Source organism: Halomonas sp. BLK-85, assembly GCF_044792155.1.
Classification (GTDB): domain Bacteria; phylum Pseudomonadota; class Gammaproteobacteria; order Pseudomonadales; family Halomonadaceae; genus Vreelandella.
Window position 1 is genome coordinate 2593805 of sequence record NZ_CP087731.1, and the last position, 115343, is coordinate 2709147.

At 57.1% G+C, this 115343-nt stretch carries 84 protein-coding genes and 7 tRNA genes (2 of these 91 running past the window's edge); 32 read left to right on the forward strand and 59 right to left on the reverse strand.

Annotated elements, in window-relative coordinates; translation table 11 throughout:
- The 3 genes from glcE to LL947_RS11810 form a co-directional block, all read left to right on the forward strand.
- Positions 1–891: the 3' portion of a glycolate oxidase subunit GlcE gene (gene glcE, locus LL947_RS11800; RefSeq protein ID WP_499833306.1), read on the forward strand. The gene continues 210 nt to the left of window position 1, outside the view; only the last 891 of its 1101 coding nucleotides appear in the window; its start codon lies beyond the left edge, outside the window; it ends in the stop codon at positions 889–891.
- A 14-nt stretch (positions 892–905) separates the two neighbouring features.
- Positions 906–2138 carry a glycolate oxidase subunit GlcF gene (gene glcF / locus LL947_RS11805; RefSeq protein ID WP_499833307.1) on the forward strand — a complete coding sequence of 411 codons (1233 nt, stop codon included), beginning with the start codon at positions 906–908 and terminating at the stop codon, positions 2136–2138.
- A gap of 89 nt (positions 2139–2227) precedes the next feature.
- On the forward strand, positions 2228–2626 hold the full coding sequence (locus tag LL947_RS11810) for a heme-binding protein (protein ID WP_290822023.1): 399 nt from the start codon (positions 2228–2230) through the stop codon (positions 2624–2626).
- Positions 2627–2714: 88 nt separating this feature from the next.
- Here the strand turns inward: LL947_RS11810 and LL947_RS11815 are convergent.
- From LL947_RS11815 to LL947_RS11840, 6 genes are all read right to left on the reverse strand, one after another.
- Positions 2715–2791 (reverse strand) — tRNA-Asp (locus LL947_RS11815).
- 57 nt (positions 2792–2848) lie between these two features.
- Positions 2849–2924, reverse strand: a tRNA-Val gene (locus LL947_RS11820).
- A 49-nt stretch (positions 2925–2973) separates the two neighbouring features.
- A tRNA-Asp gene (locus LL947_RS11825) sits at positions 2974–3050 on the reverse strand.
- A gap of 48 nt (positions 3051–3098) precedes the next feature.
- Positions 3099–3175 (reverse strand) — tRNA-Asp (locus LL947_RS11830).
- A gap of 72 nt (positions 3176–3247) precedes the next feature.
- Positions 3248–3323: transfer RNA gene (locus LL947_RS11835), tRNA-Val, on the reverse strand.
- Positions 3324–3438: 115 nt separating this feature from the next.
- Entirely contained in the window at positions 3439–4176 is a 738-nt protein-coding gene (locus LL947_RS11840) for an alpha/beta family hydrolase (protein ID WP_499833309.1), read from the reverse strand.
- A gap of 165 nt (positions 4177–4341) precedes the next feature.
- On the opposite strand from LL947_RS11840, the gene ccoN reads away from it, so the two are divergent.
- From ccoN to fnr, 11 genes are all read left to right on the forward strand, one after another.
- On the forward strand, positions 4342–5769 hold the full coding sequence (gene ccoN / locus LL947_RS11845) for a cytochrome-c oxidase, cbb3-type subunit I (RefSeq protein ID WP_404414148.1): 1428 nt from the start codon (positions 4342–4344) through the stop codon (positions 5767–5769).
- A gap of 18 nt (positions 5770–5787) precedes the next feature.
- Positions 5788–6396, forward strand: a complete 609-nt coding sequence (gene ccoO, locus LL947_RS11850) for a cytochrome-c oxidase, cbb3-type subunit II (RefSeq protein ID WP_404414150.1) — start codon at positions 5788–5790, stop codon at positions 6394–6396.
- 3 nt (positions 6397–6399) lie between these two features.
- Positions 6400–6618 (forward strand): cbb3-type cytochrome oxidase subunit 3, encoded by a 219-nt coding sequence (locus LL947_RS11855; protein ID WP_171702320.1) that lies wholly within the window; start codon positions 6400–6402, stop codon positions 6616–6618.
- A complete protein-coding gene (gene ccoP / locus LL947_RS11860; RefSeq protein ID WP_499833310.1) occupies positions 6615–7544 on the forward strand; it encodes a cytochrome-c oxidase, cbb3-type subunit III in 930 nt (309 codons plus the stop codon). Before LL947_RS11855 ends, ccoP begins: the two co-directional genes overlap by 4 nt.
- Before the next feature lie 236 nt (positions 7545–7780).
- A complete protein-coding gene (ccoG, locus tag LL947_RS11865; RefSeq protein ID WP_499833312.1) occupies positions 7781–9220 on the forward strand; it encodes a cytochrome c oxidase accessory protein CcoG in 1440 nt (479 codons plus the stop codon).
- A gap of 4 nt (positions 9221–9224) precedes the next feature.
- Positions 9225–9749, forward strand: a complete 525-nt coding sequence (locus LL947_RS11870) for a FixH family protein (RefSeq protein WP_499833313.1) — start codon at positions 9225–9227, stop codon at positions 9747–9749.
- Complete coding sequence (locus LL947_RS11875) at positions 9749–12202, forward strand: heavy metal translocating P-type ATPase (protein ID WP_499833314.1); 2454 nt, start codon at positions 9749–9751, stop codon at positions 12200–12202. The genes LL947_RS11870 and LL947_RS11875 overlap by 1 nt, the downstream gene beginning before the upstream one ends.
- Positions 12199–12435, forward strand: a complete 237-nt coding sequence (gene ccoS / locus LL947_RS11880; protein ID WP_404414159.1) for a cbb3-type cytochrome oxidase assembly protein CcoS — start codon at positions 12199–12201, stop codon at positions 12433–12435. The genes LL947_RS11875 and ccoS overlap by 4 nt, the downstream gene beginning before the upstream one ends.
- Complete coding sequence (locus LL947_RS11885; RefSeq protein ID WP_404414161.1) at positions 12432–13127, forward strand: sulfite exporter TauE/SafE family protein; 696 nt, start codon at positions 12432–12434, stop codon at positions 13125–13127. The genes ccoS and LL947_RS11885 overlap by 4 nt, the downstream gene beginning before the upstream one ends.
- Positions 13128–13294: 167 nt before the next feature.
- Complete coding sequence (hemN, locus tag LL947_RS11890) at positions 13295–14725, forward strand: oxygen-independent coproporphyrinogen III oxidase (RefSeq protein ID WP_499833315.1); 1431 nt, start codon at positions 13295–13297, stop codon at positions 14723–14725.
- Positions 14726–14785: 60 nt separating this feature from the next.
- On the forward strand, positions 14786–15532 hold the full coding sequence (gene fnr, locus LL947_RS11895) for a fumarate/nitrate reduction transcriptional regulator Fnr (RefSeq protein ID WP_404414164.1): 747 nt from the start codon (positions 14786–14788) through the stop codon (positions 15530–15532).
- A 3-nt stretch (positions 15533–15535) separates the two neighbouring features.
- Here the strand turns inward: fnr and ttcA are convergent, their stop codons facing one another.
- Positions 15536–16465 carry a tRNA 2-thiocytidine(32) synthetase TtcA gene (ttcA, locus tag LL947_RS11900; protein ID WP_499833316.1) on the reverse strand — a complete coding sequence of 310 codons (930 nt, stop codon included), beginning with the start codon at positions 16463–16465 and terminating at the stop codon, positions 15536–15538.
- 111 nt (positions 16466–16576) lie between these two features.
- Positions 16577–18394: a DUF294 nucleotidyltransferase-like domain-containing protein gene (locus tag LL947_RS11905; protein WP_499834422.1), complete on the reverse strand. Its 1818-nt coding sequence runs from the start codon at positions 18392–18394 to the stop codon at positions 16577–16579.
- Positions 18395–19096: 702 nt separating this feature from the next.
- Here LL947_RS11905 and LL947_RS11910 point away from each other — a divergent pair.
- The 4 genes from LL947_RS11910 to LL947_RS11925 all read left to right on the forward strand — a co-directional run bounded on the left by LL947_RS11910 (position 19097) and on the right by LL947_RS11925 (position 25913).
- Positions 19097–19357 (forward strand): DUF4212 domain-containing protein, encoded by a 261-nt coding sequence (locus tag LL947_RS11910; RefSeq protein WP_499833318.1) that lies wholly within the window; start codon positions 19097–19099, stop codon positions 19355–19357.
- A gap of 6 nt (positions 19358–19363) precedes the next feature.
- Positions 19364–21160 carry a sodium:solute symporter family protein gene (locus LL947_RS11915; protein ID WP_499833319.1) on the forward strand — a complete coding sequence of 599 codons (1797 nt, stop codon included), beginning with the start codon at positions 19364–19366 and terminating at the stop codon, positions 21158–21160.
- Between the two features lie 180 nt (positions 21161–21340).
- Entirely contained in the window at positions 21341–21856 is a 516-nt protein-coding gene (locus LL947_RS11920; RefSeq protein WP_499833320.1) for a hypothetical protein, read from the forward strand.
- A 115-nt stretch (positions 21857–21971) separates the two neighbouring features.
- A complete protein-coding gene (locus tag LL947_RS11925) occupies positions 21972–25913 on the forward strand; it encodes a hybrid sensor histidine kinase/response regulator (protein WP_499833321.1) in 3942 nt (1313 codons plus the stop codon).
- A 165-nt stretch (positions 25914–26078) separates the two neighbouring features.
- Here the strand turns inward: LL947_RS11925 and LL947_RS11930 are convergent, their stop codons facing one another.
- The 3 genes from LL947_RS11930 to LL947_RS11940 all read right to left on the reverse strand — a co-directional run bounded on the left by LL947_RS11930 (position 26079) and on the right by LL947_RS11940 (position 29886).
- Complete coding sequence (locus LL947_RS11930) at positions 26079–26741, reverse strand: response regulator (protein WP_290824033.1); 663 nt, start codon at positions 26739–26741, stop codon at positions 26079–26081.
- 327 nt (positions 26742–27068) lie between these two features.
- Positions 27069–29021: an acetate--CoA ligase gene (acs, locus tag LL947_RS11935; protein WP_499833322.1), complete on the reverse strand. Its 1953-nt coding sequence runs from the start codon at positions 29019–29021 to the stop codon at positions 27069–27071.
- A 277-nt stretch (positions 29022–29298) separates the two neighbouring features.
- Positions 29299–29886 (reverse strand): SprT family zinc-dependent metalloprotease, encoded by a 588-nt coding sequence (locus tag LL947_RS11940; protein WP_290824029.1) that lies wholly within the window; start codon positions 29884–29886, stop codon positions 29299–29301.
- A gap of 52 nt (positions 29887–29938) precedes the next feature.
- Between LL947_RS11940 and LL947_RS11945 the strand changes: the two genes are divergently transcribed.
- Positions 29939–30616 carry a YecA/YgfB family protein gene (locus LL947_RS11945; RefSeq protein WP_499833323.1) on the forward strand — a complete coding sequence of 226 codons (678 nt, stop codon included), beginning with the start codon at positions 29939–29941 and terminating at the stop codon, positions 30614–30616.
- Positions 30617–30781: 165 nt separating this feature from the next.
- Here the strand turns inward: LL947_RS11945 and LL947_RS11950 are convergent.
- From LL947_RS11950 to ampD, 18 genes are all read right to left on the reverse strand, one after another.
- Positions 30782–31959, reverse strand: a protein-coding gene (locus tag LL947_RS11950) for an IS3 family transposase (RefSeq protein ID WP_499833324.1) whose coding sequence is annotated in 2 segments (ribosomal slippage) — positions 30782–31668 and positions 31668–31959 — 1179 coding nt in all. Because the reading frame shifts where the segments join, the coding sequence is not laid out codon by codon here.
- Positions 31960–32182: 223 nt separating this feature from the next.
- Positions 32183–32887, reverse strand: a complete 705-nt coding sequence (locus tag LL947_RS11955; protein WP_499834423.1) for a class I SAM-dependent methyltransferase — start codon at positions 32885–32887, stop codon at positions 32183–32185.
- Entirely contained in the window at positions 32884–33582 is a 699-nt protein-coding gene (gene tsaB / locus LL947_RS11960) for a tRNA (adenosine(37)-N6)-threonylcarbamoyltransferase complex dimerization subunit type 1 TsaB (RefSeq protein ID WP_290823930.1), read from the reverse strand. The genes LL947_RS11955 and tsaB overlap by 4 nt, the downstream gene beginning before the upstream one ends.
- Positions 33583–33748: 166 nt before the next feature.
- Entirely contained in the window at positions 33749–34402 is a 654-nt protein-coding gene (adk, locus tag LL947_RS11965) for an adenylate kinase (RefSeq protein ID WP_290823928.1), read from the reverse strand.
- Positions 34403–34637: 235 nt separating this feature from the next.
- Positions 34638–35252 carry a response regulator gene (locus tag LL947_RS11970; protein ID WP_290823926.1) on the reverse strand — a complete coding sequence of 205 codons (615 nt, stop codon included), beginning with the start codon at positions 35250–35252 and terminating at the stop codon, positions 34638–34640.
- A gap of 18 nt (positions 35253–35270) precedes the next feature.
- A complete protein-coding gene (locus LL947_RS11975; protein ID WP_499833325.1) occupies positions 35271–37085 on the reverse strand; it encodes a hybrid sensor histidine kinase/response regulator in 1815 nt (604 codons plus the stop codon).
- A 164-nt stretch (positions 37086–37249) separates the two neighbouring features.
- Entirely contained in the window at positions 37250–38437 is a 1188-nt protein-coding gene (locus tag LL947_RS11980; RefSeq protein ID WP_499833326.1) for an FIST signal transduction protein, read from the reverse strand.
- Between the two features lie 112 nt (positions 38438–38549).
- Positions 38550–38684 (reverse strand): hypothetical protein, encoded by a 135-nt coding sequence (locus tag LL947_RS11985; protein WP_499833327.1) that lies wholly within the window; start codon positions 38682–38684, stop codon positions 38550–38552.
- Positions 38675–40762 (reverse strand): hypothetical protein, encoded by a 2088-nt coding sequence (locus LL947_RS11990; protein ID WP_499833328.1) that lies wholly within the window; start codon positions 40760–40762, stop codon positions 38675–38677. The genes LL947_RS11985 and LL947_RS11990 overlap by 10 nt, the downstream gene beginning before the upstream one ends.
- The gene (locus LL947_RS11995) at positions 40759–43653 is read right to left on the reverse strand and encodes a COG1470 family protein (RefSeq protein ID WP_499833329.1); all 2895 of its coding nucleotides are present in this window, start codon (positions 43651–43653) and stop codon (positions 40759–40761) included. Before LL947_RS11995 ends, LL947_RS11990 begins: the two co-directional genes overlap by 4 nt.
- Before the next feature lie 4 nt (positions 43654–43657).
- Complete coding sequence (locus LL947_RS12000; protein WP_499833330.1) at positions 43658–44215, reverse strand: OmpA family protein; 558 nt, start codon at positions 44213–44215, stop codon at positions 43658–43660.
- Complete coding sequence (locus LL947_RS12005) at positions 44212–49122, reverse strand: DUF11 domain-containing protein (RefSeq protein WP_499833331.1); 4911 nt, start codon at positions 49120–49122, stop codon at positions 44212–44214. The genes LL947_RS12000 and LL947_RS12005 overlap by 4 nt, the downstream gene beginning before the upstream one ends.
- Entirely contained in the window at positions 49100–50443 is a 1344-nt protein-coding gene (locus tag LL947_RS12010; protein ID WP_499833332.1) for a COG1361 family protein, read from the reverse strand. Before LL947_RS12010 ends, LL947_RS12005 begins: the two co-directional genes overlap by 23 nt.
- 119 nt (positions 50444–50562) lie before the next feature.
- Entirely contained in the window at positions 50563–53487 is a 2925-nt protein-coding gene (locus LL947_RS12015) for a hypothetical protein (RefSeq protein WP_499833334.1), read from the reverse strand.
- 170 nt (positions 53488–53657) lie between these two features.
- Positions 53658–54143: a hypothetical protein gene (locus tag LL947_RS12020; RefSeq protein ID WP_499833335.1), complete on the reverse strand. Its 486-nt coding sequence runs from the start codon at positions 54141–54143 to the stop codon at positions 53658–53660.
- Between the two features lie 594 nt (positions 54144–54737).
- The gene (gene aceF / locus LL947_RS12025; protein WP_499833336.1) at positions 54738–56762 is read right to left on the reverse strand and encodes a dihydrolipoyllysine-residue acetyltransferase; all 2025 of its coding nucleotides are present in this window, start codon (positions 56760–56762) and stop codon (positions 54738–54740) included.
- 57 nt (positions 56763–56819) lie between these two features.
- The gene (gene aceE, locus LL947_RS12030) at positions 56820–59492 is read right to left on the reverse strand and encodes a pyruvate dehydrogenase (acetyl-transferring), homodimeric type (protein ID WP_499833337.1); all 2673 of its coding nucleotides are present in this window, start codon (positions 59490–59492) and stop codon (positions 56820–56822) included.
- Between the two features lie 384 nt (positions 59493–59876).
- On the reverse strand, positions 59877–60461 hold the full coding sequence (ampD, locus tag LL947_RS12035; RefSeq protein WP_290823693.1) for a 1,6-anhydro-N-acetylmuramyl-L-alanine amidase AmpD: 585 nt from the start codon (positions 60459–60461) through the stop codon (positions 59877–59879).
- A gap of 101 nt (positions 60462–60562) precedes the next feature.
- Between ampD and nadC the strand changes: the two genes are divergently transcribed.
- Complete coding sequence (gene nadC, locus LL947_RS12040; protein WP_499833338.1) at positions 60563–61420, forward strand: carboxylating nicotinate-nucleotide diphosphorylase; 858 nt, start codon at positions 60563–60565, stop codon at positions 61418–61420.
- 181 nt (positions 61421–61601) lie between these two features.
- On the opposite strand, the gene LL947_RS12045 is transcribed toward nadC, so the two are convergent.
- Positions 61602–62129: a GNAT family N-acetyltransferase gene (locus LL947_RS12045; RefSeq protein WP_290823695.1), complete on the reverse strand. Its 528-nt coding sequence runs from the start codon at positions 62127–62129 to the stop codon at positions 61602–61604.
- Between the two features lie 145 nt (positions 62130–62274).
- Here LL947_RS12045 and tsaA point away from each other — a divergent pair, with 145 nt between their 5' ends.
- Positions 62275–63003 carry a tRNA (N6-threonylcarbamoyladenosine(37)-N6)-methyltransferase TrmO gene (tsaA, locus tag LL947_RS12050; RefSeq protein WP_499833339.1) on the forward strand — a complete coding sequence of 243 codons (729 nt, stop codon included), beginning with the start codon at positions 62275–62277 and terminating at the stop codon, positions 63001–63003.
- On the opposite strand, the gene LL947_RS12055 is transcribed toward tsaA, so the two are convergent.
- The 7 genes from LL947_RS12055 to LL947_RS12085 all read right to left on the reverse strand — a co-directional run bounded on the left by LL947_RS12055 (position 63000) and on the right by LL947_RS12085 (position 82910).
- Positions 63000–65183, reverse strand: coding sequence for a CHASE2 domain-containing protein (locus tag LL947_RS12055; RefSeq protein WP_499833340.1), 2184 nt, complete (start codon positions 65181–65183; stop codon positions 63000–63002). The genes tsaA and LL947_RS12055 overlap by 4 nt on opposite strands.
- A gap of 109 nt (positions 65184–65292) precedes the next feature.
- Entirely contained in the window at positions 65293–66492 is a 1200-nt protein-coding gene (locus tag LL947_RS12060) for a FecR family protein (protein ID WP_499833341.1), read from the reverse strand.
- Positions 66493–66808: 316 nt separating this feature from the next.
- Complete coding sequence (locus LL947_RS12065; protein ID WP_290823703.1) at positions 66809–67756, reverse strand: SH3 domain-containing protein; 948 nt, start codon at positions 67754–67756, stop codon at positions 66809–66811.
- A 105-nt stretch (positions 67757–67861) separates the two neighbouring features.
- A complete protein-coding gene (locus LL947_RS12070; protein ID WP_290823705.1) occupies positions 67862–68227 on the reverse strand; it encodes a DUF6447 family protein in 366 nt (121 codons plus the stop codon).
- A 16-nt stretch (positions 68228–68243) separates the two neighbouring features.
- Positions 68244–68627 carry a hypothetical protein gene (locus LL947_RS12075; protein WP_404414217.1) on the reverse strand — a complete coding sequence of 128 codons (384 nt, stop codon included), beginning with the start codon at positions 68625–68627 and terminating at the stop codon, positions 68244–68246.
- Positions 68628–68881: 254 nt separating this feature from the next.
- Entirely contained in the window at positions 68882–69703 is an 822-nt protein-coding gene (locus LL947_RS12080) for an OmpA family protein (protein ID WP_499833342.1), read from the reverse strand.
- A 19-nt stretch (positions 69704–69722) separates the two neighbouring features.
- Positions 69723–82910 carry a YadA-like family protein gene (locus LL947_RS12085; RefSeq protein ID WP_499833343.1) on the reverse strand — a complete coding sequence of 4396 codons (13188 nt, stop codon included), beginning with the start codon at positions 82908–82910 and terminating at the stop codon, positions 69723–69725.
- Positions 82911–84107: 1197 nt separating this feature from the next.
- Here LL947_RS12085 and LL947_RS12090 point away from each other — a divergent pair.
- Together LL947_RS12090 and LL947_RS12095 are read left to right on the forward strand one after the other, a co-directional pair.
- Positions 84108–84860, forward strand: a complete 753-nt coding sequence (locus LL947_RS12090; protein WP_499833345.1) for a response regulator transcription factor — start codon at positions 84108–84110, stop codon at positions 84858–84860.
- A gap of 6 nt (positions 84861–84866) precedes the next feature.
- Positions 84867–85013: a hypothetical protein gene (locus LL947_RS12095; protein ID WP_499833346.1), complete on the forward strand. Its 147-nt coding sequence runs from the start codon at positions 84867–84869 to the stop codon at positions 85011–85013.
- On the opposite strand, the gene purC is transcribed toward LL947_RS12095, so the two are convergent.
- The 3 genes from purC to dapA form a co-directional block, all read right to left on the reverse strand.
- Positions 85010–85726: a phosphoribosylaminoimidazolesuccinocarboxamide synthase gene (gene purC / locus LL947_RS12100; RefSeq protein ID WP_404414223.1), complete on the reverse strand. Its 717-nt coding sequence runs from the start codon at positions 85724–85726 to the stop codon at positions 85010–85012. The two genes, LL947_RS12095 and purC, sit on opposite strands and share 4 nt — an antisense overlap.
- A gap of 121 nt (positions 85727–85847) precedes the next feature.
- Positions 85848–86840, reverse strand: coding sequence for a lipoprotein, NlpB (locus LL947_RS12105; RefSeq protein WP_499833347.1), 993 nt, complete (start codon positions 86838–86840; stop codon positions 85848–85850).
- Positions 86841–86899: 59 nt separating this feature from the next.
- Positions 86900–87802, reverse strand: a complete 903-nt coding sequence (gene dapA / locus LL947_RS12110; RefSeq protein WP_499833348.1) for a 4-hydroxy-tetrahydrodipicolinate synthase — start codon at positions 87800–87802, stop codon at positions 86900–86902.
- A 419-nt stretch (positions 87803–88221) separates the two neighbouring features.
- Here dapA and LL947_RS12115 point away from each other — a divergent pair, with 419 nt between their 5' ends.
- Entirely contained in the window at positions 88222–88698 is a 477-nt protein-coding gene (locus tag LL947_RS12115) for a peroxiredoxin (RefSeq protein ID WP_290821698.1), read from the forward strand.
- A 63-nt stretch (positions 88699–88761) separates the two neighbouring features.
- Here the strand turns inward: LL947_RS12115 and LL947_RS12120 are convergent, their stop codons facing one another.
- A complete protein-coding gene (locus LL947_RS12120; RefSeq protein ID WP_290821701.1) occupies positions 88762–89865 on the reverse strand; it encodes an AI-2E family transporter in 1104 nt (367 codons plus the stop codon).
- Positions 89862–90140 (reverse strand): sulfurtransferase TusA family protein, encoded by a 279-nt coding sequence (locus tag LL947_RS12125; protein ID WP_499833349.1) that lies wholly within the window; start codon positions 90138–90140, stop codon positions 89862–89864. Before LL947_RS12125 ends, LL947_RS12120 begins: the two co-directional genes overlap by 4 nt.
- 176 nt (positions 90141–90316) lie before the next feature.
- On the opposite strand from LL947_RS12125, the gene LL947_RS12130 reads away from it, so the two are divergent.
- Positions 90317–91789 (forward strand): M48 family metalloprotease, encoded by a 1473-nt coding sequence (locus tag LL947_RS12130; protein WP_499833350.1) that lies wholly within the window; start codon positions 90317–90319, stop codon positions 91787–91789.
- A 97-nt stretch (positions 91790–91886) separates the two neighbouring features.
- On the opposite strand, the gene nadA is transcribed toward LL947_RS12130, so the two are convergent.
- The 3 genes from nadA to LL947_RS12145 form a co-directional block, all read right to left on the reverse strand.
- Positions 91887–92915: a quinolinate synthase NadA gene (nadA, locus tag LL947_RS12135; protein WP_404414230.1), complete on the reverse strand. Its 1029-nt coding sequence runs from the start codon at positions 92913–92915 to the stop codon at positions 91887–91889.
- A gap of 261 nt (positions 92916–93176) precedes the next feature.
- The gene (locus LL947_RS12140; RefSeq protein ID WP_499833351.1) at positions 93177–94301 is read right to left on the reverse strand and encodes a GGDEF domain-containing protein; all 1125 of its coding nucleotides are present in this window, start codon (positions 94299–94301) and stop codon (positions 93177–93179) included.
- Positions 94298–94813 carry a molybdopterin-dependent oxidoreductase gene (locus LL947_RS12145; RefSeq protein WP_404414234.1) on the reverse strand — a complete coding sequence of 172 codons (516 nt, stop codon included), beginning with the start codon at positions 94811–94813 and terminating at the stop codon, positions 94298–94300. The genes LL947_RS12140 and LL947_RS12145 overlap by 4 nt, the downstream gene beginning before the upstream one ends.
- 292 nt (positions 94814–95105) lie before the next feature.
- Here LL947_RS12145 and mltF (LL947_RS12150) point away from each other — a divergent pair, with 292 nt between their 5' ends.
- From mltF (LL947_RS12150) to LL947_RS12160, 3 genes are all read left to right on the forward strand, one after another.
- A complete protein-coding gene (gene mltF, locus LL947_RS12150; protein WP_499833352.1) occupies positions 95106–96488 on the forward strand; it encodes a membrane-bound lytic murein transglycosylase MltF in 1383 nt (460 codons plus the stop codon).
- 153 nt (positions 96489–96641) lie between these two features.
- Positions 96642–96917 carry a BrnT family toxin gene (locus tag LL947_RS12155; protein WP_499833353.1) on the forward strand — a complete coding sequence of 92 codons (276 nt, stop codon included), beginning with the start codon at positions 96642–96644 and terminating at the stop codon, positions 96915–96917.
- On the forward strand, positions 96895–97164 hold the full coding sequence (locus tag LL947_RS12160; protein WP_499833354.1) for a BrnA antitoxin family protein: 270 nt from the start codon (positions 96895–96897) through the stop codon (positions 97162–97164). Before LL947_RS12155 ends, LL947_RS12160 begins: the two co-directional genes overlap by 23 nt.
- A 140-nt stretch (positions 97165–97304) precedes the next feature.
- On the opposite strand, the gene LL947_RS12165 is transcribed toward LL947_RS12160, so the two are convergent.
- From LL947_RS12165 to purL, 11 genes are all read right to left on the reverse strand, one after another.
- A tRNA-Lys gene (locus LL947_RS12165) sits at positions 97305–97380 on the reverse strand.
- A 14-nt stretch (positions 97381–97394) separates the two neighbouring features.
- Positions 97395–97470: transfer RNA gene (locus LL947_RS12170), tRNA-Lys, on the reverse strand.
- Positions 97471–97550: 80 nt separating this feature from the next.
- Entirely contained in the window at positions 97551–98420 is an 870-nt protein-coding gene (gene rluB, locus LL947_RS12175; protein WP_499833355.1) for a 23S rRNA pseudouridine(2605) synthase RluB, read from the reverse strand.
- Positions 98398–99156 carry an SMC-Scp complex subunit ScpB gene (scpB, locus tag LL947_RS12180; RefSeq protein ID WP_290821717.1) on the reverse strand — a complete coding sequence of 253 codons (759 nt, stop codon included), beginning with the start codon at positions 99154–99156 and terminating at the stop codon, positions 98398–98400. The genes rluB and scpB overlap by 23 nt, the downstream gene beginning before the upstream one ends.
- Positions 99153–100001, reverse strand: a complete 849-nt coding sequence (locus tag LL947_RS12185) for a segregation and condensation protein A (protein ID WP_499833357.1) — start codon at positions 99999–100001, stop codon at positions 99153–99155. The genes scpB and LL947_RS12185 overlap by 4 nt, the downstream gene beginning before the upstream one ends.
- Before the next feature lie 59 nt (positions 100002–100060).
- Entirely contained in the window at positions 100061–100309 is a 249-nt protein-coding gene (locus LL947_RS12190) for a DUF2442 domain-containing protein (protein WP_499833359.1), read from the reverse strand.
- Entirely contained in the window at positions 100293–100418 is a 126-nt protein-coding gene (locus LL947_RS12195) for a hypothetical protein (RefSeq protein WP_404414240.1), read from the reverse strand. The genes LL947_RS12190 and LL947_RS12195 overlap by 17 nt, the downstream gene beginning before the upstream one ends.
- Before the next feature lie 26 nt (positions 100419–100444).
- Positions 100445–102223, reverse strand: coding sequence for a DNA repair helicase RadD (radD, locus tag LL947_RS12200; RefSeq protein ID WP_499833361.1), 1779 nt, complete (start codon positions 102221–102223; stop codon positions 100445–100447).
- A gap of 1 nt (position 102224) precedes the next feature.
- Positions 102225–102626 carry a type II toxin-antitoxin system VapC family toxin gene (locus LL947_RS12205; RefSeq protein ID WP_499833363.1) on the reverse strand — a complete coding sequence of 134 codons (402 nt, stop codon included), beginning with the start codon at positions 102624–102626 and terminating at the stop codon, positions 102225–102227.
- 8 nt (positions 102627–102634) lie between these two features.
- On the reverse strand, positions 102635–102865 hold the full coding sequence (gene vapB, locus LL947_RS12210) for a type II toxin-antitoxin system VapB family antitoxin (protein WP_404414246.1): 231 nt from the start codon (positions 102863–102865) through the stop codon (positions 102635–102637).
- Positions 102866–102997: 132 nt separating this feature from the next.
- Positions 102998–106945, reverse strand: a complete 3948-nt coding sequence (gene purL / locus LL947_RS12215; RefSeq protein ID WP_499833364.1) for a phosphoribosylformylglycinamidine synthase — start codon at positions 106943–106945, stop codon at positions 102998–103000.
- A gap of 164 nt (positions 106946–107109) precedes the next feature.
- On the opposite strand from purL, the gene mltF (LL947_RS12220) reads away from it, so the two are divergent.
- The gene (gene mltF, locus LL947_RS12220) at positions 107110–108621 is read left to right on the forward strand and encodes a membrane-bound lytic murein transglycosylase MltF (RefSeq protein ID WP_499833365.1); all 1512 of its coding nucleotides are present in this window, start codon (positions 107110–107112) and stop codon (positions 108619–108621) included.
- Here mltF (LL947_RS12220) and tadA read toward each other — a convergent pair.
- Positions 108605–109057, reverse strand: coding sequence for a tRNA adenosine(34) deaminase TadA (tadA, locus tag LL947_RS12225; RefSeq protein WP_404414251.1), 453 nt, complete (start codon positions 109055–109057; stop codon positions 108605–108607). The two genes, mltF (LL947_RS12220) and tadA, sit on opposite strands and share 17 nt — an antisense overlap.
- A 141-nt stretch (positions 109058–109198) precedes the next feature.
- On the opposite strand from tadA, the gene LL947_RS12230 reads away from it, so the two are divergent.
- A complete protein-coding gene (locus LL947_RS12230) occupies positions 109199–110059 on the forward strand; it encodes an acyl-CoA thioesterase (protein WP_499833366.1) in 861 nt (286 codons plus the stop codon).
- A 33-nt stretch (positions 110060–110092) separates the two neighbouring features.
- Here the strand turns inward: LL947_RS12230 and LL947_RS12235 are convergent, their stop codons facing one another.
- Together LL947_RS12235 and rpmE are read right to left on the reverse strand one after the other, a co-directional pair.
- Positions 110093–111364 carry a malic enzyme-like NAD(P)-binding protein gene (locus LL947_RS12235; RefSeq protein WP_499833367.1) on the reverse strand — a complete coding sequence of 424 codons (1272 nt, stop codon included), beginning with the start codon at positions 111362–111364 and terminating at the stop codon, positions 110093–110095.
- A 224-nt stretch (positions 111365–111588) separates the two neighbouring features.
- The gene (gene rpmE / locus LL947_RS12240) at positions 111589–111804 is read right to left on the reverse strand and encodes a 50S ribosomal protein L31 (RefSeq protein ID WP_290821730.1); all 216 of its coding nucleotides are present in this window, start codon (positions 111802–111804) and stop codon (positions 111589–111591) included.
- 145 nt (positions 111805–111949) lie between these two features.
- Here rpmE and LL947_RS12245 point away from each other — a divergent pair, with 145 nt between their 5' ends.
- Positions 111950–114184: a primosomal protein N' gene (locus LL947_RS12245; protein ID WP_499833368.1), complete on the forward strand. Its 2235-nt coding sequence runs from the start codon at positions 111950–111952 to the stop codon at positions 114182–114184.
- 108 nt (positions 114185–114292) lie between these two features.
- Positions 114293–115343, forward strand: partial view of an arginine--tRNA ligase gene (gene argS, locus LL947_RS12250; RefSeq protein WP_404414258.1) — the 5' portion only. It continues 635 nt past the right edge of the window; 1051 of the gene's 1686 nt are visible here — the first part of the coding sequence; the start codon lies at positions 114293–114295; the stop codon falls past the right edge of the window.

Consider the following 115343-nt stretch of genomic DNA (forward strand, 5'->3'; position numbering starts at 1 on the left):
GTACGCGCCGGCACACGCATCAGCGACCTTGAGGAAAGGCTTGCCGAAAATCATCAGATGCTGGCGTTTGAGCCACCGCGCTTTGGGCCTGCCAGCACCATTGGGGGCGCGGTAGCCACCGGCCTATCCGGGCCGCGCCGACCCTGGGCAGGCGCGGTCCGCGATTTCGTTCTCGGCACGCGGGTCATCAATCAGGAAGGCAAGCTGCTGCGCTTTGGTGGCGAAGTCATGAAAAACGTGGCCGGCTATGATATGTCACGCCTGATGGTGGGCGCCCAGGGCACCCTGGGGGTACTGACCGATATCTCCTTCAAGGTGCTGCCCCAACCGGCCGCCAGCCATAGCCTTAAACTGTCCCTGCCATTGGACGACGCACTCAATAAACTGGCGGAGCTCGGCCGCAAACCGCTGCCGATTACCGCTGCCGCCTGGCACGCCGGTGAGCTGTTTCTTCGCCTCGAGGGCGGCAAAAGCTCCGTCAACGCGACGCGTGAACGCCTGGGTGGCGAAGAAATCAGTGCGGATCTGTGGCGAGAGTTACGCGATCTGGAACATGCCTTTTTCACCCAGAATAACGACAAGGCACTGTGGCGACTGTCGTTACCCCCCAACACCCCGGCCCTGCCGCTGGATATTGCCGAGCGCGATATTTTCTATGACTGGGCGGGTAGCCAGCGTTTTATCAAGACCTCGCTCGACGCCGACACCCTCCGCAAGGCCTGTCAGCAGGCAGGTGGCCACGCCACCTGCTATACGCCGGCGGCCTTAGGGGGAGCACAAGCGCCCTTTACCCCACTCAACCCGGTTGTCGAAAAGTATCACCGTCAGCTGAAAGCACAGCTGGACGGCCACGGCATTTTCAATCCCGGGCGTCTTTATGCGGCGTTTTAACCAGGAGAGCTGACATGCAGACGCATTTTACCGACGCAGACCGCCAGAAGCCGCATATTCAGGAAGCTGATCGCATCTTACGCAGCTGCGTTCACTGTGGCTTCTGCAATGCAACCTGCCCGACCTACCAGATACTGGGTGACGAACGGGATGGCCCGCGCGGGCGCATCTACCTGATCAAGGAGCTGCTTGAAAGCCAGGACGATGATGACCAGGTCACCGAAGAAACCCGACTTCACCTTGACCGCTGCCTGACCTGCCGCAATTGCGAAACCACCTGCCCCTCTGGCGTCGAGTATCACAAACTGCTGGATATCGGCCGCGCTGAAATTGAACGTCGCGTGCCGCGTCCTGCCGCTGAACGCGCCCAACGCTATGCACTGCGCAAGATGCTGGTGGAACCCAGGCGCTTTTCTGCTCTGCTCAAGCTGGGCCTGACCTTCAAGCCCCTGGTGCCTGGCAAACTGCGTGACAAGATGCCTCCCGCACCCGTAGATGCCGGGGCACGCCCCTCAGCAATGACCCATTCACGCCGCATGCTGATGCTCGAAGGTTGTGTGCAGCCCGGCTTATCACCCAATACCAATGCAGCCACTGCCCGGGTACTCGACCGTCTCGGCATCAGTATTACCCCGGCAACGGAAGCCGGTTGCTGCGGCGCTATCGACTTTCACCTGAATGCTCAGGACGATGGACGGGAACGCATTCGCGCCAATATTGATGCCTGGTGGCCTCAGGTGGAACAGGGCGCCGAAGCCATTGTGCAAACCGCAAGCGGCTGCGGCGCCTTCGTTAAAGAATATGGTGAAATGCTCAAGGATGATCCGGAATACGCGGAAAAGGCCGAGCACATTAGCCAGTTGGCAAAAGATCTGGTGGAAGTGCTGCGTGAAGAGCCGCTGGATCAACTCAGCGTCAAGGCAGACCAACGCCTGGCCTTCCATTGCCCTTGCACCCTGCAACACGCACAGAAGCTCAACGGTGCCGTAGAAGGCGTATTGACCCGGCTCGGTTTTGAACTGACGCCGGTCCAGGATGCGCACCTTTGCTGCGGCTCGGCAGGCACTTATTCCATTACCCAGCCTGAACTGGCGACCGAATTGCGCAACAACAAACTTGACGCTCTGGAAGCAGGCAACCCGGAAATGATCGTTACCGCCAACATCGGTTGCCAGACGCACCTGGCAAGTGCCAATCGGACACCGGTTCGCCACTGGATTGAAGTACTTGATGCCGCGCTTGGCTAAGTGCGGCCAGCCACCTGTTTATCCCAGATTGTTTGATCACCACCTTGGTGATCATTCATGCATTTATCACCCACTCAAGAGAAACCACCATGCAAAGCAAAGCTGTCTTAACCCAGGCCGACGTGTCCAAGGTATTGGATGCTGCCCAACAGGAAGCCGAACGTGAAAGCTGGGCAATCACCGTGGCGGTCACTGATGATGGCGGCCACCTGCTGGCCTTGCGCCGCCTTGACGGCGCTGCGCCCTTCACTGCCGATGTAGCCGCCAACAAGGCACGCAGTGCCGCCATGGGGCGTAAGGAAACACAGGTGTTTGAAGAGATGATCAATGGTGGCCGCACGGCTTTTTTGTCTGCACCCATGCAGGCCTTGCTGTCAGGCGGGGTGCCGATCATCGTTGATGGCCAGGTCGTCGGCGCTGTGGGCATTTCTGGCGTCAAACCCGACCAGGATGTACAGGTCGCCAAGGCTGCTATCAGCGTGCTTTGATCGACATACCATGATCGACAAACGCAAAAAACCCGGGTCGATGACCCGGGTTTTCAAAAATCTTTCCAGCTTGGCTGGTATCACTCAATGGCGGACCGGACGAGACTCGAACTCGCGACCTCCGGCGTGACAGGCCGGCATTCTAACCAACTGAACTACCGGTCCACATATAAGTGCAATCTTACCTATCCAAAATCCATCAATCGCCACTAGGCAGAAAAATGGTGGGTGGTACTGGGTTCGAACCAGTGACCCCCAGCTTGTAAGGCTGGTGCTCTCCCAACTGAGCTAACCACCCGGGCTTGGCTATACTAGCCTTGTCTTGCATATAAAGCATCAGTTTATCGTGGCGGACCGGACGAGACTCGAACTCGCGACCTCCGGCGTGACAGGCCGGCATTCTAACCAACTGAACTACCGGTCCACATAACGATAACAATGCGCTTCAGTGAGGAAAATCATGTGATGATAATGGCGGACCGGACGAGACTCGAACTCGCGACCTCCGGCGTGACAGGCCGGCATTCTAACCAACTGAACTACCGGTCCACATACTATCTATCGCATAACTGACATCAAAAAGCGGTTTCCACGTGGCCATCTGACGCCTTTGTAAGGGCATGGTGGGTGGTACTGGGTTCGAACCAGTGACCCCCAGCTTGTAAGGCTGGTGCTCTCCCAACTGAGCTAACCACCCGCTGGTCACGTGGCGCTGCATTCTACCGAAGCACAGGGGGAAGTCAATAACGAATCGGCAACTTTTTCACTCGGGCCTGAAAAGAGCCGCATTGATGGCGCCCTTCTCTTTTAGTTCACCGCCCGTTACTCCTGGGATGTGCCAGCATGAAATCTGCCGCCTTACGCGTCGCCTGCTGGATGAGCTCCTCCTGGCGCAAACCACTGGCACGCAAAGGCTTGAAGTCATGATCACCCGTGGCAAGCCATTCAATATGCACATTCGCCGGCAACGTATAGGTTGCGACCTCGTCTCGGCGCCCGAAAGGGTCACGTTCACCCTGAACAATGAGACTTGGAGCAGAGACCTGGTGCCAGTGCGCCAACCTGAGTCTGTCGGGAGAGCGCGGTGGATGAAACGGGTACCCCGCCACGATCACGCCAGGCACCTGGCGCTGAGCCGCCACCAGACTGGCAACCCGCCCTCCCATCGACTTGCCACCCACCCAGACCGGAACATCCACCGCCGCTATCAACGACGCATACCAATCTGACATTTCTGTGACAAGCTGGCTGATTTTTGTGGGTGGCCGACGGCGGCCTTCCCTGTTCATGCGTTGCATATAGCGAAAGTCGAATGTCATCAACTGGATACCCGCCCGCGCCGCCAATGTGGCAAATTGCCGCATAAAATCAGATGCCTGACCAGCACCGGCACCATGGGCAAACAGCAGACACCCCTTCTCTGGTAGCCCCTGCAGGGTGACGGGCGTATGATTATTCACGTAAAATTGTCCACAGGTGCCCGTCTGCAGGTAGGACACAAAGACATCAAAATTAATTTCAACATAACCCTGTTGGGCATAAAATAGCATGTGATTCACTCTCATATCGCCAGCTTAAACAATTGGCTTGTTCAGCTTAAGCGCCTGCTGCGTTAAAATCTGCAATGGATCTTGACCTGCGTCATCAAGCGGGCGGTCGCGTCCAGGCAGAATAGCACTGGGTTACCCCCTAACCGCGTTCGATGGGAACATGAAATGAGCACAGCACTAGAACACCCGACCTACAACTACAAGGTAGTTCGGCAGTTCGCGATCATGACTGTTGTGTGGGGCATTATAGGTATGACGCTTGGCGTCATTCTCGCCGCACAACTGGTATGGCCGGAACTGAACCTTGGCTTACCTTGGACCAGCTTTGGGCGCCTGCGTCCTCTGCATACCAATGCCGTCATTTTCGCCTTCGGCGGCTCGGCACTTTTTGCCACCTCGTACTACGTGGTGCAGCGAACCTGTCAGACGAGACTGTTTTCTGACAAGCTTGCCGCCTTTACGTTCTGGGGTTGGCAGGCAGTCATTGTGTCTGCTGTTGTGTCACTTCCGTTGGGCTATACCACAACCAAGGAATATGCCGAGCTGGAGTGGCCGATCAACATCCTGATCGCCATTGTATGGGTCACTTACGCTCTGGTCTTCCTGATGACCATCAAGCAGCGTAAGACCTCGCATATCTATGTGGCGAACTGGTTCTTTGCCGCCTTCATCCTGACGGTAGCGGTGCTGCATATTGTCAATAATGCGGCTATCCCCGTGACGCCCATGTTCTCGACCTCCATCTATGCGGGCACCATTGATGCCATGGTGCAGTGGTGGTATGGGCATAACGCCGTGGGCTTCTTCCTGACCGCTGGCTTTCTGGGCATGATGTACTACTTCGTTCCCAAGCAGGCTGAACGTCCGGTGTATTCCTACCGTCTGTCGATCGTGCACTTCTGGGCACTGATCATGGTCTATATGTGGGCCGGCCCGCACCACCTGCACTACACAGCGCTGCCTAACTGGGCGCAGTCACTGGGCATGGTGATGTCGATCATTCTGCTGGCTCCCTCCTGGGGCGGCATGATCAACGGCATGATGACCCTCTCGGGTGCCTGGCATAAGCTGCGCACTGACCCGACCCTGCGCTTTCTGGTGGTTGCCCTGTCCTTCTACGGCATGTCGACCTTTGAAGGCCCGATGATGGCGATCAAGACTGTCAACGCCCTGTCGCACTACACTGACTGGACTATCGGTCACGTGCACTCCGGCGCGCTTGGCTGGGTCGCCATGATCACCATCGGTTCCATGTATCACCTCATCCCGCGCCTGTTCGGCCGTACCGAGATGCAGTCCGTCAAGCTGATTGCCGTGCATTTCTGGTTGGCGACCATCGGCACTGTGCTGTATATCGCCTCCATGTGGGTGAACGGTATTCTGCAGGGCCTGATGTGGCGTGCCATCAATCCTGACGGCACCTTGATGTATACCTTCGTCGAGGCCGTTGAGGCCAGTGCGCCGGGCTACTTCGTGCGCCTGATTGGCGGTCTGTTCTGGGTCACCGGCATGCTGATCATGGCCTTCAATGTCTACCAGACGGTTAAACGCAGCGACGCTGTCAGCCAGCAGCCGTTGCCACAAGCCGCTTAACCGGGGAAGTCGAGACCAATGAAACACGATATTGTTGAAAAGAACGTTGGCCTACTTGCCGTACTGATTCTGGTTGCAATCAGTTTTGGCGGCCTGGCCGAGGTTGTGCCGCTGTTCTTTCAGAAACAGACCACTGAACCGGTTGAGGGGCTCGAACCCCTCAGCGCTCTGGAACTGGAAGGGCGGGATATCTACCGCCGTGAAGGCTGTGTCGGCTGTCACTCGCAGATGGTTCGCCCCTTCCGCGCTGAAACCGAGCGCTACGGCCACTACAGCGTGGCGGGCGAGTCTGTCTATGATCACAACTTCCTGTGGGGCTCCAAACGTACCGGGCCGGACCTGGCACGCGTAGGCGGCCGTTACAGCGATGACTGGCATCGTGCGCACATGTACAACCCGCGCGACGTTGTGCCGGAGTCCATTATGCCGGCTTACCCATGGTTGTTTGAAAATCGCCTGGATGGCGAGGATACGCCGGCCAAGATGCGCGCACTCAAAAGCCTGGGCGTTCCCTATACCGATGAGCAGATCGCCAACGCGACGGCCGAGGTCAACGGCACCCAGGAAATCACCGCACTGATCGCCTACTTACAACAACTGGGAACCGTGCTAGAGGGCACTCGCTAAGCTATGGATACGGGAACTTTTCGCGGCCTCATCACGCTGATATTGATCATCGCTTTTCTGGGCATCACCTGGTGGGCCTATTCCAAGCGACGCAAACCAGACTTCGAAGAAGCGGCTAACCTGCCCTTCGCCGATGACGATGAGCAACCGTCCCGTGACAAGCCTGCGGCATCCGGGGATGAAGCAGATTCCCGCCACGACAGGGGAGATAAAAATACATGAATAATCTATGGGGCGATTCCTTGCCTGGCTTCTGGAGCGCCTGGATCATCGTCATTACATTGGGTACGATTGCACTTAGTGCCTGGCTGCTATTTGCTAACCGGCGCACCGACAAACAGCCGGACGCCGACGGCAATGTCGAGACCACCGGCCATGCGGCTGATGGCATCGAAGAGTACGATAACGCACTGCCCAAGTGGTGGTTTCAGCTGTTTGTCGGTACTGTCATCTTTTCACTGGGCTATCTGGTGCTCTACCCGGGCCTGGGTAATTTTGCCGGTGTTCTGGGCTGGTCGCAGGAAGGTCAGTGGGAAGAGGAAGTTGCTCGCGCAGAGGAGCGCTTCACGCCCATCTTTGCCCAGTATCAGGAAGTGCCTATTCCCGAACTGGCGCAGGATGACGATGCCATGCAGGTTGCCGAGCGTATCTACCAGAATAACTGTGCCGTTTGCCATGGCTCTAACGCCAAAGGTGGCTACGGCTTCCCCAACCTGACCGATGACGACTGGCTGTATGGCGGCGAGCCCGATAACATCTTGGCAACACTGAACAACGGGCGAAATGGTCTGATGCCTGCCTGGCAGCAGCTGGGGGAAGACAACATCGAGAACCTGACCCAGTACGTTCTGTCGCTGTCTGACCTTGAGCATGACGCTGAACGGGCCGAACAGGGTGAAAGCACCTTCATGTCAGTGTGTGCTGCCTGCCACACCCCTCAGGGTACGGGTAACACCGGTCTGGGTGCGCCCAATCTGACCAACGATATATGGCTGTACCTGGCGCAGGGCCAGACGGTTGCTGATTCCATTCGCCAGACGCTGCGCAATGGACGTAACGGCCACATGCCGTCACAGACAGCCTACATTGGTGAAGAACGCGTTCACCTGGTAGCCGCTTATGTCTACAGCCTCAGGGATAGCAATTGATTGCTATATCTGAACTTTAAGCTGTTGATATTGAAGGGTGCGGCTTGAAGCCGCACCCTTTTTTGACCGCGCCTGGATTAGACTGTCAGGTGAATAGCGAGTAGTGAGTCGTGAATAGTGAGTCGTGAATAGTGAGTAGTGAGTCAGATCGCGTCTGACGGTGGCTAAACCCCAGACACGTTCCGCCATTTTTAGGCGGCTGCCAGTCTCCCGCCTCTTCGAGCAGTAAAGTTGCCATGGAAAAGATACCCAGCAAAGACGTAACCCCTCGGCAAGCCGATCATCAGGCTGCCCAAGGTGAAGCCGTTACCCAGGAGATGTACGCGCAACGAAAACATATCTATGTGCGTGAAATAAAAGGCTTCTTCCAGAAACTCAGACGCAGCGCCAACTGGGGGCTGATGCTGGCGTTCTTCCTGTTACCCTGGATCAATATCGGCGACAGACCGGCCATCTGGTTCGATTTGCCCAGCCGGGAATTTCATATCTTTTTTGGTACCTTTTACCCGCAGGAATTTGTCCTGCTTTCATGGTTATTGATTATCTGCGCCTTTGGGCTATTTTTTATTACCGTGTTCGCCGGGCGCGTCTGGTGTGGCTATACCTGCCCCCAGAGCGTCTGGACATTTCTGTTCATCTGGCTGGAACATCGCATCGAAGGGCCGCGTAACAAGCGTATCAAGCTGGACAATCAGCCGCTGACGGGAGAAAAGCTGCGCCGCAAGACCTTCAAGCATGTCATCTGGCTTCTGATTGCCTTTGCGACGGGCGCCACCTTTGTGGGTTACTTCACCCCTATCCGTGACCTGATGCCTGATCTGGCAACATTACAGGCCCACGGCTGGTCGTATTTCTGGGTAGGTTTCTTTACGGTCTTTACCTATCTCAATGCTGGCTGGCTGCGCGAGCAGGTGTGCATCTACATGTGCCCTTATGCACGCTTTCAGTCCGTGATGTTTGACCGTGATACACTGATTGTTTCCTATGATGAGAATCGGGGCGAACCACGCGGACGGCGTAAGCGTAGCCTCAGTCATGAAGAGGCCAGAGCAGAAGGTCACGGCGACTGCATCGACTGCGACCTGTGCGTACAGGTTTGCCCGACGGGTATCGATATCCGCGATGGTTTACAGTATGAGTGCATTTCCTGCGCTGCCTGCATTGACGCCTGCGACAGCGTCATGGACAAAATGGGCTATCCACGTGGTCTGATTCGCTACACCACAGAGAATGCCCTGGAAGGCAAGCCTACCCACATTCTGCGCCCGCGCCTGATCGGCTACCTGGCGGCCCTGCTGGTGATGGTAAGTGCCTTTGCCTGGGCAGTGAATGATCGCATGCCGCTCAATTTCGAAGCTGAGCGCGAGCGCAACGATCTTTATCAGGTGACCCGCGACGGCCAGATTAGTAATGTCTACAACCTGATGGTGCGCAACCTTGACCAGCGCGACCATACCTACCAGCTAAGCGCTTCCGGCCTGGATGGGCTAACGCTTGACCAGCACAACATCAGTGTTCCTGCAGGCGAGTCACGCTCAGAGGTGGTGACTGTCACCGTCGATGGTGACGCCATTCAACAGCCCAGCCATGACATCGTGCTAACGATCGAATCCGAGCGGGATGACAGCATCCGATTGGACCGGGACACACGCTTTATTGGCGAACTCAGGAGATAGTGCAATGTCATCCACTCCGGTGACACCGTGGTACAAGCAGTTCTGGCCGTGGTTTCTTCTCGGCCTGCTGTTCTCGTCAATCATTGTCAGCACCACCTTTGCCGTCGTGTCGATCAAAAGCTTCGACGGCATGGTGGTTCAGGAGGATTACTACGAGCACGGCAAGGCCATCAACGTGGTCATTGCCAAACAGGAGCGTGCCCGCGAGCTCAATCTGGTGGCGGATATGCGCCTCGATCCGCTGACCAGCGATATCGTGGTGGATCTCAGCGGTGATGTCCGGCCGGACGAGCTTTACCTGAGCCTGGTCTTCCCCACTCAAAATGACCGCGACCAGACCTTTGTGCTTGAACATGTCCGCAATGGCCGCTACATCACACAAGGCCCGGACAATCTGCGCCATCGCTGGTATTTGCAGATTCAACCCGAACGTCAACAGGATGACGCCGAATGGCGGCTGATTGGCGAAGCCACCTTCCCGACTGAAGACAGTATTGAGCTGCGTCCTGGCGGTCGCTCGGAGAGCTGATGGCCGACACCTGTTACCACTGTGGCAACCCGGTGCCCGACGGGGCACCCTGGTGTATCGAGATTGACGACACTTCCCACCCTCTCTGCTGCCCTGGCTGTGAAGCCGTCGCCCATGCCATCATCGAGGGTGGCCTGGAAAGCTACTACCGCTACCGCACCGAACTCCCCGAACGGCCGGACGATCGTCAGACGGCCAATGCGGATACCTGGCAGGTATTCGATGACCCTGGCCTGCAGGCCAAGTTCGTTCATCCTGACGGCGATGAAGGCCAGGTACGCGCCACGCTGGCGGTTGACGGGATCACCTGTGCCGCCTGTGCCTGGCTGATTGAACACCGCCTCAACGCCTTGGAAGGGGTTACCAGCAGCGCTGTCAACCTGACTCACCACCGCGTACGCATCAGCTGGAACCCGGACATCATCCAGCTTTCCCGGCTGCTGGCTGAACTGGCAGCGATTGGCTATACCGCCCAGCCCTACGAGCCGGACCAGGCCCAGTTACGTCTGCAGAAAGAAGAGCGCATGAACGTGCGCCGCCTGATCATTGCGGCCGTTGGCATGATGCAGGTGATGATGTTTTCCATTCCGATCTATGTTGCCGGTGCCGACGGCATGTCGGAAGATTTTTACGTGCTGTTTCATTGGCTGTCCTTTGCCCTGGCCACTCCGGTGGTATTTTTCTCCGCTCAGCCTTTTTTCAAGAATGCCCTGCGTGATCTGCGCACCGGCGTACTGGGCATGGATGTGCCGGTATCCTTGGCGATTGGCTGCGCCTATGCGGCCAGCGCCTACGCGGTCATCTTCGATGTTGGCGAGGTATATTTTGACTCGGTTGCCATGTTTACCTTCTTTTTGCTGTTCAGCCGCTACATCGAGGCCCGCGCCCGGCGCCGTAACGGCCAGAGCGGCAATGCGCTAAGCAGCGTATTACCCGTATCCGCTACACGCCTGGAAGCGGACGGCAGCGAGCGCATTCTACCCGCCAGCGAACTGCGCGAAGGTGACCGGGTACTGATCAAACCCGGCCATGGCGTGCCGGCCGACGGTATTATTGAAGAAGGCGACTCCAGCCTGGATGAATCCATGCTGACCGGTGAATACCTGCCGGTAACCCGCCAGACAGGCGAACGCATTGTCGGCGGCAGCCAGAACATGGAAAACCCCTTGATCATGCGCGTCACTCACGCCGGCAACGATGCCCGTGTGGCCAGTATTGTCGACCTGACCGACCGCGCCTTTGCCAGCCGTCCACGCCTGGCCCAGATGGCCGCCCGTATGGCACATCTGTTTGTTCTTCGCCTGCTGGTGGTCACCGTCTGCGTCACCGCCGTCTGGTGGTGGATCGACCCCACACGGGTACTCTGGGTGATGCTGTCCGTGCTGGTGGTTACCTGCCCATGCGCCCTGGCCCTGGCCACGCCCACCGCCCTGACCGCCGGGCACGGCCAACTGCGTCAACGTGGCGTGCTGATTACCCGTGCGGATGCCCTCGAGTCGCTCTCCAGTGCCACCCGGGTGATTTTTGACAAGACCGGCACCCTGACCCGCGGCGAGATGCAGCTGACCGAGACGCGCCTGTGCAGCAGCGATCTGGATGCTGAGCGCGCCAGAGCGATTGCCGCTGCTCTGGAGTCACGCTCCGAACACCCGATTGCGCGCGCGTTTCGCCCTTACCGGAATGCGACCCTGCAGGCGACTGGTCTGCGCAGCCTCACCGGCCAGGGGCTTGAAGGCGCCATTGAGGGCGCGCTATGGCGGCTGGGCAAGCCCGCCTTTGCCTGCCAGGAGGCCACGCCAATCGCTCCCGGCCCGGGCCAATGGCTGTTGCTCAGCGAAAACGCTATGCCCAGAGCCTGGTTCCGCCTGTATGACGGCGTGCGCGATGATGCCGGGGAGACCATTGCCGCCCTGAAAGCCAACGGTATTGCCGTCGAGCTACTATCCGGCGACACGACCGCAACGGTCAAGGAGCTTGCCGAACAGCTTGGCATCGCGTCCTGGCAGGCCGGCGCCAGCCCGGAAGGCAAGCTTGCTCACCTTCAGGCCTTGCAGGAAAAAGGCGAATGCGTCGTCATGGTGGGCGACGGCATCAATGATGTTCCGGTGCTGGCCGGCGCGGATGTGGCCATTGCCATGAACGGCGCGACCGACCTGGCTCGCACTCGCGCGGATGCGGTGCTGCTTAATCCGCGCCTGTTGCGCATTGCCGATGCCGTTGACATCTCGCGGGCGACCCGGCGTATCATGCGCCAGAACATGATCTGGTCAGTGTGTTACAACTTTACGGCCCTGCCGCTGGCCGCCCTTGGATGGGTGCCGCCCTGGCTGGCAGCGCTGGGCATGTCATTCAGCTCGCTGATAGTGGTGGGCAATGCGCTGCGCCTGAGCCGCTGGAAAAGCCGCCGGCCAACGCCTGCTGTAACCCCTACTCCCAAACCGGTATCCGCATGACCATTCTCTATCTGCTTATCCCACTGTCGCTTATTCTTCTCGGGCTGGCCGTCTGGGCATTTTTCTGGGCGGTCAAGCATGAACAGTTTGACGACCTTGAGGGCCCGGCCCACCGCATCCTGTTTGATGAGGATGAGAACGACCTGTCTCAGGAAGAACGCCAGCGCCGCCAGCAGGCACGCGAGAAAAAAAGCGCCAGCCGCAAGCCACCCAACGACAGTGAACAACCATGAACCCGACAGGCTTTGACCTGCCCCCCATGCTGGCAGCCTTCATTTTTGGCTTGATGGGAGGCGCTCACTGCATTGGCATGTGTGGCGGTATCATGAGCGCCCTGACCTTTGCCGTTCCTCCCAGCATGCGCCAGCCGGCTCGCCTGGGCGGGCTTTTATTAAGCTACAACCTGGGCCGCATTCTGAGCTACATGATCGCCGGTGCCAGCGTGGCAGCGCTGGGCACCCTGCTTTCGCTGTCTCCCAGTGCCGGCATGGCGCTACAGGCCTTTGCCGCTGTCATGCTGATCCTGATGGCGCTATATATCGCCAACTGGTGGAAGGGCCTGCTCAAGGTGGAGGCCGTCGGGCGGCGCGTATGGAAACATATTGAACCTTTTGGACGGCGCTTGATGCCGGTGGTCAAACTCCCCCAGGCCTTTGCTCTGGGCGCCGTATGGGGCTGGCTACCCTGCGGCCTGGTCTATTCCATGCTGGCCTGGAGCCTGGCGATTGCCGACCCGCTGGAAGGAGCCTTGCTGATGGGCGCCTTTGGCCTGGGCACCCTGCCCGCCCTGCTGGCGACCGGGATTGCCGCACGACAGCTGAGCGGGCTGATTCGTCATCCCACTACGCGCAGTATCGCCGCCCTTAGCATCATCGCGTTTGCGCTGTGGCAGCTTTATGACCTGGCGGTATCCCATAGCTACTGAACGCCCGGGTCATACAACCGACAGGGGCCTCCACCTTGCCTTGGCTGACCCGCCCTTACCGGCTTTCCAACGACACGCGTGCTTCCTTGACGCAGCTCAATTCTTACCGGACTCACCAGGAGTAGGATGGGGTTTAATCCCTGTTTTCCTGGTAATGGAGTTTCGTCATGGCCGTTCACGCTCTCGCTGCTACCTCAACCGCTGACAGAGCGGCAACGCCCACTAACCCGGGCTGGGATGAAGCGCTCTTGCGCCGCTACGATAAAAGCGGACCGCGCTATACTTCCTACCCCACGGCGCTGTCGTTTCACGATCAGTTTGGCGCCGATGATTTCACCGCCGCGCTGGAACGCAGCAACGCCACTCGAAAGCCGCTGTCGCTTTATGTACACGTGCCTTTTTGCCGCAAGATCTGCTTCTATTGCGCCTGCAACAAGATTGCTACCAAGAACACCGCGCTGGCCGAGCCTTACCTGTCACGCCTGGACCGGGAGATGGTGCTAACCTCGCAGCACCTGGATACCACCCGCAACGTTGAACAGCTGCACTGGGGCGGCGGTACGCCCACATTTCTGACCCTGAGCCAGATGAGCGACGTCATTGATCGTCTGGATGCGCGCTTTGGCCTGTCATCCTCGCCAAGCCGCGACTACGCCATCGAGATCGACCCCCGCGAGGCGGATGTATTCACCCTGCGCCACCTGCAATCACTCGGCTTCAACCGCATCAGCCTGGGCGTGCAGGACCTTGATCCTGTGGTACAGAAAGCCATCAACCGCGTCCAGCCTCGCGTGCTGACGGAAACCCTGATGGAGGAAGCCCACCGCCTTGGCTTTCGCTCGCTGAACCTTGATCTCATCTACGGCCTGCCACATCAGAGCCAGGCGGGGTTTGCCGATACCCTGCGCCAGGTGATAGATCTTAACCCGGCACGCCTATCGGTATTCAATTATGCCCACATGCCTCAACGCTTTGCACCGCAGCGGCGCATCAATGAAAGTGACCTGCCAAGCGCCGAAGAGAAGCTGGATATCCTGCATACCACCATTGATATGCTGACCAGCGCAGGCTATGTGCATATCGGTATGGATCACTTTGCCCGCCCCGATGACAGCCTGGCCGTGGCGCAACGTGAAGGCAGCCTGCAGCGCAACTTCCAGGGTTATTCAAGCCATGCCCAGTGTGACCTGGTAGGTCTGGGCGTATCAGCCATTTCGCGGGTCAATGATGTCTACGCCCAGAACCCGACGGACCTGGCAAGCTATGAGCAAGCGCTGGACAGTGGCCAGCTGGCCACGGTCAAGGGTTTACGCCTGAACACCGATGACCTGATTCGCCGGGACGTGATCGAACGCCTGATGTGCGATATGCAGATCGACCTGGCCGAGGTGAGCAAACGCTGGAACATTGATGCGCCGCGTTACTTTGCTACTACCCTGGCGCGTCTACAGGGCCCGCTGCACGATGGCCTGATGGAACAGGAAGGCGACCTGCTTCGCGCCACACCCATCGGTCGGTTGCTGATCCGTCACCTGGCCATGGCCTTTGACGCACATCTACCCGACGATACCACTCAGCGATATTCGCGGATTGTTTAGGCTTGTCGGCATGGGCTCTTGCTTTCATAATGAAAGCGCTATCTTTCCAAGGAGGAGCCCATGCCGGAACCCATGACCCGTCGGCGAGCCCGGCTCAATGAGGCGCGCTGCCAGACATGCAGTCTCAGCTCGCTATGCCTGCCCCTGGCCCTTGAGCTGGATGACATGAGCCAGTTTGATGCCATCATCCGTCGGCGTGCGCCGTTGAAAAAAGGCGAGCCCCTGTTTCGTCAGGGAGACCGCTTCACCAGCGTGTTTGCCGTGCGTTCCGGCAGCCTTAAACAGCTGACCACCGAAGGTGGCGGCACCGACCAGCTGACCAATTTCTATCTGCCCAGCGAACTGGCCGGGCTGGACGGGATTGATGAACAGCACTATCCGGGCAGCGTGGTCGCGCTGGAAACCACCACGGTCTGCGAGATCCCTTTTGACCGCCTGGAGTTGCTCGCGGCCGAATTGCCGGAATTGCGAGGTCAGCTGTACCGCAGCATGAGCAAGGAGCTGCGCGATGACCGGCGCATGATGCGACTGCTCTCGCGCAAGACCGCCGATCAGCGCCTGGCGACGTTCCTGATCACGCTGTCCGAGCGCTTCCGGCGCCGTGGCTATTCCCCCTACAGCTTCCGGCTTTCCATGTCTCGGGCAGATATCGGCAATTACCTGGGGCTTGCGGTGGAAACCGTCAGTCGCATACTCAGCCGTTTCCAGAACCAGGGGGTCGTCGCCGTTTCCGGCCGGGAAGTGAACATTCTCGATATGCCGCTGCTGCTGACCCTGGCCGAAGAAGACATCGAAGACGCCGGATAACCCTCAGGAACCGACCTCAAACGCCTGGATACGGTCGGCCATCAGGTCGGCCTGCTTGGCTTCAAGACCGGCAAAATCAAACAGTTGACGATCCGCCAGTTGGGACGGGGCAACATTGGTTACCGCCCTGAACATGCTTTCCAGCCGCCCGGGGTGCTTTTTATTCCACTCTGCCAGCATTTCCTTGACCACCTGGCGCTGCAGGTTGGGCTGCGAGCCACACAGATTGCAGGGAATGATCGGAAAGGCCATCTGACTGGCAAACTCGGCAATGTCCGCTTCCTTGCAGTAAGCAAGAGGGCGAATAACGATATTCTTGCCATCATCTGATAACAGCTTGGGTGGCATGGCTTTCAGGCTGCCACCAAAGAACATGTTAAGAAACAGGGTTTCCAGAATGTCTTCCCGATGATGCCCCAACGCCACCTTGTTGGCGCCAATCTGTTCGGCAAAGCCATACAGGGAACCGCGCCTCAGCCTCGAGCAAAGCGAACAGGTGGTCTTGCCTTCCGGGGTTTTCTCCTTGACCACCGAGTAGGTATCACGCTCCAGGATATGATAGTCCACCCCGAGTTTTTCCAGATATTCGGGCAGGACATGTTCAGGAAAACCCGGCTGCTTCTGATCCAGATTGACCGCGACCAGAGAAAAACTCACCGGCGCGTTACGCTGAAGGTTGCGCAGGATCTCCAGCATCGTGTAGCTGTCCTTACCGCCGGAAAGGCACACCATTACCTTGTCACCTTCCTCGATCATGCGGTAATCAATAATGGCATGACCGACACAGCGACGCAGACGCTTTTGCAGCTTGTCGAATTGGCGTTTCTGTCGCGCCTGCTCAGCGCTATGACGCGACGCTGTTTCGCTCGGAACAGGGTCGACTCGGTCAGCAGCGGCATTGACCGCTTGCGGTGAAGACATCATGGTTGGCATAGACAGGGCCCGGACAGTCGTGCTGCAGCATAAAATATTCAACGGCTATTTCAGGCCGCGTATTCTAGCAGCTATTCTGCTCATTGCCGACGGCCTGGAATGCCCCTTTCATCATGAATATTCAAGGTGATAACGGTGGGACAGGCGCTGCTTGAGATCCTTGACGATATGCAGGGCTTCACGCATCAGGTCACGTTCCAGCGAAGAAAGCTCCTGCACCACGACCCGGTCAGAGCGCTTGGTAACATTCGCTTCGCCCTCTTCCAGCTGCTGCTTCAGACGTAACTCGGTAAACAGGGCCAAGGCTTCCCCCAGGTCGTCGGCAAAGCGACGTTTCAGGCGGCCATCCTCGACCAGGGCATCCAGCCGGTCGAGCGTCGATGTGGCCAGTATCCCGCGTTCCAACGCCATGGTGCGTACCCCATGCACAATGGGAAAGATACCGCCTTTCTTGATATCGATTCCGTGTTGACGTTTCTTCAATGAACCAAACAGGGTCAACGGAGTAGAAAAGCGCAGCGTGGTGCGCGCGAAGTAGGAAAGCAGTAACTCATCCTTGGCCCCGGCTTCAAACAGGGTGCTGCGCACACGCTCCAGCAGCGCTGGATTACCGGCGACCGCATGGGCATCAAGCATGATGGCCAGCTTCATCAGACTGTCTCCGTCGCGCGCCTCAACCCAACGAGCAATCCGCTGCTGCCACTGGCTGACCGTACCCACCCACTCCGGGTTGGATACCATGATATTTCCCGGGCAGGGGGGGTATCCCAGCTTGATCAGGGTATCGGTCAGACGCTGCATGTCATCTTCCAGCCCCGGCCATTGAAGATGGTCCTCCAGAATCAGGCCATTATCCTGATCGGTTTTCAGGATCTGTTCACCGCGCCCTTCGCTGCCCATCACCATCAGGCAGCTATCAGCATTGAATTGAGGGTCAACGGTAAACTGCCATGCCTTGCTGATGATCCGCCCGTTCAATGCCGCCAACAGGTCCATGGCAAAACGCAACTTGACCCCTTGCGCCATCAATGCCTTGACCAGTTCAGGCGTGCGCTGGCTGGCCGCTGCCAGAGTCTCCAGGTCACTGGCCTGCTCGACCTGCAGGCTGACCACATAGCTGCGGCTGGAAAAGTAGCTGAGCACATCGGTCAACTCAACCACGCCCTTGACGGTCTCACGCTCAACCACCACCACCCGGGATACCTTGTGGCGCGTCATCAGCACCAGGGCTTCAAACAGGTATTGTTGCGGCGTGACCGTTACCAGAGAGAAATGGGCGATATCCACCACAGGGTTACTTTGCGCCCGCCCATCCATGACCAGAGCATTCAGCAGATCTGTCTTGGTGACCATGCCGGGTGCGCCCTCATGCATGACCAGAACGCTATCAGCATGCCGCTCGTTCAGCTGCCTGACCGCGTCAGTTATATCGGCATTGGCATCCATCATCACTGGCTCGCGCATGCATTCCTTGGCCTGGGCCAGCATGAAGCCTGCCATGGTCACTCCGCCTTCAGCGCGCTTTTCGGTCATCAGGCGCGCTTTGTGCGCCAGGGTCTGACGGAAAAAATCACTGAAATCAGGATAATCAGCACATAGCTGCTGAAAGAGTGCCTTGGGCAGCAGATAGCACAGGCACTCCTGTTCTGCGATAAAGCGGTAACGGCTTTTTCCATTCAGGATACTGATCGCACCAAACAGGTCGCCCGCCGTGTAGTGACCGATTCTGGACGTCGATGAAGGCAAGGTAGGATCAACTTCAGCCACTTCCCCCCTGTGAATCAGAAAAACATGCTCTCCCGTTTGTCCTGTTTCAAGAATGATCTCGTCACGATCGTAATACACCATATCCAGACTACGGCGCACCTCTTCGCGGCCCGTCTCGTCGAGCATGTTAAAGGGGGGTTGCGTCAGATCCACTTCGACCATGATGGTCACCTCATTGGTTGGCGTATTCAACGTCGTAACACTGCCAGGCAGTATGCATAGCGCGCTGATCGTCGCGGGTGTTAGCTGGTAAACCAGCATCAGCTGGCGCATCTCACTGCTGCAAAAAAACGACCGCTGACGCCACTATAAAGTATTGACTCAGTACTGCAGTATATCCAGACGATACGCGCAAACTGCCAGAAAGTGTCACTCGGCAGGCCCACCAGAGAATTCCCGAACAGCTACCCATAGTCCGACTGGAGACACCGGATCGCCCGAACAGCTTACAAAATAGCAACTCTCAGGCCTTCTAGACTATTGTCCCATAGCCTGCAGGATGCCTTTAAGATCTCTATAAAATTATCTATAAGCCAATAAAAACAATGACTTGAAAATAAAGCTTTATCGTATCATGAGCTTTGATACCAAAGTCTGGGATTTATTTTCATGCGATATTGCCCACTATGATGGCGAGTCATTCAGGGTCAACGCACGTTACACGTTATCTTCACATGGTATTGCGACCTGATTTTCCCGCTCACGACGACACTTCAAGAAAGATAAGGAAGGGTCAGCGTTTTCCGGAAAAACAGACATGTGGGATAACCACTTGAGTGACGCCCCAACGTGCGATTGCCCTGATGGGCCAAACGCTATGGGTTAACTTTCCAAACCTATAAATCACAAGTGGAGAGCAACACAATGGCAGATGATAAATCCAATGCTGCTGAATACTGGAAAGCGAACGTCCGTACCATTGTCGGATGTCTCGCTGTCTGGGCATTCGTTTCATATGGCTGCGCTATCCTGTTTCGTCCGCTTCTGGCGGGCATTCCGGTAGGGGGCACGGATCTTGGCTTCTGGTTCGCCCAGCAAGGTTCCATCCTTACTTTCATCGGGATCATCTTCTTTTATGCCTGGAAGATGAACAAGCTCGATGAAAAATTTGGCCTGGGGGAGTAAGCCAATATGAGTCAGTTTTTAATCAACCTTCTGTTTGTTGGGGCCTCCTTTGCGCTCTATATCGGTATTGCGATATGGGCGCGCGCAGGTTCGACAAAGGATTTCTATGTTGCCGGTGGCGGTGTTCACCCGATCACCAACGGTATGGCAACTGCGGCTGACTGGATGTCAGCGGCATCGTTTATTTCCATGGCCGGTCTGCTGGCCTCCGGCGGTTACGCCAACTCAACCTTCCTGATGGGTTGGACAGGCGGCTACGTCATCTTGGCCATGCTGCTGGCCCCTTACCTGCGAAAGTTCGGCAAGTTTACGGTACCCGACTTCATCGGCGACCGTTTCTACAGCCGTACCGCGCGTCTGGTAGCGGTTATCTGTCTGATTGTCGCATCCGTTACCTATGTTATCGGTCAGATGACCGGTGCCGGGGTTGCTTTCTCGCGTTTCCTTGAAGTCTCCAACACCTGGGGCATCTGGATAGCAGCACTGATCGTCTTCCTGTACGCCGTCTTCGGTGGCATGAAAGGCATAACCTACACCCAGGTGGCCCAGTACGTGGTACTGATCATTGCCTATACCATTCCAGCGGTGTTCATTTCGCTGCAGCTGACTGACACGGTCATTCCGGGCATTGGCATGTTCAGCACCCACACCGAGTCCGGCATTCCGATGCTGGAAAAGCTCAACCAGGTTATCAATGAGCTGGGCTTCCAGGACTACACGGCTGACGTGGATAACAAGCTCAACATGGTGCTGTTTACCCTGTCGCTGATGGTCGGTACTGCAGGTCTGCCCCACGTTATCATCCGCTTCTTCACCGTCCCGAAAGTGGCTGATGCACGCTGGTCCGCTGGCTGGGCACTGGTCTTCATCGCCCTGCTTTACCTGACAGCGCCTGCGGTTGGTTCCATGGCGCGCCTGAATCTGGCGACCACCGTCTATCCGGAAATGGCCGGCCAGGTAGAAGACTACGAATCCGCGGCTGAAAACGCCCTGGTTTATGAAGAGCGCCCAGGGTGGGTCCGCACCTGGGAAGAAACCGGCCTGATCACGTTCGAAGACAAGAACAACGACGGTCGCGTCCAGATCTACAACGAAAGCAATGAAGACTTTGCTGAAACGGCCGAAGAACGTGGCTGGAACGGCAACGAACTGTCGGTCAACAACGACATCCTGGTACTGGCTAACCCTGAAATTGCCAACCTGCCCCCCTGGGTGATCGGCCTGATTGCTGCAGGCGGTATTGCTGCTGCCCTCTCAACCGCAGCCGGGCTCTTGCTGGCGATTTCCTCTGCGATCAGCCATGACCTGATCAAGACCATGATCAACCCGAAGATTACCGAAAAAGGCGAGATGCTGGCAGCGCGTATTTCCATGGCCGGTGCCATCCTGCTCGCTACCTATCTGGGCCTGAACCCACCCGGGTTTGCGGCACAGACAGTGGCCCTGGCCTTCGGTATTGCCGGTGCATCACTCTTCCCGGCACTGATGATGGGTATCTTCTCCAAGCGCATCAACAACGTCGGTGCGGTTGCCGGCATGCTGACAGGCCTGATTGCCACCCTGCTGTACATCTTCACCTACCTGGGCTGGTTCTTCATTCCTGGCACCAACATGCTGCCCAACACACCGGATAACTGGATCCTCGGCATCTCGCCGCTGTCCTTCGGTGCGATCGGCGCCATGTGCAACTTCGCAGTGGCCTTTGTGGTGGCCAATGCGACCGCAGAACCGCCGCAGGAAATCCAGGACCTGGTGGAAAGCGTACGCTATCCGAAAGGTGCTGGCGGTGCAGTGGATCACTGATTCATAGAGTGATCCAGGCATCATCAACCCGAGCAGGATATCTGTAAGTCGTTCGGGTTGATCACACATCGGGCTTCCCTCTGGGAAGCCCGATTGCGTTTAAATACCCTCAACGCAGCGAAGATTTGGCATAATGGTAGATTGCCCAACCCAGTTTTTCACTCCAAGGATTACCCTATTATGATTTGGCATCTGATCGCCGCCATATTTGCTGGCCTCGCGGCTGCAGGTATCGGTCTTTTCCTGCGCACCCTCAGCGGCAAGCGCCTGCCCACATGGATCATTCCCGTATTTGGCGGCCTGGGCATGTTGGGCTACCAGGTATCAACGGAATACGGCTGGTTTGAGCTCAAGCAACAACAGTTGCCGCCTTCAGCCGAAGTCGTCTCAAGCCAGACCAGCAGTGCGATATGGCGCCCCTGGACCTTTGCCTTTCCCATGGTCACCGAGTTTACCGTTGTCGATCATAATAGCGTTCGCATCAGCGACGGCGACACGCCGGTCGCTGACTTCATCCTCTATCACTTTGAACGCCACTACACGGAAACCGTGATCCCTCAGCGCTATGTGCTTAACTGCGATTCCCGGGAGCTGGTACCCATCGAGGATGACAGCGGCGAACCGGACACTCAGGCTACCCGCACCCTGCGTCAGGATTCAGGCATCTACACTGCCATTTGCCCGACAGGCAGCTGACGCCCTGTATTTCACTGACGCTGCGGCCAATTTCTCCTAGAATGGGTCTCAATCTGTCAGCCATCATCTGACACTAGCGGCCTGACGCCTGTTTTCGTATTTGCGGGGAAAAGAGATGTTTCACGGCGGACTTCTGGTGGCCGTATCGCTTTTATATATCGCGGTACTGTTTGGTATTGCCTGGTACGGTGATCGGCGTGCCCGCACTCATGGCGCCAGCCATAAACGCCCGATTATTTACAGTCTGGCCCTGGCAATCTACTGCACCTCGTGGACCTTTTATGGCGCCGTTGGCCAGGCAGCCACCAACGGCTGGTCGTTTGCCAGTATCTTTATCGGCCCGATTCTGACCTTCCTGCTGTTCTGGCCAGTGCTCGCCAAGATGATCCGCGTTGCCAAGCATCAGAATGTCACCTCGATTGCCGACTTTATTGCTTCACGCTACGGCAAGGCCCAATCGCTGGCCGCCTTTGCCAGCCTGGTGGCCCTGTTTGGAACCCTGCCCTATATCGCGCTGCAGCTTAAAGCCGTGGCCTCCTCCTTCAGCATTCTGACCGATGCCAGCGATGCAGCCCAGGCCCCCCTGTTTACCGACACGGCCTTCTATGTGGCCATTGTCATGGCGGTCTTTGCGATTATTTTCGGCACCCGTCATACCGACGCCACGGAACATCATGAAGGCCTTATTCATGCGGTTGCCTTTGAATCCCTGGTCAAGCTGCTTGCCTTCGTGGTGCTTGGCAGTGTCGTTACCTGGGGCATGTTTGACGGTCTGGGCGAGCTGATGAATTTTGCCGAAAGCCAGCTTGAACTTCAGCGCCAGCTGGCCAGTCAGGATTTTGGTCAGGGTTTCTGGGCCCAGACCCTGTTGGCCATGCTGGCGGTGCTGTGCCTGCCGCGCCAGTTTCATGTTGCCGTGGTGGAAAATACCCACAGCGACGATGCCCGCAAGGCGCGCTGGCTTTTCCCTCTGTACCTGGTCGCGATTGCCTTCTTTGTAGTGCCGCTGGCCGCGGCCGGCCTGTGGATGTTCGGCGACACTGGCATGGAGCCGGATAGCTATGTGCTGGCCCTGTCAATGGCCTCTGGCCAGGACTGGCTGACGCTGCTGACGTTTATCGGCGGTTTTTCAGCCTCCACCGGCATGGTGATTGTGGCGGCTGTGGCGGTCTCGATCATGATTTCCAATGAGATCGTGATTCCCGCCCTCTTCCGGCTGCGCTGGTTTGATACCCAGGCCCGAGACTATGGCCGCCTGGTGCTACGTGCACGGCGCCTGACCATTATTGCAGTCCTCGGCATGGGCTACGGTTTTTATCAGCTGATTGCTGAATTTACCTCACTGGCTTCTATCGGCATGCTGTCGTTTGCCGCAGCGGCCCAGTTTGCACCGGCCCTGATTGGTGGCCTGTACTGGAAGCGTGGCAATCGTTTCGGAGTGATTGTCGGCATGAATGCCGGTTTCATTATCTGGACCTACAGCCTTCTGATGCCGGCCATGATCAATGCCGGCGTATTGCCTGACACCTGGCTGCTGGGCGGCCCACTCAACCAGCAGTGGCTGACACCCACGGCCCTGTTCGGCCTGCAACTTGGCGACCCCTTTACCCACGGCGTCATGCTGTCCCTCGGGCTGAACCTGTTCTGCTTCATCTTTGTCTCACAGGTGACGTCCCAACGCGTGGTTGAACGCATCCAGGCTTCGCTGTTTGTCGATAGCGTGGAAACCCGCCAGACCTCTGTCAACCGCCCCTGGACAGGGGCCACCACAGTGGGTGATCTCAGGGTTTTGTGTGAACGTTTTCTCGGCGCTCGCCAGGTGTCCCGCGCCTTTGACGATTATGCCCGGCGCACCGGCAAGCCGCTTGAAGACAGCACCCGCGCCTCGATTGATATTATCCAGTTCACGGAACGCTTTCTGGCCTCGGTACTGGGAGCCTCTTCGGCCCGCATCGTCGTCAATTCAGCCCTCCAGGGGCGCGGCATCGGTATCTCGGATGTCATTTCCATTGTGGATGAAGCCTCCCAGGTACTCGAATTCAACCGCGCTCTGTTGCAGGCGACCATCGAAAACATCAACCAGGGCATCAGCGTGGTGGATCAGAACCTGCGCCTGGTGGTGTGGAACCAGCGCTATCTGGAGCTTTTCCGCTTCCCTGATCACCTGATAAGGGTGGGCGCCCCTATCGACCGCATCTTCCGTTACAACGCCCACAACGGCGAATATGGCCCCGGCGACCCGGAAGAACACGTACAACTGCTGCTGGATAACATCCGCGAAGGGCAACCGCATCGCTATGTGCGCTATCGCCAGGATGGCAGCGTTCTGGAAGTACAGGGCAACCCCATGCCGGGCGGTGGCTTTGTGTATACCTACCAGGATATCACCCAGCAAAAGCGTATCGAAGAAGCCCTGATACGCTCGGAAAACAATATCCGTATCTACACCGATAATGTGCCGGCCCTGATTGCCTACTTTGACAAGGAATGCCGTTATCTGTTTACCAACCGCGCCTACGAACAGGCCTTCGGGATTGACCGCAACGCCGTGATCGGAAAGCGCAATGACGAAGTACTCAGTCGCGAACAAGCCGAAGAGCGAGCGCCCTGGGTGGCACGCGCCCTGAACGGCGAGCGGGTCAGCTTTGAAGTGTCGCTGATGTTCAACGACAGCATGCACTACATGCTGGTCACCTACACACCGCACTTCGGCGATAGCCAATCAATACTTGGCTTCTTTGCCCTTTATCAGGACATCACCGAACGGCGCCAGGCAGAAATCGCCCTCAAGGAAACCAACGAGACCCTGGAAGAACGCGTGCGGGAACGCACCCAGGCGCTTTCCGAAGCCAACGCCGCCCTGCGTCAGGAAAACCAGGTGCGCGCCGAAGCGGAACTGGCCCTGCGCCAGGCCAAACAGCTGGCAGAGGATGCCAATGCGTCCAAGACCCGCTTTCTGGCCGCCGCCAGTCATGATCTGCTCCAACCGCTCAATGCTGCGCGTCTGTTTACCTCAGCACTGATCCAGGGGCAGCATGACAACAATACCCAGCGCACCATCCATCACATCGACAACTCCCTGCAGGCCGCCGAAGAGTTGCTCAGCACCCTGCTGGATATCTCCAAACTGGATGCCGGTGCCCTGACCCCAAGACGTAGCCACTTCGCACTGGCGGATATCTTCCAGCCGCTGCGCGCCGAATTCGATGTCATGGCGGAAGATCGCGGCCTGGATCTGGATGTCGTATCCACCCGCCAATGGGTCGACTCCGACCCCCAGATGCTGCGCCGAATAGTGCAGAATTTCCTGTCTAATGCGCTGCGCTATACCCAGGAAGGCCGGGTGCTATTGGGCTGCCGCCGTCATGGTGACCGACTGAGCATCGAAGTATGGGACAGCGGTCCGGGCATTCCCGAATCCAAGCTATCCGAGATATTCCAGGAGTTCCGCCGACTTGATCAGGCCTCTCGGCATAAGGAAAGCGAAAAGGGCCTGGGGTTGGGGCTGTCAATTGCCGATCGCATGTGCCGGGTGTTGGACCACCCCATCAAGGTACGCTCCCGGGTTGGCCTGGGCACCGTCTTTGCGATCAGCGTGCCGGTAGTAGCCGCGCGGGAACAGAGCAGTATCGAAGAGCCCGGCCGACGCCGTGCCAGCAACAAACTCTCGGGCACCCGCATTGTCTGCATCGACAATGAATCCCTGATTCTCGAAGGCATGAGCGCCATGTTGAGCGGCTGGGGGTGTGAAGTTTTTACCGCCACCAGTATCGGCGGTGCCAAGTCCATTCTGCGTAATATGGACGGCGACCCGGATGCGATCCTGGCCGATTACCATCTGGACAATGAAGTGACCGGCATGATGGCGCTTGAGGCCCTGAGCGAACGGCTGGAAGGCGCCGTGCCCGGCATTGTGATTACCGCCGACCGCACTGAAGCCGTTGCTGAAGAAGTCAAGCGTGCCGGCTACCAGCTACTGCTCAAACCGGTACGCCCCGCCGCCCTGCGCGCCCTGCTTACCCGCACGTTACAAGCCAGCCGAGCGGGGGAAGCGTGAATCGTGAATCGTGAATCGTGAATCGTGAATCGTGAATCGTGAATCGTGAAAAGTGTGGTGTCATTCCTGGGACCATACCAACTACTCACTACTCACTACTCACTACTCACTTCTCACTACTCACTACTCACTACTCACTACTCACTACTCACTACTCACCATTATTCAAGAAGACACTTTCGGCGGTTCAACTTCCAGTTTCTGGGCGGCAATCACCGCCTGGGTGCGGGAGTGCACGCCAAGCTTACGCAAAATGGCCGTGACGTGAGCCTTGATAGTGGCCTCTGACACACTCAATTCATAAGCAATCTGCTTGTTGAGCAGGCCTTCGGTCAGCATGTTCAGCACACGGAACTGCTGAGGAGTCAAAGACGCGATGGCTTCAGCAAACTTGGTTTCATCCTCGCTGCTTTCATCCAGTACGCCTGCCAGCGCTTCCGGCAGCCAGACCTCACCGTCAAGAATCTCCCCAACCGCTTCGGCAATCAGCTGCAATGACGACGACTTGGGAATAAAACCGGAGGCACCATAATCTATCGCGCGGCGCACGACGTAGGGCTCATCGCTGCCTGACACCACCGCTACGGGAATATCCGGCATCTGGCCACGCAGCTGAATCAGCCCGGAAAAACCGTGGGCACCAGGCATATGCAGGTCGAGCAGAATCAGGTCTGCATCCGGATGGCGGTTGACCACGTCGGCAGTGGCTTCCATGGTGTCGGCTTCAACGATCTCCGCCTGTGGCGCCAGTTGACGCAGCGCCTGGGTCAGCGCAGCGCGAAACAAGGGGTGATCGTCTGCAACAATGAATTTTTGAGCTATAGCCATGGATATTCCTCCGGTTCTTAAGCAGCCAGCGTATTGCCGCGACGTTAGGCTTATTCTGTGTTGGCATGGTACCCCATGGCGTTCTTCATTCCCAAGCACCACAGGCACAAATTGTTATATTAGCAATGAGAAAGCGATGCATATTTATTTAATATAATGCTAATAAGCGGCCCTGCAAAATATCCCCTACAGAATGGCTGAAAAAACAGACCCACACAAACAAACGTGCCGGCTAAATAAGCCGGCACGCTGACTATCAGTCTTGAGGCAGGCGAGCCAGAAATAGTGCTCGCCCTTCGCTGAGTAAACTCGCTAAGCGACAGAGCGCTATGACTTGACAGCGCGATGCTCGATCAGCTCATCCACAACGCTCGGGTCCGCCAGCGTGCTGGTATCACCCAGGCCATCACATTCATTGGCAGCGATCTTGCGCAAAATGCGACGCATGATCTTGCCTGAACGGGTTTTCGGCAAGCCAGGGGCCCACTGGATAACGTCGGGAGAAGCAATCGGGCCGATATCCTTGCGCACCCATTTGGTGAGCTCCTTTTTCAGCTCATCAGTAGGCTCAGCATCATCGTTCAGGGTAACGTAGATGTAGATACCCTGGCCCTTGATATCATGAGGGAAGCCAACCACAGCGGCTTCTGCTACCGCCTCATGCGCCACCAGGGAAGATTCGATCTCGGCGGTACCCATACGGTGGCCCGATACGTTCAGAACGTCATCGACACGCCCGGTGATCCAGTAATAGCCGTCTTCATCGCGGCGGCAGCCGTCACCGGTAAAATACATGCCATCGTAGGTAGAGAAGTAGGTCTGCACAAAGCGGTCATGGTCGCCCCAGATAGAGCGCGCCTGACCTGGCCAGGCATCCAGAATCACCAGGTTACCCTCGGTGGCACCTTCCAGCAGATTGCCTTCGTTATCCACCAGGGCGGGCTGAACGCCAAAGAATGGGCGTGTGGCTGAGCCGGGCTTCAACGGGGTAGCGCCCGGCAATGGGGCAATCATGATGCCGCCGGTTTCCGTCTGCCACCAGGTATCCACGATCGGACACTTTTCATTACCGATTACCCGGTAGAACCACTCCCAGGCTTCCGGGTTGATCGGCTCACCGACTGACCCCAGAAGACGCAGGCTATCACGCTTACTGGAATCCATGACGTCGTCGCCATGGGCCATCAGCGCGCGCACGGCAGTTGGGGCGGTGTAAAGAATATTGACTGAATGCTTGTCAACGATCTCGCCCATACGGCCATGACTCGGGTAGCTGGGCACCCCTTCAAACATCAGGGTAGTCGCACCGTTGGCCAGCGGCCCGTAGACAATATAGCTGTGACCGGTGACCCAGCCCACGTCTGCCGTACACCAGTAGACTTCACCTTCCTGATAATCAAACACATACTGGTGGGTCATGGCGGCGTAGGTCAGGTAGCCACCGGTTGTATGCTTGAGGCCCTTGGGCGCCCCGGTAGAGCCCGAGGTATAAAGAATGAACAGCGGGTCTTCAGCCCCGACGGCTTCCGCGTCACACTCGGTTGACTGCTTGTCGACCATGTCGTCAAACCACAGATCGCGAGTGTCGTTCCAGTCCACGTCACCGCCGGTACGCTTCACCACCAGAACGTTCTTGCACACATCCGTATCGTCGCGGGTCAAGGCAGCATCAACGTTCTCCTTGAGCGGCACATGCTTGCCGCCTCGTACAGATTCGTCAGCGGTAATCACCAGCTTGGAATCCGCCCCGATAACGCGCTGGGCAACCGCATCCGGCGAAAAGCCACCGAAAACAACCGAGTGAACCGCGCCAATGCGGGCACAGGCCAGCATGGCCATGGCGGCTTCCGGAATCATCGGCATATACAGGGTGACGGTGTCACCCTTCTGAATACCCAGTTCCTTCAGCGCATTGGCGACCTGATTGGTGCGCTCATAAAGTTCACGGTAGCTGATGTGTTTGGCATCGGCCGGGTCATCCCCCTCCCAGATAATCGCGGTCTGATCGCCCCGGGTGGCCAGGTGGCGATCCAGACAGTTGGCGGCCACGTTAAGCTGGCCATCCTCGAACCAGCGAATATCGACGTTATCGCGGGCATAGGACGTATGCTTGATCTGGGTGGGTGCCTTGATCCAATCCAGGCGTTTCGCCTGCTCGGCCCAGAAGCCTTCCGGGTCATCCACTGACTGCTGATACATGGCCTGATACGTCTTTTCATCGGCCCACGCATTGGCGGCGATTGATTCGATCACCGGATAGACGTTCTGCTGTTCGCTCATGAAATTGCCTCTGTCCGTGAAAAATGCACTTTCTATTGAACCAAGCCCCTTGATCTAGCCTTGAACAAAGCGTGTTGCCAAATGCATTAAATCAAGCTTTTGATAGAAACGGCTTAAAATAGCCCAACGTCAGAAAGTGGCTTTGGGAATGTTACCGGCTGGTTATTATGATGCTGTTCCGGCGTTAAAATAGTGTTACTAGCATAAACCCCACGGCGCCAGCTTCCCTTTAGACATTGGTATTAACATTTTTTCTTTTTATAACAATGATTTATGTCTAGCTTTTTGGCAATTCCTGGCCACAATAGACCAAGGTCTGAGCGCATGACCGGCAGCGGTAGCGGCGCCCGCGGCGCACCTGCGCATGACGCCGGGCGGTAAACCAATGGTGACTCCCCTCCTGTCCCCGACAGCCACATTGATAGAGGTAGGGCCGGGGCTGCGCTTTACCGATATCAAAGCGGTGGGTCACCCGGGGTGGCAACCCGAACAGGCTCACCATTACCTGTTGCCATTCACGGCCGTGGGGTTTGAGACGCGGGCCATCCTGTAGATGAAACACCAGCCAATGGGCCATTTCATGCGGAATCACTTCCTCAAAGAAAGCCTGACGGTTGTCAACCAGCAAGACAGGGTTGAAGCGCAAGCCCCCACGCCCAAGATGCGCCTGCCCGGCGCTGGCGCCTTTAAGATCAAACCATACCTGTGGGCAGGGCAAGGCCGGGTAGACTTCCCGGCAGCGCTGCAAGGCCTGCATCACTCGCTCCCTTGCCGCCTGATACAGTTCGCTATCATTCATCTCGTCCAGCTGGTTTTCTGGCCAGGCTGGCAGAGGCAACGCCTTGTTTAATGGTAAACTGGCCATCATAGATCCTGTTATGTTTTCCAGCCATGCCCATTTGCTAGTGAGGCTTTGTATGTCCAACCGTCCTGATGCTTCCGAGACAGCGTCTCAACCCTCCCTTCCACCGCAACCCCTGCTGGAAGATGAGGCGCTTGATCGCCTGGATGAGTTTCTCGATTCCGACAAGGTCGACGAAGATGCCCTCGATCTGATTTCTGCCCATGGTTTTATGTTGGCACTGGCCGTGGCGCCCAGCGAGTTGCCAGCCCAACAGTGGCTGACAGAGCTCTTTCAGGGGGAACCGCACTATCATGATGATGCCGAGCGCGATGATATTATCAAGCTCCTTACCGATCTTCGCCATAACGCCATGGCCGTACTCGAACAGGGCGGCCTGCCTGAACTGCCTTTTGAGCTGACACTGGGCGGTCTGGCAGCGGAAGAAACCCCGATTGGCGACTGGTGTGCGGGCTTCATGGAAGGTGTCTTCTGCGACGAAGCCGCCTGGTTCGCTGAAGACGAAGAAGCCGCAGCCACCCTGCTGCTGCCCTTCATGCTGCTGTCCGGGCTGTTTGAAGAGGAACCGGATATGGCGGAACTGGCCAAGGATACCCAGCGCCAGGAAGCCCTCGTCGCCCAGCTCCCTGAACTGGTGCTGGACCTTTACCTCCACTACAGAGTGCCGCCAGAACCCCCCAAACCCTCGCCTCGCGGCAAACAGGCCCGGGGCAAGCGCCAGCCCCGTTCCTGAGGGTCGTGAGTGGTGAGTAGTGAGTGGTGAGTGGTGAGTGGTGAGTGGTGAGTGGTGAGTAGTGAGTGGTGAGTAGTGAGTGGTGAGTGGTGAGTGGTGAGTGGTGAGTGGTGAGTGGTGAGTGGTGAGTGGTTGATATGACCCCATTTTTGTAGACACTTGAGTTTAGCTGTTTGCTGCATAGGCGTTAGGAGTGAGACCTCCTAGCGTCATGTGTCTTCTCATTTTTGGATAGAATTCATCAATATAGTACTGAATCTCACCAGCAATATCGCTTCGTTCCAGAATGCCTAGCCGCTTTGTCCATTCCTTCTTGAGCGAGGCAAAAAAGCTTTCTGCACAGGCATTATCCCAACAATTTCCACGGCGAGACATGCTGATCGTGACCTCACGGTCGTTAAGCCACGTCATTACCTCTTCGCTGTGATATTGAGTGCCTTGATCGGAATGAAAAAGCAATTCCTTGCCAACTGGTTGAGAACGCTTCCAGGCTGACTCCAAGGCTTTTAAAACAAGGCTTGAACTGTTCACTGCCCCCTGTGCATAGCCAACGATTTGGCGATTGCCAAGGTCCATGACAGCCGCCAGATAGAGCCAGCCTTCCTTGCAGCGAATCTGAGTGATATCCGAGACCCAGACTCTGTTGGGTTTACCTACGGCAAACTCCCGGTTCAATAGGTTAGGCAAAACAGGTAATTTTGACACACTGCGTCGATATCCAGGCTTCAATGCGGTACAGGAACGGTAGCCTGCGTCTTGAAGCAGACGCTGAACCTGGTTCTTTCCGCAGCGAAACCCTTCGTCCTGAGCTTCCAACCATAGCTTGCGATAACCGGGCACGTTCTTCATTTTCTTAGCACGCTCTAGCAAAAAAGACGTGATGCTTTGATGGCGCTTTTGCATTCTTCCAGGGCACCGTTGGTGGCCCTTCCAACGATAATACCCTGATCGAGAGACACCGAGTACTCCACAAGTTATTGAGAGCGGCCACCGCAAGTGACGGTGGGCCTCAATAAAAGCAAATTTTACTTGCCGTGCTTGGTGAAGTACTCGTCCGCCTTTTTTAAGATTTCAGCCTCCAGCTGGGAGCGTTTTAGCTGCTTTTTCAGCTTCTTAATTTCACTTTCGAGCTCCTGAACGCTTTTCTCAGGGCCGACATTGGCAATTTTTTTATCAGACGGTGTGTTATCCATAGTCAACTCCTTGCGCCAACGACTTAATGTATTCGGATGTATACATAGTTTGGCAGCAAGCATCGTCTGTGTCTGTGGTGAAGTCAGAGACGTTTGCACCGCGTCACGCTTGAACTCGTCAGAATACCTGGGGCTACGCTTGTATTTCATAACACCTTCTCTCTAGAAAAAAGGTGTCTACTTTTTCAGGGGCACTCCAGGTTGAGTGGTGAATCGTAGGGTGGATTCCCGGCGTCATCCGCCGGGCAAACAGGGATCTATAAACGCTGAGCCTACCGGCGGATGATCGGCGCAATCCACCTGTCATCGAAGCAGGCAACACCGTCGACATAAAGCAGGCCAGATCCACATTGATAAACTCGTGAATCATGAATCAGCGCTTCAATGAGCGGTGAACATACAGATCATAACGGCTGGTCTTGCCTTCAATCACATGCTGCGGCGCTGGTCCTGCGATCGGTGGGGCCTTACGTGGCCGCTTGACCACTACCCTGTGGGTGGCGGTTGCCAAAGCGGCTTCCAGCAAGCGAGGGGCATCTGCGTCATCACCTGCCAGGGCGCGAAAAAGGCGCATCTCCTTCTTGACCAGGGCTGACTTTTCGCGATGCGGAAACATAGGATCAAGGTGCACCACCTGAGGCGCAAAGCCGGCTTCAGCCACCAGGGTGGCCAGCGACTGGGTGGCATCTCCCGTACAAAGCCGCATTCGGGCGGCAATCGCAGCGGTTTCCTGATCACACTGAGCCCGTTTCAGGCCGTCATCCAGCAGGGCGGCAATAGCGGGGACACGTTCAATCAACAGCACCTCGGCACCCAGGCTGGCCAACACAAAGGCATCACGCCCCAGGCCTGCGGTAGCATCCACCACGCTGGGGGTAATACCGCTGGCCAGCCCACAGGCCTTGGCAATAAGCTGCCCGCGGCCCCCGCCAAACTGACGACGGTGAGCAACCTTGCCCGCTGTAAAGTCTACCTTCAACGGCTTGCCAAAACGTTTTTCATCCCCCACCAACACCAGGCCTTCAGAGCCCTGCTCAAGCGCCAGCCCGGCGGGAAGTGCCATGCTGGCCAGCGTCATGCCGGCTTTTTCCACGCGACATCGTTTCGCAGGTAGACCGGTTGCACCTGCCAGGCAGGCTGTCCGTGCCCTGCGGCAACCTCGTCTGCGGCCAGCCAGGCCATCTCTTCGGCGCGCGGTTCCAGGTCATCCAGGTGTTGCAGCATGGCGGCCTGCACCTCGGCCGGAAATGCCTCCCAGCGTGTAAAGCCTGACCCCACGCCGACCCACTCAACCTGATCATTGGGCAACTGCAAGCGTTCAGGGGCCAGGACGGCTTCGTCACTCAGCGGCGTCAGCTGATCCTGCACACATTGCCAGCTGGCACAATAGATTTCGCCCATGCGCGCATCCAGCGCAGTGACCAGATGCTGAAGATGAAAACGCCGATGCGCCTGAAGCGCCAGCGCTGCCAGCGTCGACACCCCCACCAGGGGGCGATCAAGCCCGTAGGCCAAACCTTGCGCCGTGCCGGCAGCAATGCGCAGCCCCGTAAAAGCGCCAGGACCGCGCCCGAAGGCAATCGCATCCAGCTGGGTGGGCGCCAGGTCCGCCTCTGCCAACACCTCGTTGATCATCGGCATCAGGCGCCGGGTATGCGCACGCGGGGTCATTTCAAAGCGGGCCAGACAGGTCGTCTGCTCAGCATCACGGCGCAACAGGGCAGCGGAACAGGCGCTGGAGGATGCGTCCAGTGCCAGTAAGGTTAACGACATAGCAGGGTCACTCTTGTCGGGGTCAATCAGGGATCAATGGCGTCAAACATGGACGCTATCAGCAATAACGACCTTATTATAGCCGTCGTACCCCAAAACGACGATGGCTCGCACAAGGCGAGCCATCAAAAAAAACACAAACATGGCGACGTTATCATGACGTCTGTCAGGAGAGCGCTTCCTTTACCTGACGAGTAATGTCATCGACGCTACCCACGCCTTCCACTCGGTGATAGGCCGGCGCAGCCTCAGGGTCTTCCTTGGCCCACTGCTGATAGTAATCCACCAGAGGCGCCGTCTGCTCATGATAGACCGCCAGGCGGTTACGCACCGTGCTTTCCTGGTCATCCTCACGCTGGATCAGGGCTTCACCGGTCACATCATCCTTGCCCGGTTCCTTGGGGGGATTGTAGTCCACATGGTAGACACGACCAGACGCCGGGTGAACGCGACGGCCTGCCAGGCGATTAACGATCTCTTCATCCGGCACGGCAATTTCCAGCACGTGATCAAGCTTGACGCCCGCCTCTTTCATGGCATCCGCCTGGGGGATAGTGCGGGGGAAACCATCAAACAGGAAGCCGTTCTCACAGTCCGGCTGGCTAATGCGCTCCTTGACCAGGTCAATGATGATGTCGTCTGATACCAGACCGCCGGTATTCATGATTTCCTTGACCTTGAGACCCAGTTCGCTGCCATTCTTGATGGCCGCGCGCAGCATATCACCGGTAGAGATCTGCGGAATATTGTATTGCTCACAGATAAACTGGGCCTGAGTTCCCTTGCCTGCGCCCGGGGCGCCTAACAGGATCAAACGCATGTAACTACTCCTTTATAATAGGTAATCAAAATCTGGATCGTACGCCAAGGCATACCAGGGCGGCATTGCAACAAGCCAACGATTGTTGCAAGACAATACCGATGCCGCCTCCCGGGCACAACTCCCCAAAAGCCTTATCCCCGAAAGCCTTACCTATTCACCCGGCGCAGACCTTTCAGCTGGCACTCAGAACCCTGTCAGCATCGCATTGCCAACCTTCAAGATAGCCCATCACTCAGAACAGGCCAGCCTCCTTGGCCAGCAAGGCTGCCTGGGTACGATTCTGCACACCAATCTTGCGATAAAGGGTTTTCATATGCAGTTTGACGGTAGGCTCTTCAATTGATAGCGCGCGGGCAATTTCCTTGTTGGACAAACCGTCGCAGAGTTTTTCCAACACCTGGAGTTCACGGCGGGTCAGCTGCTGTACCAGTGGATGCTCCGGCGGCGCTTCCTCTTCGGCGGTCATGAAGTCATGAGGCACATACTGTTCCCCCATGGCCATAAAACGCACCGCATTAACCAGAGAGCGTGCCGGCAACGTCTTGGGCACAAAGCCAGCTGCGCCGATTTCCAACGCCTCAAAAGCCACATCCCTGGGTGCAGTGCCAGACATGATCGCCACTCTGGCACCCTTTGCAGCGTCGATCACTCGCTTGAGACCTTCCAGGCCATTCATCCCGCGCATGGTATAATCCAGCATGATGAAATCAAACGTATCATCCTCGGCAATCACCCTGAGGGCATGCTCCAGGTCACGGGTGGACGTCATGTCCATACCTTCGCGAGTGAACCATAGTTCAAGGGTATCCCTGAGAAGGTCATGATCATCAGCGATCAGAATTCGCATTGCTGCAGCCTCTTATTTTCAACGGCTAACAAGACGTTCAACGGTGCCTATCAGCCGTTCCTTGTTGACCGGTTTTTCAATACATGCGTCAAACATTTTCCCCGACAGTGGCCGGATAGATGCTAGCGCGGTAATCAGCAACACAGGCAACCCGGGCGCTTGCTGACGCACCTGACAGGCCAGTTCGTCGCCACTCATCTCCGGCATGTCATAATCAGTGATCACCAGGTCCCAGACACCCGGATCATCCCTGAGGGCCTCGACCACATCAGCGGGGGCATTGGTAGGCGCCACTTCCGCGCCCGCTTCTTCAAGCATTTCAGTGATCACCGTCAGCACCGCCTGCTGATCATCCACCACCAGCACGGAACGCCCTGCCAGATTGCCGGATAGCGCAGCGGGGGATGGCCGCTGAGCCTTTTCCTCGGCTGCTTTCTCCGGCCAAAGAATAAGAAAATGGCAACCTTCGCCCAGCGTGCTGACGACTTTCAGGGCCGCCTGATTAGCCGTCACGATTGACGCCACAATGGCCAGCCCCAGACCGCTTCCCTGATCGCCCTTGGTCGTCACATAACGCTTGAAAACCAGCTCCAGCTTGTCTTTGGCAATGCCCGGCCCCTGATCCTTCACCCCCAGGGCCATATAGCGTCGTTCAGGGTCCGGCTGGCCTATCAGGCATTCACCAGCCAGATCATCCACCGTTGCCACGCCCAGCGACAGGGTGATCACTCCTTGCATGCGTTCCTGCATGGCATCCCGGGCATTGATGCCCAGATTGAGCAGCAATTGCATGATATCCGTAGGGTCAGCCAGCACTTCCAGCGTTTCCTTGCAGAGCCTTACCTCAAGCGTCAGAGGTGGACGCAGGTTAGCCTGTAACAGGTCCGCCGCCTGGCGAACGGGAAGGTTCAGATCAATCAGGCTACGCTCTGGCTGCCTGGCACCCAGCGCGAGCAGCCGACGCACCAGGCCACAGGCCTGATCAACGCCAGCCTGAATTCTGCTCGCGCCGATGGCCGCCATACTGTCAGCAGGCACATCGCTACCGATCAGGGAGGCATTACCACCGATGGCCGCCAGCAGATTATTAAAATCATGCGCAAGCCCCGCCGCCACCTGGCCGATCATTTCCCGTCGCTGAGCGACCTGAAGCTCGCGTTGCAGGCGCTCACGCTCTTCAACTTCATGCAATCCCATGAGGATAGGCTGCGCCAGTGCCGCAATACGCTCGACCACTCTCAGGTCGCTTGCAGAGAAATGCCCGCTCTCTTTGACACCCAGCAGGAGGGCACACCGATTGGACACGCCTGCCAGCGGCAGAGGCACCATCAGGAGTGAACGCAAGCACCGCAATTCTTCCGGCAATACTGGAGAGGTTCCCAGGGGTTGCAATGATGCCATCCGCCGGGCTTGACATACGGCGTCTGATACAAGGGGTACGTGCAGCCCCAGGTACTTTTCGTCAGCAGATGCCTGAACGTGGAACCCAGTGTCTGCGGCGACTAAAAGGCAGGCAGGGCAAGCCTGATAGATGGACCCGAGGTTGACCAGAAGCGCATGCAGCGCAGCAGAGGATGAGCGGGCATTACTGAGGACTGTCAGGGCATCAAACAGTATGGTGCGCTCTCTGAGGACTGCCGCCTCACGTTGGCGCAACGAATCAGTTTCGGCGAGTGCGAGTCTTAAAAGCTCTGATTCCTCAACCAGGCGCTGATTGACCCGCTGGAGCTCACGACTCTGCTGAAGCGGGTTGCCTTTTGCGGTTTCCACGCCATCCTGATGCGCGTCAGGCGTCTCTAAAAAAGCACCTTGGGTCGGCAGATGAGAAGACATGAAACATCCAGGCAAGATTGAATAGCCTGATGATAACGTAAAAAAAGCAAAATAAATCCTAACGAAACGTTCGTTAACACTACAGCCAATATGAATATTTAACAATGGTTTACAAGAATGACAACCTGCTGCTGATGACGCTATTGCGTGAATGAATCAAGGCCTCAATGCCCAAAAACAGTGCAGGAGATCATCAGATTTCCGTGACGTGAAGGCCCCTTGGGAAGCTGCCCCTGCTCCCCAAAGGTAAAAATGCCCAACCAGGGTACGCCCTCCAGGCTTTCATCAATGCCTGCCTTCACCTCATGCATGCGGTCCTGGATAGCCAGCATACATCCTCCACAAAACACCACCAGAGCGCCGGCGGGTTCGGCCTCAAGGTTACCGCGCGCAAAGCTGGTAACTCGTGATGCTCTGGAAACCAGACTTTGCGCGGATCCATGCATTTGCCAGAGCTGATCTCCTTCATCAAGATCAGCAAACATCTCAAGGCTACCGTCCGGATGAGCAATGGCCGGATGCGCGAGGAGGTGAAACGGCACGCCCGCCACTTCATGGGTTACCCGCCCGAGCGGCCAAAAAGTTGCCTCGGCCAGCACCGACAGGGGGGTATCGCCCGCCATGGGCACCCGTCCTTCTGTCCATTGATGATACACGGCTGCAGCAGGCTGGCCATCAATCTCGATCAGACGACGGCCCTCTACACGTGTCACAGTCCCCTGCTCTACCAGCGGCGCATAACCGCTGTTGTAGGAAGAAGACATCCCGCCTGAAGGGAACATCACCGATACCACGACGCCGTTATGGCAGGTTCCGCCCGGGCCAAAAAGCGACCACTGGCCGCTGATATCATTATCCGCTGCGGTTCCGCCATAAACGGGCAAGTCATCGCCGAACATTGACCGTAAGCCCTTCAGAACGGCTTCTTCATTGCCTGCCGTCACTGTCAGCCAGACCATATCGGGCACTTCCCCTGCACGCCCCGCCATCTCGAGCGCGTTGAGGGCCGCCTGCTGGGCAGCCACATCAGGGCTGACGTCAAAAGACTGCGCCGAGGTACCATAACTGCCATAGGGGTCAAAGATAGCCAGGGCACCCAGACCTTCACCATCGAGGGGCGGCATGCAATGATTTGACATGACGCCCAGACAGGAAGATCCACCATGCAAGGCAGTTGCCGGAAAGGCAGTTGTCATCATGGCCTGCAGATCAGACGCACGATGACCTACGCCGTAGTGAACAGACATAAAATCCGGTTTACCGCAGCCAGCCCTGTCGATTTCTGCTAACAACCCCTGGAAAGAATCCTTGCTGGATGCTCCAGGACCAGGCTGAATGCTGATGATTTTCATTTATACGACCCCAAATAGATTAAAACTATCAAATATAAAAAAAGACAGCGATCGCAATTAAGGATTACCCACCTATCCCAATGGATATACGTTGCGTTACACAATGATAATCTTAAAGGCCGATAGATACCGTACGTAACGGCTGGGCTATCTTGGGCAGGTAATCGGGGTCGGTAATCGGGGTCGGAATGAAGCCAAACGCCAGCCTTACCGTTTGGCCTTCCCCACGGGTGACGTTCAGTGACACGCGCCTTCAATCCTGACATCATAGCTGATCGTGCCCTGCGCCCCAGGGGCGAGCTGGCCGTCGAACTGCCAGGCCACGCTGCCCTGATAGCCGACAGCGTTGGTACCAGCCGGGGTGGCCAGGGTGCAGCTGGTCAGGTTGCCGGGCAAAGCCACGCTGGCGGGGCACTCAGCCTGAGCTGCCAGGGAGGTAAAAGCCGGGGTAGCGTCGTTGACCTCAAGATCGGCCATTGGCGTGGTACCGGTGTTGGTATAGCGGATCTCGTAGCGCAAGACGTCGCAGGGCTCGCCTTGGTTGCGGGTTTGGAAGTCGCTATCGCCATCATCTGTAGTGTCTGGTTCGCCATCTACGCCAATATTACGCACGCGCTTTTCAAGGCCTAGCTGGCCGGTTTGCACCCGGGTGATATCGGTGACCGCGACGCTATCGGTCACGGTGCTGTTGTCATCAAGCGTCAGCGTCTGGGTCGCGGTTAGCGCTACGCTGTGCTGGGCGCCAGTGGGGGCATCGGCCGGGGCAAAGACGCGAACCAGCAGGCACCGCTGTTCTTCGGCCTCTACATTAACGGTTAGCGGCGCGCTGAAATCCGCTTCACCGCTGCAGCTCGGGTCTCGGAGGACCTGCTGGCTCCAGGCCGGGCTATCCGGTGTGCTGGTCGGGTTGGCCAGGCTGAACGCCACCTCGCCGGCAGTGGTGGCGGTAAACTGGTGGCGGTAATCAATGACATTGCCGGGGGTCACGCTGCCCTGATTATCCGGCACCAGCCGGGGAGAACCGACCTTGCCGAAGTTGATACCGTCCCAGGTGGTGCCTGGGGCCGGCACTGTAAAGGTCATCTCGGCATCGTCGAGAGCGCTCAGGGTAATATCACTGTCTGCGGTGCCGTCAGATTCACTGATGGCGCGAAAACCATCCGGCGTCTCGGCCACTAAACAGGCACCCTTCCCTTCATCGTTGACGCTTAACGATAGGGACCACTCGCCGGCGCCGTTGGTCGTGGTCTCGGCCAGTACATCGGCATCAGGCCGGCACTGACCATCAGTGTTATCGAGTGCTTTAACCGCAACCCCGCCCAGCCCGGCTTCATCACCGTTGACCTCACCATCGTGGGCAGTGCCGCCAGTGGTGCTGTTCAGGCCATTATCATTGAATACCCGGCCGCCAATCCGGGTGGTTAGATCCACGCTGGGTGGAGACGGTGCCTCACAGCCCAGCGTGGTTGGGTCTTCAGCGCTTAAATCTTCAGGCCCAATTATTTGCCAACTGCCCCCTGTTTGACGGTACTCGATTACGTACCCTCGGGAACTAACCCAAGGGTCACGATGGCCCATAACAAAGGCATTGCCGCACTCACCCACCGTGACTTCTGCGGTATAGCCCTGAATCTTGGAGTCACCCGCGCGAACCCAGGGTTCATTGACACCAAATTGATAGGACGCATCCCCGATAGGAAAATCGTCTGACGCTGGATCCCCGAGCAATCTGTTGGTACCGAAATCGTCATCCGCTGGTGTAATGCCGGGATTGACAGGATCGACCCAGTTGCTTCTATCATGATCATCGGATACCACCCACCAGACTTGATCAACCGCGTCACCCACGGGACTCAAACGCACTTCAACCATCTCGCCCGCTGGAATGTTCGGATCAAAGCGGATCCAGGCATCATTGCGCTGAACTTCACGCCTTCGCGTAGTATCGTCAATAAGTCTGAACTGAGTAAGGTTCCGTGTGCCTGTTCTACCCCAACTATCCGTGGGCAATCCATCGCTATCAATAATGCCAAAATCACCCCGGCTACTGATGGGCAATTCTCGATGGCCATTCCCCTCCCCATTTTCATTAGTTCTGATTAAAGACCGGTCAGTGATCGACCCATAGCGATAATTGACCCTATCGTCAAATTGAACATCATGAACCGACGCCTGGCCATAGGCAGGCACAGAGGTACTCAACATGGCTGCCAGCAAGCCAAACACAGGCAATAATGCCCAGCAGCGTAAGCCATATACACCCTGACCCTGAATGCCGGCTGATCGCCGGCCTGCAACCAAAGACGCCTGATCAAGATCGTTCATTTCCGCACCTTTAACCCAAATATCAAAGTGGCCTTTTCACCGGCAGCAAGGGAGCCCACATTGACATCAATGGGGCCAGTGCCGCCGTCCACGGGGGCATCAATTTCATCAGTACAGCTGCCGGTCGGGGCCATGCAGTTTGCCGTGGCGACGTTGTAGACCGTAAACGACTGAGTGCGGTCGCTGATGGTGACCTTGTTCATGGTCGCGGCTCCCTGATTGGTGGCCACCAGTTCGTAGGCCACACAGTCGCCCGGGGCCACCTCAAAACCGGTAAACACAAACTCAAACTCGCTGCCTGAATCCGGCTGGCCGTCGCAGTCAGTGTCCGGGGCCTGGCGCTTGGTGATGATGATATCGGTGTTGTTGGCGGTGGTGGTGTCGGTGGCGGTGTCGCTGACACCCTCTGCGGCAACTACTTCCAGGGTCTTGATATTCACCGTACCCAGGGGGACCTCGCTGGGCGCGAAGAGGCGTGCAAATACTGTCACTTCTTCGCCGGGGAGTAATTCTCCCTCTGTGCCACTGTTGGTGGCCAGGGTATCGCCGTCATTCAGGCGGGTGTCATCGGCGCTCCACTCGCCGTTGCCGTCGGTGTCTTCAAACAGCACCACTGACCAGCCATCGTCAAGCGGGGTTGCCGACAGCTCCAGCTGGGTGAGCGGCACATTGCCGGTATTGGCCACCTGGTGGGTATACACCACGGCACTGCCGGGTTCTACCTGGCCGAACTGATCCGGCGTCAGGCTGATGGCAGGGCCTGAACTGACCACTACCTGATCGTGCTTGATGTCTTCAGCGCCGCTGGTCTGGCTGAGGGCACGAAAGTAAACGCTGACTTCGGTGCCACCGGTGGCGTCATCCGGCACGCTCACCTCGGCGCACACCTGCTGGCTGCCACCCCTGGGGATCAGTGCCGTTGAGGAAATAGCCTGCCCCAGGGAAGAACAGTCGCCGTTGCCGCCGTCATTGAAGAATTCCACCTGCCAGCCATCGGGTAACTGGTTGGCCTCAAAGGGGCTAAGTGTGTCGCTATAGGCCAGGGCGTAGCTGTCCTGGCGGGCGCCGGTGTTGTTGATAAAGAGGTTAAAGGTGGTGGTATTGCCTGGTGCTACGTTATTCGTGTTTATCGGTCCACTTGCAGGATCAGCGCCTTCACCCGGGGCGCCGCCATTTCCGTCAGCTTCTGCATCATTGGTGATATCCACCGAATTTTCGGAGATTGCTGTCAGGCGGTCAGTTACCGCATTGCTGACGCTGGCATCGGTATTGGAGGTGGCCACCTTGGTGACATCAAAGGGCCCGCCCAGTGCATCCGGTGGCACAGTGGCCTTGAGCACCACCTTGATACCACAGGCGTTGTTGGCCGTATCAGTGACAAAGCGCGCCGGGCAGTTGCCACTGCTGTCGGGCACCGGGATCGGGCCGGTGTCCAGGGTGCCGCTGCTGGTGGTATCGGTCAGTGGGGTGGCGCCATCGCTGCGTAGCAGCTGGAAGACGGTGCCGTCCGGGAACGATGACTCGGTGGTAAAGCTGACACTGTTATTGCCGGGTTGTACCTCGATATCAAAGCTGTCGACACCGTCACCGGTGTTCCAGATGATGTTATCGAATTGCGCCGAGCCGCCCTGGCCTATCGATGCCACTTCCACCACGTTGTCAGCGTCGGAGGCGTCGTCTGAGCCAAGCGAGCTGTCAGCCTGTGTATTGTTGGCCACCACGCCGGGGTTCTGGGCTATATCGGTGATGGTGAACAGCGCCGTGTTGGTATCAAACTCGCCAAACGAATCGCCGTCTTGGTTCTCGTAGGCGTAGCTGGCGGTGTTGGCAATCACACTGGTGGCCGGGATGTCAGCATCGATGCTGACCTCAAAGCTCAGAGACGCTTCAGCGCCCGGCGCCACGCTGGCAAGGGTGGCGCGGACAAGGTCCGTACAGTCCGTTGACCCTGAATCGTAGGCGCAGAAATCAATGGCCTCGCCTGCCAGGGTCTGAGTTCCGTCATCATCATCGGTCAGCGGTGTGGTGGGCTCCAGGCTCCAGCGGGCGGAGTCAGCCACGTAGGTCATGCCGCCAGCATCACCGGTGGTGAAATTGCCCTCGAGATCACGGTACTCGGTGGGCAGCTCATCCTCGATGACCAGGTTGGTCGCCGTCTGATTGGAGATATTGCGATACCGCAGAGTGACGGTGTAATTACCACTGGGGGAAGCGCCCTGGTTCTCACTCAACGACTTGACCACATCAAACACCGGGCCATCCGGGAATAAGACGCTGTCGGTGTTGGATACAACCTGGCCAGGGTCTTCGCTACTTTCTGCGCTAATATCCAGTGCAGTCAATGTTTGACCAACCGTGCCTGTCGGCGTTGCTTCGATAACGAAATCCAGCTGCTCACCGGCCGCCACGACACGCGTTGAGCTTGTCCAGCAGAAGTTACCACTGCCATCGTCAGTGGTGTCAGTGCTATCAAACAGCGGGTCACCGCTATCCGGTTGGCCGTCATTATTGGCATCCGGGTACAGCGCCCAGCTGCTGACGTCAGCATTTACATTCACCACACACAGCTGATAGGTGTCATCCACGTTACCGGTGTTGCTCAGGGTATGCGGGAAATTGACCGGCTCACCGCTGACAGCGGGCTTTGTCTGATCCGTATCCAGGGTGAACGCCGGTACGGCCTGCACCACGGTTTCCACCAGGTTGGAGGTAACCGACTGCGCCTCGGCGGTTTCGGTACAGGCATCATCCAGACAGCTCTTGAACGAGGCCGACGCCTGGTTGCTGATAATCGTACCTGCCTGCGGCGCAGCCGCCTGGCCAGCGGTTGCAGCCCCCAGCACCACCAGTGCCAGGCCAACGCTAATAAAAAATTTGTGCGTGGCTTTCATTGGGTCACTCCACCGGTATGGGCGGGGTAAACGTATCGCCGCCGCTGGCATCAGGGTCCAGGCTCAACACCAGCGGGCGGCCCTGGGCATCAAGCAGCAGCATCTCGACACGGCGATTGATGACGCGATCATCCACCGCCATGCTGTCGAGTATCGGCGCCTGCTTGCCTGCCGGGGTGGAGCGCATCCGCGACGGCGCCAGGCCCTGCTCGGTGAGATACGCCACCACGGCCTGACGGCGACGTTCGGAGAGTTCGCGATTATAGGCCTGAGAACCGCGCTGGTCGGTAAAGGCGCGGACACTCAACTGCAGTTCGGGGTGCTCTTTCAGCAGCGCCAGGTTATGGTCGAGCCGCTGGCGCTGGGCAGCGTTCAGTGCTGCCTCATCAAAACCGAAATACACCGCCGGTTCCCACTGCCGGGTGTTGTCTTCCGTAATGGTCACGACGTGCGGTTCTGTGGTGCAAAAGGCATCATATTCCGCATACAGGGATTCAGTAGAGGCACACCCTGTCAGGCTAAACAACGCCACTATTACGGCCGCCAATGGTGTCTTGCTCATTTCGACTCTCCCAGATAACTGCGCTGTTCGGCGGCTGTTGCGCCAAGCCAGTCAAGATCATTTTCGTCAAACTTGAATTCAAAGCCGATATACAGGCCTTCAGCGTTATAGCCTTGCGGGTCAAGGTCTTCATCCGTGAAACCGCTGACGTTGTAGCCAATGCCCAGGCGCAGGTTGCGGCGCACCAGGGCGTTGAGACCCAGACCATAGCTGTAGCGCAGCTCGTCGCCGCCTTCTGTGGCCAGCACGCCGCCGTGCAGGTCAAGATCAAAGCGGCGGTTGATATCCCAGATAATACGGCCATCGGCGATGTAGGCCTCGGTGGATTCACTGAAGGCATCCAGCTCGGTGGTCTGCCATTTGCCGCCCAGACGTCCGGACAGAATCAGGTCATCATGGGCCTGGTAGTTGTGGTGGTTGGACAGCAGGTGAACGGTGCTGTCGTTGCCGCTTTCTCCGCCCCACTTCTCCTTCCACTTGTACATGAAAAGGGTATGGTGACGGTTATCCATCAAGGGACGGCGGGCGAAGCCCAGGGTGACGATATTGTCGCCATCGCGCTCCTTGTCATCAAAATCCTGCAGGCGCAGATCATTACGCACCACGCCGGACCAGTCCTGGTTGAGACGCCAGATATTCGCCGCGCTCAGGCCGTAATAAGTGCGGTCATTGCCAAAGCGGGTTTCAATCCGCGCCAGGGTGCGGCGGTTTTCATCGCGCAGGTCTTCCACTGCCACCGACACCGCGGTGCTGTTCTGGTCATCATCACCATCCACCGCATTGATCCATTCAAAGGAGGGGCTGACGGTCACACCCTCTGTCACTTCAAGGTCTGAGCGGACCCCGCTGGCCACGGCAGTATCCCGGCCGTCCTGAGCGCCTTCCAGGCGGTACTCGGAAAACACATCGGTTGTCTGGGTCACGCTGGAACGGGTACCCACCGACAGGCGCTCAGACTGGGTATCGCTGCTCAACTGGTTGATCCCGGTCAGGCTGTTCTTGAAGTCATAGCGGGCATAGACGCTGGTGTTATCGGTTATCCCCAGCTCGGCATCCGCGGCTATGCGCTTGCGGTCACTGCCTTCCAGCGCCTGTTCATACTCGGCGCCGAGCGACAGGGGCCGTTCGCCAAGGCGCAGGTTACGCTCAGCGCCCAGAATGGCGGTGGTAAAACGATCCGTCTCGTCGTCTTCCTGCTGCTCGATGCGCCTTGCACCGGCCATCAGCCGCGTCTTGCCCAGATCCAGCTCGCCCATCAGGCCGACACTGGTTTCCTTGTCGGAAGATTCAAGATCATCGGAATGGATGGCTTCAATGTTGGCCGCCAGGTTGGAGGTAATCGGCTGGCGATGCGCCACGCGCGCTTCCTCACGGCCTTCACTGATGCCGCCGGCACTGTTGGAAAAGCCTTCCTCGGCCTTGGCCCAGCGCACATCGGTGCTGCCGCCGTTTTCCCACTGGCGCTGAACCCCGACGCTCATGGCATCGCCTTCGCTGTCGTCCTCGCGATTGGACATGCTGGCCACAGAGCCGTACACCGTATTGCGGTCATCCAGCTTGTAACGCGCCGTCAGGCTGCTCAGGTCAAAGCCGGTTTCCTCATGATCGTCATCGGTGTAGCTGACGCTGACATCAATTTCGTCGGTAAACTGATGGGTCAATCGCGCGCCCAGAATGGTGCTGGTTTCGTCACTGCTGTCTTCCAGCTCATAGTTGGCGCGGATCACCACCGGGTTGTTGTCATCGTCAAAGGACGGAATGACATCAAAGAAGCGGATATCCCCGGTGAAGTAGTTGATCGAGTAATCCACATTGCGCCGCAGCGTGCGGGTAGAGAGCGTCAGCCCGGGATTGTTGCGGTCGCGCACCACCAGCTCCAGGGTTTCGGAGTCACGCCGCGGGCGGTTGCTCAGGGTAAACAGCATGGCGGTGCCGTTGCCGTCGATTTCCTCGGACACCTGGTCATAGTCTGACTCGGCACCAAACAGTTGCAGGCGGGTGCTGTCATTTTCCAGCACGGCATTGATACCGGTCAGGTTACGCTGCACCCGGCCAAGGTCATCATAATTACCGCCGGAATCGGTCAGGTAGTCGCCCCACATCAGGCTGTTGCGGTCCTTTTCCAGCTTGGCGTAAAGCTTGCTGGCGCTGCGTGCATCATAGCCGCGCACCGAGGCATCGCCGGCAATCGGGTAGTAATCGGCCGGGTTGAGGTCGCGACGGATTTCATCTTCCTCATCGAGCTGGTTTTCGCTGTCGTAGGCCAGGGTAAGGTGCATATCGCCACGAATTCCGCCTTTGATGAAAGCGGCCGCGCGCTTCTCAGTGCCTTCCACCGGGGCGTCACTGGCCAGTGAGGTAGGTCGTTCGCCATTGCTGCTCGTATGGCCGAAGGTTTCACGCCCCTGAATCAGGCCGGTGGCAATCAGCGGCCGCATGGGCGCAATCTGCTCGACCTCGGTGCTTGACGACATGTCATCGAGACTGGCCTTGATATCAATGGGGCCGGTCTTTTCGGTGCTGCGCAGGTTGACCAGGGCCTCGCCGTTGCGCACGCGTACCTGGAAGCCGGGGTTATCGGGCTGAAGGTCTTCTTCCCGCCAGATACCGCGGGTGTTCTCAAGCGTGACAAAGTGGGTGCCGCGGGCCAGATTGCCATTGGCATCCTTGACGATCACCTGCACCGGCACGCTGGAGCGGCCACCGTCGGCAGGCAGAGTGCTGGCAGCGGTTTTCAGCGCCAGCGAGAAGGCACCCGCCGGGCGGATGATCTCGGTTGCCGCCAGTTCACGCTCGTTACCGAAGGCATCCTTGGCTTTCACTTCAACCTGGTTAGTGCCTTCTTCCAGGGGCACGCCGTACCAGCTGATGACAGCCGCGCGCTCACGACGGTTGAGAATCTGTTCCCCCAGGTACTGATCGCCCAGGTCTTCACCGTTAACAAACAGGCTGGGGGTCAGGCCTCCGGGTACCACGACCTGCAAGCGGCCATCGTTGCTGATGTTATCCCGGGGCCAGAGGAACTCACCTGCTTCCGCCTGATGGCGGGTAATCTCAGGGGCTACCTCCTCGGTCGCGGGCATCTGTTCATCAACAGTGTCCAGCTGAGGCACCCGCTCGGCATTACTAGCGGCGCGCTGCCGATAGCGCTGCTCGTAGTCGTCGAGGTTATCCAGCATGCCGCCCACGGTGTAGACGCCGCTGCCCAGGTCACCGCTGCCATCGGCATCGTTCTGGCGGCGGCTGCGCTGATTCCGGCTCAAGGGGTCAAAGCGGGCAGCATCCTCCAGCATCCATTCACCGTCAATCTGGTCCATGCGCTGCTGGAGCGCGTCACGCAGATCACCGGCTTCTTCAGGCGAGGGGCAGGCCGCCGCGAAATCCGCGCGGTGCATCTCACCGCCGCGCAGGTCGACAAAGCGGCTTTCGCCATCCGCCGCATGGCGGTTATCAATCGGTTTGAGGGTAACGCCTTCTGGCAGGGTCAGGGTGTCGACCTTGATGGTGTGCAGTTCCGGCCGACGGTCAAACAGGCTGTACTGGCCGTTCTCGTCGGTAATCACCCAGGAACCGTCCTGCAGGTAAAGCTTGACACCGGCGATAGGCCATTCCCCTTCGCTCTGCTGGTTGCTGCAGTCGCTATCGACGTAGACCTTGCCAAAGATGATGGCGCGGTCAGACAGAACGCCCTCATTGCGCACCTCTACCTCGGCTTCATCCTGGTTGGAGGTATAGGTAAAGCCGGAACGGGTGTTGGCCTGGGCAAGGGCGCGGTTGATGCCGTCACTGTCCACGGCACCGGCCGAAAGCCGCATGGCATAGTTGAGCGTCACGCTAGCGCCGGATTCGAGCACAAAGGGCTGCAGGCTATCGGCGTCATCCCGGGCCAGGCGGAAGGTCATCTGGCTGCCCAGGTCTCGCTGCGGCTCAGGGATTTCAATGCGTTGGCCGTCTACTTCCAGCCAGGCGCTGTCCGCAATATAGCGGAACCCATAGGCCGGCGTATCATCAATCAGCACATTGAACAGCGCGTCATCCGAGTTGTTGGTGATATCCACGCTGTAGGAAATGACATCGCCTACCGCCCCGATATCCTCATCCGCGCTCTTTTCCACCACCAGGTTACCGGCAAGCTGGGCGTCAGTGGGGTCGAGGGGGATATCCAGGAAAGCACTCGCACCGCTGAGCAGGAAGGCGCCTGCCAAACCGCCGGCATTGCCAAACCCGCTGAGGCCATAAGAGCCTTCTTTGACGTTAGAGAAAAACTGCCGGGCTGCCTCGGTGCTTGTCTCGGAGGGGAAGTTATAGCCTTCCGGGGGGTCGACATCCAGGTAATAGCAGTATTCCGGCGCTGCCTTGGGGAACTGGTATCGGCCGACACGGCTGATACGCCCACGGGTATCGGTGACATCGGCGCGCAGGCGTTCATCGGTGATCGGGTTGACGGCGCGGCGGAAGTCACTCTCGCTCAGGTCGCTACAGCTACTGGCGGCACTCTCCGCCAGAGGCTGGCGTGACTGGAAAAGAGTGACCTTGGCACCGCTGACCCGCTCGCCGGTGCTGGCATCAAAGACGTTACCAAAGGGGTTGACGGCTGCCCGGTCGGTAACGGTTGTGGTGTTGAGAACACTGCCATCAGCGGCAATGCTGGGCACGTCATAGGACACATCAAGGCGATCATTGGCTTGCGTGTTCAACACACAGGCGTTGCGGATGGCATCATCGCTGGTGGTACTGGCTGAATAGCGGGCCAGGGTGCCCCTATCGGCATTTGCCGGGCAGACACGGCCATCGCCCTTCAGGGTATCACTCAGCACCAGCGGGAAGACGCTACGGAAAACCCCCGAGTTGGGCGCGGTCTCCTGGACCACCACCCGAACATCATCACCGGTGAGCTGTGAACGCACGGTGGGCGTAAACAGACGCTCGCCGTCCGGCGTCTGCTGGAAATATTCGGGGTCGGTGGGCCGACAGGTTCAGCTGGGAAGCGGTCAGGCGCAGATACACGCCGTCTTCCAGCACCTTATCGCTGTCTTCAGCGGGCAGTGAGTAAAGGGCGGTATCGATAAAGTCGTTATCGTCGCCGTGATCGGGCGTGGCGCCGTCGCGCAGCACCTGATTGGACGGCCGCTGAAAGCTGATGCCCGGCCTCACACTGCCGTTCACCTGGTTACATACCTGGTTACTTTCGACGTTGGGCCGGGTATCGCCCTGGTAGTCAATGGTGGCGCGGTTGAACAGCACGGTGCCATCAGCGATACCTTCGTTAACGGTGACGTCAAAGGCAAAATCGCCGGACTGGTTGGGGCGCATCTGATCGGCCGGCAGAATCAGACCGATGCGTTGCGCCGAGCGACCGTTCCAGTTCTCATACGTGACCCATTCGTCTCTGGCCGCGCCGGCCTCGCGCACCACCATCACCCCCTGGCGGGGGGAATAGGAAGGCTCATTACCGGGCACCAGGCTGGTGTTGGGGGGAATGACGTCTTCGATCACCACCCCCCCTACCGCATTGCCGTCGACCAGCAGAGTGCGCGCTGGCGGGTTGGCATTGCCGTTATTGGTGAAAGCAATCTGATAACCGAACACCTGGCCTTCATCCAGCGGCGCCGAGCACACCTGGCTGGCGGTCTTGTTGAGCACAATCGAGGCGCCGTCCTGAATTGTTACGGTGTCGGTAACGCTATCGGCAACATCACCACTGGTCTCGGAGATCGCTTCCAGGTTCAGCCTGAAGACATCGTCCAGGTTTGCTGAAGCGGGCACGCTGACGGTTATCACCAGATCCAGGCTTTCCCCGGGGAGTAACCGGGGCAGGCTGTCTACCGCGGGCTCGCCCGGGTCGGCCAGGCCGTTGCCGTTGACATCGATATGCACCGATAATCCGTTGAGGTCGCCGTCATCGTCGCCCAGGTTGTCCAGCACCAGGCGGTATTGATCCGGCAGGTTCCCGGTATTGCTCAGGGTGTGCTCGAAATTGATGCGTTCACCGGGGGCACCAGGGCGCTGCTTGTCCGTATCCAGCGCCAGATTGACCTGCTCGGCCACTACCACGCTGGAGACGTTGGATAGCACCCGTACCGTCTCGCCTTCCAGCGGATCAAAGTAGGTCATCTCGGCCTGGTTGCGCAGCACCGTTCCCGGGGTCGTCTGGGCCAGTGTCAACGCGCTGCTGGCCATCAGTATCAAGGCCATCAAGGCTGTCACCAGGAAAGGCGGTAATATCATACGTGATTACCCTGAGTGCTAATGGTCGGCAGGCTAAGCCTGGGGCTTTCCAGGCCGCCGCACGCGGCGGCCTGGAAAGCCCTCCCCTGAGGGGAGGGCCTTGGTTGACGGGTGAAGAGTTAATCGACCTTGACGCAGAACTGGGCACTGGCGCTTGCACCAGAGGCCAGGTCACCGATTTCCCAGGTCAGATCATCACCGTTCTGAATAGCTGTAACGGTTGAGTCATCTGCCTCTACCAGCGTGGTGAATTCAGTGACCGAGTCGTTGATGGTCACGTTCTTCGCTTCCGTGGTGCCTTCGTTGCGGGCTTCAAGGTTCCAGACCACACATTGCCCTGGCTCTACCTGATCTTCAGGCTCGGCTGCAAAGTTCGTGCTGGTAGTGTCGTAGGGCATTTCCGAACCACAATCACAGGCCGTATTCACGTAGGCGCTCTTTTCCAGACGCACCTGGCCAGTGATCACTTCGGTGGTATCGGTGGCAATATCACTGATGCTGCCATCCGCTGTGGTGGCTGTGAGGGTATAAGTATCCTTATCGCCCTGGCTGGCGTTGGCCGGCGCGAAGACAGTGGTCTTGACATCCAGACGCTCACCTGGCTCCAGGGTCACAACGGTATCAGCGCCGCTGTTATCGATAGTGACCTCAACAGGTGTGCCATCCGGCGCGCGCACAAAAACGTCGCCATCAGGAATATTGGCAATGTTTTGCCAGGAATCAGGCGTTCCGTCTCCAGTGGTGTCCACAAACACCTGGGTGTTATTGCTAAAGCCGTCCGCATCATTCTCGGTGGTCAGCGTGACGTCTTCGGTGGTGTTACCGCGGTTGGCAATCTCGTGGCTATATTCCACGCTGCCGCCGGGCTCGACCTGGTTTTCACCGCTCGGGGTGACGGCAATATTGCGCTCGCTGTCCACATCGACGGCGTCCAGCTTTTGGTCGGACTGGTTGGTAGCGTTGGACTCGATCGTAAAACGAACCGGGTAGTCGCCATCGCCATCAGAAGGGCTTATTGAGGTATCGGCTCCACCATCCGTAGCGTCAATACCTTCTACTGTTCCTTCAAAGTCAGCCAGAGCCTGATCGGTGACCGAGGAGATCTGGACTTCTGCTTGATAGTGATAAACCGCACCGGCTGGCAGCAAGGGCGTGGCTGTAACAGTTGCACCCGCATTGCTGCCATTATCAACATTACCGTCTGCATCGGTATCAACCCCGAGCTCCTTAAAGGTAACGTTCCAGCCTTCGGGGAGGTCCGCTTCCAGCACGAAAGAATCCGAGCTGCCACCGTTATTGGCTGCAAACAGATCGAAGGTGACGGTATCGCCCACACCGGCTGACTCTGTGGTGATTGGCGCCGTATCGTCATACGCGTCAGCATCGTCAGAGCCAGTTAACTCTGAAGAAAAGCTGTTGGCCAGATCGATGCTGGGAGCGGTGATGTTGCCCAATACTTCCAGCTTTTGATCTGAAGCAGGCGAATCGCTGGGGTCATTGGCCGAGGTAACCGTCGTGGTCGCAACAAAGTCGCCTGTCCCTGAGGCATCCGAAGGCAGTTTGGCGCGAACGGTAATCTCCAGTGATTCACCCGTTGCAAGGCTGCCCGTATCGACATTGCCGTCGCCGTTGGTATCGGTCAGCGGCGAGGTGTCGTTACCGTTGTAGAAGGTAAAGGTGGTGCCTGTAGGAAATGCCACAGCAGGCGATGGTACCGCTTCAGAACCGGTGTAGCCTGCACCCGCGTCGTTTTCAATGCTCAGCTCAAAGGTGTCATCACCGTTACCGTTGTTGGTAATCACGTTGGTAAAGGAAACGGTAGAACCTGCCGCGGCTTCGTTGACTCTGGCCTGGTCGTTATCTCCATCAGCGTCTGTGCCAGTATCATCGCCGGTATTGTCGCCGGTATCAGACGCATCAGGCCCAAAGGTCTGTTCGACTTCGTCGCTGGTTTCATTGGAGGATTCCGGGTCATCCGGAACACCGTCTCCGTCACCATCTTCACCCGCTACGAAGCGGTTATTGGCTTCCGTACCGGCTTCCAGGCCCTCTTCAAATTCGACGGTGAATTTGATCGAGACTTCAAGGCCCGGGCCCATCTCGGTGTCAGTGAAGAAAAAGCCTTCTTGATCCGTTTCACCATTAATGTTGTTACCGTTCATATCGATGCCGGTAGGTTCATCAATGGTGTTTATAGGCACAATATCTGCAGAATTAGTAAAGGTGGACGAGTCGTAAAGGTCGGTACCTGACAGCAGGCCATTTAACTCTACAGAACCGCTTACAAATTCCGCATTAGCTGGAATTGTGTCAAGAATCACCACATCTTCAGCGGCGCTGCCGGTGTTTTTCACCGTCAGGGTGTAGGTGATGGTGCCGTCGTCGTTCACTTCAGACTGCTTGGTTGGCACAATGACCGGGCCGTCGGTGACGGTCACGGTGTCCTGGTTGGTGCCATCTAAGCCGTCGCCGTTATCGCCTTCATCGACGACATCGCCACCTCCATCAGATACTACCGTCAGCGTTGATTCGATGGTGTCACCAGCGGGGGCATTCGACGGCACCGGCTTGGCAACCACCAGATCGGCACGCTCGCCGCCGCTCAGCGTCAGCTCGGTAACTTCCGGCTCGCCGGCATCGGGAAGGCCGTTGCCGTTAAGGTCTTCGTAGACGGTGTATGGCTGGCCGTTTTCATCGTTGACACCCTCAAGACTCTCAATTGTAAAGGTATCTTCAGTGTTACCGGTGTTGGTCAGCACGTGCGGGAAGTAGACGGTGGTGCCCGGCGCGCCGGTTTTCTCGTTGTCGTCTTCCAGCGTGGCACCATAGACTTTGGCCACCGTCACGGTAGATTCGTTGGACTGCGCCGAATACGTGTTACCGTTCTCGTCTTCGTAGGTGACGGTCGCGATATTGTTGATCTCGGTGCCGGCGGGGGTGAGCGCCCTGGCCTGCTGCGCCCAGGCCTGGCCAGAGGCAACGGTCCCCAAAGCAAGCCCGGCGACCACCATCGCCAATGGCGTTTTCCTGAAATGTAGATTCATGATGTTTTCCTGAATGTGTTATCTGGGGTTAGTGCAGTGTTGCGATTGGTGAAGCTACCCAGGCCTGGGTACTCAAGAATCATCGCGCTCCTGTTTACTGAGGACGTTGAGGATAAAGCCGCCGGGAACACCCGCCCGGCTTACCCCATAAACATTAACCAGCGGATACCTCATTCCACCTCGACGCGGTAGACGTAGGTTTGCGTCTGCTCGGGGGCAATGCTTTCCACCGGTTCCCAGCGCAGCTGGGTGTAATCTTCCGGCGGCACCACCTCTTCCTGCTGATTACCGTTTTCGTCTGTTACAACACGGGTGTAGGGTTCGCTCTGAAAATCGTCACCAGCGCCAGCACTGACAGTGAACTCGGCCGCCACGCTGGCGTTATCCGTGTCACCCACGTAGCGCGTGTTATCCGGGATCGGCCCGTTCACCACCAGCCCGGAAAGCGTGCGGTCAGAGACGTTGGTGAACAGCAGGCGGTATTCGATGGTGTCCCCCGGGCCGGCTTCCTCGGCCGGCATCAGCCGCTCCTCGCCGCCCTCTTCCACCACCAGGTAGCTTTCCAGGCTGCTTTCAAGTGGCGTTTCCTGCGCCCAGGCAGCGGTGGCAAGCAGCAGGGAACTCAACAGGGCGCTGCCTAAAAATTTGCACTTCATGCACATCACCTCGGTATTCAATGTTCTCGATTGTCGTGTCAGCGTTTTAATAAACGAGCCAAAACACACGCAATACTCAGTGGCACTGTGATTGTTTAATGCCTCACAAAAAATGCCGGCCTAACGCTATAAAGAGCCAAGTATCAGGCCCAATCAAATAGCTAAAAAATCAACTAACGTAAATTTTTTGATTTTTATTTTATTTAACAATTGAGCTGTTTCGGGATAACATAAAAGACTCTCTGAGCATCAATATTTCCGCGCTCGTATGTATTGCCTAGAGCATTTGCATGATGGTTTTTACTGATAAAAATTACCAAGGTAAGATAGGATAAATCAGAACTAAAAAGGACAAAGGATGGCGTTCGGGTATTAGCCAACTACCCGAAGGGACAGGTCGTATAACGGTGAGTGTATTTATTGAGAAACGATAAATGAAAATTTTAATTTACATTTATATAGGCCTGCGGCACTGAGTCTTCTGAATCAATACCGGGTTCAGCCGCTGCTGTTACTGCCGGGTGTATATCTGGCGCAGAAAAAAGCCCCACCGGAGTGGGGCTTTGCTGTGCCAGGCTGGAACGGTCGTTAATATTACAGCAGCATACGGCGGATATCGGTCAGTGCATCCGCCAGGAAGGCGGTGAAACGCGCGGCATCGGCACCGTTGATGGCGCGGTGGTCATAGGACAGCGACAGCGGCATCATCAGGCGCGGCTGGAAGGCGGCACCGTCCCATACCGGCTTCATCTGGGATTTGGAAACGCCCAGAATGGCCACTTCCGGCGCGTTCACAATCGGCGTGAAGGCAGTCCCCCCAATCGAGCCGAGGCTGGAGATGGTAAAGCAGCCGCCGGTCATTTCATCGCGTTTGAGCTTCTTGGTCTGGGCTTTCTTGCCAAGCTCAGCCATTTCCTTGGCAATCTCGATCAGCGATTTCTGATCGGCGTTGCGCACCACCGGCACCATCAGGCCTTCTGGGGTATCCACCGCCACCCCGATATGCACATACTTCTTCCAGACCAGCGTCTCGCCGTCACCCTTCAGGCTGACATTGAACTGGGGAAACTTCCTCAGTGCAAAGGCACAGGCCTTGACCATAAAGGGCAGCGGCGTGAGCTTGGCGCCCTGAGCTTCCGCTTCGGCCTTCATGGCCTTGCGGAAGGCTTCCAGTTCGGTGATATCTGCTTCATCAAACTGGGTGACGTGAGGCACGTTCAGCCAGCTGCGATGCAGGTTGGTCGCGCCCATCTTGAGCAGGCGGCCCATTGGCTTTTCTTCCACTTCACCAAACTGGCTGAAGTCGACTTCCGGAATCGGTGGGATGCCGGCCCCACCCGCAGCAGCGGCCGGTGCCGCGCCAGGCTTGGCACTGGGCGGATTGGCCAGCGCCTGCTTGACGTAGTTCTGCACGTCTTCTTTGAGCACGCGCTCTTTAGGGCCGGTGGGCTTGACCAGGCCAAGATCCACGCCCAGCTCGCGGGCCAGCATACGCACCGCCGGACCGGCATGCACCAGTTTGGCATCACGCGGCTTCTGCGCGGCCACCTGGGCTTCCGGGCTGGGCGCTGCCCCAGCGCTGGCTGCCGGGGCAGGTGCCGGCGCGGGCTGTGAGGCAGCGGCAGGTTCAGCGGCTGCCTGTGGAGCTGGCGCTGCGCCGGGTGCGCCGGCCACTTCGATATAGCCGATCACATCGCCTTCGGAAACCGTATCGCCTTCCTTGACGGTCAGTTCCAGCAGCTTGCCCTTGTAGGGGCTGGGCACATCCATGGAGGCCTTGTCGGACTCCAGGGTGATCAGGGCGTCTTCCTCGTCAACCTCATCACCGGCAGCCACGCCTATCTCGATAATCGGCACATCCGACGAACCGGATAAATCCGGTACGCGGATTTCCTTACGCTCCGGTGCGCCACCGCCTGAAGCCTCAGGTGCGGCCTGCTGTGGCGCGGCGGGCGCCGGTTCGGCAGCGGGCTGAGGTGCATCACTGGAAGCAGGCACGCTGTCAGCGCCGCCACTGCCGCCAGCAATTTCCATCTGGCCGATCACATCGCCTTCAGAGACGGTATCGCCTTCCTTGACGGTCAATGCAATCAGCTTGCCGCCATGCGGGCTGGGCACATCCATGGAGGCCTTGTCGGATTCCAGGGTAATCAGGGTGTCTTCGGCGTTGACGTCATCGCCGGCGCTAACCGCCACCTCGATGATTTCAACATTGTCCGAGCCGCCCAGATCGGGCACCTTGATATCGACGGTCTGCTTGCCGCCCGCGGCAGGGGCCGCTGTCTTGGGGGCGTCACTGGCGGGCGCGGCGGCCGGCTCAGACGCGGACTGAGCCGGTGCGGCACTCTCTCCACCAGCGCTCCCGCTGCTGTCGCCACCGCCTTCGGCTTCAACTTCAACGATGGCGTCACCTTCGGAAACAGTGTCGCCTTCCTTGACCAGCACCTTGATGACCTTACCGCCCTGGGGGGCGGGCACGTCCATGCTGGCTTTGTCGGATTCCAGGGTGATCAGGGTGTCTTCCGCTTCGATAACGTCGCCTTCTGACACCGCAATCTCGATGATTTCAACATCGGTATCACCGCCGATGTCGGGGACTTTGATGATTTCGCTACTCAAGGTCGCGCTCCTTTAAAATCGGATCAAGTCGGCGGGCGATGCCCGCCGGACTGCGGATCAGCTGGTCAGCGGGTTGGGTTTATTAGGATCAATGCCGTATTTCTTCAAAGCCTCACCGACCTGGGTGCGTTTGATGTCACCGCGGTCAGCCAGCGCCTTGAGTGCCGCTACTACAACGAAATAACGGTCCACCTCAAAGAAGTAACGCAGCTTTTCACGGGTATCCGAGCGGCCAAAACCGTCCGTGCCCAGAACGCTGTACTCGGTCGGCACCCAGGCGCGAACCTGGTCGGCGTAGAGCTTCATGTAATCGGTAGCAGCCACCGCCGGACCATCACGGCCTTCCAGGCACTGGGTGATATGCGGCTTGGGCGCCTCGTCATCCGGGTTGAGGAAAGCGGTGCGCTCCAGCAGCAGGGCCTCGCGACGCAGCTCGTTAAAGCTGGGTACACTCCAGATATCCGCGCCGATGCCCCAGTCCTTTTCGAGCAGTTCGGCACCGGCTTCCACTTCGCGCAGAATGGTGCCGGAGCCGAGCAGCTGCACGCGGCCCTTGTCACCCTGGGTTTCACGCAGCAGGTACATGCCCTTGATGATGTCATCCGTGGGCACGTCGTCCAGCGCAGGATGCTCGTAGTTCTCGTTCATCACCGTCAGGTAGTAGAAGCAGTTTTCCTTATCGACAAACATCCGCTTCAGGCCGTCCTGCATGATCACCGCGACTTCATGAGCATAGGTCGGGTCATAGCTTCTGCAGTTGGGGATGGTGGAGGCCTGGATCAGGCTGTGGCCATCCTGATGCTGCAGGCCCTCGCCGTTGAGGGTGGTGCGCCCGGCGGTACCGCCGATCATGAAGCCACGCGCCTGCATGTCACCCGCGGCCCAGGCCAGATCACCGATGCGCTGGAAACCAAACATCGAGTAGTAGACGTAGAACGGCAACAGCGGAAGGCTGTGGTTGGCGTAGGACGTGGCCGCGGCGATCCAGGCGGACATGGCGCCTGCTTCGGAAATGCCTTCCTCCAGGATCTGGCCCTTCTGGTCCTCGCGATAGAACATGATCTGGCCTTTGTCGACCGGCTCATATTTCTGCCCTTCCGAGGTATAGATGCCCAGCTGGCGGAACATGCCTTCCATGCCGAAGGTGCGCGCTTCGTCAGGCACGATGGGCACGACCTGCTTGCCGATGTTCTTGTCCTTGACCAGGCCGGTGAGCACCCGCACAAAGGCCATGGTAGTGGACACTTCACGCCCCTTGGAACCGCCCATCTGTGAGGCAAAGGCCTTGTCGTCGAGGCCGGGAATCACCAGCGGCTCGAATTCATGGCGGCGCTGGGGCAGGAACCCCCCCAGACGCTCACGCTGCAGATGCATGTACTTGAGCTCGGGCGAATCATCGTCCGGCTTGTAGTAAGGCACCTCCTTGAGCTGTTCATCGGTCAGCGGAATGCCAAAGCGATCTCGGAACGTCTTGAGCGCTTCGTATTCCATGCTCTTGACCTGGTGGGCCTCGTTGGCCGCTTCGCCGTCACCGCTGCCCATGCCGTAGCCCTTGATGGTGTGGGCGAGAATCACCGTCGGCTTGCCATTGGCGTTGTTGACCGCCTCATGGTAGGCCGCGTACACCTTGAAGGGGTCATGGCCGCCGCGGTTGAGCTTCCAGATATCATCATCGGACATATCCTTGACCATGGCTTCGGTCTCAGGATACTTACCAAAGAAGTGCTCGCGGGTATAACCGCCACCGTTGGCCTTGTAGTTCTGATATTCACCGTCAACGGCTTCATCCATGCGTTTTTGCAGGATACCTTTCTTGTCCTGCTCGAACAGCGGATCCCAGTGGCGACCCCAGACAACCTTGAGAACGTTCCAGCCCGCCCCGCGGAAGACGCCTTCCAGCTCATCAATGATCCGCCCGTTACCCCGGACCGGGCCATCAAGACGCTGCAGATTACAGTTGATCACGAAAATCAGGTTATCCAGGTTCTCGCGGCCCGCCAGGGAAATCGCCCCCAGGGATTCAGGCTCGTCACACTCACCGTCGCCCATGAAGCACCAGATCTTGCGATCCTGCATGTCCTTCATTTCCCGTGAGTGGAGGTACTTCATGACGTGGGCCTGATAGATGGCCATCAGCGGCCCAAGGCCCATGGATACCGTCGGGAACTGCCAGAAATCGGGCATCAGCCAGGGGTGCGGGTAGGACGACAGGCCATCGCCATCAACTTCCTGACGGAAACGGTCCATCTGGTCTTCGGACAGACGCCCGAGCAGGTAGGCACGGGCATAGACACCCGGCGCCACGTGGCCCTGGATATAGACAAGATCACCGTCAAAATCGCCTTCAGGGCCACGGAAGAAGTGGTTGAAACCGACATCATAAAGCGTTGCCGATGACATGAAGCTGGCAATGTGACCGCCCAGGCCAGGCTTGGCGCGGTTGTTGCGAATGACCTGGGCAATAGCGTTATAGCGCACCATGGAACGGATGCGCCGTTCCATGAACAGATCACCCGGCATGGGCGCTTCGCGATGAACCGGAATGGTGTTGCGGTGCGGAGTCGTCACCGAAAAGGGCACCTTCATACCATCCCGGCGCATGCGATCCGCCAAGAGAGTCATCAGGTGTCGGGCACGTTCTTCACCCTCGCGATCCAACACCGATTCCAGGGAATCCAACCACTCCTGGGTTTCGAGCGGATCGAGATCTTCTTTTGTCTCCAGACTCATTGAGGTCTCTCCGAATGACGATAAATGACAAATGCCCCGCAAACCAAAATGGGGCCTGATCTGTGTTTAAAATCGGCGACTCAGCAACAAAGACACCGACCTGACAGTTCAATGTAGACCCTGAACCAGCACCCTTGCCAGCGATTCAGGCAGAACAACAAAATGTAGTAAACCTACCAATATAAACTAATATATTACCCTTTCGTATAGCAGAAGATACCGGAAAGTCACCGCACTGCCAATTATGGATCCAGACGAAACTGTACCAAAAACAGCATAATGCGCTGCAGCAAAAACAAAAGATTACAGAACCCATTGTGCAGCATCATTTTTTTTAACGTTGTTAAACTACCGTTTTATTACATATTTTTTCTAATCGGGGCTTCATCCAGGCTTAATCTTGCCTAGGCATTGGAAAAAGTAGGCCCAATCAAAGGCAGGCCCAGGATCAGATTTTCGAAGCGGTGCTACCCTGGCATGGCTGGTAATCCGTGACAGATCAAGCGCAGGATGTTTGACACCCTGCTCATGCACCAGGTTGGCCAGGGTCGTGTACTGCGCCTGCCTGAAAGGTGTCTCATCGTCACCTTCCAGCTCTATGCCGATAGAAAAATCATTCAGCGCCTGCCGCCATTGACCACGGCGCGCATCCCACCAACAGGAGCGACCGGCATGCCAGGCGCGGCGGGTCGTCTCAACAAACTGCACGCACTCGCCGTCGCGACGAATCAGAAAATGAGCCGAAACCCTTAATTGCGCAATGCCGGCAAAATACGGGTGTTCCCGGGCATCCAGCCGATTGGTAAACAATGCCTCGATGGCATCTCCACCAAACTGCCCCGGCGGCAGGCTGATGGCATGCAGTACTATCAGGGATACCTCACCCGAGGGGCGCTCATCGGCATTGGGAGAAGGCACGTAGCGTCGGGCTGACATAGGGGGCGAGTCTTGATCTGAAAACTTCAGCATCGACTGCAGACTCCATTCTGTTAAATAGGACAATGACGTCTCGGGACCTGATTCACTATACTTGTCAGCAGACCATCAATGCCAAGGGAATTCACACCGCCATGCACTACTATACTGCCCTCGCTGAAGAAATCCGCGCCAATGCTGCCCACCTGTTGGCAGAGGATGTTGGCCCCGGTGACATGACGGCACAGCTGATTCCTGATTCACAGTGGGCCAGGGCCCATGTGATTACCCGCGAGCCTGCAGTGTTATGTGGCGTTGCCTGGGTCGATGAAATTTTTCGCCGCCTGGATGGACGCATTGTGCTGGACTGGCAGGCGGCTGACGGTGATCACCTGGAACCGAATCAGGCCTTTCTGATGCTTGAAGGCCCAGCCCGCAGCCTGCTGACCGGTGAACGCGCTGCCTTGAATGTATTGCAGACGCTGTCCGCCACGGCCACCGCCACCCGGCACTATGTGGATTTACTCGCCGGCACGCATACGCGCCTGCTTGATACACGCAAGACACTGCCCAATATGCGCCTGGCACAGAAGTACGCCGTGACCTGTGGCGGTGGGTATAACCACCGCATCGGGCTATGGGATGCCTTTCTGATCAAGGAAAACCACATTGCGGCCTGTGGGGGCATTGGCGCTGCCGTGAAAGAAGCTCGCAAACTGGCCAGCGACCTGCCGCTGGAAGTTGAAGTGGAAACCTTTGCTGAGCTTGATGCCGCTCTGGAAGTCGGCGCCGACACCATCATGCTGGATAATTTCTCGCTGGAGGAACTTCGCGAAGCGGTCGAGCGTACGGCAGGACGCGCCACTCTTGAGGCCTCAGGCAACGTTGATGCCACCACGCTACGAGCCATCGCCGAAACCGGCGTTGACTGCATTTCCAGCGGTGCGCTCACCAAGGACATCAAGGCCATTGATCTATCGATGCGGATAACCGAGATCCATGGAGAGACGTGAGACAGGCAATGACCTCTAGGGTGGATTCGCGCAGCCATCCACCAAGCGCTTGTAGGGTGGATTCGCGCAGCAATCCACCACCCCGGCGACGCCGGGACGGCGGTGCCCGTTATTACCATCATGATCAGAGCGTGAGCGACCCGTAGGGTGGATTCGCAATTCAACGACTCACCATCCACCCTCAGGTTTCGACTGCATTCAGCTGTTTGCGTAAGCGGTAGCGTGTTAACAGTTCGCCGCCGCGTTCGACCATCTGTTCACCCAGGTTTTGCCAGTGGCGGCGCTGAAGGCGATCAACCAGCATTGCACTGGCTTCGATTTCAATCGCCGTATGGCCGTCCTCCAGCAGCAGGCGTTCGGCATGAATCAAGAGCGTTGTCCCGATGCCACGGCCTGACAACGATGGCCAGACATAAAGAGTTTCAACCCGCCCATTACGTCCGTCCAGCTCGATAAAACCTACACAGCGATGATCACTGGTGGCCACCAAGGTTGAATAGAGCAGGTGACGCGCCGCCCAGGCGCTGGCTTCACGGGGGAGCACATTGGCCCAGGCACGACGCTGAGCCAGGGTGTAGTGATTGGCGGCCCCCTGCATTACCGCATGATAAAACACCTCTGCCTGATCAGCGGCATCGCGCACCAAGGCCTGGCGATAAACAATCCTAGAGGCGTTTGTCGCGGAAGTCGGAGCCAACACGTCTGCCATCTTTGCGTCTCCAGTTAGTATCAGGGCGTTTGTTTTTTTGGCCGTCAGAGGCAATCGAAATAAAAAAAGAGCTTATACTGATAAGCGCTCATCTGCCAGGACGGGCCCTCAGCCAGCTTATTTTGCAATCAGATCATTACATACCATGCCTGACCCGACGAAAGCTTCACATTTCAGCTTAACACCGATTGGCATTATCAGCAGTGATTACCCGGACAAGTTTGGCGTTCCCCGCCAGCCCGGGCTGGTTACCGCCGCCAGCGCCACGCTTGAACTTGTCTCACCCTATGATGACCCGCTGTGCGTGCGTGGCCTGGAGGATTTCAGCCACCTATGGGTCAGCTTTATTTTTCATCGCAATCCTGAACGCTGGTCGCCCATGGTTCGACCGCCTCGTCTGGGGGGTAACAGAAAAGTAGGCGTCTTTGCCAGCCGAAGCCCCAACCGTCCCAACCGGTTAGGGCTGTCGCTGGTTGCCCTTGAGCAGATTGATACCCGCAAAGGGGTTCGATTACACCTGAAAGGCGCCGATCTTGTCGACGGCACACCGGTTATAGACATCAAGCCATACCTGCCCTGGGCAGATAGCGGTATCAATGCGCGCGCGGGGTTCGCGCCTGCCTCTCCTGGCCTTCTGAACGTTCGCTTTTCCGAGCCAGCGGAAAAGGCCTTGCAGATGCGCCATGACGGTCAGGCACTGCGTGAACTGATTTGCCAGGTGCTCGAGCAGGACCCACGACCCGCCTATCATGACGACCATTGCGAGCGGGTGTACGGTTTACCCCTACGCGATGTGGATGTGCAATTTGAGATGGGCCAGGGCACTGGCGGCAAGCGGAGCATTTATGTCTTGCGCATAGCATCACGAGGCTAATCCAGCGCTTCGGAGGGCAGCTTGAGCACAAAGCGGCTTCCTTTACCCAGGGCACTCGAACAGTGAACCGTCCCGCCGTGGTTCTCCGCCACTGTCTTGACGAGTGCCAGACCAAGGCCATGGCCTTTGATGCCACTTGGACCCTCGCTGCGATGGAAATTATCAAAAATCCGCTCGGTCTCTGCCTCGTGAATTCCCGGACCGTTGTCTGTCACTTCCAGCGTTACCCAGTGTTTATCTGCTCTCACAGACACCCAAACCTGGCCATCTTCATGGCCGTATTTGATAGCATTTTCCATCAGGTTAAAGGCAGCACGCGCCAGATAGCCTTTATCACCGAAGACGGGCGCGCCGTCTTCATCATTGAATTCGCTGTTGAGTGTTATCCGCTTGGCACATGCAAGCGGTCGAGCCTGATCGAGCACCTCCATTATCAGGTCTTCAAACAGAACAAAGTCTTTTTTCATGTCAAACGACTGAGCCCGCGTCAAACCGATAAAATCGTTGATCATTGACAGGCTCTGCCTAAGACTCTGTTTGATCTGCCGATAAAACCTCGCTTCAGGTAAGGCATTGCCATTTTCCTGCTGAGCATCAATTAACGCCAGTGCGCGAGTCTGCGGTGCTTTCATGTCATGAGAGAGAAAGTTCAGCATGCTGGCACGCTGAGCTTCAATCTCGACTTCACTGGTCAGATCCACCAGCCACACCAGCCAACCACCCGGCATTGTGGTCGTTGATGTTGTCAGACGACCCATTTCCATTCGATAGGTATTACCCTCCAGATCCTTACACAGCCCACCACTCAACATCGATGGCGACGACTCTTTATCAAAAGCGATAGGCGGCCACAAACTGGAAAAACCGCGCTCGTCCTCAAAGCAGACTACGTCCGGAAGGGCTTCAATATGTTGAATAGGCTTGTCTTGTGTTTCCCTGCCTAATTGTACTGCCTTAAGGTTGGCTAGCAGCACAGCACCATTTTCATTGAGTATAAAAATCGGAAGCGGCAGCGAATGCATGACATCAAGCACAAAACGCCGACCGTTCACCAGGCGTGCCATCGCAAACTCCAGCGATTGCAGCTGTTGATAAAGTTTGGCTCCCTCAGGCAGTGCCAGGCTGTATTGCTGGTAAGGCAGAATGGGGGGCTCTTTGTACAGCACCTTTAGCTCATGCTCAAACCAGGCCAGTAAAGTGGCCTGAGTACGCCAGATAATCACTACAAACGAGAGAGCCAAGGCAATCAGGCTGGCAGAGGGTGGCCACCACCAACCCAGGTTCAGGGCCGCCAGTGAAGCACATAGCACTCCTATCGATAGCCCTACGACAACCGCCAACATGAACCGGAAACGCAACCACCAGGCAAGCAGCATCAGCAGGATGATGGGTAAACCGGCTAACAAGGCACCCAGCAGAGGCTGTACTTGATAGATCAGCTTGTCGTCACGCAGGGCATCCAGCAAATGTGCATGTACTTCCACGCCTGGCATCATGTCATGGGAAAGCAGTGACATGTTATAACGATCGCCCATGCCGATAGCGGTCATGCCTATCAGCACCGTGCGGCCTTCAAGAAAGGATCCTGGCAGACGTCCTTCCAGTACATCATGATAGGAAACAGACGGATAATGGTCAGGCCATCCACGGTAGGGAATCCGAACCGGGGTTGAGTCAGGTAACTCCTCAGAGGGTGTGGTCACACTGGCCATCAGCTGTCGCCATTGCGTGTTCCTGCGCGCCTTCTTGAGCATTACCTGACGAGCAACGCCATCATTGTCGAGAAGAATATTAATATGCCCCACAGCGGCCGCTGCGGATTCAAGAGCCGGTATGGGCATCAAGATATCCCGATATGGGCCACCTGGTGGCTGCTCTGACAACAGAACAAGCGGCAGATAGACATTGCCATGCGCTTCCATCGCGTTCGCAAGTGCCACATCATGTTGCGGTTCGCGGCTGGGTTCAGCCAGCAGGATATCCATCACCACCGTTGCGGCGTTGGCGGCATCAAGCCTGTCAATCAATCGGGCATGAATATCGCGTGGCCAGGGCCAGCGCCCCAGTCGTTGCAGGCTCGGTTCGTCAATCTCAATAATCAGGATATCACTGGACGGTGGTGACGACTGCAGTGATAACCAGGCATCATAAAAGTAATTATCCGACAGCAAAGGCGACATGCTGTGAATCAAAAAAGCAACAGGCAGTAAGAGACTCACCATAGCCCACCAACTTTTTACAAAGCGCTGGTGAAGCGTCCGGGTCGCTCCGATTCCTGACAGCTCGTGATTACTCTGTCGCATCAAGTGCGCCACTATCGATAACGTGGGTAACGTTATCCTCATCATCAAGTGAGACCACTCGCCAGAAAACGTCGCCCTCGGGTACGTTTCTTAGTAGGATTTCACCCGTAGTGACAGGCGGATAACTGACCAAAGGTCGATCAAAGGACGGGTCAAAAGACAGCTCAAGCCTGCTGGGTGTATTTTCCTGACGCTGCCAGTCAAAACGCCACGCATCATCCAGCCGCTCAACACTTACACCGTTTGAAAAATGCTGAATCAGGTCCTGGGAATATTCACCCACGATCCCCAGCTCATCAACGGCCGCAACACGTAGGTAGTAGTCCTCAAAGGGAAGGGATGGAAAGGTGAATTCTGGCGACGTGCTGCGCTGTTCAGCTATGACATCCAAGGCCGTGGCATCACGCGCAAGCTGTGCCCGGTAACGCCTTGCCTGGGGCACTGATTCTACTGAAACGACAAGATCTCCGACTGCCAGGGACCTTGCATCCAGTAATTCCGGGGGCATCAGCAAACCAACAACCTCAATGTCACCCTGGTCGGAAATACGCGTTCCCTGCCCGGCATTCAATTGCGCACGCCGTGCAGCTTGCTGGCTCCTTGCCGCAACCTTCCCCTCATAGACCGAAGACACCATTGCTTCATCGCCATGACTGACGGCAAAACGTGTGCCACGCACACCCAGTACACCGCTGGTCGTTTGAATAGTATAAGGACGCTGAGAGTTCTGTCTCGAGGGCACCTGAGACTCTACCTCGCCTTGCTCAAGAATGAGGCGTATACCCCGCTCCCCATCGCGGCTAACCATAACAAGTGAATTGGAAGGGATAACAGCACGCGCACCATCACTCATTTCCAGCGTCAATGACGCGCCCCTACCTGTTTCAACAACATCGCCTTCGTCGACAATGATCCCTTGCTCAAGGGGTTCTCGCCGACCATCCACCACGCGCCAGGCATCACCATTGAGATATAGCACGGAGAGCGGAAACGCATCCTGAATGTCAATATCAACCAGGGTGCCTGGCTGTAGCATTTCTGGATCTTCTATCGTGTTGATTTGTTGGAGAAACGGCCAATCATCCGGGTTATCGAAATAAAGTTCTGCGATATCCCAGAGGGTTTCTCCAGGCTTTACCCGATGCACCCTGGCGTCTTGATCCTCGCCAGGGGCTATATCTGACATAACTGAATCAGACAGTTTCAATTCGGTACCCAGCAAGCCGGGCTCCGTGTTATTGGAATCTGCATCAGCAGCTACCAGTGGAGCAACCAGAAACAACAAAGCAACGAGTGAAAGCCTGGTGAAGAAATACTGCAGACACTGAAGGTAGATGAAGCAAAAAACACCCCTTTCAGTATGATGAAAATTCTTCATGATAACGCCTCAGTGATCAACGTAACGGATAATGTAACAGGACGCTTGCGTGCATCCGGATGATACATTAAAAGTAACTAAATATAAAAAACCGCATACAATGATCACCCAGCGTTTCCAGTCGCTACTCAATCAGCGTATTGGAAACCCAGCCCAGCATAGGGCCCTGCTCACTATCGAAATGCACCTGACTCCACCCTTCAGTACTGCCCAGAACATAGACATTGGAGCCACGCACCAACTGCCCCACACGCTCATACGCTGTGCTGTTGCCAGCACGAATATTCACCCTGCTGGCGGCAATTTCTTTCACTTGAAGATTTTTTCGACTGATATTGATATTTTCCAACGCCAGTTCATTGCCTCCTTGCGCTGCGTTTACGAACCAGAAGACCGCCCAGGCATGATTGCGCTCTACGCCACTGCCTCGAGCATACATAGCCCCCAGGTTGTTCTGGGCAAACGGATCATTTTGCTTTGCTGCGCGCTCATACCATTCAAAAGCCCGTTCAAGGCTTTGTTCTACACCACGCCCATTCTCGTAAAGGTTACCGATATTATTCTGAGCACGGACATGTCCCTGCTCTGCGGCCAGCGAAAACCACCGCGCTGCCAACTCAGGGTCTTCATCCACGCCCATCCCTTCCAGATATATCAAGCCCAGCTGAAACTGAGCCGATACATCTTCAGCTTCCGCCGCGCGCTGTAACCACTCGACAGCGTCTTCAGGCCCCTTGCCGTCAATTTCTTCACGCATGAACATGCCAGCAAGGTGCACCTGCGCATCCACCGAGTCGTTATCTGCCGCGAGCCGGAACCATTTGTAGGCTTTATCTGAATCCTGCTTGACCCCTTCGCCGCGCTCAAACATTGTGCCCAGGGCAAACTGAGACTCACCATCTCCTTTCTCAGCAGCCGTTCGCCACTCATGAACTGCCGAGGCAAAGTTACCGCTCTTATACTCCTCCATCCCTTTTTTATAGTCAGCATGGATAGGTGGAGATAACAGAGCCGCGTAAGCCCCCATGAAAGCAACAACAAAAAAGGCTTTTGGTCGTTTGATAAACATCATGATGAGCGCTCTTATATCACAATGCTAACAGGCATTACCCGATAGCATCAGAGTCTGGACCTGGCTGCCCCTGGATAAAAAATATCCAGGAGGCACTAAAACTTATTATTTAGCAGGCTCTATATCCTGAACTATATCAGCCAGAATACGCGCATAAGTATTACGCGCTGTTCGGGTAATGGCTAACCTGTCCTGTAAGCGCTGCAATTCATAATCAGTAACACGTAGATTTTGTAGCTGCTCACGTCCTTTTTGTCCGAGGCTCTCAAGAGCATATTCATTGCCATCAATCGTGACGGTTGGCTGCTGGTTACTATCTCCTACAGCCACCGCCTCTTTCTGTGATGAGATATTATTTTCGTCGAGATTATTATCCGTCATATTGTTATCACCCTGACTTTCAACGGTTGACTGCGTTTCAGTTGTCTCTGATTGCGTATTTTTACGACGTGTGTTGCGAGCCTTGCTCATGATCAATCGCTCCGTTTTATTCAGCAGGTTCAGCAGTTGTCTCGTCTGAAGACACGTTGATCCGCTCATGAGTCAACACGCATAAAACCCCTGTCTGGGTTTGGTGAATCTGATAGTTGGTATCGCAGTAAAGCGCCATGGTGTTAAGCAGACGTCTATCCCTGACCAGAGGGTTCTCCACATCAGCCTCACTCAGCGCCAGGCGGGCCATGAACATTTCCCCTGCGGGACAATTCAGCGCTTGCTCATCGCTGGACGCTACGCAGACAGAGCTCTGGTCAATATCCGCGCTACTCTTACCGTCACCCTGCTCCGCCAATACATTGATGCTAAAAACAGAAAGCACAACTGCTGCGCCAACTGTCAAAATGAAGGTGGCGAAATAGCCCAATAGTCTCATGCTACTTTTCCTTAAAGTACGTCTGAAGGTTTCAAATACTGAACGGAACAAACAGGCCGCTTAACAACCTGTTAAGCGTTTAACAGTGCCTGAATATTTCATTTCCAAGAATAGGCTTAAACAAATCCCATTAAAAGAGTTTGATAAGCTGAAATTAAGAACTTATGTAAATCATTAAAATCTAATTTACTATCCAATAAAAACAGGGCATTTGGCAGCATCTACCGCCAAATACCCTGTTGGTTCATTGCAGACTAGCGCTGCAGTTCTGTGACGTTAATTTCAACGCGACGATTAGGCCGTAAGCATTCCCTCACGGCAGCCGTTGCACGAGCACCCGAGCATTCCACCACCGGGTCAGCTTCACCGCGCCCCAGCGTGTCTATATTACCGCGCATGATGCCTTTGCCCGCCAGATAACCGGCAACTGTATCCGCGCGAGACTGGGAAAGTCGCATATTATAACTTTCACTTCCGAAGCGGTCGGTGTAGCCAGCAATCATTAGCCCAGGCAATTCAAAGTCAGCCAACGTCTGTTCCGCCACCCGATCCAAGGCACGACGCCCTTCCAGCGTCAGTTCATCACTGTCGAAATCGAAAAGCACATCACCTGACAGGGTTAGCAATCTATCTTCTTCCACCTCCTCTACTTCAATAGGCGCAAGCAGAACCGGGCACTGCTGATCACGCCAACGCGTGCTTTCAAGTGACATATCTTCATCGTAAATGACTTTGTACTGGCACGTTATATAGTCATTTCCTTCACCTTCATCGGTGTAAAGATTGAAAACATAGTCCCACTCTCGAACACCGAAGAAGCCTTCACTGAAGTGTGGGTCGCCAAGTAAATGACGAACCTGATGCTTACTCTGGCCTTCGCGGATACGCAAAATATCATCTGGCTCAACAAATTTGCCGCCGTCGTACCACTTATCATTCAGTGCCGGCCAACCATCGCCCGCGTCAACAATATCGGCACGATCGTTATTTGGCGGGCTAGCACAACCCGCCAACGTCAGGATTGTGGCCATACTGGCGACCCCGAGGGCCGCCTTCAACATTGGATTAGTGTGCATCATATGCTCCCGTTATCCCTTACCAGTGCCAGCCAGCGCCGACGCCTGCCCCAAATTCGCCCTGCGAATCACCGGTAACCTTACCCTGGATAATCCAGCGGCCATTATCCGAAAGACGTGATACGCCTACCGCAACAGCAGACTCGCCTCCATAGGTACCAGCTCCAACGGACACCATGCTTTCACCAGACCGCCATGCCTGAGGCACAGAGCTTGCTGCAATAGCACTGGCTGAACCGGCGTTAGCGTTTTTCTCAACGTCATCAATACGGCCATTGACGTTGTTGATCTCGTTCTGGAAACGCTGCCCCAGCTCGTTCATCTGGCCAACGTTAACGGCATCACTTGCTTCTACGCCGGGCGCCACATTGGTGATCACCTCGCCACCTGCATCGACACCGTCACGCGTCACGCTGGGGCCATCTTCAATGGTCAAGCCATTGTCGTTGATGGTCGTTCCGCCTGTGGTAACACTGTCCACATCAAGATCCCGTTCGAGCGTTACCTGAACACCCCTCTCCGAGGTCTTGGTGGTAATGTTCTGGTCGCCACTGACAGTCAGGGTTTCGTCCAACTTGCGGTTGATTGTCTTGCCTTCATCAGCCGCGAAGTCGCGACCACCCGTCAGGGATTCGTTGATGTCTCCCAGGCCCTGCTGCACATCCCACAGCTGGCTACCATTCACGGCATCGGTGCTGTTCTCACTGATATCTCCACGACCCATACCGGTGATAACGGTGTTGCCATTCTCATCGACGTTGCCCTGGTCGATATCGACGCTGCCGACTTCAATGCTGTCGAAGTCCACGTCGCGCTGGGTCTCCACGGTGTAGATCGTCTGACCGTTATCGCCGTCAGCCTCGCTGACGTTGATATTATCGCCAGCTTTCACCTCGGTTGATGCGGCAGCCACGCCATCCTTGAGCTGGCTGACGTTCACCGCATCGGTGTCTTCCTCACCCGGCGCTACATTAGTGATGACGCTATTGCCGGCATCAATACCACTGGAGGTCACGCTTGGGCCATCAGCGATGACCAGCCCTTCGTTACCCAGCTGAACATCGTCGCCAACGCTTACACCATCACCATTCATGAGGGTGTCACCCACGCTGACGCGGCCGTTATCGCCATCCAGGGTGACCGCCTCTTCCCCTTCACCCAGGGTTATAGAGTCGTTGAGGGCCACTTCGATCCGGCCATCCTGATCTTCGCCGGTCTGGGTGACGGTAATGTTATTGTCACCGCGGAAGTCTACGGTGCCATCAGGCCCTATGTTCACTGAGTTCTCACCTGAGCCACTCAGATTCCATCCGGCGTTGGCTACGGTATAGACCTGACCCAGCTGTTCCTGTGTCGCCGCTTGGCCACCGGTGTAAGTGGCGTTCGGGTCGAAGGTGGTGTTGGTCAATCCGCCAATGGTGCCGGTATTGGCATCAATCGCGATTTCGTTAGCCGGTCCCGTGGTTGGGTTAGCCGACAAAGTGATCCTACCCGCTTCTACCTCGGTAGTTGCCGTCGGGTTCTCAGTGCTGTCATTCACCACCAGTCCATCTGTATCGAGCGACGAATCTCCCGCCTTGACGCTGCCGTCGCTGCCCAGATCCACATTTTCAGCCAACTGAACCTTCAGACCACCTTCATCATCCTGGGTGATGCCGATATTGTCGTCTGTCAGCGCGTCGGTATCCGCGCCACCGGTCAGACCCAGTGTTTCGTTGAGCTTACGCTCAACCACTTCGCCGTCGTCGCCAACAAACTTCAGACCGTCGTTGAGTGTGGCGACTTCTTCTTCGCCTTCAGGCCCTTCGTAGACAATCCGCGTGGTGGTTTCACCGTCGATACCGTCTACACCTGGCTCACCATCGGCAACAGTAATGTCCGCACCGGCACCGTCTTTACCTGTGATACCGATAGAGCCGTCTTCACCGTTGAGGACAATGCCGTCCTCGCCGTCTTCACCAGTGACGGTGATAGAACCTGCGTCACCGTCTTCGCCGATGGTCAGGTCATTGCCCAAGCCCAGCTGCAGTTCGCCTGCTTCGTCATCCGCGGTGGTGGTGATGTTGCCGTCCGGGTCGGTGACGGTGATGGTCTCGCCCAGATCCTGCGTGACTTTATCGCCGTTAGTGTCTGCCAGTCCGAAGCCGCCGCCGTTCTCCGCGGTGGAGACCTCTTGCAGGTCACCCACGTTGACCGCATTGGTAAGATCGTCGCCTTCAGCAGTCGCCAGGGGAGTGCCGTTCAGGCCGCTTTCAACGCCGGTGATCTGGTTGTCGCCGCCATCAATGCCGTCTGCGGCAATGCTTGGTGCCGTCTCATCCCGATTACCGTCTACATCCACAAACTCAACGCCGTTCTCATTAATGGTGAATCGGTCATTACCATTCGAGTTGACAAAGGTGGCGCTGTCTAGACCAGTTAGGTTTTTGGCCAGGGCAACGGTGATGTTGTTATCGTCGACCTGCGTCATGATGTTCTGGCCTTCGTCGAACGCTGACCAGTCGTCATTGTCGGCCGCACCGGTGATATCTACCTGGGTATTCAGCTCGGCATTGTGAACATCGCCGTCATTCGCGCCGAACTTCAGACCGTCGTTGAGTGTGGCGACTTCTTCTTCGCCTTCAGGCCCTTCGTAGACAATCCGCGTGGTGGTTTCACCGTCGATACCGTCTACACCTGGCTCACCATCGGCAACAGTAATGTCCGCACCGGCACCGGCTTTACCGGTCAAGCCTATGGAGCCGTCTTCGCCGTTAAGGACAATGCCATCTTCCCCATCCTGGCCATTGACGGTGATAGAGCCTGGCGCTTCGTCATCGCCGATGGTCAGGTCGTTGCCAAGACCAAAGTCAATCTCATTGTTATCCACGGTGGTGATGATGTTGCCGTCTGCACTGGTGAAATCAACCGTTTCTCCCAGTTTGACGTTGTCATCAGCCGTCGTCAGATTGGTGTTATCCGCGGTGATTTTAAAGCCGGTGTCGATCAGGTCGTTATTGACGTCTTGAAGGTCGCCCACGTTGACCGCGTTGTTGAGGTCATCGCCGGTGATGTCAGCCAACACCTGGTCGTCAAGACCGCTGCCAACGCCGGTGATCTGGTTGTTACCACCGTCGATGCCATCTTCGGCAATGCTCGGCGTATCGACACGCTGATCGCCCGCGTCGTCAACAAACTGGACGCCGTCCTTATTGATGGTGAACTGGTCGTCAGCGCCCGGCTCGCCGAAGGTGGCGCTATCCAGCTCGGTCAGGTTCCGGGCCATCACCAGGTTCAATTGGCCTTCGGCACTGTCAACCCGGAGGTTGGCACCGGAAGCCGCATCGCCATCAGCCAGCTCGCCTTCGATGTTGAGCGTGTCGTTCAGCTCTTTGGCAATGGTCTCGCCGGTGTTACCCGCGAAGTTCAGGCCGTCATTCAGGGTCGCCACGGTCTCGGTAATCGGGTCACCGTTCTGGTCTGTGCCTTCGTAAACGATACGGGTAATACCGTCCGTACCGGGGTCACCGTCAACACCAGGGGCACCGTCTTCAACGCCAATGGTGGCCGCAGGCGCACCGTCTGTGCCCGCTGGGCCCGTCAGACCGATGGTGCCGTCTTCGCCGTTAAGGGCAATGCCATCTTCCCCATCCTGGCCATTGACGGTGATAGAGCCTGGCGCTTCGTCATCGCCGATGGTCAGGTCGTTGCCAAGACCAAAGTCAATCTCATTGTCATCCACGGTGGTGATGATGTTGCCGTCAGCACTGGTGAAATCAACCGTTTCGCCCAGTTTGACGTTGTCATCAGTACCGTTGTCGGCAGCGATGTTAAAGCCGGTGTCGATCAGGTCGTTATTGACGTCTTGAAGGTCGCCCACGTTTACCGCATTGGTAAGGTCATCGCCTTCAGCATCGGCCAGGGTAGTGCCGGTCAGGCCGCTTTCGACGCTGGTGATCTGGTTGTTACCACCGTCGATGCCATCTTCGGCAATGCTTGGTGTGCCAACACGCTGTTCGCCTGCGGCGTCAACAAACTCAACGCCATCTTTATTGATGGTGAACTGGTCGTTAGTGCCCGGCTCGCCGAAGGTCGCGCTATCCAGCTCGGTCAGGTTCCGGGCCATCACCAGGTTCAATTGGCCTTCGGCACTGTCAACCCGGAGGTTGGCACCGGAAGCCGCATCGCCATCAGCCAGCTCGCCTTCGATGTTGAGCGTGTCGTTCAGCTCTTTGGCAATGGTCTCGCCGGTGTTACCCGCGAAGTTCAGGCCGTCATTCAGGGTCGCCACGGTCTCGGTAATCGGGTCACCGTTCTGGTCTGTGCCTTCGTAAACGATACGGGTAATACCGTCCGTACCGGGGTCACCGTCAACACCAGGGGCACCGTCTTCAACGCCAATGGTGGCCGCAGGCGCACCGTCTGTGCCCGCTGGGCCCGTCAGACCGATGGTGCCGTCTTCGCCGTTAAGGGCAATGCCATCTTCCCCATCCTGGCCATTGACGGTGATAGAGCCTGGCGCTTCGTCATCGCCGATGGTCAGGTCGTTGCCAAGACCAAAGTCAATCTCATTGTCATCCACGGTGGTGATGATGTTGCCGTCAGCACTGGTGAAATCAACCGTTTCGCCCAGTTTGACGTTGTCATCAGTACCGTTGTCGGCAGCGATGTTAAAGCCGGTGTCGATCAGGTCGTTATTGACGTCTTGAAGGTCGCCCACGTTTACCGCATTGGTAAGGTCATCGCCTTCAGCATCGGCCAGGGTAGTGCCGGTCAGGCCGCTTTCGACGCTGGTGATCTGGTTGTTACCACCGTCGATGCCATCTTCGGCAATGCTTGGTGTGCCAACACGCTGTTCGCCTGCGGCGTCAACAAACTCAACGCCATCTTTATTGATGGTGAACTGGTCGTTAGTGCCCGGCTCGCCGAAGGTCGCGCTATCCAGCTCGGTCAGGTTCCGGGCCATCACCAGGTTCAATTGGCCTTCGGCACTGTCAACCCGGAGGTTGGCACCGGAAGCCGCATCGCCATCAGCCAGCTCGCCTTCGATGTTGAGCGTGTCGTTCAGCTCTTTGGCAATGGTCTCGCCGGTGTTACCCGCGAAGTTCAGGCCGTCATTCAGGGTCGCCACGGTCTCGGTAATCGGGTCACCGTTCTGGTCTGTGCCTTCGTAAACGATACGGGTAATACCGTCCGTACCGGGGTCACCGTCAACACCAGGGGCACCGTCTTCAACGCCAATGGTGGCCGCAGGCGCACCGTCTGTGCCCGCTGGGCCCGTCAGACCGATGGTGCCGTCTTCGCCGTTAAGGGCAATGCCATCTTCCCCATCCTGGCCATTGACGGTGATAGAGCCTGGCGCTTCGTCATCGCCGATGGTCAGGTCGTTGCCAAGACCAAAGTCAATCTCATTGTCATCCACGGTGGTGATGATGTTGCCGTCAGCACTGGTGAAATCAACCGTTTCGCCCAGTTTGACGTTGTCATCAGTACCGTTGTCGGCAGCGATGTTAAAGCCGGTGTCGATCAGGTCGTTATTGACGTCTTGAAGGTCGCCCACGTTTACCGCGTTGTTGAGGTCATCGCCGGTGATGTCAGCCAACACCTGGTCGTCAAGACCGCTGCCAACGCCGGTGATCTGATCGCCACTCACATCCAGAGCACCGTCGACATTGGTGAGCACTGTGCTCGTGGTCGAGTCCGTAGCATCCCCAATGGTGACCTGGTTGAACTCAACATCATCTGCCGTGGCCACTTTGATCACCTGATCACTATCACGGGTAATCGCGATATTTTGGCCATCGACAAACTGAACGGCTTCACCCGGCGCGACGTTATCCGCGGTTTCAGCATTAACCTGAACGTCCCAGCCCGCAGTGGCAACATCGCTCACTTGCTTCAGCTGGTCTTCAGATGCCGCCTGGCCAGAGATGAAGTTATCCGGATCGAACGTGTCATTGGTCAGGCCGCCAATGGTACCTGCGTCACCGTCGATCGTGACCGTATTGGTCGAACCCACATCGATAGAGCTGGCCAAACCAAAGTCAATTTGGTTGTCGGTAACCGTCGTAACGACGTTGCCATCTTCACTGGTGTAGTTGACCGTTTCACCTAGTTTGACGTTGTCATCAGTACCGTTGTCGGCAGCGATGTTAAAGCCGGTGTCGATCAGGTCGTTATTGACGTCTTGAAGGTCGCCCACGTTGACCGCGTTGTTGAGGTCATCGCCGGTGATGTCAGCCAACACCTGGTCGTCAAGACCGCTGCCAACGCCGGTGATCTGATCGCCACTCACATCCAGAGCACCGTCGACATTGGTGAGCACCGTGCTCGTGGTCGAGTCCGAAGCATCCCCAATGGTGACCTGGTTGAACTCAACGTCGTCAGCCGTGGCCACTTTGATCACCTGATCACTATCACGGGTAATCGCGATATTTTGGCCATCGACAAACTGAACGGCTTCACCCGGCGCGACGTTATCCGCGGTTTCAGCATTAACCTGAACGTCCCAGCCCGCAGTGGCAACATCGCTCACTTGCTTCAGCTGGTCTTCAGATGCCGCCTGGCCAGAGATGAAGTTATCCGGATCGAACGTGTCATTGGTCAGGCCGCCAATGGTACCTGCGTCACCGTCGATCGTGACCGTATTGGTCGAACCCACATCGATAGAGCTGGCCAAACCAAAGTCAATTTGGTTGTCGGTAACCGTCGTAACGACGTTGCCATCTTCACTGGTGTAGTTGACCGTTTCACCCAGTTTGACGTTGTCATCAGAACCGTTGTCGGCAGCGATGTTAAAGCCGGTGTCGATCAGGTCGTTATTGACGTCTTGAAGGTCGCCCACGTTGACCGCGTTGTTGAGGTCATCGCCGGTGATGTCAGCCAACACCTGGTCGTCAAGACCGCTGCCAACGCCGGTGATCTGATCGCCACTCACATCCAGAGCACCGTCGACATTGGTGAGCACTGTGCTCGTGGTCGAGTCCGAAGCATCCCCAATGGTGACCTGGTTGAACTCAACGTCGTCAGCCGTGGCCACTTTGATCACCTGATCACTGTCACGGGTAATCGCGATATTTTGGCCATCGACAAACTGAACGGTTTCACCCGGCGCGACGTTATCCTCGGTTTCAGCATTCACCTGAACGTCCCAGCCGGCATTGGCCACGTCGCTGATATCTTTCAGCTGGTCTTCCGTCGCCGCCTGGCCGGAGGTGAAGTTATCCGGATCGAACGTGTCATTGGTCAGGCCGCCAATGGTGCCGGTGTCGCCATCAATCGAGACAGGGTTGTCAGACCCGACATTGATCACGTCCGCCAGGCCAAGCTGCACACCGTCCGCCGAGGTGGTAGAGGTAACGTTGGCATCACCGTTGACATTAATGGTGTCGCCTAACGCGTAGTTATTTGACGTAGCACCGTCACCAAAGTTGAGACCTTCATTGATCGCGGTGGTGTTGTTGGTGATGTTGGTCGTGTTGGTGTCCACGTTTTCATTGGTCGCGAACAGCTGGCTGCCGTTAATCGCGTCAGTGGAGGTATCGCTTATTTCACCGTCTGCCACATTGGTGATCTGATCGCCACCCACATCCAGAGCACCGTCGACATTGGTGAGCACTGTGCTGTTAGCTGGGTCAGTGGCATCGCCAATGGTGACCTGGTTGAACTCAACATCATCTGCCGTGGCCACTTTGATCACCTGATCACTATCACGGGTAATCGCGATATTTTGGCCATCGACAAACTGAACGGCTTCACCCGATGCGACGTTATCCGCGGTTTCAGTATTCACCTGAACGTCCCAGCCGGCATTGGCCACGTCGCTGATATCTTTCAGCTGGTCTTCCGTCGCCGCCTGGCCGGAGGTGAAGTTATCCGGATCGAACGTGTCATTGGTCAGGCCGCCAATGGTGCCGGTGTCGCCATCAATCGAGACCGGGTTGGTAGACCCGACATTGATCACGTCCGCCAGGCCAAGCTGCACACCGTCCGCCGAGGTGGTAGAGGTAACGTTGGCATCACCGTTGACATTAATGGTGTCGCCTAACGCGTAGTTATTTGACGTAGCACCGTCACCAAAGTTGAGACCTTCATTGATCGCGGTGGTGTTGTTGGTGATGTTGGTCGTGTTGGTGTCCACGTTTTCATTGGTCGCGAACAGCTGGCTGCCGTTAATCGCGTCAGTGGAGGTATCGCTTATTTCACCGTCTGCCACATTGGTGATCTGATCGCCACCCACATCCAGAGCACCGTCGACATTGGTGAGCACTGTGCTGTTAGCTGGGTCAGTGGCATCGCCAATGGTGACCTGGTTGAACTCAACATCATCTGCCGTGGCCACTTTGATCACCTGATCACTATCACGGGTAATCGCGATATTTTGGCCATCGACAAACTGAACGGCTTCACCCGATGCGACGTTATCCGCGGTTTCAGTATTCACCTGAACGTCCCAGCCGGCATTGGCCACGTCGCTGATATCTTTCAGCTGGTCTTCCGTCGCCGCCTGGCCGGAGGTGAAGTTATCCGGATCGAACGTGTCATTGGTCAGGCCGCCAATGGTGCCGGTGTCGCCATCAATCGAGACCGGGTTGGTAGACCCGACATTGATCACGTCCGCCAGGCCAAGCTGCACACCGTCCGCCGAGGTGGTAGAGGTAACGTTGGCATCACCGTTGACATTAATGGTGTCGCCTAACGCGTAGTTATTTGACGTAGCACCGTCACCAAAGTTGAGACCTTCATTGATCGCGGTGGTGTTGTTGGTGATGTTGGTCGTGTTGGTGTCCACGTTTTCATTGGTCGCGAACAGCTGGCTGCCGTTAATCGCGTCAGTGGAGGTATCGCTTATTTCACCGTCTGCCACATTGGTGATCTGATCGCCACTCACATCCAGAGCACCGTCGACATTGGTGAGCACCGTGCTCGTGGTCGAGTCCGAAGCATCCCCAATGGTGACCTGGTTGAACTCAACGTCGTCAGCCGTGGCCACTTTGATCACCTGATCACTGTCACGGGTAATCGCGATATTTTGGCCATCGACAAACTGAACGGTTTCACCCGGCGCGACGTTATCCTCGGTTTCAGCATTCACCTGAACGTCCCAGCCGGCATTGGCCACGTCGCTGATATCTTTCAGCTGGTCTTCCGTCGCCGCCTGGCCGGAGGTGAAGTTATCCGGATCGAACGTGTCATTGGTCAGGCCGCCAATGGTGCCGGTGTCGCCATCAATCGAGACAGGGTTGTCAGACCCCACATTGATCACGTCCGCCAGCCCAAGCTGCACACCATCCGTCGTGGTGGTAGAGGTAACGTTGGCATCACCGTTGACATTAATGGTGTCGCCTAACGCGTAGTTATTTGACGTAGCACCGTCACCAAAGTTGAGACCTTCATTGATCGCGGTGGTGTTGTTGGTGATGTTGGTCGTGTTGGTGTCCACGTTTTCATTGGTCGCGAACAGCTGGCTGCCGTTAATCGCGTCAGTGGAGGTATCGCTTATTTCACCGTCTGCCACATTGGTGATCTGATCGCCACTCACATCCAGAGCACCGTCGACATTGGTGAGCACCGTGCTCGTGGTCGAGTCCGTAGCATCCCCAATGGTGACCTGGTTGAACTCAACATCATCTGCCGTGGCCACTTTGATCACCTGATCACTATCACGGGTAATCGCGATATTTTGGCCATCGACAAACTGAACGGCTTCACCCGATGCGACGTTATCCGCGGTTTCAGCATTCACCTGAACGTCCCAGCCGGCATTGGCCACGTCGCTGATATCTTTCAGCTGGTCTTCCGTCGCCGCCTGGCCGGAGGTGAAGTTATCCGGATCGAACGTGTCATTGGTCAGGCCACCAATGGTGCCGGTGTCGCCATCAATCGAGACAGGGTTGTCAGACCCGACATTGATCACGTCCGCCAGGCCAAGCTGCACACCGTCCGCCGAGGTGGTAGAGGTAACGTTGGCATCACCGTTGACATTAATGGTGTCGCCTAACGCGTAGTTATTTGACGTAGCACCGTCACCAAAGTTGAGACCTTCATTGATCGCGGTGGTGTTGTTGGTGATGTTGGTCGTGTTGGTGTCCACGTTTTCATTGGTCGCGAACAGCTGGCTGCCGTTAATCGCGTCAGTGGAGGTATCGCTTATGTCACCGTCTGCCACATTGGTGATCTGATCGCCACTCACATCCAGAGCACCGTCGACATTGGTGAGCACTGTGCTGTTAGCTGGGTCAGTGGCATCGCCAATGGTGACCTGGTTGAACTCAACGTCGTCAGCCGTGGCCACTTTGATCACCTGATCACTATCACGGGTAATCGCGATATTTTGGCCATCGACAAACTGAACGGCTTCACCCGGCGCGACGTTATCCGCGGTTTCAGCATTAACCTGAACGTCCCAGCCTTTGTTGGCATTTTCCAGGCTGTCTTTGCTGTCCTGGCTGAGGTCAACCGCGTAATCCGTCACGTTATCAGCGTCAGGACCGTCTGAGGTCACTGTAACGGCGTCTGAACCGTTACTGACCGTGGTGCCGTCAGCATCCACGGTGTAAATGGTGCCACCATCAGGGTTATCTGAGGTCGTAACGGCAGTGTTGGTGCCCGCTTCTACTTTGGACTGTGAGGCAATTAACTGACTGACGTTCACCGCGTCATCATCCTGGGTACCCGCTGCCAGGCTTGTAATCTGACGGCTTCCCACATCTACCGCTGATTGAGTTGCCTCAGTAGCATCAATCGCCACAATATCAACAGCTGTTGCCCCAAACGGCTTATAGCCGGTCTCGCCAGCAGCCGTGTCAGCTAACGAACCTGCACCAAGGGCAACGCCTCCTTCAACAATCGCCTGGGATTGCGTTCCTATGGCAATTGAATCCACTTCATCTGCTTGAGACTCGGTACCTGTTGCAATTGAATCCTCTCCATTTGCTTGAGACTCGGTACCTGTTGCAATTGAATCCTCTCCATTTGCTTGAGACTGGGTACCTGTTGCAATTGCGTTGTTGGCTCTGGTAACCGAGTTGGTCCCCGTTGCAATTGCGCCAGTCCCCCTGGCTAGAGCATTGGTTCCACTGGCCTGAGAATCTGTGGATCTGGCATCAGCATTGGTTCCACTGGCCTGAGAATCTGTGGCTCTGGCCTGAGAATCTGTACCAAAGGCTAGTGCGTTTAAACCGGTCGCATGAGCATCCGAACCTAGTGCAACGGCACGATCTCTGGTGGCCCACGCGCTCTGGCCGATAGCGATACCTTCTTCCGCAATCGATTCTGCATCAGTACCAATGACAATAGAGTTATCCACGCTATTGCCACTGTTAGGGTCTGCCTGGGCATTAGTACCCATCGTGATGGTGTTTTCACCCTGGCTTACAGCACTCTGACCGATCGCCACACCACCATCACCGTACGCATCTGAGTTATTACCCAGCACCGTTGAATTTTTACCCAACGCAGCAACGTTAAAGCCGATCGCAGTGCTTTGCTCTTCGGCTGCATTAACCTGATGACCTGCCGCCAACGAAAAGTCACCCGCTGCAGTTGCAACCGGGCCGATTGCTGTTGCATTAACCCCTGTCGCACCGGAATTGTCTTCGTTCTGTAATTCACTGGCATTGACACTAAAGTATTCAACAGCGTTCTCAGCTACGGTTTCATTAAGCTGACTAACGCTAACGGCCTGATTGGCCAACTGCCCATCTTCAATGTCAATGGTTCCATCCGGGTTATAGATAACGGCATCACCCGGCAAAACGCTGATAGCACCGCTTGAAACAGCATTAATAGCCTCAGCAACCGTACCGTATTGCTGGTTATTTCCACTTCCATCCTGTAGCTCTATGACATAGCCACTATAGGTTCCATCATCTTCCAGGGTGACATTACCCCCCACCAAATTTGCAACGCTCTGTTGAGACGCCTCTAACTGGCGAACGTTGATGGCATCGTAGTCGTTGGCGCCATCCGCAACGTTGACAATACGCCGCTGTACACCTCCTCCAGATCCTCCAGAGTTGCCAATGGAGAGGACCGTGCCGTCAAATGCACTGCCTGTGATATAGCCAGTACCGGTTTCATCACCTGCTAACGCTTCACTGCCTGTTCCCAGGGCAATGTTTCCACTCGATGCAACCGTGTTCTGGCCAATGGCAACACTGCCCTCGCCGGCATCAGCCCCTGAGCCGAAGGCAGTACCCTGAGATAACGCTGACGCGTTATAGCCCAGGGCAGTACCATCGGTCTCCGCGGATGAATCTGCACCCACCGCGGTGGCGCGGGAAATAAGCTCTGTCGCTGTCAGGTTATTGGCATTATTGCCGATGGATGTATTGAAATTACCTTCAGCAAAAGTGCCAGCCCGATTACCCAGCGCGGTGTTCTGATCACCAGTTACATCCGAGCCAGTTCCAGAACCAATGGCAATATTTTCGTTACCATCGACGTTTTGCCCAGCTTGATCACCGATTGCAATGTGCGATACACGGTCATCATTGAAGCCACCTATTGAGCCCTCACCGGCTCTAAAACCGATTGAAATGCCTCTTTTTGTATAAGCTTCAGCACGATCACCTGCAGCGAAAGAGTTATTGCGCCGGGCTTCTGCATTTGGGCCAATCGCAATGGCGTTAAAACCGGTCGCCTGTGCATCGTCGTCATTAGAATTAGCGCGAAAATACTTGATGCCTTCACCTTCAGTGAACAGATCGAAATCTATCGAATCCACCAGATCCTTCACCGGTTCGAACTGGCCAAAATTGACCGCATCACCCGCTGCTACACCATCCGCCACGTTACTGATGACGTTGTTACCTGCGTCAATACCGTTTGCTGTGAGGCTTGGCCCGTTAGTAATGGTAAGGCTGTCTACCTCTAAATCGGGGTCAAGCTCAAGGGTAAACTCAGCAATATCATTCGTAGCATCATTGGCCTCTACTAGAGAGACAAGCAGGTTATCTCCGGTGATGAACCTGATGACATCAGGATCCAGGGTAGTTTCTACCGTTTGCTGCGCTGAGAGAGGAAGCGATGTCGCCATCAGGATAGCCGCGACCAAAGGGGAGGGAACAAATCTACTGAGACTTGCAAGCACACTTCTTCCGGTAGCGGCTACAGCACCAATCCGACCACGGGCACCGTTCGCTTTATCGACACTACGGGCGGCTTCAGAAGTAACGACGACACGACCCAGGGTCCGGTTCCAGACAAGCCTAAATACTCTATTCATGATTTGCTCCGCATTCTTTATCAGGGTGGTGGGCAGGTCCGTTCCTGCACCACTGCCATCCTTGACAGGATCAGTGACCTACAACCTTGCTAACGGCCCCGATTAGCCAGGGCTAGTATCAAGTTGAAGGCATTTTCGATCTCCAGACACCCCACATCAACATTACTTAACAATTGTTCACCCAGGCATGAGATAGTCAGGTCATCAACTTGCTCGCGGTTGACCACCCGGCTTCAGCAAGCCTGATGCCAGAAATGCGCAGGCTGCTGCCACCAGGCTTTTGAAGGAAGTACTGCGCTGGCTAACGCGTATACGCTTCTTGCATAGAAGCGGTTAAGACCCACGCGCCTGATACCCCGGGATGGATGGCTGAGCTGAACGCGGAGAGGATGTTCTTTGCACGAATGTTGGCGTTTTTTACCGTTAAAATTGTTACGCAGGTGCTGAAAGACAGGCATGAAAATGAGCGGCAAGATTGTCGATACATGCGTCTTCATGGGCGATTCATGCTTCCAACCGCTGCCCTCAATGTTAACCAAGACTGTATGGAAAGCAGCGCTATGCTTGCAGACGCGGGTGACACCCTATTGAGTCGTTGCGCATTACCGCTAGAGGAGAAATGAAACGGGCGGATTGTGTCAATGCTATAGCATGCATGACTTGCATAACTTTAAGTTAGCCGGCTAATTTTTATACTCGGCAGCCCGTCAGTCACCGCGCAAAAAATTGACTGGAATAGCCGTTTTCAACCTGCGCTGTCAGCTTTTTATGGGTGATTTTTTCCACCGCGATATAAATCATTGTTTACAATGCTGATGGCTTTATTTTAATTCGGATTGGAAATTAGTCGATACATGACGCGCTGCAATTCCTTAAGAATATTTAATAAACTCGATATTTTTCCACGCTTAAAAATTATAAACCTTTGTTATTTAGTGGTTATTTACAGGACGACCGGCTATGCAGATAGCCCGCGGCGTGGCTATAACAGCGCTGTACGGGGAAGTTACTGTCACTGGCATTATGGGCAAGAATGAAGTATTTTTTCCGAAAGTTAACCGCTTTTAAATAAGAACCGACAGGGATAACAATCTTACTTAATGTTAAATATTTACATTAAGTTAATTTTTTGGCGCGCCGACTCAATTTTAGGGAAAAATGTTAGCGGCACCTTCAATACCATCTGGAATAAAGCTTATGCGTATAGCAATCGTAGAAGATGATACTGTGATGATAAGGCTGATCCATAGCGCCTTACAGAGTGGCTTTGAGGAAAGGAACATTAGCGTGACCATCACGTCCTTTGAGTCTGGCAAGGATTTCATCCGAGTGGCCAGCCGGGAGACTTTTGATATTGTCTTTCTTGACTGGCACTTGCCTGACGGTACGGGGATTGGTCTGATCGACTGGATGAAAAAATACCTTGAAGCCCTGCCAGCCGTTTTGATGGTGACTCAACGTCAGGAAGAGCGTGATATCATTGAAGCCCTCAATGCAGGAGCCGATGATTTCATCAGTAAGCCCTTCCGTCCGAAGGAGCTCGCCGCCCGGGCGTTTGCGGCCATTCGGCGTCGTTCATTGCGGACATCCGCCACGGCACAACAAAGTGAACTGGAATTCGGCGGCATCAGGCTCAATTCCAACCGTGAAGTCGCTTTTGTCGCGGGAGAAGAAGTCGCCTTGACGCGTCAGGAATTCCGCCTGGCCTACCTGTTACTCAACCAGTTAGGTAGCCCACTCTCGCGTTCCTATCTGTATGAATATGTCTGGGGGCGTAGCAATGACCCGAATACGCGCACCCTGGATGTGCATATTCACCGTGTGCGCAAGAAGCTCAAGCTGACCGCCGAGCATGGCTGGAACCTGGTGTCTGTTTACGGTTACGGCTATCGGCTGCAAGCTGTCAATGCCCCCAATGAAGACAAGCAGGATTCGCTAAGAGCAGGCTAGGGCCTGGTGACGTTTCCTCCCGAACCGGGGGAAGATATGGCCCAGAGCGAGGCTGACATGTCGATTTACGCCGCTGTGCGGGAAAGTGAAAACGCCCTTTATCACGTGAAAGGGCGTTACCGTCTTGCGCTGGGTACGGGCCTTGCCCGTTAGTGCGTAAATTGAACGCCTAACCGCCGGCCGACTTCTTCGTAGGCTTCAATCACGCCGCCTAACCCTTGACGAAAACGATCCTTATCCATCTTTTCGCGCGTAGTGGCATCCCACAGGCGGCATCCATCGGGTGAGAATTCATCACCCAGAATTACCTGACCCTTGAAGATACCAAACTCCAGTTTATAGTCGACCAGCAGCATATCGCCTTCAGCAAAGAGCTGCTTGAGCACATGGTTAACCTTGAAGGTCAGTGCCTTCATTCTGGTTAGCTGCTCCGGCGTTGCCCAACCGAAGGTTTCTGCCAGGGATTCGTTGATCATGGGGTCGCTTTTCTCGTCATTCTTGAGAAACAGCTCAAATGTCGGTGGCGTGAGGGCCATCCCTTCTTCTACGCCAAGACGCTTGACCAGGCTGCCTGCCGCCACGTTACGAATAACGCACTCGACCGGAATCATGTCCATCCGCTTGACCAGGCTTTCTGTGTCGGACAGGCGTTTTTCAAAATGAGTCGGAATGCCGGCATCTTCCAGACGCGCCATGATGAACGCATTAAACACGTTATTGACGCACCCTTTACGCGCCAGGGATTCTTTTTTCTTGCCGTCAAAGGCACTGGTGTCATCACGAAAATGCATGATCAGCAGATCAGGGTCGTCAGTGGTATAAACGGATTTTGCCTTGCCGGCATAAAGCTCTTGGCGCTTTTCCATGGTAACTCCGAAACGGGGCATAACGGGGGCTGATATAGACATTCAAACGGCAAATGGCGTGCTGCCATTTGCCGGTCAGTGTGCCTGTTAATGTGTATGTGGTTAAGACTGGATGGCCGCTTCAGCGCAGGTAGCCCGCAACGCGCTCCAGCAGTTCGCGCTGGTCATCGGCCGTAAAAGCACGTTCGCTGGCGTTGATGGCACGTAGTACGGTTTCGTTTCCGTTGTCCTCCAACTCCAGCCGGATGTCCTGGGACATCTGGCGAACATCGGCGCTGAAGACGATTTGCAGCGGATTACGATTGCGCTCACTCAAGGTCATGTAGTTGACCAGGAAGGCATACTCATTGGCATTGGCTTCCAGAAGGTTGCGTTCGCCTTCCACGCTGAAATCCTGCTCGATAAAGTGGTTGATTTCGGCCCACACCGGCTCAACCGGATGGGGAATCACCACTTCCCAGCGCTCGTCCTGCTGGCGAAACACCAAGGCATCTTCTTCATCCATGCGCTGCGCCTGCCAGGAGGCTTCACTGGCGCTATTGCTGGCACTGGCACTGCGGCCTTCAAAATAGCGTTGCAAGGCATCCAGGCAGCGACTCGACGACTGCCCGCCCTGTTCGCAGCGCACTTCCGTGCTGCCCGAACGCAGTGCGCGCTGCACACTGAGCTGGCCCTGATCGGTCTCGATACGGCCACGGTCATTATCAACCGCCGTAACATTCATGCCGCGGCTGCCAATAAAGCCTTCCAGTTGGGGCCAGACATCGGCCGGCGCTGCATTGACGACCAGCCACTGTTGATCGCCGATCTCGCGGCGCTCGACAAATTCGGCCTCCATGCGGCTACCTACCCCCATCGCCTGAGGGGGGCGCACATCGGCCACCTGGTCGACGCTCCCCAGCATGTCAGCCCGTGGAATGGGCAGCGCATCACCATAACGCCTGGGGTCTCGCGTGTCTGGAAGCATCAAGGGTTCACCCAGCTCGATATCGGCGTAGTCCAGATTACGGTCATGGTAGAAACCATCGCGCGCGCAGCCTGACATCACAAGGGCAGTTGCCAGCGCCAGCGGAATCCATTTAAGCGCGCGTTTTTCAAGCACAGAACTCATCATGCCACCTTCACGTTTGACAAAAGGGCTGAACACCTCGACCTGCACTGGCGAATGCAGAGTTAACGGAGCTCAACTTGGTTTTCTTCAATAACGCCCGCCAGTTGCAGGGCTTCGCTCACCGTGGCGTGGTATTTGTCCGACAACCAGGTCAGCGGCAGCCGGATACCGGCTTCAGCATAGCCCATACGGCCCAGTGCCCATTTGACCGGTATCGGATTGGCCTCGATCCCCAGATTGGTATGTAACGGCATCAAGCGCGTGTTGATCTGGTGGGCCTTGTCGGCATCACCGGCCACCGCGGCAACACATAACTCATGCATGGCCCTGGGTGCCACATTGGCAGTGACCGAGATATCGCCGTGCCCCCCCATCAACATGAAGTCACAGGCCGTGGCATCATCGCCGGAGTAGAGCATGAAACCGCTGCCCTTAAGGCGGGTAATCAGGTCTTCAGCGCGCTCAAGATTGCCGGTGGCATCTTTCAGGCCAACAATGTTGTCGAGCGCCGCCAGACGCAACACGGTTTCATTATACAGATCGGCGACGGTTCGGCCCGGAACGTTATACAGAATAACCGGCAGTTTGCTGCCTTCTGCCACCGCCTTGAAGTGCTGGTAGAGACCTTCCTGGGTCGGCTTGTTGTAGTACGGGCAGACCGACAGACAGTAATCTGCCCCGACATCACCGGCATAGCGCGCCAACTCTACGGCTTCCGACGTGGCATTGGCGCCGGTGCCGGCAATCACCGGAATCCGGCCATCAACCTCTTCCACTATGCTGCGGATCACATCGAAATGCTCGGCAAACGACATGGTGGTGGGCTCGCCTGTGGTACCTGCAGCGACAATGGCATCAGTGCCGTTTTCCAGATGGAAGTTCACCAGACGACGTAGCGCCTCCCAGTCGATGTCGCCATTGACCTTCATCGGCGTCGCGAGGGCGACAATGCTGCCTGTGATCATCCGTTTATTCCTCAACTACAAAATTATGAGAGCGTCACGCGTGACGGGCTGTAATGGATTATGCGGCTGCGTCTCTCAGGAACGCCAGTCATACACAACATCCATCCGATAAACCTCGAATGGTACTCAGGCGACTTCAAGGTGTACAGCACAAAACATCAGGCCTGACGCCTGATGGACTGTTTTTTTGGGCGCTTCTGAGCCGTAACGTTTGAACCGTTTGATCTAATTCGTTCCATTCTAACCGTGTTTTGACCCTGAGGGGCAGTGCTCCCCCCCATTGACGACCCTCGTTCTCAAGGCGTGCAAAGGCGTTTGCAGCCTGCAACACCACCCGCAGCCAGCCGGGTGTCTGTATCATTAACCTTGATCTGTTGTAGGCTTGCTTTTTTATCACTCACTCACATAAGGAGTCAGGCATGGGGGTTACTTTAGGTCAGCCCGTTGATGATTTTACCGCCCAGGCGACGGGGAACAAGGCGGTGACACTCTCTGAACTGCGTGGCCAGCAGGTGGTGGTGTATTTTTACCCCAAAGCCAGCACTCCCGGCTGCACCACTGAAGGCGGTGATTTCCGTGACCGCAAACCACAGTTCGATGCGGCCAACACCGTTATCCTGGGGGTCTCCAGGGATGGCATCCGCGCTCAGGAAAACTTCAAGGCCAAACAGGGTTTCAATTTTGAGCTGGTGTCCGACAAGGACGAAAGCCTTTGCCAGCTTTTCGACGTGATCAAGCTGAAGAAACTCTATGGCAAGGAGCATCTGGGCATTGAGCGCAGCACTTTCCTGATTGATCGCGAGGGTAACCTGGCCAGCGAATGGCGCGGGGTCAAGGTACCAGGCCATGTGGATGAGGTGCTGGCTGCGGCCCAGGCATTGCATGCCGCCACCTGAGCGCCATTGAAGGTGCAGTTTCCGGCCGTGATGTCATCGCGAACGGCCGGAAACCGGGCTTTGTTACAGCGGCGCTGAGTCTTTTACCGCTGCGCGTTCAGCCTCCCTCTCGTGCAGGCCCCGCGGCCAGGCATACACCAGGGCCTTGAGCAGCGTGGCCAGGGGGATGGCAAAGAAAATCCCCCAGAACCCCCAGATACCGCCAAAAAACAGCACCGCGACGATAATCGATACCGGGTGCAGGTTGACCGCTTCCGAAAACAGTACCGGTACCAGAACGTTGCCATCCAGCGCCTGAATAATACCGTAAGCGATCAACACATAGGCAAACTGATCACTGATGCCAAAGTGAAAGCCTGCCACTGCGGCCACTGGCAACGTTGCCACGGCGGCGCCGATGTAAGGCACCAGCACGGAGAAGCCAACCAGCACCGCCAGCAGGGCCGAGTAAGGCAGGCCAAAGAAGGTAAAGGTGAAAAACGCCACACAGCCAATAATGATGATCTCGATGAACTTGCCGCGAATATAGTTGGCGATCTGGGCATCCATTTCGTGCCAGATCCGCGTCAGCAAGGTGCGCTTTTGTGGCAGCAGGGAAAGCGTGAATCCCACCAGCACTTCACGGTCCTTGAGCATGAAAAACACCAGAATGGGCACCAGTACCAGGTAGATGATCAGCGCCATGATATTCCCCAGCGAGGCCAGCGAGAGCGTAATGGCACGCTGACCCAGCTGGCTGATTTCACGGCTGGCAACGCCAATCCAGCTCTGCATCTGGTCGGGCGTGATCAGGTTGGGGTAGCGCGACTGCAATTCATCCAGCCAGCTCTGGCCGCTGGCAAACATGCGTGGCGTTTCCTGTACCAGCCCGACCATCTGATTCCAGATCAGCGGCATCAGAATAAAGGCCATGGTTAACAGCACGCTGATAAAGGCCAGGAATACAATCACCACAGCGAGCAACTGCGGGACGTGACGGCGTGTCAGGGCGCTGACGGCGCCCTGCAGCAGAAACGCGATCACTAATGCGGTCAAAAATGGCGCCAGCATTCGGCCCAGCCATATAATCGCGGCGAAACCGGCCACCAGCACCAGCAGCAAGGTCAGCGCTTCCTCGTCGGACAGGTAGCGTTCCACCCAGCCTTTCAGAATGGTCCGCATGGTCATGTCGCGCGGCTCCCTGCCTTGCGAATCCAGTAGTAGTAAACGTCGTCACGCTGCTCACGCGCTTCCAGCGTGTGATCGCTCTGCTCGGTAAAGGACGCCATATCGCGCCAGGAACCGGCATCCGTCGAGCGCACCTCCAAAAGCTGCCCGTCACTCAGGCCGGCCAGCGCCTGCTTGGCTTTCAACAGCGGGAGTGGGCAGTGCAGGCCACAGGCATCCAGGGTGGTATCCGCTACCGGGTACGCGGTGGATTCAAATATTGGCTGATCAGACATTTTTACCCCTCAGGTTTGCCTAAAAGCTGTAATAACACGTTATTGTGACATATTCGATAGCGCGACATGGAAGCATTCCTGCGATTATCAGGCTATGTTGATCATGTTTAACGGCACTTTGCCGGTTGAAGCCATGTCCAAGAACCGTCTCCACCGTGCTCACCCGAGAGGATATCATGCGACGCTTTGGTTGCTTCACCACTCGCTGGCTATGCATCATTACCCTGACGGCCAGTAGCGTTTTTGCCAGCGATGCCAGCGTGGCACAGCGTTTGACGCAAAACGATACACAGCTGCCCACCCTGCGCTCGAGCAGCGATGTGGTCAGCAACGAGGAAATCCGCCTCGGTCAGGCCTGGCTTCGCCAGTTTCGTGCCCAGGTGCCGCAGTGGCAGGATCCCATCAGCCATTACTATCTGGATGGACTGATTGCGCGCCTGGCGCCCTACAGCCAGCTCGGCGGGCTCAGGGCACAGACGATTATGGTCGACAGCCCCTCCTTGAATGCATTTGCGGTGCCGGGCGGCATTATTGGCGTGAATGCCGGCCTGTTTGCCTTTGCCGCTGATGAGGGCGCCTTTGCGTCCGTTCTGGCCCATGAAATGGGCCACCTTTCCCAACGTCATTATGCCCGCGGCAGTGCGCGCGCAGAACAGAACCAGCTGCCCGCCATGGCCGGTATGCTGGCCGGCCTGCTATTGGCCGCCAGCGGTGCGGGCGACGCCGGTATGGCGGCTGCCATGAGCTCCCAGGCAGCCGTCATGCAGGATCAGTTGGCCTATTCAAGACGCTTTGAGGAAGAAGCCGACAGAGTGGGCCTGCAGACCCTGGCCGACGCAGGCTATGACCCCGAAGCCATGGTGCGGATGTTTCGTGACATGCTCAACATGGCTCGCCTGCAGGGCAGCACGCCGCCCGAGTTTCTGCTTACTCACCCGATCACTGACAATCGCCTGAGTGACACCCAGGCTCGCGCCGCCCGGCTTGAGGTCAGTCACCGCCGTGACAACAGCCTGCTGTACGACATGATGCGCGGACGCGCCCTCTTGCATATTCACGCCAATAATCCCCAGGACGCCGTGACGCGTCTGAAGGAGGAAGACCCGGACCCGGATGCCGTTCGCTACCTGGAGGCACTGATCATGGCCGAGAATGGCCAGACCGACCAGGCGCTTCAGGCAATGGACCGCCTCGCTCGCCAGCATCCCGATTTCACCGCCCTGCCTGCCTCAGCCGCTGAGGTTGCTTTTGAAGCACGCCGCTACGATGACGCCATTTCGCGCAGCCAGCAGCTATTACGCCTGATACCCAACTACCTGCCGGCGCAACTGATCATGGCGGAAGCCCAGCTGCAACGCGACCCGCAGGCAGCCTTTGCGCAGTTACGTGATATCACCACCCAGCACCCCGAGACTCCCTACGCCTTTGACCTGCTGGCCGATGCGGCAGGCAGAAGCGGACACAATGGCTGGGGGCACCTGGCACGGGCGGAATACCTGCAGCTGACCGGTCGGGTGGACCGCGGCATACAACAGCTGGACATTGCCCGCGATACGGCCGAGCAGCAGGGAGACGACAATCTGCTGGGCCGCATCGCCCAGCGCAGAGAGGCCTTTATGGACTATCGGGAAGCTTTGGACAAATTCTGAGGGGAGAGCGCAGGCACTGAGGTAAGAAAGCCATCGGCCACTGCCGGGCAGTGGCCGATGGATACGTCTGGCATGGCATCATGCCCGCCCGGGTCAATCAGGCCTTGAAGTTCAGCATGCGCTCCAGAGGCTTGAGTGCTTTTCGCCGCAGGGCATTACTGACCAGCACTTCCCCGCTGCCGTTGCGCAAGGCGCTGGCCAGATTATCCAGGCCGTTCATCGCCATCCAGGGGCAGTGGGCACAGCTGCGGCAGGTGGCGCCATTGCCTGCCGTGGGCGCCTCAAACAGGGCTTTGTCGGGAACGGCTTGCTGCATCTTGAAAAAGATACCCCGATCCGTGGCCACAATCAGCTTGTCATTGGGCAGGGTCTGCGCGGCCTTTATCAGCTGGGACGTCGAGCCCGCCACATCCGCCAGATTCACCACGCCTTCGGGTGATTCCGGGTGAACCAGCACCGCCGCCTCCGGGTGAAGCCGCTTGAGGTCCTCGACCCCCTTGGCCTTGAACTCTTCGTGCACAATGCAGGCGCCATCCCACATCAGCATGTCGGCGCCTGTCTTGTTCTGAATATAGCGACCCAGGTGCTTATCCGGCGCCCAGAGAATTTTTTCTCCCCTGGCCTGCAGGTGCTCAATGACCTCAACCGCAATGGAAGAGGTGACCACCCAGTCTGCCCGCGCCTTCACCGCTGCGGAGGTGTTGGCATAGACCACCACGGTACGATCGGGGTGCTGATCACAGAAGGCGCTGAACTCATCTGCCGGGCAGCCAATATCCAGCGAGCAGGTCGCTTCCAGCGTGGGCATCAGCACGCGTTTGTCGGGTGAGAGGATCTTGGCGGTTTCGCCCATGAAACGCACGCCTGCCACCACCAGGGTCGTTGCAGGGTGGTGGGCACCAAAACGCGCCATTTCAAGTGAATCCGCCACGCAGCCACCGGTCTCCTCTGCCAGCTGCTGAATGGCATCGTCGGTATAGTAATGCGCGACCAGAACGGCGTTGTGCGCCTTGAGAAGCTGTTTGATTTCAGCGACGCGGGCCTGGTCCTGCGCGGGAATCTGCGTGGGGCAATAAGCTTTGGGTAGCGATGTTTCCACCGCTGCCTGAGAAGTCATAATCGTCATCGTGTCTACCACTGTGACAAACAGGGAATCCCCCTGTTGAAACCAATCATACCCAGTGTCATCCACACTCGGCATGCCCGGGTGGCAGGGCTTTGCGTCTATCGCGCTGCACTGCCGATTTAGCACTGGCAGGCATCATGGACAGATTAATACCAGCGCGGTGTGCCTGAGTTCAGCACAACATAGGCTTATTCTGGTAGAAAGCGGTTGTATTGTGCAAGCAAAATGTCAGCGTGGCGTCCTACATCGATAACTGCCCACCTACCCTGTTTCAACCCGGTTACGCCCCTTGCTTTTAGCCTGGTAAAGCGCCTGGTCAGCGCGGGCATAAAGATGCTTGAAATCCAGACCGCTCTGGCAGCCGGTGGCGACGCCAAGGCTGACCGTAATTGATGTCGCGCTGCCCAGCTCCAGGTGAGTCAAGCTCGCGACTGCAGCGCGCACGCGCTCTGCCAGCTCACGGGCGCCATCGGCGTCCGTATCCGGCATCAAGACACAAAACTCCTCGCCTCCCATGCGGGCCAGAACATCTGCCCCGCGGATTTCACCTTGCAACGTTCTGGCAAATACCTGCAAGACACGGTCTCCGGCAGGGTGACCGAAGGTATCGTTCACCTGTTTGAAATGATCAATATCCAGAAGCGCCAAGCTAAGCGGGCGTTCATTTCGTTGGCTTTGCTGGCACAGGCTGTCGGTAAAATTCAACAGGTAGCGGCGATTCCCCAACCCTGTCAGCTCATCCACCTGGCTGAGGTGCATGACTCTCTGGTGCTCACGCTTGAGCCTTAACAAGGCCACCAGGATGCCGGCGACCAATAGCAGAATCACAAACACCAGTACGGCTACCGTTTGCCCCAGACGCTCCATGATGATTCGCTGCTCGCCAGCCTCTGAGTGCAACAACTCACTCAGATCACTGTAAGCCATGGCCAGATCGTTTTCGATCATTTGGCCCTGATGCAGCAAGATTTCAGGTGATCCACCTGAGGCGATCTCATCAAGCTGCTGCTGCATCTCAGGCAGACGCTGTTTAACATCTTGCAGCCGTGCCAGGGAATCACGATAGTCTGATTCGGAAAGACGACTGGCATTCAGGCCAAAGCTGACCCCATCTACATGTCGGGGAACACGCCATAAAAGATTGTCCAGACGGCTGGCAGCGTCAGGGTCGCCGGGGTGTTCGCGTAGATCCTCCAGGGCTGTCCGCAACAGAACAGTATGCAGTTGCGGGCGAACAACATCAGCAACCAGCGCCGTATAGTTAGCGCCCACAAACTGACGAGCCTGAAAGGCATAAAATGCAATGGCAATGGCACAGGTGCCTGCCAGGAGGGTGAAACCCAGCCCTAACTGCCAGCCCAGTGACTTGCTTTCCCGGCGTTTCATTGGACAAAGATTGCGCGAATCGACCAGATCCAGTGGGTCATACTGGCCTTTCCTGCTTCAACCGCCTCTGCCTCAGCCGGGACGATCAGCATGGTGGGGCCAAAGTCAGTCAGCGTCAGGGGTTCCCCCTCAAGACGGGTAACCAGCAGGTAATCCTGTTGCTGAAGATCTTCCGGCGATATGAAAACGGTGTAATCATCATGGGCAATAAAACGCAGCGTCGCAGTTTCATCAATGCCCTGGGCAGCCATCAGGTCTTTCAGCCATACGCCTGCAAAACGCCCATGCGGACCGGCAAAGTGCTGCAACGTTGTTGCATGCAGCGGCACGGATTCGATATCAGCGCGGCTGAGGGTGCGGCGCTCTTCCGGGCCATGCAGGGTAAGAACGGGAGTGTCATCCTGCGAACCAGAAAGCTTGCTGGGTGAGACGTCAGCCGCCTGAGCAGTTAACCCCATGACACTGGCGGTAAGGGCAAGCACGGCAAACACTCGACAACATAAGGAAACCATGGGCAAGGCTCTGAAGGTATCACGGTGAATTAAACCTAACGGCAGCATAGCAGGGATGGCCACTCACCGCTCGAACGCGAGGGTTGCTGTCACCAATAGCCGTGTCAGTTTACCCTGTCATCCATTAGCGGTTTCTTTCAAGTCATTCCGTGTGCAGGTAGGATTTAATGGCGACGACATAACGATTATCCAGTCCGATGGCGAACGGCTATGGCACTTTTTGCACACATAGCATTGCCTCGTCCGCCCGTTAATGCAGACGCCATTGCTTGTTGCCAAAGGAGGCACCTTGATGCGGCTCTCCCTGACCCTGGCGGGGCTTACCCTGCTCGCCACCCTGAATGGGTGTGGTGATTCCAACACTTCTTCTGATGACGCCAGCGAGACGTCTGCCCGGACGACACTGGCGCCCCCGTCGGAAACCGGCATTCTGCAGGTGGCAACCCGCAACGGCCCGACAACTTACTTTATAGACCGCCATCAGCAACCCGCAGGCCCGGAACATGACCTGATCAAGGCCTTTGCCGACGCTCAGGATTGGGAACTTGAATGGACAGTGCATACGTCGACATCCGCCGTGCTGGAGGCTGTCAGCCAGGGCGACGCCCACATTGCCGCGGCGGGCCTGACCCTGCTGCCCTCGCGCTCAGAGATTCTGGCTGAAGGGCCCGTACACACCCGGGTTACCGAGCAACTGGTCTGCCATCGCGATCTGGCCCCGATGCCTGGCTCGCCGGCGCAAATGGCTGACCTTGATATCGTGGTGACTGCTGACTCGAGCTATGTCGAAACCCTTGACCGACTGGCCGGCGAGCATGAAGGCATCGTCTATGAGCAGGATGATCAGCGCACCACAGAGTTACTGCTGAGTGCCGTGGCCGAAAAGACCCTGGATTGTACCGTCGCCGACTCCAATATTGTGCAGATGGTCAGGCGCCACTTTCCAGGCCTTGAAATTGCCCTTGAGCTAGGCTCTCAGCACGAACTTGGCTGGTACCTGCCCCAGCAGCAGGCAGCCCTGGCCGAGAACAGCCAGGCATGGATGGCCAGCGAACAGGGCAAGCAGGCCATTGATGACATGCGCCACCACTATTACGCCTACATCAGCGAATTTGACTTTGTCGATCTCAGGGCCCTGAACCGGCGGATTGAGGAACGCCTGCCTGCTTACATTGATCAGTTCATCGCCGCTGAGGAAAAGACCGGCATGCCTGCTGACCTGCTGGCCGCCCTCGCCTACCAGGAATCACACTGGGACCCAGCGGCGGTATCGCCCACCGGGGTGCGCGGCATCATGATGCTCACCCAGAACACGGCTGAATCACTGGGGGTCACCAACCGGCTTGACCCGGCGGCCGCCATTGATGGCGGCGCCCGCTATCTGGCCGACCGGCACGCAAGGCTGCCTGACAGCATTCCGGAACCCGACCGCCTGTTTCAGGCGCTGGCCAGTTACAACATTGGCCGCGGCCACCTGCTGGATGCCCGCACCCTGGCACGCGAACTGGGCAAGGACCCGGATTCCTGGGAAGATCTGCAGACTGTCCTGCCCCTGAAAGCCGACAAACGCTATTACCCCAACACGCGTTACGGTTATGCACGTGGCTACGAGCCGGTTCACTATGTGCAACGCATTCGCAACTATCGCGATGTCATCGCCACGGCCTTTGAGTAATACCGCCAATGAGGTTTAACGCCGTTGACGCTTTGGGCTACGACTGTTTTTCATTACCACCAGCCGCGCTATTTTTTTAAGAGTACGCTTTTTCCACGCAAACTTGATAAATGGAACTGGTAAGGCTATTTTTTTGTCCATACAATAAAAGCTATGAACATCGACTTTGACCCGGATAAAAGCCTTCGAAATGATCAGGAACGCGGCCTTCCTTTCACTGCGGTAGAACACTTTGATTGGAATGGCGCCATTTTTTTGGAAGACATCCGTTTTGACTATCCTGAACAACGCTTTATTGGCTTAGGAAAGATAGGGGAACGCGTCCATGTTGTTTGTTTTACCCCTATCTCAGATGGCATCCGGGTTATTAGCCTGAGAAAAGCGAACCAGCGAGAGGTGCGTCGCTATGAAAATGCAACTAACGAATAAAGATGGCGAAGTCAGGGAGCTAACCGATGCGGACGTAAAGCATATGCGCCCAATCAGTGAGGTACTGCCTGTCTCTTTGCAACGAGCAATAGGTCAGAGAGGACGCCAGCAAGCTCCCACCAAGGTAAAAACGTCCATACGTCTTTCTCCGGAGGTGATAGAGCATTTCAAAGCTGAGGGGGAAGGTTGGCAGCGGCGTATAGATCAGGCACTTAAAACCTATATCCGCGAGCATGAACAAGGTTAACCGTCTTGGCAGCTCGCACCTTGGTTCACGTTGCAGAGAGAGAGGATGGTTTGTACTGGGAGCTGCTGACAAACACGCACAAAAAAAGCGCCTTTCGGCGCTTTTTTTCATCAGGAACAACCACGTTCCGATGCTGAATCTGGTGGGTCGTGTAGGATTCGAACCTACGACCAATTGATTAAAAGTCAACTGCTCTACCAACTGAGCTAACGACCCTGACAGGGTTCGATTGGTGGGTCGTGTAGGATTCGAACCTACGACCAATTGATTAAAAGTCAACTGCTCTACCAACTGAGCTAACGACCCCCCGAACGGATGCATATAGTACGGATACAACTGGCTATTCGCAAGCACTTTTCACTATTGCACTGTCTTTTTTGTCATTTTCAGCGCCGTTTGGGTTTGCGCATGGCCTGCACCGGGCGCCGCTTGTTCCTGTCCCGGCTCCAGCGGTTTTTCTCATCGGGTGTCAGCTCAGGCACCCTGCGCGATTCAAGCGCTGCCAGGGTCGCCAGATCATCCACTTCTGCCTGGGTCAGCTCTACCCACTCGCCAGCCTTTGCGCGCTTGTCGAGGAAGATATTGCCGTAACGGACGCGCTTGAGCCGGCTGACCGTCAGCTCCTGGGACTCCCAGAGGCGGCGCACTTCACGGTTGCGGCCTTCCAGAATCACCACGTGAAACCAGGTGTTGATGCCTTCGCCGCCAAATTCCTGCACATCGGTGAAACGCGCCGGGCCATCTTCCAGCATGACGCCATCCACCATGGCTACGAGGTGCTCTTTCTTGACGTCACCCATCACGCGAACCGCGTATTCACGCTCAACTTGGGTGGACGGATGCATCAGCCGGTTGGCCAGCTCGCCATCCGTTGTGAACAGCAAGAGGCCGCTGGTATTGATGTCCAGACGCCCAATCGCAATCCAGCGCTCACCTTTCAGGCGCGGCAGACGATCAAAGACGGTGCGCCGCCCTTCCGGATCCTTGCGGGTACACAGCTCGCCTTCTGGCTTGTTGTACATGATGACCCGGCGCGGTACGTCATCTTCGGCCATCAGGGTGATCGGGCGCTCGTCAAAGGTGACCCTGTCCTGGGTTTCAATACGGTCACCCAGGGTAGCGACCTGGTTGTTGACGCGGACGCGGCCATCAGTAATGGCTTTTTCCATTTCGCGGCGTGACCCCAGACCGGCGCGCGCCAGCACTTTCTGGAGCTTTTCACCGCTGGGGGCGTTATTCGTATGATTCTGACTCATGGTCATCTGACCTCGTTCTCTCGTTCTGCGCGGGCAGCTCGCTTTGTGGCTGAGGCTGCTCGCGTGCCGCTAGCCGTGCTTCCAGATCGGCAAAGCTCAGCGGCTGGGTTAACGCCGTCTCGGCGTGTGGGTCGGCAGTCTCTGCCGTCTCAGGTGGCGCATCCTGCACCGTTTTGGCGTCGGCGTCCAGCAGCGCCGCGTCACTTTCGGCCATCAGCTCATGCATGGGGGGCAGGGCGTCCAGGGTTTTAAGGCCAAAATCATCCAGAAAGGTGCGTGTCGTCGCCAACACGGCCGGCCGACCGGGTACGTCTCGATGACCCACCACGCGAATCCAGCCCCGCTCGGTCAGGGTCCGCATGATGGTGGTACTGACCGCTACCCCGCGCACCTCTTCAATATCAGCCCGGGTGACCGGTTGGCGATAGGCAATCAACGCCAGGGTTTCCAATAACGCTCGGGAATAACGCTGGGGGCGCTCATCCCATAGCCGCGATACCCAGGGCGACAGCCTGGGGCGAATGCGCAACTGATAGCCTGAGGCAGTTTCCAGAAGCTCCAGCGCGCCGCGGGAATGGCGCTCGCCCAGGCGTGATAGCGATTGCCTGAGCTCGTTGCGTGGCGGGCATTCAGCATCACGAAACAGCGTTTCCAGGCGTTCCAGCGAGAGGGGCTCACCGGCAGCCAACAACGCCGCCTCAAGAATATCATCCAGCGTTGTCGAGACGTCACTCATGCAGGCTCCTCGTCATAGGCACCATCCTGGTAGTCGCGGGCTCGCACATGAATGGGGGATAGCGGCGCATTCTGGACAATATCGATCATCGCCTCCTTGGATAGCTCCAGGATGGCCATGAACGTCACCACCACGCCAGCCCGACCTTCTTCAAGCGTGAATAATGCTTCAAAGTCGGTGTAGCGGCCAGGAGCCTGATGTAACTGGTCCATGATCGCCAGCATGCGTTCGCGGGTTGACAGCACTTCACGGCTGATATTATGCGTCTTGGCCAGATCCGCACGTTCAAGCAGGGCTTTCAAGGCCCCCAGAAGCTCGTCCAACTCTACTTCAGGATGGATCACCCGGGATTCCAGCGATGGCAAGCCGGCATGCACACTGAACCAGTCGCGGCCCATACGTGGCAGGGTATCGAGAGATTCTGCCGCTTCCTTGAGGCGTTCGTACTCTTGCAGGCGGCGGATCAGTTCGGCGCGCGGGTCTTCTTCGTCGCCGTCCTGTTCTTTAGGTGGGCGCGGCAATAGCGTTCGCGATTTGATTTCGGCCAGCATGGCCGCCATCAGCAGATATTCGCCGGCCAGCTCGATCTGCATGGCTTTCATCAGCTCCATGTATTCAATGTACTGGTGGGTGATGGCCGCCACGTTGATGGTCAGGATATCCAGATTCTGGCGACGAATCAGATACAGAAGCAGGTCCAGCGGCCCCTCAAATGCCTCCAGGAAAACGCGCAGCGCTTCCGGTGGAATATAGAGGTCTTCCGGCATCTGGTTAATCGGCTCATCAAACAGACGCGCCACTGTCTGTGACACCTGCTGCTCGGGCGCTTCCTGCGTCGCGTCCATAGTGGTCTGCGGGCTCTGAAATGAATGGAGGATGGCATGCACTTAATCGCGGTGAAGACTCAGGCAACCGCCTGACGGTGCTTGGTCATATCACCCTGCCCTGCCAGCAGGCCTTCAATGGAAATGTCCTCATCAAGGACATCCCAATGAATCCCTCGTGCGCTTAGCGCATAGCTGGCTAACTGCTGCGGCGTCGCCCTGAGTAATCGTGGGTACCAAGCCAGCGGCACCCCTAAGGTGCGCCCATCATTTAAAGCCACCCAGAAGTTATTATCGTCAAAAGTCACATTTTTAGGAGAAGTAGTCATGCCAAGAAGCCTCCAACAAGCTGCAGTGTTCAATGATCATCTGAGTGATAATACGCAATTGTTTCGCATCAAATCCGTCGTTACTCGCCAGCTGAACCTCAGGAGCCAACCCGAATTTTGCTTCTGACGGTGATTCTATGAAGCCTCGGCTGCCTTGCGAAAGCGGCCTTGGTAATCAAACAGTTTATCGCGAATCTGGACGTGTCGCCCAACTTTGCGCCCGATGACAAAATCCGGGGCGCGCAGACGGCGTTGTTCAGAGATCACTTCCTCCGCTGTCAGCGGTTGCCAGCCAGAGGCCGGGGCGCGCAGATGATCACGCAGATAAGCGGCATAAAAGGCGCGGCGCTGAGCCGGGGTTTCCAGGGCAAACCACTCGGCCAGACTGGCGCCATCCTCATCATGATAGATCACTTTCAGACGTGGCAAGCCGCGCCCGTTGGTGGTGGCTTCAAGTTGCATGCCACTGACCCTCAGCACCTGGGCATCTTTGAGCTTCAGCGCGTCCTTGAGTTTGTCATCGGCATCCACCAACAGGGTCTGGCAACCATGGCAGCGCCGGGCGGCAATGTCATTTTCTGCGCCGCAGTCGCTGCATACCTTAAAGCGGAAGCGAAAATCGCATTGCTGCCTGGCCACCGGCCTGCCGCTGTCCTCTTCAATCAGCCCCTGGCAGCGGCGGCCAAAATGCTCGATCACGAGATCGCCCTCGTGCTTGCCCCAGAAGAGGTTAGCATGGCCACAGGCGGGGCATTCTACCTGCACCGGCTCGCTGTCGCTGTCCGGTTTGGGTGAGCCGACCTCCGGCGCATAGAGATCCCAGGGGTTACCCGCATAGTCGAGAATCAGGCAGTCCGTTTTACCGGGCGAAAGGCGCAGCCCACGCCCGACAATCTGCTGATACAGGCTGACTGATTCAGTGGGGCGCAGAATCGCGATCAGATCCACATGCGGGGCATCAAAACCGGTGGTCAAGACGGCTACATTCACCAGGTATTTGAGCTGTTCAGCCTTGAAGGCCGCAATCAGCCGGGTGCGCGCCTGTGACTCTGTCGCCCCGGTAATCAGGACGGCCTGTTCAGCCGGCAGGTAGCCGAGTATTTCCTCGGCGTGAGCCACGGTGGCGGCAAAAATCATCACCCCACGGCGGTCGGCGGCGTGATGGATGATGTCGGCGATGATCTGCGGCGTGGCCCGGTTACCCGCCACCACCCGATTGAGTTCTTCATCGCGGAACGCCCCTGAGCGGCCCGGCTGGAGGGCAGAAAAATCATAGTGCGCCACCGCCATATCCCGACGCACCGGTGCTGCCAGATAATGCTGCTTGACCATCAGACGCAGCGGCTGCTCAAACACACAATCGCGGAAGAAGCTGTCTTCATCGCCACGCACCATACCGTGATGATGGCGATAGTAGATAAAGCCTTGGCCGAGGCGATAAGGCGTGGCGGTCAGACCCAGAATCTTGAGCTGCGGATTGTGCATTCTGAGGTGCTCGATGACCTGACGGTAGCTGGCGTCTTCATTGGGCGAGACGCGATGGCATTCATCAATCACCAGCAGGGTAAAGCGCGCATCACTGAAGCTTTCCAGGTGGCGTACCACCGATTGCACTGAACCAAACACCACCTGGCGTTCAGCCTGCTTGCGCTTGAGCCCGGCGCTGAAAATATCCGCTTGTAGCCCATACGCCTCATACTTGGCATGATTCTGCTCTACCAGTTCGCGCACATGGGCCAGCACCAACACGCGCCCACGGGCCATTCGCGCCAGCTCGGCAATCAACAGGGATTTCCCACTGCCCGTGGGCAACACCACCACTGCAGGGTCACTGCCAGCGCGAAAATGCGCCACCACCCGGTCTACCGCTTCACGCTGATAAGGGCGCAGGCTGGGAGGACTGCTGAGCGTCACGTTAATGCACCCAGTCTTCTAGCATAAGACCGTCAACAAGGATAAATTCACGGGTATTGTTGGTCACGAGTACCACATCCAGCGCGATCGCATGGCCTGCTATCGCTGTATCGTTGTTACCTAGGGGTGTTCCACGCGCCGCTAACTGCTGCTTGACAGCAATGGTCGCATCAACAGCTGCTTTGCTCCACGGCTCAACCGCATCAAGTCTGCTGACAAACGCATCAATCAGTTGTCGATGTTTTGGCGACGCTTTTTTGCCTACCTGGCCGTAACGCATTTCAGCATAGGTAATCGCTGAAATGACAATACGGTGCTGTTGCGCTGCCTCATCTGCCAGCCTTTGTAAAACGCACGGCGGCATTTCACGCATGATAAATGAGCAGATACAGGTATCCAGCATGAAGACTTTCATGGCGTGAACCGATGCTCGTCGCCAATGACATCCACTCTGTCCTGCAGAAAGTCGCTATCCGCTTTTTCGGATTCACATAGCGTTAACCAACTTGGGCGCAGCGGACGCAGGATAATGGTGTCGCCCTGCTGGATAATTTCCAGCTGCTGCACGCCTTTAAACTCCATGTCCTTGGGCAAGCGAACCGCCTGATTACTGCCGTTACGAAAAATGGATACTGTGCGCATTTCTGCCTCCTGGTATTTCTATTGCCCACCACAAACATCGCTGACATAGGCTTAGCATAGGCCAGCTATCCAAGCATAGCAAAACAAAGGCGACCCTGGGGTCGCCTTATGAAGGTAGCTGACAGACATAGGTTAGCCGAGCCAGACCCGGGCGTTGCGGAACATGCGCAGCCAGGGGGCATCTTCACGCCATTCCGGCGGGCGCCAGGAGTTGGTCACCGCACGGGTCACCCGCTCCGGGTGGGGCATCATGATAGTCACGCGGCCATCTGACGTCGTCAGGCCGGTAATCCCTGCTGGCGAGCCGTTGGGGTTAGCCGGGTAGCGGGTGGTCACCTGGCCGTAGTTGTCGATGTAGCGCAGCGCTATCTGGCGGCTCGACTGCATGTTGCGCAGGTGCGCGGCATCACGGAAGGCGGCGCGGCCTTCACCGTGAGCCACCGCAATCGGCAGGTGAGACCCTTCCATCCCGGCCAGCAGGATGGAAGGACTTTTCTCCACCCGCAGCATGGCCACCCGCGCTTCAAACTGCTCAGATTCATTGCGCACAAAATCAGGCCAGCCCTCCGCACCGGGGATCAGCCCTTTGAGCTGAGACAGCATCTGGCAGCCGTTACATACCCCCAGAGCAAAGCGGTCGTCACGCTTGAAAAAGGCGGCAAACTGCTCCCGCGCGCGCGCGTTGAACAGCACCGATTTTGCCCAGCCGCCGCCGGCGCCCAGCACGTCGCCATAGGAAAAACCGCCGCAAGCCACCAGGCCATTGAAGTCCTCGAGCGTCACCCGACCGGCCAGGATGTCACTCATGTGCACATCCACCGCATTGAAGCCGGCTTTGTCAAAGGCCCAGGCCATTTCAACCTGGCCGTTGACGCCCTGTTCACGCAGTACGGCCATCGCTGGCCGGGTGGTGTTGATAAAGGGGGCGGCGATGTCGTCGTTGATATCAAAGCTGGGCGTGGCTGAAAGACCGGGATCACGGGCATCCAGCAGGTTATCAAACTCGTTCTTGGCACACTCCGGATTATCGCGCAGTGCCTGCATGCGGTAGCTGGTTTCCGACCAGGTACGCTGGGCCAGCTGGCGGGTAGTTTCGAGCAGCGGCGTTTCAAACAGGGTCACTCGCACCTGATCGTCGTAACGCGGACGGGCAATCACGCCGCAGGTTTCGATGCCTGCCATGGCAAACTGGGTCAGTACGGCTTCTGTATCGGCGCGGCTGACCTGAATCACCGCGCCAAGCTCTTCGGCAAACAGCGCATTAAAAGCTTCAACCGGCTCGTCGATCAACCAGTCGAGCTTGATCTCCAGCCCGGCATGGGCCGCAAAGGCCATTTCCAGCAGAGTCACCAAAAGACCACCGTCACTGCGGTCGTGATAGGCCAGAAGTTTGCCATCCCGATTCAGCCCCTGAATCACCTCGAAGAACGCCTTGAGGTCTTCCGGGTCGTCCACGTCCGGGCATTCATTACCCACCTGGCCATAGACCTGCGCCAGCGCCGAGCCGCCAATACGGTTCTGGCCGTTGCCCAGGTCGATCAGGATGAGATCGGACTCCTCCTGCGCCAGATTGATTTCTGGCGTCAGCGTGGCCATGGCGTCGGTCACCGGGGCAAAGCCGGTCACCACCAAGGAGAGCGGTGACGTCACACTTTTGTCTTCCACCTCGCCTTTGGCATCGGTGTCCTGCCAGGCCGTGCGCATCGACATGGAATCCTTGCCCACCGGAATGGCAATGCCCAGTGCCGGGCACAACTCCATCCCCACGGCATGCACCGCATCAAAGAGCGCCTGGTTTTCCCCTGGGTGATTGGCGGCACTCATCCAGTTGGCAGACAGCTTGATATCCCCCAGCTTGGCAATCGGGGCGGCCGCCAGGTTGGTGATCGCCTCCGCTACCGCCAGACGGGCACTGGCGGCCGGGTTAATCAGCGCCACCGGCGGGCGCTCGCCCATGGCCATGGCCTCGCCGGCAAGCGTATCGAAACTGGCTGTGGTGACCGCCACATCGGCGACCGGCACCTGCCAGGGCCCCACCATCTGATCACGCGCCACCTGGCCGGTAATCGAGCGGTCGCCGATGGTGATCAGAAAGCTCTTGGATGCCACGGTGGGCAGGCGCAGGACGCGGTCCATGGCCTCACGCAGGTCCAGGTTATCCAGCATCAAAGCCGAGAGTTCAGGCGTCTTGCGCTTGAATTCACGCAGCATTTTGGGCGCCTTACCGAACAGCACGCTCATCGGCAGATCTACCGGCTGGCTCTCGAAGTGACCATCGCGCACTTCCAGATGATGCTGTTCCAGCGCCTCGCCGACCACGGCGTAAGGGCAACGCTCCCGCTGGCAGAGGGCATCGAAGGTATCGAGATCTTCTGCCGCCACTGCCAGTACATAGCGTTCCTGGGCTTCGTTACACCAGATTTCCAGCGGGCTCATGCCCGGCTCAGCGTTGGGCACGGCACGAATGTCAAAGCGCCCGCCACGGCCAGCGTCCTTGACCAGCTCCGGCAGGGCGTTGGACAGCCCGCCGGCGCCCACATCATGAATAAAGCGAATCGGGTTGTGGTCGCCCAGCGCCCAGCAGCGGTCAATCACTTCCTGAGCCCGGCGCTCGATTTCCGGGTTTTCGCGCTGCACCGAGGCAAAATCCAGATCAGCGCTGGAAACCCCCGAAGCCATGGACGATGCCGCGCCGCCGCCCAGGCCAATCAGCATGGCTGGGCCACCCATCACAATCAGCTTGCCGCCCACCGGGATATCGCCTTTCTGGACGTGCTGGGCGCGGATATTGCCATAGCCCCCCGCCAGCATGATCGGCTTGTGGAAACCACGCCGCTCGATGCCGCCGTCATTGAGCGATTCCTGCTCATAAGTGCGAAAGTAGCCGGTCAGGTTGGGGCGGCCAAATTCGTTATTGAAGGCGGCACCGCCAATCGGGCCGTCCAGCATGATCTGAAACGCCGATTGCATGCGCTCAGGCTTGCCGTAATCGAACGCTTCCCAGGGCTGAACAAACTCTGGAATGCGCAGATTGGAGACGCTAAAACCCGACAGGCCGGCTTTTGGCTTGCCACCAATACCGGTGGCGCCTTCATCGCGGATCTCACCGCCGGAGCCCGTCGCCGCGCCAGGGAAAGGTGCAATCGCCGTCGGGTGGTTATGCGTTTCCACCTTCATCAGGATATGGATGGGCTCCTGGTGGGTAGCGTACCGGGCCTGCTGGCTGTCAGCGCCAGTGAGGGGCGCAGGGAAAAACCGTCCGGCCTGGCTGCCCTTGATCACGGCCGCGTTATCACTGTAGGCGGAAAGGATGTTTTCCGGCGAGGAGGCAAAGGTATTCTTGATCATCTTGAACAGCGAATAGGGCTGTTCAGCAGCGTCGATCACCCAGTCAGCATTGAAGATCTTATGACGACAATGTTCCGAGTTGGCCTGGGCAAACATCATCAACTCAACGTCGGTCGGGTTACGCGCCAGCTCGCGGAAGGCGTCGACCAGATAGTCGACTTCATCCTCGGCCAGCGCCAGGCCCAGTTCAACGTTGGCGCTAGCCAGCGCTTCACGCCCACCGTCGAGAACATCCACCTTGCCCAGCGGCGCCGGGTCATGCCGGGCAAACAGCTGGGCGGCATCGCTGGCGTTATGCAACACGGTTTCCGTCATGCGGTCGTGGAGCAGCCCCGTCAGTGCCGCAAAGGTCGCCTCATCCGGTGTGGCGCTGAATTTCAGGCGGTAATCAATACCCCGTTCGATGCGGGCAATGTCATCCAACCCGCAGTTATGGGCAATATCCGTGGCCTTGGAGGACCAGGGAGACTGGGTACCGATACGCGGCACCACCAGAAAGCGCGCCGCCCCGTCAGTCAGCGTCGGCCTTTCGGTAGAGGTCTGGGAGTGGCCATAGTCGAGCAGCTTTTCCAGGCGTTCATGCGTAGCAGGCGAAAGCTCAGTGCGATGATCAACAAAGTGAACATAATCGGCCGATAACGCCTCGACCTCAGGCGCGTGCGCCTTAAGCAAGGCCAATAAACGCGCATGACGGAAGGCAGAAAGGGCTGACGAGCCGCGCAGTTCGAGCATATCTTGGAGCCTCTAAAGCAGGAGTTGCAAGCAGGAAACACTGGCGCCGCTTGGCGGCATTTGACGCTATGATACTGGAAAGCAGAGGGCATACGAAATCAAGTTGGTGACAGCCTGGCGGGAGCTGGGTATCGTGTGCCCATGATAGACATTCGAAAGCGGCCATGCTGACTCGCATACACTCGCCCATGACATTATTTTATCGCCTGTGCCTGGCACTTTCGAGCGCCTTACTGTTGGTAATGATTCCCGCGGTTTCGAACGTGTCTGTATTCCTGCCTCCCTTTTCTTCAACTGCCGGGAATGAGCACCTGACACTGGTTAAAAGTCGCGACTTTGTGACCTTTCATACCCGCACTTCGCCCACCACCTATTACGAAGGCCGGCATGGTCCGACAGGGTTCGAGTATGAACTGATGCGCCGCTTTGCCGAGCGCCTGGGGGTCAGCCTCAACCTGGACGCCAACCACCACCTGGACAGCATCCTGCCAGCCGTTCGTGCACGAGGCGATATTGGTGCGGCGGGCCTACCGCTCACGCCTGACACTCAAGGCATTCAATATACCCACCCGATCATCGAGATGCAGCCGCTGGTGGTTTACCGCCGTGGGCTGAACGGGATTGATTCCGTGGCTGACCTGGCTGACCTCAACGTCGGCACCCTGAATGGATCAGGATTGACGGCGGCTCTTCAGCGTTTGAAGCAGCAATATCCGGACCTCACCTGGAAGGCCTCCAGTGAGATTGAGGTTGCCGACCTGCTCGCCAGTATCCAGAGCGGCAGCCTGGATGCCGCGGTTATTTTTGATCACCAGTTTCGTGTCAACCGCTTGTTCTTCCCTGACGTCGAGCGCGGTTTTCTGCTGGGTGAGCCAGTGTCCATGGTGTGGGCGCTACCCAGCGGCCGAGGCCTGGAGCTGATTGATGCCGCCAACGACTTTATCCGCGCACTACATGACAACGGTGAACTGGAGGCATTGATCACCCGCCACTTTGGCCACGATGACTATCTGGAATATGTCGGTACGCGCACCTTTCTGTCACACCTTGATTCTCGGCTGCCACAATACACCGAGCTTTTCAAACAGGCTGCCCAGCAAACCGGCTTTGACTGGAAACTGCTGGCGGCGCTGGGTTATCAGGAGTCTCACTGGGACCCGGATGCGGTCTCCCCCACCGGGGTGCGCGGCTTGATGATGCTGACCAACGCGACGGCCAAGGACATGAACATCAGCAACCGGCGCGACCCGGCACAAAGCATTGATGGTGGCTCGCGCTACCTGCGCCACGTAATGGACAGGCTGCCGGAAAGCATCACCGGTGAAGACCGTCTCTATATGGCCATGGCCGCTTACAACGTGGGGCTTGGCCATCTTTACGATGCCCGCAAGATCACCGACATGCGCGGTGGGAACCCGGATCTTTGGGTAGACGTACGCGAATCCCTGCCTCTACTGCAGCACCGCGAGTGGCATAGCAAGACACGCCACGGCTATGCCCGCGGCGGCGAGCCGGTGATCTACGTACGCAATATCCGCCGTTATTACGAAATGCTGGATTACGTTGAGCGCAGCCGGGAGCAGTTTTTCCAACTGGAACAGACAAGCATTGACGATGCGTCCGGATTGGACCTTGAGATGATGCCGTCGCTGGAGCCGCCTAGCGACGTTCGCTGAAAAAGCGTTTCAGCAGCCGCCTGGCGGGAACGGCCAGGACACCGCCGCTTACCTCAATGGTGTGGTTAAACCAGGGTTGTGCCAACAGGTTGGCTTTTGACTCCACCATGCCGGTGCGCGGTTCAGCAGTGGCATACACCAGACGAGCAATGCGTGCATGCACCATGGCACCGGTACACATCATGCAGGGTTCCAGGGTAACGTACAGGGTGGCGCCTTCCAGCCGATAGTTACCGGCGGTCTGTCCGGCGGCGCGCAGGGCCAGGATTTCCGCATGGGCGCTGGGATCACAGCCGGATACGGGCGCATTGTAAGCGCAAGCCAGGACCTCCCCATCTGCCGAGACGACCACTGCTCCCACCGGCACTTCACCTGCCTCAAACGCCAGGTGGGCCTGATCAAGCGCCCGGTGCATATAGAATTCATCGCTGCGCATGGCATCAAACTCCGCTATGGTAGACAAACGAACGTATGATAGAGACTGTGGACGCTACGATTGATGTCGTCATGACTTCGTCAGTAACAGCCCATCTCAACTGACATGATTCAACAGCAATGCCTGACAGGATATACCACTATGACTGACTCGCCTCGCACCGGTCTATCAACACAAGCATCACTCGACAAGCTTGTCAGCCTGATGTCCCTGGAGCCCCTGGAAGAGACCCTTTTTCGTGGTCAGAGCCAGGACCTGGGGTTTCCTCAACTGTATGGTGGCCAGGTGCTTGGGCAAGCCCTGGCAGCCGCCAGCATGACGGTACCGACAGATCGCCAGCCGCACTCCCAGCATGGCTATTTCCTGCGCCCCGGTGACCCTCACCGCCCCGTGGTCTACCAGGTTGACAAGGTGCGTGACGGCGGCAGTTTCACTACCCGCCGAGTGACGGCCATCCAGAAAGGTCGGCCCATCTTCTTCTGCAGTGCCTCCTTTCAGACGCCGGAACCCAATCCGCTGGCTCATCATAGCCCGATGCCGGACGTGCCCACTGCCGAGGCGCTGCTTGCCAGCGGCAAGGCGCAGCATAGCCGCTTCCCGGGCCACCCTATCGAGTTCGTCTATCTTTCGCGCAGCGACGCCCGTCAGGCGCCTGCCCATCAACAGCTGTGGTTTCGCCTGGCGGGCCAACTGGCCGAAGAGCCGGCCCTGCACCGCCATCTGCTCGCCTACGTGTCGGATTTCAACCTGTTGACCACCGGCTTGCTGCCACACAGGATTGACTATAAAGACCCCCGACTGCAGATCGCCAGCCTTGATCATGCCCTCTGGCTACATCAGGACGTTCGACTGGATGAATGGCTGCTATACACCACCGATTCTCCCTGGACAGGCGGCGCCCGTGGCCTGGCGCGCGGCCAGATCTACCATCACCAGGGGCAATTGGTCGCCTCCACGGCTCAGGAAGGCTTGATGCGCCTGCACGATGCACCTGTACGCTGAGGTTTATCGCTGAGAATTAACGCTCGCAAACCGTCAGGCACCGTAGACGTCGTTGACGCTCTCCAGCGGATAGTGGGCGGGATACGGTTTGCGGGCCACCCCTGAATCCACCGCTGCCTGAGCCACCGCCGCCGAGACCCTGTCCAGCAGGCGGACATCCACCGGTGTGGGAATGATGTAGTCTCGCCCGAAATGCATTGAATCCCGTTCATAGGCCTCCAGCACGGCCTGGGGCACCGGCTCGTGGGCCAGGTCTTTGAGGGCGTGAACGGCGGCCAGTTTCATGGCTTCATTGATCCGGGTCGCGCGAACATCCAGGGCCCCCCGGAAGATGAACGGGAAGCCGAGCACGTTATTGACCTGGTTCGGGTAATCGGAACGCCCGGTGGCCATGATCACATCCGGGCGGGCATCACGGGCCACCTCAGGATGGATCTCTGGATCCGGGTTGGTGCAGGCGAAAATCACCGGATCTGGCGCCATCATCGTGACCTGCTCGGCCGACAGCAGCCCGGGGCCGGAAAGCCCGATAAATACATCCGCGCCGTCAATGGCGTCGTCGAGGGTACGCATACCCGTATCTCGGGCAAACTCAGCCTTGTAGGCATTGATCTCTTCGCGATCGGCATGGATAACGCCCCGGCGATCCAGCATCACCAGATTTTCCCGCTGTGCGCCGCAGGCAACCAACAGGCGCATACAGGCAATCGCTGCGGCACCGGCCCCCATGCAGACAATCCTGACATCCTCGATTCGCTTACCGGCAATCTCCAGCGCATTCAGCATCCCGGCCGCCGTGACAATGGCGGTGCCATGCTGGTCATCATGAAAGACTGGCACCTCACAGCGCTCAATCAGGGTTCTCTCGATGTCAAAGCATTCAGGCGCCTTGATGTCCTCAAGGTTGATACCCCCCCAGGTGCCGGCAATCCGCGCGACGGTGTCAATGAAGGCCTGGGGCGTTTCCGCGTCAACTTCCACATCCACCGAGTTGATACCGGCAAACCGCTTGAACAGCACCCCCTTGCCTTCCATCACCGGTTTGCTGGCCAGCGGCCCCAGGTCACCCAAGCCCAGGATCGCACTGCCATTCGAAATCACCGCGACCAGGTTGCCTTTACCCGTATAGCGGAATACATTCTCCGGGTCGCGAGCGATTTCACGCACCGGTTCGGCCACGCCCGGGCTATAGGCCAGCGCCAGATCGCGCGCGGTGGCCGCAGGCTTTGTCAACTCGACCGAGAGTTTTCCGGGGACAGGTTTAGCGTGATAATCCAGAGCATCCTGCTTGAAGGCATCCGTCATGATGAGAGGTCCGATTGAAGGCTTAGAGGGCGTCGGCACGGCAACAGCAACATGCGTATAACGTTACTGACAACGCAAAACAGGCATTGGAGAATATAGAAAAACCGTCATTGCCTCAAGTTGACACCCGATAGCAAAAAACCCCCAGCCATGGGCTGAGGGTCTGATGAAAAGCGGGTTATGCCACACGCAGGGGCATCTGCCATAACGCGGTTGAGCGCTGATCAGCCGCGTTTTACGGCAGCACCAAAACGCTTGTTGAAGCGTTCTACACGGCCACCGGTGGTTGCCTGCTTCTGCTTGCCGGTATAGAAGGGGTGGCAGTTAGAGCACACGTCCAGAGAAAAGTCATGCCCGGACGTTGAGCCGACCTGAAAGCTGGCACCGCAAGAACAGCTTGCCGTTACCGTGTTGTAATTCGGGTGAATACCTTGTTTCATCTTAAGCCTCGCGAAGCTGTATGCCGCCACCTGATCACTTGCCAGGCACCGCATACGGGTTTGAAATCGATTAACCGGTCAAGCCGCCAGAGCTTTCTATTCTCAGGCGGTCGCATATCTTAGCAAACCTGACGCCGGAGGCCAATTGCCGCGTTCACCTCTTTTATCGGCACCCGTGCTGCGTGTGGCACTGCCCTCGCCGCTGCGCCGGCTGTTTGATTATCTGCCGTCAGCCACGCCACCCACAGAGGGCTGGCAGGAAGGGCTGCGGGTTAGCGTTCCTTTCGGGCGCCGTCATGTGGTGGGCGTGATTGTTGAACTGGCCCACCACAGCGAGCTCCCCAGAGAGCAGCTGAAGTGTATTCATGAGGTGCTGGATGACACACCACTACCCGCCGACTGGCTGTGGCTGTGCCATTTTACCGCCCGCTATTATCAGCACAGCCTGGGCGATACGCTGGCCAACGCCATGCCGGCGAGATTACGTCAGGGCCACCCCATGGCCGGGCGAACCCAGACGCTCTGGAAACGCAGTGCCGATGCCGCCGAGCAACATGACTTTGGCAGAGCCCGCCGCCAGGCAGCACTCTGGGACCTGCTGGGCCAGCACCCCAATGGCCTGGCCAGTCGGGTGATCAGCGCTCATGGTTTTACCCAGGATACCCTCAACCGCCTGGCCCACAAGGGGTTGATTACCTCAACCACCCAGGCCCTGACGGCGGCAACCCCTGCGCACACTCAGCAACCACTGGCCAATCCGGCATTGCCCCTTAATCGCGAGCAGGCGGTGGCCCTGGCCGCCCTGCACGAAAAGCTGGATGACTTTCACCCCTGCCTGCTGGAAGGCGTGACCGGCAGCGGCAAGACCGAGGTCTACCTGCAACTGATTGACGCCGTTGTCAGCAAGGGCCGACAGGCCCTGGTCCTGATCCCCGAAATTGGCCTGACGCCCCAGACTCTGGCGCGCTTTCGCCAACGCTTCAATGTGCCGGTGCTGGCGCTGCACTCCGGGCTGACCGACCCGGAGCGTCTGGATGTCTGGGAAGCCGCTGCAGGTGGCCGTGCGCTGATTATCATCGGCACTCGCTCAGCCATTTTCACCCCCCTGGCTCGCCCCGGGGCGATCATCGTCGACGAAGAACATGATGGCTCCTACAAGCAGCAGGACGGCCTGCGCTACCACGCCAGGGATCTGGCCGTTGCACGCGCTCACCATCATCGCATACCGGTATTGCTGGGCAGTGCCACCCCGTCACTGGAAAGCCTCCATCAGGCATTACAGGGGGTCTACCGGCACCTGACGCTGACCCAGCGGGCCAGCCGCCATGCCCCCGCTCGCCTGGAGCTGAACGATCTCCGCCATCAGCCTTGCCGAGGTGGCCTGCTGCCGGGCACCATCAAGGCGATCAGGCAGACCCTCGAAGCGGGCAAGCAGGTGCTGGTGTTCATCAACCGGCGCGGTTTTGCGCCCACCCTGGCCTGCCACGCCTGTGGCTGGGTGGCCGAGTGCCATCAATGTGATGCCCGCATGACGCTGCACCGCCAGCCACCGCTTTTGGCCTGCCACCATTGCGATGCCCGCCGGGCATTGCCTCCTGCCTGCCCGGAATGCGCCAGCGGCGATCTGCGCGCCCTGGGCAGCGGTACCGAACGCACCGAGGAGACGCTGCAGGGCCTGTTTCCCAAGGCTGATATTCATCGCATCGACCGCGACAGTACCCGGCGCAAGGACAGCTTTGAGCAGATCATGAAAGACGTCTCCCGCGGCGACCCCTGCCTGCTGGTGGGCACCCAGATGCTGGCCAAGGGCCACCACCTGCCCCACGTCACCCTGGTCGTGGTCATCAATGCCGATGGCGGCCTGTATGCAGCAGACTTCCGCGCCCTGGAGCATAGTGCCCAGCTGTTGGAGCAAGTAGCCGGACGCGCGGGTCGCGCCGCCGACCCAGGCCGTGTGCTGGTGCAAACCCTGCACCCGGATGACCCTCACCTTAACCAGTTGGCCGCACACGGCTACGCCGCCCTGGCGCGCCACTTGCTCGCCGAACGACGCAGCGCCCAGCTGCCGCCCTTCAGCTTTATGGCCCTGTTACGGGTAGAAAGCCCCCAGGCCGAGGCTGCCACACAGCTGGTCAGCGAGGCCGCCCAGCAGGTACGCGACTGGCTCGAGACCCAGCCTGTTCAGGTGCGCTGCCTGGGACCGATACCCGCCCCCATGGAGCGCCGCCAGAACCGCTACCACCTGCATGTGATGTTAAGTGCAGCCAAGCGCAGCCACCTGCACCAGGCTGCCCGCTTTCTGGTGTACTGGCTGGAAAATAACCGCGAGGCTCGCCGGGTGCGCTGGTCACTGGATATTGACCCGCAAACGCTCAGCTAGCCGACCTGATCGTGGGATGATGTTTGAAAGTCACCCACAATCGTCGATAATACGTGCGTTTATGATGCGCACGCGCACGCCGCCACCGACGTTACCGGATACTCACTTATGAAAGACACATTGATTACCCTGCTTGAAGGCGCCGTAGCGGCACTCAAGCAAGAGGGCGTGCTCCCCCAGGACGTTCAGCCAACCATCAAGGTTGACCCCACCAAAGACAAGGCCCATGGCGATTATGCCACCAACCTCGCCCTGATGCTGGCCAAACCGGCGGGCATGAAGCCTCGCGAACTGGCCGCGGCGGTGGTCAATGCTCTGCCCGCCAGCGACGCTGTGCAGAAAACCGATATTGCCGGCCCCGGTTTTATCAACTTTTTTGCGGCCACCGATGCTGCGGCCCAGGTCGTCGCCCAGGTGCTTGACTGCGGCGATACCTTCGGCCGCAGCATGCTTGGCCAGGGCCAGAAAGTGCAGGTGGAGTTTGTGTCTGCCAACCCGACCGGGCCCCTGCACGTCGGCCACGGCCGTGGTGCTGCGATTGGCGACTGCCTGTGCCGTCTGCTGGAAGCCACCGGCTATGACGTCACCCGTGAGTTCTATTACAACGATGCCGGCGCCCAGATCACCAACCTCGCGCGCTCAGTACAAGCCAGGGTCAAGGGGCTTTCACCTGACCACAGCAGCTGGCCGGAAGACGGATACCGCGGTGATTATATTATTGATGTGGCGCAGGATTATCTGGCCGGCAAAACCGTCAGCGCCGATGACCGTGAAGTCACTGCCAAGGCCGATCCGGACGACCTTGACGCCATTCAGACCTTTGCCGTGGCCTGGCTACGCCGCGAGCAGGACCTCGACCTGAAGGCCTTTGGCGTTGAATTCGACGTCTACTTCCTGGAGTCCTCCTTGTATGAGGATGGCAAGGTGGATGCCACGGTCGCGAGGCTCACCGACAATGGCCATACCTATGAGGAAGACGGCGCCACCTGGCTGCGCACCACCGCGTTTGGCGATGACAAGGACCGCGTCATGCGCAAGCGGGAGGGGGGATATACCTACTTCCTGCCGGACGTCGCCTACCATCTCGACAAGTGGCAGCGTGGCTTCAAGACGGTCGTCAATGAGCAGGGCGCTGACCACCACTCCACCGTGACCCGGG

Bases quoted from the DNA above. Each gene is read 5' to 3' on its own strand.
- glcF (WP_499833307.1), top strand. From the start codon at position 906: ATGCAGACGCATTTTACCGACGCAGACCGCCAGAAGCCGCATATTCAG.
- LL947_RS11810 (WP_290822023.1), top strand. From the start codon at position 2,228: ATGCAAAGCAAAGCTGTCTTAACCCAGGCCGACGTGTCCAAGGTATTG.
- LL947_RS11840 (WP_499833309.1), bottom strand. From the start codon at position 4,176: ATGCTATTTTATGCCCAACAGGGTTATGTTGAAATTAATTTTGATGTC.
- ccoN (WP_404414148.1), top strand. From the start codon at position 4,342: ATGAGCACAGCACTAGAACACCCGACCTACAACTACAAGGTAGTTCGG.
- ccoO (WP_404414150.1), top strand. From the start codon at position 5,788: ATGAAACACGATATTGTTGAAAAGAACGTTGGCCTACTTGCCGTACTG.
- LL947_RS11855 (WP_171702320.1), top strand. From the start codon at position 6,400: ATGGATACGGGAACTTTTCGCGGCCTCATCACGCTGATATTGATCATC.
- ccoP (WP_499833310.1), top strand. From the start codon at position 6,615: ATGAATAATCTATGGGGCGATTCCTTGCCTGGCTTCTGGAGCGCCTGG.
- ccoG (WP_499833312.1), top strand. From the start codon at position 7,781: ATGGAAAAGATACCCAGCAAAGACGTAACCCCTCGGCAAGCCGATCAT.
- LL947_RS11870 (WP_499833313.1), top strand. From the start codon at position 9,225: ATGTCATCCACTCCGGTGACACCGTGGTACAAGCAGTTCTGGCCGTGG.
- LL947_RS11875 (WP_499833314.1), top strand. From the start codon at position 9,749: ATGGCCGACACCTGTTACCACTGTGGCAACCCGGTGCCCGACGGGGCA.
- ccoS (WP_404414159.1), top strand. From the start codon at position 12,199: ATGACCATTCTCTATCTGCTTATCCCACTGTCGCTTATTCTTCTCGGG.
- LL947_RS11885 (WP_404414161.1), top strand. From the start codon at position 12,432: ATGAACCCGACAGGCTTTGACCTGCCCCCCATGCTGGCAGCCTTCATT.
- hemN (WP_499833315.1), top strand. From the start codon at position 13,295: ATGGCCGTTCACGCTCTCGCTGCTACCTCAACCGCTGACAGAGCGGCA.
- fnr (WP_404414164.1), top strand. From the start codon at position 14,786: ATGCCGGAACCCATGACCCGTCGGCGAGCCCGGCTCAATGAGGCGCGC.
- ttcA (WP_499833316.1), bottom strand. From the start codon at position 16,465: ATGCCAACCATGATGTCTTCACCGCAAGCGGTCAATGCCGCTGCTGAC.
- LL947_RS11905 (WP_499834422.1), bottom strand. From the start codon at position 18,394: ATGGTCGAAGTGGATCTGACGCAACCCCCCTTTAACATGCTCGACGAG.
- LL947_RS11910 (WP_499833318.1), top strand. From the start codon at position 19,097: ATGGCAGATGATAAATCCAATGCTGCTGAATACTGGAAAGCGAACGTC.
- LL947_RS11915 (WP_499833319.1), top strand. From the start codon at position 19,364: ATGAGTCAGTTTTTAATCAACCTTCTGTTTGTTGGGGCCTCCTTTGCG.
- LL947_RS11920 (WP_499833320.1), top strand. From the start codon at position 21,341: ATGATTTGGCATCTGATCGCCGCCATATTTGCTGGCCTCGCGGCTGCA.
- LL947_RS11925 (WP_499833321.1), top strand. From the start codon at position 21,972: ATGTTTCACGGCGGACTTCTGGTGGCCGTATCGCTTTTATATATCGCG.
- LL947_RS11930 (WP_290824033.1), bottom strand. From the start codon at position 26,741: ATGGCTATAGCTCAAAAATTCATTGTTGCAGACGATCACCCCTTGTTT.
- acs (WP_499833322.1), bottom strand. From the start codon at position 29,021: ATGAGCGAACAGCAGAACGTCTATCCGGTGATCGAATCAATCGCCGCC.
- LL947_RS11940 (WP_290824029.1), bottom strand. From the start codon at position 29,886: ATGGCCAGTTTACCATTAAACAAGGCGTTGCCTCTGCCAGCCTGGCCA.
- LL947_RS11945 (WP_499833323.1), top strand. From the start codon at position 29,939: ATGTCCAACCGTCCTGATGCTTCCGAGACAGCGTCTCAACCCTCCCTT.
- LL947_RS11955 (WP_499834423.1), bottom strand. From the start codon at position 32,887: ATGACGCTGGCCAGCATGGCACTTCCCGCCGGGCTGGCGCTTGAGCAG.
- tsaB (WP_290823930.1), bottom strand. From the start codon at position 33,582: ATGTCGTTAACCTTACTGGCACTGGACGCATCCTCCAGCGCCTGTTCC.
- adk (WP_290823928.1), bottom strand. From the start codon at position 34,402: ATGCGTTTGATCCTGTTAGGCGCCCCGGGCGCAGGCAAGGGAACTCAG.
- LL947_RS11970 (WP_290823926.1), bottom strand. From the start codon at position 35,252: ATGCGAATTCTGATCGCTGATGATCATGACCTTCTCAGGGATACCCTT.
- LL947_RS11975 (WP_499833325.1), bottom strand. From the start codon at position 37,085: ATGTCTTCTCATCTGCCGACCCAAGGTGCTTTTTTAGAGACGCCTGAC.
- LL947_RS11980 (WP_499833326.1), bottom strand. From the start codon at position 38,437: ATGAAAATCATCAGCATTCAGCCTGGTCCTGGAGCATCCAGCAAGGAT.
- LL947_RS11990 (WP_499833328.1), bottom strand. From the start codon at position 40,762: ATGAACGATCTTGATCAGGCGTCTTTGGTTGCAGGCCGGCGATCAGCC.
- LL947_RS11995 (WP_499833329.1), bottom strand. From the start codon at position 43,653: ATGAAAGCCACGCACAAATTTTTTATTAGCGTTGGCCTGGCACTGGTG.
- LL947_RS12000 (WP_499833330.1), bottom strand. From the start codon at position 44,215: ATGAGCAAGACACCATTGGCGGCCGTAATAGTGGCGTTGTTTAGCCTG.
- LL947_RS12010 (WP_499833332.1), bottom strand. From the start codon at position 50,443: ATGATATTACCGCCTTTCCTGGTGACAGCCTTGATGGCCTTGATACTG.
- LL947_RS12015 (WP_499833334.1), bottom strand. From the start codon at position 53,487: ATGAATCTACATTTCAGGAAAACGCCATTGGCGATGGTGGTCGCCGGG.
- LL947_RS12020 (WP_499833335.1), bottom strand. From the start codon at position 54,143: ATGAAGTGCAAATTTTTAGGCAGCGCCCTGTTGAGTTCCCTGCTGCTT.
- aceE (WP_499833337.1), bottom strand. From the start codon at position 59,492: ATGAGTCTGGAGACAAAAGAAGATCTCGATCCGCTCGAAACCCAGGAG.
- ampD (WP_290823693.1), bottom strand. From the start codon at position 60,461: ATGCTGAAGTTTTCAGATCAAGACTCGCCCCCTATGTCAGCCCGACGC.
- nadC (WP_499833338.1), top strand. From the start codon at position 60,563: ATGCACTACTATACTGCCCTCGCTGAAGAAATCCGCGCCAATGCTGCC.
- LL947_RS12045 (WP_290823695.1), bottom strand. From the start codon at position 62,129: ATGGCAGACGTGTTGGCTCCGACTTCCGCGACAAACGCCTCTAGGATT.
- tsaA (WP_499833339.1), top strand. From the start codon at position 62,275: ATGCCTGACCCGACGAAAGCTTCACATTTCAGCTTAACACCGATTGGC.
- LL947_RS12055 (WP_499833340.1), bottom strand. From the start codon at position 65,183: ATGTCGCCTTTGCTGTCGGATAATTACTTTTATGATGCCTGGTTATCA.
- LL947_RS12060 (WP_499833341.1), bottom strand. From the start codon at position 66,492: ATGTCAGATATAGCCCCTGGCGAGGATCAAGACGCCAGGGTGCATCGG.
- LL947_RS12065 (WP_290823703.1), bottom strand. From the start codon at position 67,756: ATGATGTTTATCAAACGACCAAAAGCCTTTTTTGTTGTTGCTTTCATG.
- LL947_RS12070 (WP_290823705.1), bottom strand. From the start codon at position 68,227: ATGAGCAAGGCTCGCAACACACGTCGTAAAAATACGCAATCAGAGACA.
- LL947_RS12075 (WP_404414217.1), bottom strand. From the start codon at position 68,627: ATGAGACTATTGGGCTATTTCGCCACCTTCATTTTGACAGTTGGCGCA.
- LL947_RS12080 (WP_499833342.1), bottom strand. From the start codon at position 69,703: ATGCACACTAATCCAATGTTGAAGGCGGCCCTCGGGGTCGCCAGTATG.
- LL947_RS12085 (WP_499833343.1), bottom strand. From the start codon at position 82,910: ATGAATAGAGTATTTAGGCTTGTCTGGAACCGGACCCTGGGTCGTGTC.
- LL947_RS12090 (WP_499833345.1), top strand. From the start codon at position 84,108: ATGCGTATAGCAATCGTAGAAGATGATACTGTGATGATAAGGCTGATC.
- purC (WP_404414223.1), bottom strand. From the start codon at position 85,726: ATGGAAAAGCGCCAAGAGCTTTATGCCGGCAAGGCAAAATCCGTTTAT.
- LL947_RS12105 (WP_499833347.1), bottom strand. From the start codon at position 86,840: ATGATGAGTTCTGTGCTTGAAAAACGCGCGCTTAAATGGATTCCGCTG.
- dapA (WP_499833348.1), bottom strand. From the start codon at position 87,802: ATGATCACAGGCAGCATTGTCGCCCTCGCGACGCCGATGAAGGTCAAT.
- LL947_RS12115 (WP_290821698.1), top strand. From the start codon at position 88,222: ATGGGGGTTACTTTAGGTCAGCCCGTTGATGATTTTACCGCCCAGGCG.
- LL947_RS12120 (WP_290821701.1), bottom strand. From the start codon at position 89,865: ATGACCATGCGGACCATTCTGAAAGGCTGGGTGGAACGCTACCTGTCC.
- LL947_RS12125 (WP_499833349.1), bottom strand. From the start codon at position 90,140: ATGTCTGATCAGCCAATATTTGAATCCACCGCGTACCCGGTAGCGGAT.
- LL947_RS12130 (WP_499833350.1), top strand. From the start codon at position 90,317: ATGCGACGCTTTGGTTGCTTCACCACTCGCTGGCTATGCATCATTACC.
- nadA (WP_404414230.1), bottom strand. From the start codon at position 92,915: ATGACGATTATGACTTCTCAGGCAGCGGTGGAAACATCGCTACCCAAA.
- LL947_RS12140 (WP_499833351.1), bottom strand. From the start codon at position 94,301: ATGAAACGCCGGGAAAGCAAGTCACTGGGCTGGCAGTTAGGGCTGGGT.
- LL947_RS12145 (WP_404414234.1), bottom strand. From the start codon at position 94,813: ATGGTTTCCTTATGTTGTCGAGTGTTTGCCGTGCTTGCCCTTACCGCC.
- mltF (WP_499833352.1), top strand. From the start codon at position 95,106: ATGCGGCTCTCCCTGACCCTGGCGGGGCTTACCCTGCTCGCCACCCTG.
- LL947_RS12155 (WP_499833353.1), top strand. From the start codon at position 96,642: ATGAACATCGACTTTGACCCGGATAAAAGCCTTCGAAATGATCAGGAA.
- LL947_RS12160 (WP_499833354.1), top strand. From the start codon at position 96,895: ATGAAAATGCAACTAACGAATAAAGATGGCGAAGTCAGGGAGCTAACC.
- rluB (WP_499833355.1), bottom strand. From the start codon at position 98,420: ATGAGTCAGAATCATACGAATAACGCCCCCAGCGGTGAAAAGCTCCAG.
- scpB (WP_290821717.1), bottom strand. From the start codon at position 99,156: ATGAGTGACGTCTCGACAACGCTGGATGATATTCTTGAGGCGGCGTTG.
- LL947_RS12185 (WP_499833357.1), bottom strand. From the start codon at position 100,001: ATGGACGCGACGCAGGAAGCGCCCGAGCAGCAGGTGTCACAGACAGTG.
- LL947_RS12190 (WP_499833359.1), bottom strand. From the start codon at position 100,309: ATGACTACTTCTCCTAAAAATGTGACTTTTGACGATAATAACTTCTGG.
- LL947_RS12205 (WP_499833363.1), bottom strand. From the start codon at position 102,626: ATGCTGGATACCTGTATCTGCTCATTTATCATGCGTGAAATGCCGCCG.
- vapB (WP_404414246.1), bottom strand. From the start codon at position 102,865: ATGCGCACAGTATCCATTTTTCGTAACGGCAGTAATCAGGCGGTTCGC.
- purL (WP_499833364.1), bottom strand. From the start codon at position 106,945: ATGCTCGAACTGCGCGGCTCGTCAGCCCTTTCTGCCTTCCGTCATGCG.
- mltF (WP_499833365.1), top strand. From the start codon at position 107,110: ATGCTGACTCGCATACACTCGCCCATGACATTATTTTATCGCCTGTGC.
- tadA (WP_404414251.1), bottom strand. From the start codon at position 109,057: ATGCGCAGCGATGAATTCTATATGCACCGGGCGCTTGATCAGGCCCAC.
- LL947_RS12230 (WP_499833366.1), top strand. From the start codon at position 109,199: ATGACTGACTCGCCTCGCACCGGTCTATCAACACAAGCATCACTCGAC.
- LL947_RS12235 (WP_499833367.1), bottom strand. From the start codon at position 111,364: ATGACGGATGCCTTCAAGCAGGATGCTCTGGATTATCACGCTAAACCT.
- rpmE (WP_290821730.1), bottom strand. From the start codon at position 111,804: ATGAAACAAGGTATTCACCCGAATTACAACACGGTAACGGCAAGCTGT.